At 35.8% G+C, this 115,343-nt stretch carries 101 protein-coding genes and 2 tRNA genes (1 of these 103 cut by a window edge); 66 read left to right on the forward strand and 37 right to left on the reverse strand.

Annotation, left to right across the window (positions count from 1 at the left end):
* The 4 genes from ACFSQ0_RS08465 to ACFSQ0_RS08480 all read left to right on the forward strand — a co-directional run.
* Positions 1-596: the end of an ABC transporter ATP-binding protein gene (locus ACFSQ0_RS08465; RefSeq protein ID WP_379046904.1), read on the forward strand. It extends 1,093 nt beyond the left edge of the window; only the last 596 of its 1,689 coding nucleotides appear in the window; its start codon lies beyond the left edge, outside the window; it ends in the stop codon at positions 594-596.
* A gap of 212 nt (positions 597-808) precedes the next feature.
* Positions 809-1,108, forward strand: a complete 300-nt coding sequence (locus ACFSQ0_RS08470) for a hypothetical protein (RefSeq protein ID WP_379046907.1) — start codon at positions 809-811, stop codon at positions 1,106-1,108.
* Between the two features lie 83 nt (positions 1,109-1,191).
* Positions 1,192-2,031, forward strand: a complete 840-nt coding sequence (locus ACFSQ0_RS08475) for a FixH family protein (RefSeq protein ID WP_379046910.1) — start codon at positions 1,192-1,194, stop codon at positions 2,029-2,031.
* A gap of 57 nt (positions 2,032-2,088) precedes the next feature.
* The gene (locus ACFSQ0_RS08480; RefSeq protein ID WP_379046913.1) at positions 2,089-4,086 is read left to right on the forward strand and encodes a TonB-dependent receptor; all 1,998 of its coding nucleotides are present in this window, start codon (positions 2,089-2,091) and stop codon (positions 4,084-4,086) included.
* 57 nt (positions 4,087-4,143) lie between these two features.
* Here ACFSQ0_RS08480 and ACFSQ0_RS08485 read toward each other — a convergent pair whose 3' ends face one another.
* The 7 genes from ACFSQ0_RS08485 to trhO all read right to left on the reverse strand — a co-directional run bounded on the left by ACFSQ0_RS08485 (position 4,144) and on the right by trhO (position 11,821).
* Positions 4,144-4,641 carry a glutathione peroxidase gene (locus ACFSQ0_RS08485; RefSeq protein WP_379046916.1) on the reverse strand — a complete coding sequence of 166 codons (498 nt, stop codon included), beginning with the start codon at positions 4,639-4,641 and terminating at the stop codon, positions 4,144-4,146.
* A 330-nt stretch (positions 4,642-4,971) separates the two neighbouring features.
* Positions 4,972-5,625 (reverse strand): CoA transferase subunit B, encoded by a 654-nt coding sequence (locus tag ACFSQ0_RS08490; protein ID WP_147861940.1) that lies wholly within the window; start codon positions 5,623-5,625, stop codon positions 4,972-4,974.
* Between the two features lie 48 nt (positions 5,626-5,673).
* A complete protein-coding gene (locus ACFSQ0_RS08495) occupies positions 5,674-6,372 on the reverse strand; it encodes a CoA transferase subunit A (protein ID WP_147861939.1) in 699 nt (232 codons plus the stop codon).
* A 142-nt stretch (positions 6,373-6,514) separates the two neighbouring features.
* Positions 6,515-8,842, reverse strand: a complete 2,328-nt coding sequence (locus ACFSQ0_RS08500) for a penicillin-binding protein 1A (protein WP_379046920.1) — start codon at positions 8,840-8,842, stop codon at positions 6,515-6,517.
* A gap of 14 nt (positions 8,843-8,856) precedes the next feature.
* On the reverse strand, positions 8,857-9,348 hold the full coding sequence (locus ACFSQ0_RS08505) for a gliding motility lipoprotein GldH (RefSeq protein ID WP_379046923.1): 492 nt from the start codon (positions 9,346-9,348) through the stop codon (positions 8,857-8,859).
* A complete protein-coding gene (locus tag ACFSQ0_RS08510) occupies positions 9,341-10,537 on the reverse strand; it encodes a PSP1 domain-containing protein (RefSeq protein WP_379046926.1) in 1,197 nt (398 codons plus the stop codon). The genes ACFSQ0_RS08505 and ACFSQ0_RS08510 overlap by 8 nt, the downstream gene beginning before the upstream one ends.
* A 252-nt stretch (positions 10,538-10,789) precedes the next feature.
* Positions 10,790-11,821, reverse strand: coding sequence for an oxygen-dependent tRNA uridine(34) hydroxylase TrhO (gene trhO, locus ACFSQ0_RS08515; protein ID WP_379046929.1), 1,032 nt, complete (start codon positions 11,819-11,821; stop codon positions 10,790-10,792).
* Between the two features lie 365 nt (positions 11,822-12,186).
* Between trhO and recA the strand changes: the two genes are divergently transcribed.
* The 4 genes from recA (at position 12,187) to ACFSQ0_RS08535 (ending at position 15,788) form a co-directional block, all read left to right on the forward strand.
* Entirely contained in the window at positions 12,187-13,200 is a 1,014-nt protein-coding gene (gene recA, locus ACFSQ0_RS08520; protein WP_147861935.1) for a recombinase RecA, read from the forward strand.
* A 157-nt stretch (positions 13,201-13,357) separates the two neighbouring features.
* A complete protein-coding gene (locus tag ACFSQ0_RS08525; protein ID WP_379046932.1) occupies positions 13,358-13,783 on the forward strand; it encodes a hypothetical protein in 426 nt (141 codons plus the stop codon).
* Positions 13,783-14,325 (forward strand): RNA polymerase sigma factor, encoded by a 543-nt coding sequence (locus ACFSQ0_RS08530; protein ID WP_379046934.1) that lies wholly within the window; start codon positions 13,783-13,785, stop codon positions 14,323-14,325. Before ACFSQ0_RS08525 ends, ACFSQ0_RS08530 begins: the two co-directional genes overlap by 1 nt.
* Entirely contained in the window at positions 14,325-15,788 is a 1,464-nt protein-coding gene (locus ACFSQ0_RS08535; protein ID WP_379046937.1) for a hypothetical protein, read from the forward strand. The genes ACFSQ0_RS08530 and ACFSQ0_RS08535 overlap by 1 nt, the downstream gene beginning before the upstream one ends.
* Here the strand turns inward: ACFSQ0_RS08535 and ACFSQ0_RS08540 are convergent.
* On the reverse strand, positions 15,785-16,525 hold the full coding sequence (locus tag ACFSQ0_RS08540) for a lysophospholipid acyltransferase family protein (protein WP_379046940.1): 741 nt from the start codon (positions 16,523-16,525) through the stop codon (positions 15,785-15,787). The genes ACFSQ0_RS08535 and ACFSQ0_RS08540 overlap by 4 nt on opposite strands.
* Positions 16,526-16,592: 67 nt before the next feature.
* On the opposite strand from ACFSQ0_RS08540, the gene trpS reads away from it, so the two are divergent.
* Entirely contained in the window at positions 16,593-17,564 is a 972-nt protein-coding gene (gene trpS, locus ACFSQ0_RS08545) for a tryptophan--tRNA ligase (protein ID WP_379046943.1), read from the forward strand.
* Between the two features lie 30 nt (positions 17,565-17,594).
* Here the strand turns inward: trpS and dprA are convergent, their stop codons facing one another.
* Entirely contained in the window at positions 17,595-18,689 is a 1,095-nt protein-coding gene (gene dprA, locus ACFSQ0_RS08550) for a DNA-processing protein DprA (RefSeq protein ID WP_379046946.1), read from the reverse strand.
* A 100-nt stretch (positions 18,690-18,789) separates the two neighbouring features.
* Between dprA and ACFSQ0_RS08555 the strand changes: the two genes are divergently transcribed.
* The 6 genes from ACFSQ0_RS08555 (at position 18,790) to ACFSQ0_RS08580 (ending at position 24,712) form a co-directional block, all read left to right on the forward strand.
* On the forward strand, positions 18,790-19,722 hold the full coding sequence (locus tag ACFSQ0_RS08555) for an HU domain-containing protein (protein ID WP_379046949.1): 933 nt from the start codon (positions 18,790-18,792) through the stop codon (positions 19,720-19,722).
* A 44-nt stretch (positions 19,723-19,766) separates the two neighbouring features.
* A complete protein-coding gene (locus ACFSQ0_RS08560) occupies positions 19,767-20,279 on the forward strand; it encodes an acyl-CoA thioesterase (protein WP_147861927.1) in 513 nt (170 codons plus the stop codon).
* 19 nt (positions 20,280-20,298) lie between these two features.
* The gene (locus tag ACFSQ0_RS08565) at positions 20,299-21,627 is read left to right on the forward strand and encodes an MATE family efflux transporter (RefSeq protein WP_379046952.1); all 1,329 of its coding nucleotides are present in this window, start codon (positions 20,299-20,301) and stop codon (positions 21,625-21,627) included.
* A 78-nt stretch (positions 21,628-21,705) separates the two neighbouring features.
* Positions 21,706-22,824 (forward strand): vWA domain-containing protein, encoded by a 1,119-nt coding sequence (locus tag ACFSQ0_RS08570; protein ID WP_379046955.1) that lies wholly within the window; start codon positions 21,706-21,708, stop codon positions 22,822-22,824.
* A gap of 180 nt (positions 22,825-23,004) precedes the next feature.
* Positions 23,005-24,468: a magnesium chelatase gene (locus ACFSQ0_RS08575; RefSeq protein ID WP_379046959.1), complete on the forward strand. Its 1,464-nt coding sequence runs from the start codon at positions 23,005-23,007 to the stop codon at positions 24,466-24,468.
* Positions 24,469-24,541: 73 nt separating this feature from the next.
* A complete protein-coding gene (locus ACFSQ0_RS08580) occupies positions 24,542-24,712 on the forward strand; it encodes a hypothetical protein (RefSeq protein WP_379046962.1) in 171 nt (56 codons plus the stop codon).
* Between the two features lie 568 nt (positions 24,713-25,280).
* Here the strand turns inward: ACFSQ0_RS08580 and ACFSQ0_RS08585 are convergent.
* Positions 25,281-25,925, reverse strand: coding sequence for a 2OG-Fe(II) oxygenase (locus tag ACFSQ0_RS08585; protein ID WP_379048810.1), 645 nt, complete (start codon positions 25,923-25,925; stop codon positions 25,281-25,283).
* A gap of 204 nt (positions 25,926-26,129) precedes the next feature.
* Between ACFSQ0_RS08585 and ACFSQ0_RS08590 the strand changes: the two genes are divergently transcribed.
* Together ACFSQ0_RS08590 and ACFSQ0_RS08595 are read left to right on the forward strand one after the other, a co-directional pair.
* Complete coding sequence (locus ACFSQ0_RS08590; RefSeq protein WP_147861922.1) at positions 26,130-26,582, forward strand: 6-pyruvoyl trahydropterin synthase family protein; 453 nt, start codon at positions 26,130-26,132, stop codon at positions 26,580-26,582.
* Positions 26,583-26,595: 13 nt separating this feature from the next.
* Complete coding sequence (locus ACFSQ0_RS08595; protein ID WP_379046965.1) at positions 26,596-27,045, forward strand: hypothetical protein; 450 nt, start codon at positions 26,596-26,598, stop codon at positions 27,043-27,045.
* Here the strand turns inward: ACFSQ0_RS08595 and ACFSQ0_RS08600 are convergent.
* Positions 27,037-28,011 (reverse strand): ABC transporter ATP-binding protein, encoded by a 975-nt coding sequence (locus ACFSQ0_RS08600; RefSeq protein ID WP_379046968.1) that lies wholly within the window; start codon positions 28,009-28,011, stop codon positions 27,037-27,039. The two genes, ACFSQ0_RS08595 and ACFSQ0_RS08600, sit on opposite strands and share 9 nt — an antisense overlap.
* A gap of 104 nt (positions 28,012-28,115) precedes the next feature.
* Here ACFSQ0_RS08600 and ACFSQ0_RS08605 point away from each other — a divergent pair, with 104 nt between their 5' ends.
* Entirely contained in the window at positions 28,116-28,535 is a 420-nt protein-coding gene (locus tag ACFSQ0_RS08605; protein ID WP_379046971.1) for a CBS domain-containing protein, read from the forward strand.
* Between the two features lie 61 nt (positions 28,536-28,596).
* Here ACFSQ0_RS08605 and ACFSQ0_RS08610 read toward each other — a convergent pair whose 3' ends face one another.
* The 8 genes from ACFSQ0_RS08610 to ACFSQ0_RS08645 all read right to left on the reverse strand — a co-directional run bounded on the left by ACFSQ0_RS08610 (position 28,597) and on the right by ACFSQ0_RS08645 (position 37,696).
* Positions 28,597-30,744 (reverse strand): prolyl oligopeptidase family serine peptidase, encoded by a 2,148-nt coding sequence (locus ACFSQ0_RS08610; protein ID WP_379046974.1) that lies wholly within the window; start codon positions 30,742-30,744, stop codon positions 28,597-28,599.
* A 64-nt stretch (positions 30,745-30,808) separates the two neighbouring features.
* Positions 30,809-31,375: a hypothetical protein gene (locus ACFSQ0_RS08615; RefSeq protein ID WP_379046977.1), complete on the reverse strand. Its 567-nt coding sequence runs from the start codon at positions 31,373-31,375 to the stop codon at positions 30,809-30,811.
* Between the two features lie 17 nt (positions 31,376-31,392).
* Positions 31,393-33,795 (reverse strand): TonB-dependent receptor, encoded by a 2,403-nt coding sequence (locus ACFSQ0_RS08620; protein WP_379046980.1) that lies wholly within the window; start codon positions 33,793-33,795, stop codon positions 31,393-31,395.
* 146 nt (positions 33,796-33,941) lie between these two features.
* The gene (locus ACFSQ0_RS08625; protein ID WP_379046983.1) at positions 33,942-34,193 is read right to left on the reverse strand and encodes a hypothetical protein; all 252 of its coding nucleotides are present in this window, start codon (positions 34,191-34,193) and stop codon (positions 33,942-33,944) included.
* Positions 34,194-34,356: 163 nt separating this feature from the next.
* Entirely contained in the window at positions 34,357-35,346 is a 990-nt protein-coding gene (locus ACFSQ0_RS08630; RefSeq protein WP_379046986.1) for an aspartate-semialdehyde dehydrogenase, read from the reverse strand.
* A 131-nt stretch (positions 35,347-35,477) separates the two neighbouring features.
* Positions 35,478-35,897, reverse strand: a complete 420-nt coding sequence (gene mscL, locus ACFSQ0_RS08635; protein ID WP_147861914.1) for a large conductance mechanosensitive channel protein MscL — start codon at positions 35,895-35,897, stop codon at positions 35,478-35,480.
* A 46-nt stretch (positions 35,898-35,943) separates the two neighbouring features.
* Positions 35,944-37,044 carry an alanine racemase gene (alr, locus tag ACFSQ0_RS08640; protein ID WP_379046989.1) on the reverse strand — a complete coding sequence of 367 codons (1,101 nt, stop codon included), beginning with the start codon at positions 37,042-37,044 and terminating at the stop codon, positions 35,944-35,946.
* Positions 37,045-37,051: 7 nt separating this feature from the next.
* The gene (locus tag ACFSQ0_RS08645) at positions 37,052-37,696 is read right to left on the reverse strand and encodes a thymidine kinase (protein WP_379046992.1); all 645 of its coding nucleotides are present in this window, start codon (positions 37,694-37,696) and stop codon (positions 37,052-37,054) included.
* Positions 37,697-37,799: 103 nt separating this feature from the next.
* Here ACFSQ0_RS08645 and ACFSQ0_RS08650 point away from each other — a divergent pair, with 103 nt between their 5' ends.
* Together ACFSQ0_RS08650 and rsmI are read left to right on the forward strand one after the other, a co-directional pair.
* The gene (locus ACFSQ0_RS08650; RefSeq protein WP_379046995.1) at positions 37,800-38,663 is read left to right on the forward strand and encodes a hypothetical protein; all 864 of its coding nucleotides are present in this window, start codon (positions 37,800-37,802) and stop codon (positions 38,661-38,663) included.
* Entirely contained in the window at positions 38,663-39,337 is a 675-nt protein-coding gene (gene rsmI / locus ACFSQ0_RS08655) for a 16S rRNA (cytidine(1402)-2'-O)-methyltransferase (protein WP_379046998.1), read from the forward strand. The genes ACFSQ0_RS08650 and rsmI overlap by 1 nt, the downstream gene beginning before the upstream one ends.
* On the opposite strand, the gene ACFSQ0_RS08660 is transcribed toward rsmI, so the two are convergent.
* Positions 39,334-39,747, reverse strand: a complete 414-nt coding sequence (locus tag ACFSQ0_RS08660; RefSeq protein WP_379047001.1) for a hypothetical protein — start codon at positions 39,745-39,747, stop codon at positions 39,334-39,336. The genes rsmI and ACFSQ0_RS08660 overlap by 4 nt on opposite strands.
* Positions 39,748-39,790: 43 nt before the next feature.
* Here ACFSQ0_RS08660 and ACFSQ0_RS08665 point away from each other — a divergent pair, with 43 nt between their 5' ends.
* The 14 genes from ACFSQ0_RS08665 (at position 39,791) to ACFSQ0_RS08730 (ending at position 53,719) form a co-directional block, all read left to right on the forward strand.
* Positions 39,791-40,357 carry a uracil-DNA glycosylase family protein gene (locus ACFSQ0_RS08665; protein ID WP_379047004.1) on the forward strand — a complete coding sequence of 189 codons (567 nt, stop codon included), beginning with the start codon at positions 39,791-39,793 and terminating at the stop codon, positions 40,355-40,357.
* Between the two features lie 25 nt (positions 40,358-40,382).
* Entirely contained in the window at positions 40,383-42,083 is a 1,701-nt protein-coding gene (recJ, locus tag ACFSQ0_RS08670; RefSeq protein WP_379047007.1) for a single-stranded-DNA-specific exonuclease RecJ, read from the forward strand.
* Positions 42,084-42,269: 186 nt separating this feature from the next.
* The gene (gene atpB, locus ACFSQ0_RS08675) at positions 42,270-43,352 is read left to right on the forward strand and encodes a F0F1 ATP synthase subunit A (protein ID WP_379048812.1); all 1,083 of its coding nucleotides are present in this window, start codon (positions 42,270-42,272) and stop codon (positions 43,350-43,352) included.
* A gap of 33 nt (positions 43,353-43,385) precedes the next feature.
* Complete coding sequence (gene atpE / locus ACFSQ0_RS08680; protein ID WP_147861906.1) at positions 43,386-43,607, forward strand: ATP synthase F0 subunit C; 222 nt, start codon at positions 43,386-43,388, stop codon at positions 43,605-43,607.
* An 89-nt stretch (positions 43,608-43,696) separates the two neighbouring features.
* Complete coding sequence (locus tag ACFSQ0_RS08685; RefSeq protein WP_379047010.1) at positions 43,697-44,191, forward strand: F0F1 ATP synthase subunit B; 495 nt, start codon at positions 43,697-43,699, stop codon at positions 44,189-44,191.
* Between the two features lie 8 nt (positions 44,192-44,199).
* Positions 44,200-44,745: an ATP synthase F1 subunit delta gene (atpH, locus tag ACFSQ0_RS08690; protein WP_379047013.1), complete on the forward strand. Its 546-nt coding sequence runs from the start codon at positions 44,200-44,202 to the stop codon at positions 44,743-44,745.
* A gap of 47 nt (positions 44,746-44,792) precedes the next feature.
* Positions 44,793-46,373 (forward strand): F0F1 ATP synthase subunit alpha, encoded by a 1,581-nt coding sequence (gene atpA / locus ACFSQ0_RS08695; protein ID WP_379047016.1) that lies wholly within the window; start codon positions 44,793-44,795, stop codon positions 46,371-46,373.
* 62 nt (positions 46,374-46,435) lie between these two features.
* Entirely contained in the window at positions 46,436-47,302 is an 867-nt protein-coding gene (atpG, locus tag ACFSQ0_RS08700) for an ATP synthase F1 subunit gamma (protein WP_379047019.1), read from the forward strand.
* A 155-nt stretch (positions 47,303-47,457) separates the two neighbouring features.
* Positions 47,458-48,882 carry a lipopolysaccharide biosynthesis protein gene (locus ACFSQ0_RS08705; RefSeq protein ID WP_379047022.1) on the forward strand — a complete coding sequence of 475 codons (1,425 nt, stop codon included), beginning with the start codon at positions 47,458-47,460 and terminating at the stop codon, positions 48,880-48,882.
* A gap of 8 nt (positions 48,883-48,890) precedes the next feature.
* Positions 48,891-49,322: a dUTP diphosphatase gene (gene dut, locus ACFSQ0_RS08710; RefSeq protein WP_379047025.1), complete on the forward strand. Its 432-nt coding sequence runs from the start codon at positions 48,891-48,893 to the stop codon at positions 49,320-49,322.
* A 25-nt stretch (positions 49,323-49,347) separates the two neighbouring features.
* Positions 49,348-50,361: a sugar phosphate nucleotidyltransferase gene (locus tag ACFSQ0_RS08715; protein WP_379047028.1), complete on the forward strand. Its 1,014-nt coding sequence runs from the start codon at positions 49,348-49,350 to the stop codon at positions 50,359-50,361.
* A 1-nt stretch (position 50,362) separates the two neighbouring features.
* Positions 50,363-51,718: a tetratricopeptide repeat protein gene (locus ACFSQ0_RS08720; RefSeq protein ID WP_379047031.1), complete on the forward strand. Its 1,356-nt coding sequence runs from the start codon at positions 50,363-50,365 to the stop codon at positions 51,716-51,718.
* A 4-nt stretch (positions 51,719-51,722) separates the two neighbouring features.
* Positions 51,723-52,496 (forward strand): DUF4292 domain-containing protein, encoded by a 774-nt coding sequence (locus tag ACFSQ0_RS08725; protein ID WP_379047034.1) that lies wholly within the window; start codon positions 51,723-51,725, stop codon positions 52,494-52,496.
* Positions 52,493-53,719 (forward strand): murein hydrolase activator EnvC family protein, encoded by a 1,227-nt coding sequence (locus ACFSQ0_RS08730; RefSeq protein WP_379047037.1) that lies wholly within the window; start codon positions 52,493-52,495, stop codon positions 53,717-53,719. Before ACFSQ0_RS08725 ends, ACFSQ0_RS08730 begins: the two co-directional genes overlap by 4 nt.
* A gap of 169 nt (positions 53,720-53,888) precedes the next feature.
* Here ACFSQ0_RS08730 and ACFSQ0_RS08735 read toward each other — a convergent pair.
* The 5 genes from ACFSQ0_RS08735 to ACFSQ0_RS08755 all read right to left on the reverse strand — a co-directional run bounded on the left by ACFSQ0_RS08735 (position 53,889) and on the right by ACFSQ0_RS08755 (position 62,658).
* A tRNA-Ala gene (locus ACFSQ0_RS08735) sits at positions 53,889-53,962 on the reverse strand.
* Between the two features lie 97 nt (positions 53,963-54,059).
* The gene (locus ACFSQ0_RS08740; RefSeq protein WP_379047040.1) at positions 54,060-56,741 is read right to left on the reverse strand and encodes a PD-(D/E)XK nuclease family protein; all 2,682 of its coding nucleotides are present in this window, start codon (positions 56,739-56,741) and stop codon (positions 54,060-54,062) included.
* Positions 56,742-56,803: 62 nt separating this feature from the next.
* Positions 56,804-58,180, reverse strand: coding sequence for an OmpA family protein (locus ACFSQ0_RS08745; RefSeq protein ID WP_379047043.1), 1,377 nt, complete (start codon positions 58,178-58,180; stop codon positions 56,804-56,806).
* Between the two features lie 116 nt (positions 58,181-58,296).
* Positions 58,297-59,493, reverse strand: a complete 1,197-nt coding sequence (kbl, locus tag ACFSQ0_RS08750; RefSeq protein ID WP_379047045.1) for a glycine C-acetyltransferase — start codon at positions 59,491-59,493, stop codon at positions 58,297-58,299.
* 18 nt (positions 59,494-59,511) lie between these two features.
* Positions 59,512-62,658 (reverse strand): UvrD-helicase domain-containing protein, encoded by a 3,147-nt coding sequence (locus ACFSQ0_RS08755; RefSeq protein WP_379047048.1) that lies wholly within the window; start codon positions 62,656-62,658, stop codon positions 59,512-59,514.
* Positions 62,659-62,823: 165 nt separating this feature from the next.
* On the opposite strand from ACFSQ0_RS08755, the gene ACFSQ0_RS08760 reads away from it, so the two are divergent.
* Positions 62,824-63,432, forward strand: coding sequence for a superoxide dismutase (locus ACFSQ0_RS08760; protein ID WP_379047051.1), 609 nt, complete (start codon positions 62,824-62,826; stop codon positions 63,430-63,432).
* Positions 63,433-63,727: 295 nt separating this feature from the next.
* Here the strand turns inward: ACFSQ0_RS08760 and ACFSQ0_RS08765 are convergent, their stop codons facing one another.
* Both ACFSQ0_RS08765 and ACFSQ0_RS08770 read right to left on the reverse strand, forming a co-directional pair.
* Complete coding sequence (locus tag ACFSQ0_RS08765; RefSeq protein WP_379047054.1) at positions 63,728-65,626, reverse strand: amidophosphoribosyltransferase; 1,899 nt, start codon at positions 65,624-65,626, stop codon at positions 63,728-63,730.
* Between the two features lie 55 nt (positions 65,627-65,681).
* Positions 65,682-66,605: a PfkB family carbohydrate kinase gene (locus ACFSQ0_RS08770; RefSeq protein WP_379047057.1), complete on the reverse strand. Its 924-nt coding sequence runs from the start codon at positions 66,603-66,605 to the stop codon at positions 65,682-65,684.
* A 1,026-nt stretch (positions 66,606-67,631) separates the two neighbouring features.
* Between ACFSQ0_RS08770 and ACFSQ0_RS08775 the strand changes: the two genes are divergently transcribed.
* The 3 genes from ACFSQ0_RS08775 (at position 67,632) to ACFSQ0_RS08785 (ending at position 70,348) form a co-directional block, all read left to right on the forward strand.
* The gene (locus ACFSQ0_RS08775; protein WP_379047060.1) at positions 67,632-68,327 is read left to right on the forward strand and encodes a hypothetical protein; all 696 of its coding nucleotides are present in this window, start codon (positions 67,632-67,634) and stop codon (positions 68,325-68,327) included.
* A gap of 147 nt (positions 68,328-68,474) precedes the next feature.
* Positions 68,475-69,308: a CPBP family intramembrane glutamic endopeptidase gene (locus ACFSQ0_RS08780; protein ID WP_379047063.1), complete on the forward strand. Its 834-nt coding sequence runs from the start codon at positions 68,475-68,477 to the stop codon at positions 69,306-69,308.
* A 494-nt stretch (positions 69,309-69,802) separates the two neighbouring features.
* On the forward strand, positions 69,803-70,348 hold the full coding sequence (locus ACFSQ0_RS08785) for a hypothetical protein (RefSeq protein ID WP_379047066.1): 546 nt from the start codon (positions 69,803-69,805) through the stop codon (positions 70,346-70,348).
* A gap of 241 nt (positions 70,349-70,589) precedes the next feature.
* On the opposite strand, the gene ACFSQ0_RS08790 is transcribed toward ACFSQ0_RS08785, so the two are convergent.
* Together ACFSQ0_RS08790 and purN are read right to left on the reverse strand one after the other, a co-directional pair.
* On the reverse strand, positions 70,590-71,228 hold the full coding sequence (locus ACFSQ0_RS08790; protein ID WP_379047069.1) for a ribonuclease H1 domain-containing protein: 639 nt from the start codon (positions 71,226-71,228) through the stop codon (positions 70,590-70,592).
* Positions 71,228-71,815, reverse strand: coding sequence for a phosphoribosylglycinamide formyltransferase (gene purN, locus ACFSQ0_RS08795; RefSeq protein ID WP_379047072.1), 588 nt, complete (start codon positions 71,813-71,815; stop codon positions 71,228-71,230). Before purN ends, ACFSQ0_RS08790 begins: the two co-directional genes overlap by 1 nt.
* Before the next feature lie 151 nt (positions 71,816-71,966).
* On the opposite strand from purN, the gene ACFSQ0_RS08800 reads away from it, so the two are divergent.
* The 6 genes from ACFSQ0_RS08800 (at position 71,967) to ACFSQ0_RS08825 (ending at position 76,865) form a co-directional block, all read left to right on the forward strand.
* Positions 71,967-72,203, forward strand: a complete 237-nt coding sequence (locus ACFSQ0_RS08800) for an acyl carrier protein (RefSeq protein WP_147861885.1) — start codon at positions 71,967-71,969, stop codon at positions 72,201-72,203.
* Between the two features lie 12 nt (positions 72,204-72,215).
* A complete protein-coding gene (gene fabF / locus ACFSQ0_RS08805) occupies positions 72,216-73,469 on the forward strand; it encodes a beta-ketoacyl-ACP synthase II (RefSeq protein ID WP_379047075.1) in 1,254 nt (417 codons plus the stop codon).
* Positions 73,470-73,483: 14 nt separating this feature from the next.
* Entirely contained in the window at positions 73,484-74,215 is a 732-nt protein-coding gene (rnc, locus tag ACFSQ0_RS08810; protein WP_379047078.1) for a ribonuclease III, read from the forward strand.
* Positions 74,216-74,328: 113 nt separating this feature from the next.
* Entirely contained in the window at positions 74,329-74,814 is a 486-nt protein-coding gene (locus ACFSQ0_RS08815; RefSeq protein WP_379047081.1) for an IPExxxVDY family protein, read from the forward strand.
* Positions 74,814-76,244 carry a pyruvate kinase gene (pyk, locus tag ACFSQ0_RS08820; protein WP_379047084.1) on the forward strand — a complete coding sequence of 477 codons (1,431 nt, stop codon included), beginning with the start codon at positions 74,814-74,816 and terminating at the stop codon, positions 76,242-76,244. Before ACFSQ0_RS08815 ends, pyk begins: the two co-directional genes overlap by 1 nt.
* Before the next feature lie 132 nt (positions 76,245-76,376).
* The gene (locus tag ACFSQ0_RS08825; protein WP_379047087.1) at positions 76,377-76,865 is read left to right on the forward strand and encodes a hypothetical protein; all 489 of its coding nucleotides are present in this window, start codon (positions 76,377-76,379) and stop codon (positions 76,863-76,865) included.
* 61 nt (positions 76,866-76,926) lie between these two features.
* Here the strand turns inward: ACFSQ0_RS08825 and ACFSQ0_RS08830 are convergent, their stop codons facing one another.
* From ACFSQ0_RS08830 to ACFSQ0_RS08840, 3 genes are all read right to left on the reverse strand, one after another.
* Positions 76,927-78,813, reverse strand: a complete 1,887-nt coding sequence (locus ACFSQ0_RS08830; RefSeq protein ID WP_379047090.1) for a M1 family metallopeptidase — start codon at positions 78,811-78,813, stop codon at positions 76,927-76,929.
* Positions 78,814-78,903: 90 nt separating this feature from the next.
* A complete protein-coding gene (locus tag ACFSQ0_RS08835) occupies positions 78,904-80,583 on the reverse strand; it encodes a S8 family serine peptidase (protein ID WP_379047093.1) in 1,680 nt (559 codons plus the stop codon).
* 7 nt (positions 80,584-80,590) lie between these two features.
* Entirely contained in the window at positions 80,591-81,454 is an 864-nt protein-coding gene (locus ACFSQ0_RS08840; RefSeq protein WP_147861877.1) for an MBL fold metallo-hydrolase, read from the reverse strand.
* A gap of 143 nt (positions 81,455-81,597) precedes the next feature.
* Between ACFSQ0_RS08840 and ACFSQ0_RS08845 the strand changes: the two genes are divergently transcribed.
* The gene (locus ACFSQ0_RS08845; protein ID WP_379047096.1) at positions 81,598-83,484 is read left to right on the forward strand and encodes a cation:proton antiporter; all 1,887 of its coding nucleotides are present in this window, start codon (positions 81,598-81,600) and stop codon (positions 83,482-83,484) included.
* Position 83,485: 1 nt separating this feature from the next.
* Here ACFSQ0_RS08845 and ACFSQ0_RS08850 read toward each other — a convergent pair whose 3' ends face one another.
* The gene (locus tag ACFSQ0_RS08850; RefSeq protein ID WP_379047099.1) at positions 83,486-84,244 is read right to left on the reverse strand and encodes a YebC/PmpR family DNA-binding transcriptional regulator; all 759 of its coding nucleotides are present in this window, start codon (positions 84,242-84,244) and stop codon (positions 83,486-83,488) included.
* A gap of 288 nt (positions 84,245-84,532) precedes the next feature.
* Here ACFSQ0_RS08850 and ACFSQ0_RS08855 point away from each other — a divergent pair, with 288 nt between their 5' ends.
* The gene (locus ACFSQ0_RS08855; RefSeq protein ID WP_379047102.1) at positions 84,533-84,802 is read left to right on the forward strand and encodes a hypothetical protein; all 270 of its coding nucleotides are present in this window, start codon (positions 84,533-84,535) and stop codon (positions 84,800-84,802) included.
* 49 nt (positions 84,803-84,851) lie between these two features.
* Here ACFSQ0_RS08855 and lepA read toward each other — a convergent pair whose 3' ends face one another.
* Positions 84,852-86,648, reverse strand: coding sequence for a translation elongation factor 4 (gene lepA / locus ACFSQ0_RS08860; protein WP_379047104.1), 1,797 nt, complete (start codon positions 86,646-86,648; stop codon positions 84,852-84,854).
* 143 nt (positions 86,649-86,791) lie between these two features.
* Here lepA and ACFSQ0_RS08865 point away from each other — a divergent pair, with 143 nt between their 5' ends.
* The 8 genes from ACFSQ0_RS08865 (at position 86,792) to dusB (ending at position 98,347) form a co-directional block, all read left to right on the forward strand.
* Positions 86,792-89,200, forward strand: coding sequence for a TonB-dependent receptor domain-containing protein (locus ACFSQ0_RS08865; RefSeq protein WP_379047107.1), 2,409 nt, complete (start codon positions 86,792-86,794; stop codon positions 89,198-89,200).
* Positions 89,201-89,442: 242 nt separating this feature from the next.
* The gene (locus ACFSQ0_RS08870; RefSeq protein ID WP_379047110.1) at positions 89,443-89,697 is read left to right on the forward strand and encodes a hypothetical protein; all 255 of its coding nucleotides are present in this window, start codon (positions 89,443-89,445) and stop codon (positions 89,695-89,697) included.
* Between the two features lie 56 nt (positions 89,698-89,753).
* Complete coding sequence (locus tag ACFSQ0_RS08875; protein ID WP_379047113.1) at positions 89,754-90,521, forward strand: GLPGLI family protein; 768 nt, start codon at positions 89,754-89,756, stop codon at positions 90,519-90,521.
* Positions 90,509-93,163, forward strand: coding sequence for a TonB-dependent receptor (locus ACFSQ0_RS08880; protein WP_379047115.1), 2,655 nt, complete (start codon positions 90,509-90,511; stop codon positions 93,161-93,163). Before ACFSQ0_RS08875 ends, ACFSQ0_RS08880 begins: the two co-directional genes overlap by 13 nt.
* Before the next feature lie 157 nt (positions 93,164-93,320).
* On the forward strand, positions 93,321-93,485 hold the full coding sequence (locus ACFSQ0_RS08885) for a hypothetical protein (protein ID WP_379047118.1): 165 nt from the start codon (positions 93,321-93,323) through the stop codon (positions 93,483-93,485).
* Position 93,486: 1 nt separating this feature from the next.
* The gene (locus tag ACFSQ0_RS08890; RefSeq protein ID WP_379047120.1) at positions 93,487-94,221 is read left to right on the forward strand and encodes a GLPGLI family protein; all 735 of its coding nucleotides are present in this window, start codon (positions 93,487-93,489) and stop codon (positions 94,219-94,221) included.
* Positions 94,222-94,444: 223 nt separating this feature from the next.
* Positions 94,445-97,171: a carboxypeptidase-like regulatory domain-containing protein gene (locus ACFSQ0_RS08895; RefSeq protein WP_379047123.1), complete on the forward strand. Its 2,727-nt coding sequence runs from the start codon at positions 94,445-94,447 to the stop codon at positions 97,169-97,171.
* Positions 97,172-97,351: 180 nt separating this feature from the next.
* Positions 97,352-98,347: a tRNA dihydrouridine synthase DusB gene (gene dusB, locus ACFSQ0_RS08900; protein ID WP_379047126.1), complete on the forward strand. Its 996-nt coding sequence runs from the start codon at positions 97,352-97,354 to the stop codon at positions 98,345-98,347.
* On the opposite strand, the gene ACFSQ0_RS08905 is transcribed toward dusB, so the two are convergent.
* Positions 98,337-99,536: an ABC transporter permease gene (locus ACFSQ0_RS08905; protein WP_379047129.1), complete on the reverse strand. Its 1,200-nt coding sequence runs from the start codon at positions 99,534-99,536 to the stop codon at positions 98,337-98,339. The genes dusB and ACFSQ0_RS08905 overlap by 11 nt on opposite strands.
* Complete coding sequence (rbfA, locus tag ACFSQ0_RS08910; RefSeq protein ID WP_379047132.1) at positions 99,537-99,932, reverse strand: 30S ribosome-binding factor RbfA; 396 nt, start codon at positions 99,930-99,932, stop codon at positions 99,537-99,539.
* Positions 99,933-99,994: 62 nt separating this feature from the next.
* On the opposite strand from rbfA, the gene mce reads away from it, so the two are divergent.
* The 3 genes from mce (at position 99,995) to ACFSQ0_RS08925 (ending at position 100,892) form a co-directional block, all read left to right on the forward strand.
* Complete coding sequence (mce, locus tag ACFSQ0_RS08915) at positions 99,995-100,399, forward strand: methylmalonyl-CoA epimerase (protein ID WP_379048814.1); 405 nt, start codon at positions 99,995-99,997, stop codon at positions 100,397-100,399.
* Between the two features lie 53 nt (positions 100,400-100,452).
* Positions 100,453-100,526: transfer RNA gene (locus ACFSQ0_RS08920), tRNA-Ile, on the forward strand.
* A 120-nt stretch (positions 100,527-100,646) separates the two neighbouring features.
* Positions 100,647-100,892: a hypothetical protein gene (locus ACFSQ0_RS08925; RefSeq protein ID WP_379047135.1), complete on the forward strand. Its 246-nt coding sequence runs from the start codon at positions 100,647-100,649 to the stop codon at positions 100,890-100,892.
* On the opposite strand, the gene ACFSQ0_RS08930 is transcribed toward ACFSQ0_RS08925, so the two are convergent.
* Positions 100,889-101,479: a riboflavin synthase gene (locus ACFSQ0_RS08930; RefSeq protein ID WP_379047138.1), complete on the reverse strand. Its 591-nt coding sequence runs from the start codon at positions 101,477-101,479 to the stop codon at positions 100,889-100,891. The two genes, ACFSQ0_RS08925 and ACFSQ0_RS08930, sit on opposite strands and share 4 nt — an antisense overlap.
* Positions 101,480-101,579: 100 nt before the next feature.
* On the opposite strand from ACFSQ0_RS08930, the gene pdxA reads away from it, so the two are divergent.
* The 9 genes from pdxA to ACFSQ0_RS08975 all read left to right on the forward strand — a co-directional run bounded on the left by pdxA (position 101,580) and on the right by ACFSQ0_RS08975 (position 115,327).
* Entirely contained in the window at positions 101,580-102,623 is a 1,044-nt protein-coding gene (gene pdxA / locus ACFSQ0_RS08935) for a 4-hydroxythreonine-4-phosphate dehydrogenase PdxA (protein ID WP_379047141.1), read from the forward strand.
* A 71-nt stretch (positions 102,624-102,694) separates the two neighbouring features.
* Complete coding sequence (locus ACFSQ0_RS08940) at positions 102,695-103,234, forward strand: YceD family protein (protein ID WP_379047144.1); 540 nt, start codon at positions 102,695-102,697, stop codon at positions 103,232-103,234.
* A gap of 7 nt (positions 103,235-103,241) precedes the next feature.
* Positions 103,242-103,439, forward strand: coding sequence for a 50S ribosomal protein L32 (rpmF, locus tag ACFSQ0_RS08945; protein ID WP_147861861.1), 198 nt, complete (start codon positions 103,242-103,244; stop codon positions 103,437-103,439).
* A gap of 224 nt (positions 103,440-103,663) precedes the next feature.
* Positions 103,664-104,659, forward strand: coding sequence for a beta-ketoacyl-ACP synthase III (locus tag ACFSQ0_RS08950; protein ID WP_379047147.1), 996 nt, complete (start codon positions 103,664-103,666; stop codon positions 104,657-104,659).
* Positions 104,660-104,686: 27 nt separating this feature from the next.
* A complete protein-coding gene (gene accB / locus ACFSQ0_RS08955; protein WP_379047150.1) occupies positions 104,687-105,193 on the forward strand; it encodes an acetyl-CoA carboxylase biotin carboxyl carrier protein in 507 nt (168 codons plus the stop codon).
* A gap of 48 nt (positions 105,194-105,241) precedes the next feature.
* The gene (accC, locus tag ACFSQ0_RS08960) at positions 105,242-106,597 is read left to right on the forward strand and encodes an acetyl-CoA carboxylase biotin carboxylase subunit (protein WP_379047153.1); all 1,356 of its coding nucleotides are present in this window, start codon (positions 105,242-105,244) and stop codon (positions 106,595-106,597) included.
* Positions 106,598-106,863: 266 nt separating this feature from the next.
* Positions 106,864-112,407: an alpha-2-macroglobulin family protein gene (locus ACFSQ0_RS08965; RefSeq protein ID WP_379047155.1), complete on the forward strand. Its 5,544-nt coding sequence runs from the start codon at positions 106,864-106,866 to the stop codon at positions 112,405-112,407.
* Positions 112,352-114,772, forward strand: a complete 2,421-nt coding sequence (gene pbpC, locus ACFSQ0_RS08970; RefSeq protein WP_379047158.1) for a penicillin-binding protein 1C — start codon at positions 112,352-112,354, stop codon at positions 114,770-114,772. The genes ACFSQ0_RS08965 and pbpC overlap by 56 nt, the downstream gene beginning before the upstream one ends.
* A gap of 84 nt (positions 114,773-114,856) precedes the next feature.
* Positions 114,857-115,327 (forward strand): GbsR/MarR family transcriptional regulator, encoded by a 471-nt coding sequence (locus ACFSQ0_RS08975; protein ID WP_379047161.1) that lies wholly within the window; start codon positions 114,857-114,859, stop codon positions 115,325-115,327.
* The last annotated feature ends 16 nt before the right edge of the window (positions 115,328-115,343 follow it).

The following is a 115,343-nucleotide window of genomic DNA, read 5'->3' on the forward strand; positions in this document are numbered from 1 at the left end:
TGACTCCAGCAACCAGCGGACAGGTGTATTATAAAGGAAAAGAGATATTTTCTTTACCTAAAAAAGAGCAAAAGAAACTAAGGCAAAAGATTCAATTGATATTTCAAGACCCTTTTTCTTCTTTGAATCCGCGTCTTACTATAGGTCAGGCTATAATGGAGCCTATGTTGGTACACGGTCTTTATAAGAATAAAGCAGAACGTAAAGACAGAGCACTTTATTTGCTTAATCGGGTGGGATTAGACCAAAAATATTTTAATAGATTCCCTCACGAGTTTAGTGGTGGGCAACGTCAGCGTATTGGTATAGCCAGAACGATTGCCGTAAACCCAGAGTTGATAATTTGTGATGAATCGGTCTCGGCATTAGATATATCGGTGCAAGCTCAAGTGCTCAATTTATTAAATGAATTAAAAGAAGATTTTGGTTTTACCTATTTATTCATTTCGCACGATTTAAGTGTCGTTAAATATATGGCCGATCAACTTCTGGTTATGAATCAAGGTAAGATTGTTGAACGCGGCGATCCTGATTCCATTTACAAAAATCCGCGCAAGCAGTATACTCAAGATTTAATTAATGCGATGCCAATATAGGTAAAAGCTCTTTGTAAACCGACTTTATTTTTGGGTTGATTACTGCACCTCCAGTTCGAGAGACAAATAAAATAACTACATTATTAAAAGTGACTTTTGTCAGTGCCTCACTCCTTCTTCATCCTTATCTTTACCATGTGAAAAAGAAGCATTCCATATTAGTCTTTATTTTTACCCTGTTGGTTACTTTCAATAGTATAAAAAGTGCTTTTATGCTCAGTTTTTATTTTGTTGATACAAACAGTTTTGTTGAGCTATTTTGTATCAATAAAGACAGGCCAAAATTGGCTTGTAATGGTAAATGTGAGTTATCTAAATTGATAGAATCTAATTCGTCTAAAGAAAAGCCTGCTTATCTAGATTTTTTAGATAAAGAACTAGTATTCTTTTGGTCGGATGATTCTACTTCTCCTATATTATTTTTAGAAATCAAAAAACCAGTTTGCAAAAGCTATAATAACCTCTATCGCTTCTTGCAAATTACCGATATTAAGCCGCCTCCCATTGTATAATTAAGCTTTTGAAAATTACCCTTTGAACAAAAGAAACCAATCTTTTGCAAGGAACCCTATAATCAAATCAAAAAATTTATACAGTGAAACTATTAAAATATTTCAGCCTTTTGGCGATGATTCTACTTAGCGCCTGCTCATCTGATGATGATGGTATTGCGACACCCATAAATGAGACCGAAAACTTAACATTGGTACAAACCATTAACGCCAACAATCACGAAATTTTACTTTACACTACAACTGGTGAAATAGAGCAAGGTTATAATGAAGTTTACCTTCAAATTAAATCTGGAGACGAATTAATTACTAACGCCGATATTTCTTGGATGCCTATTATGCATATGACTAGTAAGATGCATAGCTGCCCAAATTCTAATGTTGTAAAATCGCCTGCAAAAGAGACTTTATACCAAGGGTATTTAGTATTTCAAATGGCCAGTAACGATGACGAATATTGGGAGTTAAACTTTGACTATAGTATTGACGGTACACCTTTCACAGCTTCAGATAAAGTATATGTTAAGCCAGCACCAAAACAACGTGTTGCTGTATTTATGGGTAGCGACAACCAAAAATATGTTTTAGCTATGGTTGACCCAATAAATCCTCAAGGAGCGGTAAATGATATGCGAGCAGGATTATTTAAAATGGAAGATATGATGAATTTTACAAGCGTAAACAACTATCATATTAAAATTGACCCGCGTATGCCTAGTATGGAGAATCACGGTTCTCCTAACAACCAAGACTTGTACCAAGAAAACGGACAAGGTTTTTACGAAGGTAAAGTGAATTTTACTATGACAGGCTACTGGAAAATCAATTTGCAAGTAGCCAATGAAAGTGGCGAAATTATAAAAGGCGAAGCCGTTACCGAAAGTAATGAAGCCTCTAGCTTATATTTTGAGGTAGAGTTTTAAATTAATTTTTCGAGGTTAAATTCAATTGGATTTAACCTCGAAACAAATTCAAAAGCTATGTTTAAATTCAGTTTTACGCTTTTCTGTGCTTTGATTGGCTTCAATGCCATAGCGCAAAGCCAGCAGCTTGATAGTTTAGCTTCAACAGAGATATTAGAAGAGGTGATTCTTTTAAGTAGCAACCAGCATAAAAATCACACCGAAAATAAGTCCTTAGCCAGTTTAGAAAGTTACCTACAAGAATCTAATGCTGTTAACTTTATTAAAAGAGGTGCTTATGCCTGGGAACCTATGATACAAGGAATGAGTTCAGAACGTAACCTCATTACCATTGAAGGAATGCGTATTTATGGTGCTTGCACCGATAAAATGGATCCTATAACTTCTTATGTAGAAATATCTAATCTTTCAAAAGCCAATATTAAAAGAGGGCAAGCTGGAGCAGAGAATGGTGTAACCATTGGCGGATCAATCGATTTAAAACGCAAAAAAACCGGTTATGGCGAATCGGGTCTAAAAGCCAATTTGCAATCTGGTTTTGAAAGTGTAAACCAGCAAAAAGTACTTGGTGCAGCCGTACAGTACGGCACTGATAAATTTTTTACAGATATTGATATCATGTATCGGGATGCAGAAAATTACGATGCTGGTGGAGGGAAAGAGATACTATTTTCTCAATTTACTAAGTATAATTTCTCTTTTACTTCTGGGGTTAAATTAGATCAAAATAACAAGCTTGAAGCTTCTCTTATTTTTGATGAAGCTAGAGATGTAGGCTATCCCGCCTTACCGATGGATGTTTCTCTGGCTCGGGCTTATATAGGCTCGCTAGAGTACATTCACACTTCTGAAAACACCTTTTATTCATCCTGGAGAAGTAAGATATATTATAACGATGTTACCCATATAATGGATGATTCAAAACGTCCTGTAGTCCCCATAAGAATGGATATGCCAGGATGGAGTAAAACCTGGGGTATGTACTCAAAATTAGTGGGTACAAAAGAAAAACACAATTGGAATTTATCTTTCAATAGTCATTTTAACAACTCTTTAGCCGAAATGACTATGTACCCCGATAACCCCAACGAGAAAGAAATGTTTATGCTCACTTGGCCTGATGTAAATACTATTTATGCGGGAATCTTTGCCCAAGACAAGTATTATTTTAATGAGCACTTTTCAGCTGACTTTAGTCTAGGGGCGGGTGTACATCAAAATTCAATTCAAGATGAGTTTGGTCTTGCTAGTTTGCGTATTTTTTATCCAGATATGAATTCGAGCAAAACCCGATTTTTAATAAATACAGCGCTAGCTGTAGATTTTAGGCAGAATAACTGGAAACATAGCATAGGGTTTGGTTATGGTGAACGGGCCCCTAGCGTTTCTGAGGCTTATGGGAATTACCTCTTTAATAGTTTTGATGGCTTTGATTACATTGGCAATCCTAATATGAAAAATGAAAAATCTAAAGAGATAAGCTGGGCTTCTCAATACAAAAAGAAACAGTTTAAAGTTAATTTTAACACGGCTCTATATCACATCAACGATTATATTATTGGTAGACCAGACCCAAGTTTATCTCCCATGAATATCGGTATTAATGGTGTAAAAGTTTATGAACAGGTTAATTATGCCTTGTTATGGAGCACAGACTTAAGTGCAAATTATAATATTTCTAAAGCATTTAGTTCGCAGGCAAAACTAATTTATAGATTGGGGCAAGACGATGAGAAAAATAATTTGCCCCTAATTCAACCGCTAACGATTGAAGCTAGTTTAAGGTATAAATATGATACCTTTTATGCCGAATTAGGGTTTCAAGCCGCAACCGAACAGTCTGCTTACAGTCCAGAATTTGGAGAAAACAAGACCCCGGAATATGGTATAGTAAATCTTGCCTTATCTAAAATTGTATATTTCGAGCAACAAAAACTTATTCTTAAAGCTGGAGCTGAGAATTTATTTGACACTAACTACTCCACCTTTTCAGACTGGAATAATATTGCTCGACCAGGAAGGAATATTTATGCCAACGTAATTTATAGTTTTTAAACTGGATATAAAGCGAAAAAAATAAAGGTTGATTGTGAGAAATTGCATAATCAACTTTTATTTTTTCAAAATCGGACTTATTTTACGCTCCAAATAAGCGTCGAGCTTCTCTGGTTTTGAAGTAGGCGCAAAACGCTTAATGGGTTTACCCTGCGGGTTTACAATAAACTTAGTAAAATTCCATTTTATAGCATTTGTTAGGAAACCACCTTGTTCTTTCCTCAAGAATTTAAAAACTGGATGCGCGTTAGAGCCGTTAACTTTCACTTTATCAAACATAGGGAAACTCACACCATAATTAAGCATGCAGCCTTCTTGTATACTTTTAGCGTCGCCGGGTTCTTGGTTTCCAAATTGATTGCAAGGAAAACCTAAAATAACCAATTCTTGATTTTTATATTTTTGATACAATTCTTCAAGCCCTTTTAGCTGTGGTGTCAATCCGCATTGACTTGCGGTGTTTACAATAATTAACCATTTACCTTTATACTTTGATAAAGATATTTCTTTACCCTGTATGGTTTTTGCGGTAAAATCGTATATACTGGTTTCCATATGCTCTTTTGAGTGAAAGTTATAACTTTTTTAGCGTAAAATTGCGTGAAAACTTGTTATAGTTTTTATAAGGTATTATTGCTAATTATCTGTACTAATAAAATGGGGCAAAATTAAGATAAGGAGAGGTGTGAGTCATATTCCTATACTAGAACTCTGGATTGCTTGAGACGTAAATTAAAAATTCTAGCCCTCAATTTTAATAGTGGTAGGTATACTGCGCCAGCGATAGTAGCGGCATACTTTTTCGTCCATTTTTAGCATAAAAAATGGACGAAAAAGATACAGCGAATAGCGCGGTCTCAATGAACATTGAGAGGCGCCCAAAAACTAAATTTTCATTTCGGGAATATCGCCTTCTATGATTAGTTTACCTTCGGTTGCTTTTTGAATTTCTTCTACGCTTACCCCTGGTGCTCTTTCGAGCAATTTAAAGCCGGCGGGAGTAACCTCAATTACAGCCAAATTAGTTACTATTTTGGTCACGCACCCCACTCCTGTTAATGGAAGCGAACATTTTTTTAATAATTTTGATTGGCCTGCTTTATTGGTATGCATCATAGCAACTATAATATTTTGTGCAGAAGCCACGAGATCCATAGCGCCGCCCATACCTTTTACCATTTTACCTGGTATTTTCCAGTTGGCGATATCACCGTTTTCTGCGACTTCCATTGCTCCTAATATAGTAAGGTCTACGTGTTGGCCACGTATCATACCAAAACTTGTAGCAGAGTCAAAAAAGCTCGCTCCGGGTAAAGCGGTAATGGTTTGTTTTCCTGCATTGATTAAATCGGCATCTTCTTCTCCCTCGTAGGGGAAGGGACCCATACCTAGGATACCGTTTTCGCTTTGAAATTCTACGGCTATATCGTCACGAACAAAATTGGCAACCAATGTAGGTATACCAATCCCTAAATTTACATAGTAGCCATCTTTTACTTCCTGTGCTATTCGTTTTGCAATTCCGTTCTTATCTAACATTTGTTTGGTTTTGAAAATTATACAATGGCTTTGCTAGCCTTTTGCCGGTTATTTTTGTCTAACGGTTCTTTGCTCGATACGTTTTTCATAACGTTCTCCTTGAAAAATTCTTTGAACAAATATGCCAGGAATATGTATTTGATTGGGATCTAATTCACCTGCAGGAACAAGTTCTTCTACCTCAACCACGGTTATCTTGGCCGCTCCACACATATTAGGATTAAAATTTCTGGCTGTACCTTTAAAGATTAAGTTTCCTGCTTCATCACCTTTCCAGGCCTTTACAAAAGCAAAGTCTGCCTTATAGGCTTCCTCTAACACATACATTTTCCCATCAAACATACGCGTTTCTTTGTTTAGGGCCACTTCTGTCCCATAACCAGCGGGGGTATAAATGGCCGGAAAACCTTGTTGAGCGGCTTGACATTTGGCGGCCAAAGTACCCTGTGGGGTGAGTTCTACTTCTAATTCACCGCTAAGCATTTGTCGTTCAAATTCGGCATTTTCTCCTACATAAGAAGAAATCATTTTTTTAATTTGATTTTTCTTAAGTAAAAGACCAAGTCCGAAATCATCTACACCAGCATTGTTGGATATACAAGTAATATCTTTTATGTTTTTTGCTACCAATTCTGCAATTGCATTTTCAGGAATACCAGAGAGACCAAAGCCTCCTAACATAAAGGTCATACCGTCTTTTACTCCCGCTAAAGCTTCTTGCACATTAGCTACCGTTTTATTTATCATGGCGTTTCAATTTTAATCGAAAAGTACGAAATTATATGCATTGTTACAAGAAGCCGATAACCTAATAAATGGTTTTACAATTACCCTATAAACAATCAAAAATTAAGGCGATGTTTACAAGCATCGCCTTAATTTTTGATTGTTATAATTCTAATTCGCCTATATCTGGCCCTGTATCGTCGTCTTGGTCTTCTTCGCTATTTTTATAGTTATCGCAATCTACCTCAATACTTAGATTTTCAGGTTTTTCAAAGTCTCCTTTTGAAACATCCAGCTCGGGGTCATTGTATATTTTTTTCATATAAGAACCCCATATTGGTAATGCCATAGTAGCCCCTTGACCGTAGGTGATCGAAGAAAAATGCACCGAACGGTCTTCTCCACCTACCCAAACGCCAGTAGTCAAATTAGGAACTACTCCCATAAACCAACCATCACTTTGATTTTGCGTAGTACCGGTTTTTCCTGCGATTGGATTAGTGAGTTTATAGGGATGCCCGGTAACTACTTTTTTATAATATTCGGGTGTCCAACCACTTGTTCTTAAACGCGTACCAGAACCTCCTCGGGTTACCCCCTCCATTAAATTAATGGTAACATAAGCCGCTTCTTCACTCATTACATCACGTGTTTCTGGAACGTGTTGGTAAAGAATAGTTCCATTTTTATCTTCAATACGCGTGACAATTACAGGTTTAACGTACACTCCTTTATTGGCAAAAGTACTATAAGCCGAAACCATCTCGAATACACTTAAATCAACACTTCCCAGCGCTATAGCCGCAACTGGATCTATATTACTTGTATCTACGCCTAGCTTATCAAGTAGATCAATTACCGGTTCAGGGCCTATTTTATCAATTAAGCGTGCTGTAATGGTATTTAACGAATTAGCTAAAGCCTGCTTAAGATTTACCATACCACCATACTTTCCAGAAGAATTTTTGGGTGTCCAGCTATCGGTAACCCCGTGTGATCCTGCAGGTATGGTGTGTAGCGTATTGGGTAATTCGTAGCAAGGTGATAGTTGCAACTGATCAATCGCTGTAGCATATACAAAAGGTTTAAAAGTAGAGCCCACTTGTCTTCTTGCTTGCTTTACGTGCTCATATTTAAAATGTCTAAAATTAATACCCCCAACCCAAGCTTTTACTTCTCCGGTTTGCGGCTCCATAGACATCATTCCTGTATTTAGAAAAGATTTATAATAATAAATAGAGTCTAATGGGGTCATAATGGTGTCTTTCTCTTGGCGCGGATTATTCCAAGTAAAAACGCTCATTTCTGTCTTCTCATTAAAAGAAGCCATAATTTCTTTTTCGCTAGCACCGTTTTTAAGCATATGTTTATAACGACTGCTGTTTTTTATAGCTCGATTGATTATATTATCGATACTCTCTTGAGAAATACCTCGAAAAGGTTTGGTTTTATTTTTTTGATTTTGCCTATCAAACTCAGTCTGTAAGTTCTTCATATGTTCTTGTACGGCTTCTTCGGCATAAGCTTGCATCTTAGCGTCTATACTCGTGTATACCTTAAGACCATCTCTGTATATATTGTAGGTAGAGCCATCTTCTTTTGGATTTTCTTTTGCCCAATCTTTTAAAAATTCACGCAGAAACATTCTAAAATAGGTTGCCAATCCTGATTGATGACTCTCTGGCTGATAATTAATTTTAAGCGGTAGTTTTTGTAGGCTATCTTTTTCTTCTTCAGAAATATACCCCACTTTTGCCATTTGTTTAAGTACTACATTTCTTCGGTTAGTAACACCTTCTGGGTTTCTTCTTGGGTTATATAAACTTGAATTTTTAAACATCCCAGCCAGTACAGCAGCTTCTTCTACTTTTAACTCATGGGGTTCTTTACCTCCAAAATATATCCTTGAAGCCGACCGCACGCCTACGGCATTATTATTAAAATCATAAATATTGAAGTACATCGCTAAGATTTCCTCTTTAGTATAACTTCGCTCTAAGCGAACAGCGATAATCCATTCTTTTACTTTTTGGGTAACGCGGCCCAGTATGTCTTTAGCTCCCTCACCATGAAAAAGCTGTTTAGCCAGCTGTTGAGAAAGCGTACTGGCTCCTCCTTTTGACCCCATATACAATAATGCCCTCGCTGTACCACGCGCATCAATACCAGAATGATTATAATACCTCTCATCTTCTGTCGCGATTAAGGCTTGAACCAAATTTTCTGACAAATCTTCAAACTTGATAGGGGTTCGATTTTCATTGTAATATTTACCTAGTGTTTTACCATCTGAAGAGAACACCTCGGTAGCTAAATTGGTTTCGGGATTTTCTAGCTGCTCAAAACTGGGCATTTCTCCAAATACGTCCCAGCTGGCCAGTAAAAAAAACATAACCACGGCTAACAATCCGGTTAAAAAAAGTAACCAAAAGCCTATAATATATTTAATAAATCCTGATTGTTTGTGTTCTTTTTTTGTCTTTTTAGCCACTTTCTATAGGTATTTTAAGGTGTAACCTGTTCTATGCGCACCCCAATTTCGGTTATTCCCGGCAAGTATTCCAAGGGTTCTATTTCGCCTTGAGCGCGCATAAGTTGTTTAATTTTTAGTGTATATTGACCCTGTTCGGGGAATCTAACTTCTTCTCTCAGCCAAAGCTTACTTTCTTTTAGACTGCCAGTTCCTTGCCCCAAAAGTCGACCGTCGGGATGGGCCATTTTATATTCTAAAGTATCTACAATTTCTTTGCCATACGGAAAAGAAATACTAGTTTCTAAAAATAAATTATTGTAAGGGTAATTTTGGTCTGCTCTCAAATTGATAAACAAATTGTAGTTGGTTATAGTGTCAACATTCTTCAGGTGAAATGACATAACAGAATCTTTATGCCAACCAACTTGTGGTACGGTTTGGTAGGTATCGTAAACCCTATTTTTATCACAAGAAAAAAGGCTTATACCAATAGCAATAAAGAACAATCGCAAAAGATTAGTCATTTTTAGCTGGTTTTTTCTTTTTAAAATTTCGGTTATTTTTCTTGGCTTGTGGTTTTCTCTTTCTGTTTTTACGCGGCTTCCTCTTCTGCTGTTTTTTAGGCTTATCAAAACGTGTTAAACTATCTTGCCCCACCGCATCTTCAAATTTATCTGATGCAGCCTGAGGCTCTTCGCTAACAAATTCTTCTAAGCTGGCAACAGGTTTATTGTTTTTTGCGGCATGAATAATTTCTCTCACTTGATCTGTTTTTAACTCAAACCAATTCATCCATTCTCCTTCGTAAGCATACCATAAAGACCCCTTAAAAATATCTATTTTTTGACAAACTGCCGTTCCTTTTTGGGTTTGTAGCTTAGTGTCCTGTCTAGGAAATTCCTTAAGCGCATCGAGGTAAGCGTCTAATTCATAATTTAAACAACATTTTAACTTACCACATTGTCCTGCGAGTTTTAGTGGATTTAAAGACAGTTGCTGATACCTGGCCGCAGAGGTGGTAACACTTCTAAAATCTGTTAGCCAAGTTGAACAACAAAGTTCTCTACCACAAGAGCCAATACCACCTAGCCTGGCCGCTTCTTGTCTAAATCCTATTTGACGCATTTCTATGCGGGTTCTAAACTCATGAGCAAATTCTTTAATCAATTGTCTAAAATCAACTCTCTCTTCTGCGGTATAGTAAAAAGTAGCCTTTGAAGCATCTCCTTGAAATTCGACATCGCTAATTTTCATTTTTAAATTTAAGCGTATCGCTATTTCACGAGCACGTACTTTGATGCCCTCTTCTCTTTCTCGAGCTTCTTGCCAAATATCAATGTCTTTTTGCGTTGCTTTTCTGTATATTTTTAAAACCGAATCACCTTCAGGCTTAACCTTTTTCTTTTTCATTTGCACCCGAACCAATTCCCCCGTAAGGGTTACCATACCCACATCATGTCCTGGCGATGCTTCTACAGCAACTATATCGCCCATACTTAAGCTAATACGCTCTTGGTTTTTAAAAAATTCTTTACGCCCGTTTTTAAACCGGACCTCGACATAAGGAAATTTTTCTTGACCGTTGGGTAAATCCATGTTTGCCAACCAATCAAATACACTTAATTTATTGCAACCATCGGTACCGCAAGTACCGTTATTTTTACATCCTTTTGGCTGTCCGTTTTTTCCTGTAGAACAACTTTCACACCCCATAAACGATTTTTATATATTGAAACGCTAATCTCTTGCCTTTATTCTTTACGGATAAAATCTCGCAAACCAAGCAAGCGCGTTGTAGATTAATATTAAATTATTTTAGGGGATAAATATACTAAAATAAGCTGAGGCAATAGCTTATTAGTCAAAACAGAATTGCTCTAATTTGAATGCACTTGGCTTACTTCAGCTCAAAAGCTACACTTAAAAGCAAAAAAAGCCGACAATTTTAGTATGTCGGCCTTAGCATTATGCTTTAAATTTTAAGACTTCAGATCTACCCTTTTTAAAAATCTTGTTGCTATTATGTTTTCCTCTCCTCAAGGCTTTTTGCTCTTCATAGGGCAAGGCATGAATTTCTTTACATTTATCTGAACAGCAATCGTTCATTTTTTCAGCACAGGAAGGGCATTGAATAAACAATAAATGGCAGGCTTCATTAGCACAATTTACATGGGTATCGCAAGCTGCACCGCATTGGTGACATTTGGCAATAACTTCGTCTGTAATTTTTTCGGCTCGTCTATGATCGAACACAAAATTTTTACCAATGAATTTATTTTCTAGGTTTTGCTCTTTTACTTGTCTGGCATATTCAATGATTCCTCCCTCTAATTGATATACGTTTTTAAAGCCGCGGTGCTTGTAATATGCACTAGCTTTCTCACAGCGAATGCCACCGGTACAATACATCACTAAGTTTTTCTCTTCCTTAAAATCCTTTAAATCATCCTCAATTATAGGCAATGATTCTCTAAAGGTATCGACATCTGGGGTTATAGCTCCTTGAAAATGCCCTATTTCTGTTTCATAATGATTTCGCATATCTACCAGCACGGTATCGGGATTGCTTATCAACTCATTAAATTTAATTGCATTAACATGCTCACCTTTTTTGGTAACATCAAAAGTTTTATCATCAAGACCATCTGCTAAGATTTTATCACGTACCTTAACTTTTAGCTTTAAAAAAGACTTCATATCTTGTTCTATCGCGATATTTAATCGAATATCTTTAAGGAAATAGATACCATCTAAAAACGCTTTAAATTCATCAAAGCGCTTAGCAGGAACAGAAAGTTGCGCGTTAATTCCTTCGTGGGCTACATAAATTCTGCCCAAGACTTCTTGTTCATCCCAAGCGACAAACAAGTGGTTTCTAAAAAGTTCTGGATTACCGATTTTGGCGTATTGATAGAAAGAGATGGTCAATCGGTCTTCTCCCGCTTCTTCAAGCATGGCTTCTCTTTCTTTCGCACTTAGTTTATTGTACAGTTGCATGCTATACTAATTTTTAAGTTGAACAAAAGTTAAAGCTGCAAAGGTAAACATTTAAATAAAAAAATACCCGAAACTTCTGTTTGGGGTATTTTTTTGAATGGCTAATTCGTTATTAATAATTTAATTTTAAAAAATTATGTATCATAACGAATCGGTCAACCACCATCTATCTTGGCCCCTCCTACAATTGTAAAGCTATTTTCAGAGCCACATAAAAAAACGGTTTTTTTATTTGTTTTCACAGTAAATGGTCTTTGGATTAAGATGCAAACTTTTAAAAAAGGTTGCGTTTTAGATTGTAATGATACAAAACTTGTAGTATTTTAGCATCAATTCAAAAAAGAAATAATAGAGTAATCAAGATTATGAGTAAAGACAACGAAAAAGAAGCAAAATTAAAAGCCCTTAAACTTACCTTAGACAAACTTGATAAAACCTACGGGAAGGGCACCGTAATGAAGATGAGCGACCAGGCTGTGCAAGATGTAGATGCTATTTCTTCGGGGTCTTTAGGATTAGACTTAGCTTTGGGTGTTGGTGGATACCCTAGAGGTAGAGTAATTGAAATTTACGGTCCAGAATCTTCTGGTAAAACCACACTTACCTTACATGCCATTGCCGAAGCCCAAAAAGTGGGTGGTATTGCCGCTTTTATCGATGCAGAACATGCATTCGATAGGTTTTATGCAGAAAAATTAGGTGTAGATATCGAAAACCTTATCATATCGCAACCAGATCACGGAGAGCAAGCCTTAGAGATTGCCGATAATTTAATTCGTTCAGGCGCAATTGATATTATTGTTGTAGATTCTGTAGCAGCTCTAACGCCAAAGAGTGAGATTGAAGGAGAAATGGGAGATTCTAAAATGGGGCTTCATGCCCGATTGATGTCTCAAGCGCTACGAAAGTTAACCTCAACCATTAGCAAAACCAATTGTACCGTAATTTTTATTAACCAATTACGTGAGAAAATTGGTGTTATGTTCGGAAACCCCGAAACCACAACTGGTGGTAATGCACTTAAGTTTTACGCCTCTGTTCGTTTAGATATAAGAAGATCTACCCAAATTAAAGACAGTAATAGCGAAGTAAAGGGTAACAAAACAAGGGTAAAAGTAGTTAAGAATAAAGTTGCCCCTCCTTTTAAAACAGCCGAATTTGATATTATGTACGGCGAAGGTATTTCTAAAGTAGGTGAAATTATTGACGTGGGTGTAGACTACGAAATTGTTAAAAAGAGTGGTTCTTGGTTCAGTTATGAAGACACCAAATTAGGGCAAGGTAGAGACGCCGTTAAAAACCTATTGAAAGACAATCCTGAATTAATGGAGGAGCTTGAAACAAAAATCACCGATGCCATTAAAATAGCGAAAGGTTAAAACAAATTTTAGTGTTTTTTACTTAGACTGTTTGTGTTAAATTTATTTCTTGTTTTATCCTAAAGCTTGAAAAAAAAATAAACTTAACACAAACAGTCTTTTTTATTTACGCAACCTAAAGACTTTTACTGCATCTAATTAAAAAATACCTATTTCTATGAAAGGCAAATTACGCTATTTAAGCTTTATAATCTTGGCACTACTTGTTTGTACCGCCTGTTTAAATGATGACTTAGACGAAAACGATTTTAATATTGAACTAGCGCCAGCCATTAGTACAAACTTACCCGATACACTGGTATTTGGAAAGTCTTTCAATATTGAGGTAGAATACCAACCTAAAACCACCTGCCACATGTTTGCTGGCTTTAACTATTATGACGGCAACCAGCAGCAACAACTGGCTGTAATTACATCCTACTCTTCCAACGAGCAGGACTGTCAAACAGAAGATTTAAAAATAGCCACTTTTGAATTTACCCCGCGTAGAACAGATTTCTATAATTTTGAAATTTATAGTGGTGAGTCTGAAGAAGGCAAGGCCTTATTTTTAGAGAAAAAAGTTTTTGTAAAATTAGAATAATGAAAATTCAAAACCTGATACGTCAATGCCAGAAGCAAGACCTAGCGTCTCAGGAACAATTATATCATATCTATAACCAAAAATTGTTTAGCGTAGCCTTAAAATACGCCAGAAATTACAAAGAGGCCGAAGACCATTTACAGGATTCATTTATTACCATCTTCAAAAAGATAAACCAATTTAAATTTAAAGGTTCTTTTGAGGGCTGGATGAAAAGAATTGTAATTAACACTTGCCTTCAAGCCTATCGCAAGGAGCCTTTTTTCGAAATTATTAATGAAAATCAAATAAAGGAAACCGAAGAAGAAATAGAAGACCATGATCTTCCGCTTGACTTCTTACTTAAAATTGTTCAAGAACTCCCCAATCGCTACCGGTTAGTCTTTAACTTGTATGCCTTAGACGGCTATTCACATAAGGAAATTGCAGAATTGCTTCACATAAGTGATGGAACTTCAAAATCTAATTTGGCTCGCGCCAGACAAATTTTAAGGCAAAAGGTAGAGGCTTATCAAAACTTAACCAACCAAAAATCTGTATAATGAAAGATAAAAAACATATAGATAGACTGTTTCAAGAGAAATTCAAAGATTTTGAAGCTGCTCCATCAAATCAGGTTTGGAAAAACATAGAAACGGAGTTAAGCCCTAGAAAGAAAAAAAGAGCCGCTTTTTTTTGGTGGCGCTTAGGCGGATTGGCGGCTATACTAATAATAGCATTCCTCGCAGGAAATTGGTTTTATAACACTCAAAATCAACCTTTTAAAACCAGTCCTTCTCAAGTTGAAATAAGCGAACCCAAGCTAAGAGATGAATCAAAAGAAAGTCTATTAACATCAGAGGAAAAAGAGCTAGAATTCAACAATACAAAAACCCATTTCGATAACCAGAAAAACACAAGTGAAGAACAAATAAATAAAAACGAAAAGCGCATTAGCCAGCAAGAGCAAGAAACCGCAGCGTTTAAGCAAGGGAAGAACCCACCCAAAACGATCTACTCGGCTGCTCAACCAAAGAGCAATGAGCAAATCGATAACCAAGGTGAAAATCAAAGACAATTAAAAGTTTCGTCTAAAAATGAAGTAAACAAAAATACATTTGCAAGCACCAATTCAACAGTCAATGATCTTCAAACTAAAAATAATAACACATTTACAAAGCAAAAGCCTAAAGAGATTTTAGACCTAGTAGAAAGTAGCATATTAAATCCGCTTGAAGAAAGTTTAGAAGAAGCCAATGCCTTAACGGAAAAAGCAAAGGAACAGAAGGATACACCTAACAAAGCTGAAGATTTAGCAACTCAAAACCGCTGGTCTGTTACCCCTCAAATGAGTCCGATTTACTTTGGTAATTTAAACGCCAGAGGAAACCCTATTGACGCTCGATTTGCGAGCAATGAGAATGATGGAGCCATCAGTATGAATTATGGTATTCAAGTTGGTTATCAAATTAGTACTAACTTTAAAATCAGAAGCGGTGTAAACCGTGTAGTTGTTGGAAACAAGACCAAGGAAATTGGTTTTACGGCAAGCGCCGAAAATATAACAACTTTACGTAATGTAAACACCACTTCTACTGCAATGAATCTAAAAGTAGTACCCAATCCGGAACAGATGAAGGGAGTGCAAGGTTTTAACAATTATATAGCCGGAAATATTCAGCAACAAATGGGCTTTATTGAAATACCGCTAGAATTAGAGTATACCTTGTTACAACGAAAAATAAACATTCATTTAATTGGTGGGGCAAGTACACTTTTATTAAACAAAAATGAGGTGGCAATTAATAGCGATTTAGGAAATATTAACCTTGGAGAAGCAAACAACTTAAACAATGTAAGCTTTACCACCAACGTAGGAGTTGGCTTGGGATATAATTTTAATGAAAAAATGCGTTTTCAATTAGAGCCTGTCTTTAAATACCAACTTAACACCTATACTGGTAATACCGCGGGTTACTCCCCTTTTCTTTTTGGATTGTATACCGGTATCAACTGGAAATTTTAAGCCTTATCTGCAGTCAACTTGTTTAAAATGGCCTTTCTCACCTGTTGCTTTAAAATCGTCTTTTCTTCAGTTTTTAAACCTTGCGTAGAAAAGAATGGTAATATTTCTGCGCGTAGTCTACCGGGTTTACCCTTGAAAAAACTATAAGGAAATCGTTTTTTGTTATCATAAAAAACCAGAGGAACCACAGCGATCTGGTGTTCTATCGCCAGCCGAAATGCGCCATCTTTAAAGCTATCTAGCACCAAGTTTAAATCATCTGGTACGCCTCCTTCGGGAAAAATACATATACTATTTCCTTGTTTCAATCTGCGTTGCGCCGAATCATACACTTGCTTTCTACTTTTTATATTATTTCGATCAACCAATATGCACGTGCGTTTGTAAAAAAATCCGAAAAGGGGAAATTTAGCCAATTCTTTCTTGCCAACAAAAACAAATGGATTTCTAATCACCGCAAGCATTAACATGATGTCGAGCATAGAAGTGTGGTTAGCCACAAACATATAACTCGTATCTTTTTGAGGCACTTGTAGGCGCTTTATTTCTGGGTAAAACCCCATACCATATAAAATGAATAAAGCCCACCAACGGGCAAGTATAAAAAATTGTTTATAATATTGTTCTGATGCCGTAAACAGGAGTAAAAATGGCAATAAAACTACAATAGGTATTAATACCAATAAGTAAAACCAAATACGCCAAAATAAAACGGCTAACTTGCTGAAAATTCTCATAGCTCAAAAATATAAAAAAGCTCAGACCAAATTCTATAAAAAAAGTACCTTTACAAAAATTTTTATTATGTCTAGAATACTTACCGGGGTTCAAAGTACAGGAACGCCGCATTTAGGAAATTTATTAGGGGCCATTATACCAGCTATTGAAATGGCTAATGATGATAAAAACGAGTCTTTTTTATTTATAGCAAACCTGCATACACTTACGCAAATTAAAGACCCTAGTATTTTAAAAGAAAACACCTATGCTGTGGCAGCCGCTTGGCTAGCCTTTGGCCTAGACACTTCAAAAACAGTTTTTTACAGACAAAGCGACATTCCACAAACTACAGAATTAACCTGGTACTTGAGTTGCTTTTTCCCCTATCAGCGGCTTACTTTGGCTCATTCTTTTAAAGATAAAGCCGACCGATTAGCCGATGTTAACTCGGGTTTATTTACCTACCCTATGCTAATGGCTGCAGATATTTTACTCTACGATGCCGAATTAGTCCCGGTAGGTAAAGATCAATTGCAACATATAGAGATGACGCGAGACGTTGCCTCTCGCTTTCACGCTCAAATGGGAGATACTTTTGTACTTCCTGAGGCAAAAATCCAAGAGCAGACCAAGTATATTCCTGGTACAGATGGCGAAAAAATGAGCAAATCACGTAACAATTATATCAATATATTTGAAACAGATAAAGCTTTAAAAAAGCAAGTGATGGGTATTGCTACCGATAGCACTCCACTGGAGAGCCCTAAAGACCCAGATTCTTGCAATGTTTTTAACTTGTATAAGCTCTTAGCTAATGATGATGAAATTGCCACAATGCGAGAAAATTACTTGGCTGGAGGATATGGATACGGCCACGCTAAAAAAGAACTTTATCAATTACTCCTTGATAAATATGCCGACCAACGCGCCAAATTTGCTTATTATATGAATAATACCGACGAGCTTGACACTATATTAGAGGAAGGAGCCAAAAAGGCCGAGAAAGTTGCCAACGAGGTTTTAAATAGGGTACGCAAAAAATTAGGTTACCTTTAGAAAAAATAATCCGCCCTCGAGCGGATTTTTTTATATCACCTCGAATAATTTACCTGGTAAGGGCCGTAAAACGCCTTTAAGCTCTAGATTTAGTAAAATAGGATTAAGTTTAAAAGTAGGTAATTCACAATTTAAGGCAAGATTGTCAACCTCTGCTTTCCCCATGCTTTTGAGTGTTTCATAAACCCGTTTCTCCTCGCCTTCTAAATCTACAAACAATTGGGTTTGGATAGGTTTTTCTTTGACATCCCAGTTTAATTGATAAATTAAATCTTCTACGCCTGTGAGAAGCCTAGCTTGATGAGTTTTTATAAGTTTATTGCATCCAATACTCATACTATCGGTAGTACGACCAGGCACAGCGAATACCTCTCGGTTATACGAATTAGCAATTTCTGCCGTAATTAATGACCCCCCTTTTTCTGCGCTTTCAATAACAATTGTAGCTTCGCTAAGTCCCGCAATAATACGGTTACGCCGGATAAAATTTTTACGATCAAAATTAGCATTGCTCCAAAAATCAGTAAAAAAACCTCCATGCTTTAGGATATCAGGCATATAACAAGAGTGTGTTTTGGGGTAAATAGTGTCTAAACCATGTGCCAAGCAGGCAATAGTCTGCAAATTATTTTTTACTGCCGCTTTGTGGGCAGCAATATCTACACCATAAGCAAACCCTGATACAATTACGGGGTTAAGCGGCTTTAAGGCTTCTAATAAAGATTCACAAAATGCAATTCCGTGATTGGTCACCTGCCGTGTACCTACAATACTTAACATGCGTTTGTTATTTATATTAAAATCTCCTTGAGTAAACAATAAAATGGGAGAATCTACACAATGTTTAAGCAAACTAGGATAATCATCATCTTCAAAATAAATAGGCTTGATATTATTTTTACGGATAAATTGGAGTTCTTCTTCGGCTCGACTTAAAGTTTCCCCTTCGAGAATGGCTTCTACCCGAAAATCGCCAAAACCATCTAAGCTTTCGAAATCTTTTCGACTAGCCTTAAAAATAGCTTCTGGTTTACCGAAGATTTTTAAAAGTTTTTTAGCTAAGATATCTCCAATCCCATTTACTCTTTGCAAAGCCAGCGTATAAAGTAATTCGTTTTCTGTCATTCTACTGAAAATTAATACCTTAAAAATAAGCAAAAAGAATTGTTAATAAAATTAGCTTCATCTTTTTTTAAAACTAATAAAATCTATTAAATTTGTTAATATGAGTTTAGACCAACAAATAAAAGATTTATTATACCGGCACGATTGCGTGATTATTCCTGGTTTTGGCGGTATATTGGCTCAACGCCAATCGGCTAAAATTCATGAAAGCACCCAAAATATAGCCCCCCCATATAAAAAGATATCGTTTAATGCTCAGCTCAAGCAAGACGATGGTTTGCTGGTTAATTATATAGCTAAAGTTTCAAATCTTTCCTACGAAGAAGCAAAAGCAAAGGTTAATCGTGAAGTCAACGACTTAATAAATAGCTTAGAAAAGTACGATGAAGTTTGCTTTGGTAGTTTAGGGAATTTTAAATTAGATCAAAATAAAGTATTATTTGAAGCTAATCCTACCATCAACCTGCTTACAGAAGCTTTTGGTTTAACTACAACCCAGTTACCCGGAAGTCGAAAACCAGCCGTTATAAACTTACCCGAAGAATCCAAGCAAGAGAAAGAAAAAACGCTCCAACCAAAAGAGTCGAAATTTCCCTTTCTGCGTGTTGCCTCGGCGAGTATCATTTTTTTAGGTATTGCGGGATTTTTAGGCTATCAACAACTCAAGCAAGAAGTTAACAATCATAATTTAGCAGCGCAAGAAGCGGCTAACCAAAAAGTAGAGCAGAAAATTCAAGAAGCTACTTTTGCGTTAAGCAATCCATTACCTGAGATTGTTTATAAGGTGAAGCAAGCTCCTAGAGGTAACTACCATATTGTTGCAGGAGCATTTAGAGAAAAAGAGAATGCAAGTAAAAAAACCCAACAACTTCGCACTTTAGGTTTTCCTGCTAGAGAGATAGGTAAAAACCAATACGGTCTTCACCAGGTTATATATGCCAGTTATCAAAATCGTTCCGAAGCACTTAAGGCTTTAAAAACTATACAAACCACTAAGGAAGAGGGTGCTTGGTTATTGGTAAAAGCACTTTAATCTTCATTTTATAAGAATAGCTTATCTTTGCTGAAAAAATTTGAATGAAGGCGAAGACCCCAAGTGAATCACACACTATTTTATCTGATTTGGTTCTACCAGGAGAGACCAACCCGTTGAACAATCTGTTTGGAGGAGAACTACTGGCTCGTATGGATCGTGCTGCCAGTATAGCCGCTCGTAGACATAGCCGAAGAATTGTGGTAACCGTTTCTGTTAATCACGTAGCGTTTAAAAAAGCGGTACCCTTGGGTAGTGTGGTAACCATAGAAGCTAAAGTATCACGTGCTTTTAAAAGTTCTATGGAAATTGTCATTGATGTATGGATTGAAGATCGCGAAAGCGGAAACCGCACTAAGGCCAATGATGCAATATATACGTTCGTAGCGGTAGATGATATGGGAATTCCCGTAAGTGTACCCCCAATAAAGCCAGAGACAGACGAAGAAAAAATGCATTACGATGCTGCTTTAAGAAGACGTCAATTGAGTTTAGTTTTGGCCAAAAAAATGAAGCCAGAAGAGGCAACCGAACTTAAAGCACTTTTCACCAGTTAACAGCTAAAATAAATAGGTTTTGGGTCATAAAATTTCTTTCAAAGAAATTAACCAAATTGCTATTCCTGCGATAATCGCAGGAATAGCCGAACCCCTTATATCTTTAACCGATATTGCCGTAATTGGGAACGTACAAAATAATTCGGTTGAAGCCTTGGCGGCCGCTGGAATTGTAGGTAGTTTCTTATCGGCTATCATTTGGATTGTGGCACAAACCAAAACCGCTATTTCGGCCATTATTTCACAGCACTTAGGTGCTAATAGGTTACACGCAGTAAAAACTTTGGTACCTCAAGCTATTTTTTTTAATTTTATCTTAAGTCTATTCATTTACGCTATCACTGCCTACTTTGCCAGAGCTATTTTTAGCGCATACAATGCCGAAGGACTTATCTTAAATTATGCGCAGGAGTATTATACTATAAGAGCACTAGGCTATCCGCTTACACTTGTCACCTTTGCTATTTTTGGTGTTTTTCGCGGTTTACAAAACACCTTATGGGCCATGAAATGCAGTTTATTAGGTGCTGCGGTAAATGTAGGTTTAGATTTCGCATTGGTATATGGAGTTGAGGGCCTTATTAAACCTATGCATTTGGCCGGCGCCGCCTATGCAAGTGTGATTGCTCAAGCTTGCATGTTAGCGTTAGCGTTTTATTATTTTTTAAAAAAAACTCCTTTTCATCTTAAATTAAGTTTTAGACTCAACCCGAAATTAAAACCACTTTTAAGCATGGCTGCCAATTTATTTGTGCGCACTGCAGCTCTTAATTTTGCTATTTATTTAGCTAATGCCTACGCCACAGGCTACGGTAAAAACTATATTGCAGCACAAAGTATTTTAATGAATATCTGGCTGTTTTTTTCATTTTTCATAGACGGCTATGCTAATGCAGGAAACGCAATTAGTGGCAGATTGCTTGGCGCAAGAGATTACCAAAAATTATGGCATCTAAGTAAAGATATTAGCAAATATGCCCTAATAATCGCCTTACTATTAATGGGATTTTGTGCAATTTTCTACAATGAAATCGGATTGCTTTTCAATAAAGATCCTAGAGTGCTGGCGTTGTTTGCCAGTGTTTTTTGGATGGTTTTACTAATGCAACCTGTAAACGCTTTGGCTTTTATGTTTGACGGTATTTTTAAAGGCCTGGGCGAAGCAAAGTATTTACGTAATGTTCTGTTGGCAGCTACTTTTTTAGGTTTCACCCCTGCCCTCTTACTAGCAGATTATTTCGGTTTAAAACTCTATGCGGTATGGATTGGCTTTTTTGTCTGGATGCTCATTCGTAGTAGCGCTCTCATCATTCGTTTTAGGCAAAAATACCTTAAACAAAGCCTCTAAAACTTCACAAGGCTTTAACAGCTGTCTTAAGAAAATTCTCGGCATTTTCTCGTATTTTTAAGCAACAGAAGAATACGTATGCAGTTACATAAAAAAGGCTTTATTTTTAAAACTTACGAGCCAAAACATACTACCCCATTTGAGCGTCTTTTTGAAATTTTTAAAGAGTTGATTACCCACACTTCAGGAGATTTTGATGAGGCGATTGATTGGATGCGCGAACTGGATAAAGAATACCAACTCACCACGGCAGATTACACTCTGGATGATTTTATTGCCGATTTACTGAAAAAAGGATATATACAAGAACGCATAGCGCCAGATGGTAAGGGTAAAGAAATTAATATTACTTCAAAAACAGAACAAGCTTTAAGGCAACGCGCTTTAAATCAAATATTCGGTAAAATGCGTAAAAGCGCAAGCGGGAATCACAAAACCAAATTTAAAGGAAATTCAAATGAAAAAACAGGAGAATTCAGGGCTTACCAATATGGCGATACGCTAGATAAAATATCAATAACCGAAAGTTTAAAAAATGCGCAGATAAATCATGGTTTAAGCAATTTTGATTTAACCGAAAATGATTTGGTGGTTGAAGACAGTCAATTCAAATCTCAAATGAGTACTGTATTGATGATAGACATTAGCCATAGCATGATCTTGTATGGTGAAGACCGTATTACGCCTGCAAAAAAAGTAGCCATGGCCTTGGCTGAATTGATTATTACGCGCTACCCCAAAGACAGCCTAGATGTGATTGTATTTGGTAACGATGCTTGGCCTATAAAAATCAAAGATCTTCCCTATTTACAAGTAGGGCCATTTCATACCAACACCGTAGCCGGCTTACAATTGGCTATGGATATTTTGCGCCGAAAGAAAAATGCCAACAAACAAATTTTTATGATTACAGACGGTAAACCAAGTTGTTTGCGGTTACCCGATGGTAACTATTACAAAAATTCGATGGGTCTTGATGAGCACATTACTCAGAAATGCTACAATATGGCCGCTCAAGCCCGTAAATTAAATATACCCATTACCACGTTTATGATTGCTAGCGACCCTTATTTAATAGAATTTATAAAACAATTTACTGCTTCAAACCAAGGCAAAGCATTTTATACCGGCTTAGATAACTTAGGCGAAATGATTTTTGAAGATTATGAAACCAACAGAAAAAAAAGATTACGTTGATATCGCGTTCAAGACGGATTTTGAGGCAGATGTTACAAGTAGTAAATCATAATAACTGCGCCAGGGATTGAGCAACTGTTGGAGCTCTTTTTGATGGTGACAACAAAAAAGCGACTTGCGAAAGCCCGGCCCTTTTGGGGGCGCCCCGAAAAATATTAAAAAAATTGAAATTAAAAACTTATGAATCCAAACGCTATAAAAAACTTAGGAGACTTAAAAGCGAGTGAGTATAAATCTAAATCTATTAAAACAGAACTCCGTGATAATTTAATTACTAAAATGAAGGCAGGAGAGCAGGTTTTCACAGGAATTTTTGGTTATGAACATACGGTGATACCTGAGCTAGAAAGAGCAATTTTATCTAGACACAATATCAATTTACTGGGTTTACGTGGTCAAGCTAAAACACGTTTGGCGCGAATGATGGTTCAACTTTTAGATGAATATATTCCCGTAATTGAAGGTTCAGAAATCAATGACGACCCATTAAATCCTATATCTAGATACGGAAAAGAAAAGATAGCCGAACATGGTGTTCAAACTCCGATTTCTTGGTTGCATAGAGAAAATCGTTTTGCAGAAAAATTAGCCACTCCAGATGTAAGTGTAGCCGATTTGATTGGTGATATAGACCCAATAAAGGCAGCTAATTTAAAATTAAGTTATGCAGATGACCGAGTGATTCATTTTGGTATGATACCCCGCGCGCATCGTTGTATTTTTGTTATCAATGAATTACCCGATTTGCAAGCCCGAATTCAAGTGGCTCTCTTTAACATTTTACAAGAAGGCGATATACAAATTCGCGGGTTTAAATTAAGGTTACCACTAGATTTACAGTTTATTTTTACGGCCAATCCAGAAGATTATACTAATAGGGGAAGTATTGTTACTCCGCTTAAAGATCGCATAGGCTCACAAATTCTAACACATTATCCGCAAAATATTAGCATAGCAAAACAAATTACACAGCAGGAAAGCGGCATTGATAAACATCAAAACGCTGCTATTTATATACCAGAGTTGGCTCGGGATTTGATTGAACAAATTGGTTTTGAGGCTCGCAAAAGTGAATATATTGATGCCAAAAGTGGTGTAAGTGCTCGTATGAGTATTACAGCATTTCAAAATTTAATGAGTACAGCAGAACGACGTATGTTGTTGAATGATGAAAATAAAACCAGTTTGCGTTTTGCAGATTTTATGGGTATCATTCCTGCTCTTACCGGTAAAGTAGAGCTGCTATATGAAGGGGAACAGGAAGGACCAGATTTTGTTGCTAAACACCTTATTGAAAATGCGGTTAAAAGTATTTTTCCTAAATTGTTGCCAGAGATTAAAAAACTTAAAAAGCAAGAGGAAGCCAGCCCCTATGATGAGGTGACTGCTTGGTTTGTCTCGAATGATGGGATTCACCTAGATGAAGACTTTGGGGAGCAAGAATATTTGCAGACCTTAACCCAAATACAACCATTGGTAAATCTTGTGCAAAAGTACTTGCCAGAACTTAAAGAGAAAGATCTAGCTTTTACACTTGAGTTTGCTTTATGGGGTCTTACCGCTTTTAATATGCTGAGCAAGCATCAATATAACAACGGCACTCAGTTTCAAGATTTATATAGCAGTTACCTTAGCGGATTGTAATGCTATAATAAATCAAAAGCAGTCTTGGCTTTTGGCTAGTTGAATAAATTAAAGTATCTTATTTTAAAAAATTATGTTTTTACTGCAACAAACTTTTACCCCAAACCAAGAAAACACAGGTACCCAACAGCAGTTTGGTTGGTACAGCTTAACCGACTTTATAACGGCAAATTGGTTATATATCATTGCTCTTGTATTTATTGTAGGTTTGTTTATTTATGTGAATAAGAAAAATAAAAAGTAATTAAGTAAAGCCACTTTTGTTTTAATTACAACGCATTTATATCTTTTGGCCTTGAGCCTTGTATTAGTATTGGGAAGCTTTGGCTTGTTCTCAAGAAACCCTAGTAGATTCATAAATTCATCAGAACTAAAAAACTTGTAGCGCATTAATTTTAGAGGATCGCTAAATGGTTTTAGCTTTATAGAACCCCACAAAAGACAATATGTTTCTAAAGCAGAATTAGTCGCCATTATTTTAGAAAAATCGAATCAAGTACGCTTTTTTCTTCAGTTCAAAAACAACCAAGACCTTATAAAACCTATTAAGGATATTTTACCCCAATCAAGGGAGTAGGTGTTTAATACTGTAGAGGGCGCACCACCTGTTATATACCCTTATCTTTCTGGCTCTAATTCGGTAAACACGAGTTACAGTAAATCATTTATATAAGATACCCTAGAAGAGATTGCCGATGATTTTGGTAGTAATAATAAAAACATCATTAAACACAATATTTCTGCTAGAGGTATTAAAATTTGCCTCGAATCTTAAATCTGCAATGGTTGTCATTTTTAGACAGCCTATTTTTTTATCTTGTCTTTAGCCAACCGGTAATACTCAATCGTTTATCGTGGGTTACTTTTTTTACTTCATGTTCTAAAACTTGACTTTCAAAAACAACTAGTCTACCTGGTTTCGGTACAACACTCACCTCTCCATTTGGCGTATAAATAATCAATTCACCACCGTTTTCGGATCTCCAAGTGCTATCATTTAAATAGCATACTACAGATAGTTTACGGCGTTGGTCATTCATAAAAGTATCTAAATGCCTTTGGTAATAAGTTCCTTTAGGATAAACTGCAAAATGAAACTCTTTATGCAGTATGCCTAAAAAGCACGTTTTATTTAAGTAGTGCACCAGATTATTAATTTTATTAAAAAATACCTGCTCGGCTTGATGAGAAGCTTGGGCTTCATCTATCCATAAAATAAAATCGCCACGTATTTCTTTTTCAATCAATTCATTGGTTTTATTACCAATGGCAGATTTTTTAAACTGTTCTTGATCGTAAAGTTCCAGTAACCTTTTGCGTAAGGTATTTACTTCACTTTCGTTAAAAAAGCCATCTACAATACTATATTGCTGCCCTACAAGATTGGCAATAATTTTTTCAAATTGCGGATTTTCTTGAAAATCCAGCTGCTCAAATAATTCGGTTGTATTCAATATTTCAATTCTAAAAAAAGCCTAACAAAAATAGATTATTCTTTCTTTAGTTGCATTCTACTAAAACATTTTTTTCGCTTTTAAATTGTAACTTTGTCCGAAAATCAAACAAATGGATATATTACAATTTTTGAGCGGTAATGGCCTTTTTGTCATTTTAGGTTTGGTGCTTATAGGAGTGGTTTTGTATAATAAATTTAAAAAGTAATGAGTAAAATAAGAATTACCAAGCAATTTAATTTTGAAACCGGACACGCGCTTTACGGATATGATGGAAAGTGCAAAAATGTGCACGGCCATAGCTATAAACTAAATGTAACTGTTATTGGCACGCCTATTCACGATAGCAATCACGTAAAAAATGGCATGGTGATTGACTTTGGGGACCTAAAAAAAATAGTAAAAGAAGAGATTGTAGATCAATTTGATCATGCTACTGTACTCAATAAAAACACTCCACACATTGAGCTGGCCGAAGAATTAATGAAACGGGACCACAACGTTATTTTAGTAGATTACCAGCCTACCAGCGAAAAAATGATCACCGATTTTGCCGATAAGATTAAAGCTAGACTTCCTAAAAATATTGAGCTTTTTAGTTTGAGATTGCAAGAAACAGAAACCAGTTTTGCTGAATGGTTTGCTAGTGACCAAGATTAAGGCTATTTATTAAATGTTAAGTAAAATCGAATTTATTGAACTTTGTGAAAATCAGCTAGAGCAGCATATCAATCTCCTCCAAAATGAAATAGAAAGTCTGCAAAGCGATATGGCGGGAGAATCAAAATCTTCTGCAGGCGACAAGTTTGAGACTAGTAGAGAAATGTTTTCGGCTCGGTTAAATCAATTAGAATTCAGTCGTAATCATTTTTTGCAGCAACATACACAGCTAAAGCGCTTAAAAACTCAGAAAACTTCAACGGTAGTCGCTTGGGGTAGTTATATAAAAACAGAAAAAGCTAGCTTTTTAATTGGCATACCTTTATCTATTCCAAAACTCGAAAAGAAAGGCATTTATTCCATCGGATTGCAGTCTCCTCTTGCTCAAGCCTTTTTGGGCAAAAAACGGAATGACAAAATACAATATGCTAAAGAGACTTACTGCATTATAGAATTAGATTAGTCTTGATTCTAGTAAATCGTCTTTAAGTTCTAACCAGCCTTTTTCTCCTGTTTGCAATTGTTTTGGCGTTTCAAAGAATATAATTTCATCTTGATATCTAGCTTGATTTAAAAAATGCGTCCCTTGATAAAAAGACTGTTCTACTTGTACTGCAACTCCATTCTTTTGCTTTTGACGGTGCCACTCTAATTCAAAAGGATACACTAAAAAAGAACCTTTTAAAGCCTCATTAAACCACGAGGCCGGTAATTCATTTACCTCATAAAATAAGGCTGCCACAGCTTTGCTCTTCGGATTTTCGAATAATGTCTTAGGATTTCCCTGGGCTATTGTTTTACCTTTCTCTAATACCAAGACCTCATCAGCGAAAGCTAACATATCATCTCGATCATGGGTAGCAAAAATACAGGCAATTTTTTCTTTTTTGAGGTAATTAAAAATACTCCTTCTTAAAGTATTCTTCTTAAAATTATCTATAAAGTTAAAAGGCTCATCGAGCAATAGTAATTGAGGAGCTTTGGCTAAAACTTGAGCAAGAGCTACTCGCTGACGCTGACCACCACTTAGATTTTTCACTTGAGTATGAGCAAATTCTTCTAAACCTATAACCCTTAGCAATTCAAGGCAACGTCGCTCGTTTTCTTCTGGATGCTGTCTGCTCAAATGCTCTTTTATATTTTCTGAAACGCTCGTATAGGGCATAACATTATCATACTGAGCTAAATACTTCATCTGCGGGTGACCTGGCACCAAATTATAAGCTGGCCCTAAAACACGTTCAGCTTTAAAATGAATGCTCCCTTGATGTAAATCGAATAAGCCATATATACATTTTAATAGTGTGCTCTTCCCACAACCACTAGGCCCTATTATGGCTAAATGCTGATTGGCTTGTAAGCTAAAACTAATATTTTGCACACCTAAATTACCTCGATGTAAGTAGCTGATTTGTTGTATTTGGAGCATAATAACGTAAAGTTAATAGAAGCTATGGTAAGCTGATTTAAATCAGTTTTTATTTATCAAATTTTTATGAAATTTAAGGTAGAATTTAAATCAAACCAAACGTTATGAAAAAAAGAGAACCCATTTCAAAAATTATGAGCCAAGACGTTATTACCCTAAACACCCAACAGGGTCTTGCCGATGCAGAACGTTTATTTAAAAAACATAAAATACGACACATACCAGTAATAAGCGGTGATAAAATTAAAGGTATGCTAAGCTATACTGATTTGCTGCGCATTAGTTTTGCTGATGCAGTAGACGATGAAGATAAAAGTGTAGATACTGTAGTCTACGAGATGTTTACCATTGAACAGGTAATGGCAAAGGCATTAACTTCTGTAACTCCCAATCACAGCATTAAAGAGGTTGCAGAAATTTTAGCTGAAAAAGAATTTCACGCGCTACCGGTTATTGAAAATGAAAAGCTAGTAGGGATAGTAACCACCACAGATTTAATTAAATATTTGATAGACCAGTATTAAAAAAAATAAGGCTGTTTAAAAACCTGTTTTTAAACAGCCTTATCTCTTTTTAAAGTTGCGTTTATAGGTTTTTTATACCCATATTCCACAGCGTGAAGCCGTAAATATCGGCATATTGGTCTATAATTTTACTTACTGGCGTTCCTGCTCCATGACCTGCGTTTACCTCAACCCGAATCAAAACCGGGTTATTACCCGCTTGCTTTTCTTGCAATTCTGCTGCAAATTTAAAACTATGTGCCGGCACCACACGATCATCATGATCTCCTGTAGTAATCATGGTAGCTGGATAGGCAACCCCTTCTTTTACATTGTGAACAGGAGAATACCCTTTTAAGTAAGTAAACATTTCTTCACTGTCTTCGGCTGTTCCATAGTCATAAGCCCAACCAGCCCCAGCGGTAAAAGTATGGTAGCGCAACATATCTAACACGCCTACGGCTGGCAATGCCACTTGTATAAGATCTGGTCTTTGCGTCATTGTAGCTCCCACCAATAAGCCTCCGTTTGAACCTCCTCGAATAGCCAAATAATCACTAGTAGTATAATTTTTATCGATTAAAAATTCCGCGGCAGCGATAAAATCATCAAACACGTTTTGTTTCTTTAATTGAGTACCAGCGTTATGCCATTTTTTTCCGTACTCACCACCTCCACGTAGGTTGGCCACGGCGTAAATCCCGCCTTGCTCCATCCATACCGCATTGGCAATACTAAAAGAAGGCGTTAAACTTATGTTGAAACCGCCATAACCATAAAGAATTGTAGGGTTTTTGCCATCTAAAGCAAGACCTTTTTTATGGGTAATAATCATAGGAACCTTAGTCCCGTCTTTAGAGGTATAAAACACCTGTTTACTTTCATAATCTTCTGGATTAAAATCGATTTTTGGTGTATTAAAAACTTCTGAATTCCCTTTTTCTATATCATATTTGTAAATGCTACCTGGGGTAACATAGTTAGTAAAAGAATAATACAATTCTTTATCTTCCTTTTTAGCTCCAAATCCATTTACGGTTCCCACACCAGGAAGTTCGACTTCACGAATTAATTTACCCTTGTAATCATATTGTTTTACCATTGAAACGGCGTCTTTCATATAATTGGCAAATATATATCCGCCCCCTTTTGTAGGAGTCAAAACAAATTCTGTTTCAGGAATAAGGTCTTTCCAATTTTCTGGTTGTGGGTTTTTAGCATCTACCTGCACCACTTTTTTATTGGGCGCATTTAAGTTGGTTGTTAAAAACAACTGATCTCCTTGATTATCTAACAAATATGTATCTGATTTGGTGTGATCTAAAATAGTTACTAATGCACTATTCGGTTTTTCTAAATTTTTAAGAAAAAGCTTATTTCCCGATGTACTTACACTGGCTGCAATAAGTAAATACTTATTGTCTTGGGTAACCGCAGATCGAACATAACGATGTTTTTCTTCTGGGGTTCCTCCAAAAATCAGACGATCACTTTTCTGGGCAGTACCCAATTGATGATAGTAAAGCTTATGCTGATCTGTTTTTGCCGACAACTCGCTACCTTCTGGTTTATCATAGCTGGAGTAAAAGAATCCTTCATCACCTTTCCAAGAAATTCCACTGAACTTAACATCAACTAACGTATCTTCTACAATTTCCTTAGTTTCTGCATTCATCACAATAATCTTTCGCCAGTCGCTACCTCCTTCAGAAATAGAATATGCTAAAATTTTACCATTCTCAGAGAAACTAAATGCATCTAAAGAAGTTGTTCCGTCTTCGCTGAATTTATTAGGGTCAAGAAAAACTTCTGCTGTAGACGCATCCTCATTTTTCTTATGACGATAGATCACATATTGATTTTGCAAACCATCATTTTTACTAAAATAAGTGTAATCACCCTCTGTATATGGCGCACCTACTTTTTCGTAATTCCATAATTCTGCCAAGCGATTTTTTAAAGAATCTCTGTACGGAATTTGATCTAAGTAATTAAATGTAACTTCATTTTGCTGCTTAACCCATTCTTCGGTTTCAGCACTTCTGTCATCTTCTAGCCATCGGTAAGGATCTTTTACTTCTTGACCGAAGTAAGTGTCAACACTATCTACCTTTTTGGTTTTAGGATATGTCAAAGCAATATCTTTTTGTTGGTTTTGATTGTCTTCTTTTGGCGTTTCTTTGCAAGCCATTACGCTTACGGCCAAAAGTGGTAATATTATTTTTTTCATGCTACTGCTGTTTAATTGCCCCTCAAAAATAACAAATTATATCTGAGAAAGTAAGGTTTAAAATTTAAAGGCCTATTTGAATTTGAAAAGCCACCTCAACATCTGTTTCTCCTCCCGTAAAAGAACCCATTGGGTTAGTTACATCTTTAAGGGTTGGTTCATGAATTAATTTCACAACCAATGTGCCGTTACCTGCGGTTTGGGTTTCCCAAATGGTATTTAGCCCAATAGGGATACCTGCTGCATCTATTCCCGAAGCGCTATCATTTCGTGTTAGATCTACCGCTACTTGACCAAAGGCATAAGTAACAAAATGATCATTGCGTTCCTCACGAACTTCATTGGTAATATCTTCGATATCTTGCGGATTTGATTTGTTAAAAAATTGCAGCCCCACTTGATAAGTGGATCCTGGTTTTAGCATAATTACCGGTTCTTGGTAATTTTCATCTCGGTAGCTAGGATCGGTATAGGTGTAGGTTTGAGTTTCATTAGCTTCATTTACAAATGTTAGCGTCACATCGGTAATTACTTCTTCCTCATTAATGATTTCTGGGGCATCATCATCTGAGCAGCTAGTAATAAGAGTTAAAAATAATAAACTAAATAGGGTAAACGAAATTGTTTTCATGGTATTTAAATTTAAAATTAATAATTATAGGTAAGGTTAAGAATAAAATTGCGTCCCGGTTGATAGGCATAATAACGCAATCTGTTTAAATAATCGTTGTATTGAGTATTCAATATGTTTTGAACTTGGAAATTTCCTTCTAAGCTGCCTGTTTTAAAAGGTGTAAAGCGCGCAGACGATTCAAAACCAAAAAGGATATAGGCTTCTGGCGGCGTACTTATATCGACCAATACCTCCTCATAGTTACCTTCGTTAAGCACTTCATAGTAAAAATTATTATTAGGATAATTATGTTGCCATAGGCTATGTTTAGCCTGGACGCTCATTCGTAAATCTTTCCAATTTTCTCGTTTATAGGTTAGCTGATACAAGAAATTGGGCGCGGGCATCTCGTTTAGGTAATTATCTGCATCTAAATCGCGTCCTACCAAATAAGCAAAACTAACTTGGCTTTCAAAATTTTTGGCTATTCTGTAACTGGCCTGGGCATCTATTCCCCACAACAAGGCATCTACCTGTTCGTATTCCCAGACAGGAAAAGCCCCTCTAACAGTGGTTTCTAGGCCCTTTGGAACTAAAGTGATAAAATCTGTAAACCTATTTAAATAAGGATTAGCCACGAAGCTAAACGCATTTAGGTCTTGCGCTAAGCTAAGGCTTATTTTATGTGAGGTTTCGGGTTTAAATCGCAAATCGCCCAATTCAATAATGGCTGCTGAATGGTGTAATCCATCCGAAAATAATTCGGCTACATTAGGCGCACGCTGCCCTCTTGTATAATTTAGAGTAGCTTCAAAATCATTTTGTTCATATCTCAAACCTCCAATCCACGAAAAATTTTGAAAATCAAATTTAGGATTGGTTAAGTATTGCGTTCCAAAATCTTCTATTATAATATTAGAAAAATCTTGCTGGTAACCTTTTTTATCCCAACTCGTTTTCAGGTAAAATTTTTGAGCATCGAGATGGGTATAATCAAAACGAAGGCCTGCTTCTGCAGTCCAGTATTCATCCCATTTATAATTTCCTGTGATATAACCCCCTACCTTGTACTGCTTGTAATCTGGAATTAAGCGTTTAACACCAGTAAGCGGATTGGCAAAATTATCTTGATAGGTCAGAGCCACTCCCGCGTTGACATCATAATTTTTGTCGTAATCAACCTGCAAATTTGTTTGAAACTCATGGGTTTTCAAATTAAGATCTAGTGAGGCTTTTCCTGCATCATCACCTCGACGGATGTCATACTCTAATCTATTGTTTTCCTGATAGGCATAATGCATTTTTATTTTACCTATATTCTCCAACCTTCTGTAATAAGACAGCTTGGCTAAATGATGGGTTACCGATTGTTTGGGTTCATTTATCTTATAAGAAAAGTCGCTCGATCTTAAAGGTTTCTCCCGATTAATAGCTCTTATTAAATCAGACACATTACCAATATGCGCATCTCTTAAAATACCGTTTTCACTTTGATAGTAGCTATAGTAAACTTCAAAGCCTTGTACAAATTTATTTAAACCACCTCTTAAACTTAGAGCCTTCTCTAAATGGCCGGTATTCGCTAAAAAATTATCTGGCGCCTTTGCATCGCCAAAGCGTTTAAACGACGCATCTGCCTGAGCATACCATCCTTTCTCGAAAGACCTGGTAAGCTGGGTATGTAAACCTCCTCCTCTACCATTACTGGCAGCTACAAGACCAGTATAACCGTAAAGGGTATCTTTTACAGGTATCTTTGCTGGTGAAGTAATTATAGCTCCTCCTAAAGCATCCCCTCCTAGAGCCAAAGCCGACGCTCCTTTAACCACCTCTACTTCCTGGGCGGCTTGCATAGCAATACTAGGTGCGTGTTCTACCCCCCAATCTTGGTTTTCTAAACGTACGTTGTTTTGCATCAATAAAACTCTGCTACTATGTAACCCTTGAATAACGGGTTTTACAATACTATTTCCTGTAGTCAAAGAAGAAACTCCAGCTATTTCTTGCAAAGCATCCCCCAAACTTCCACCTCTGTGTTTGTCTAAAACGGCTCGATCTACCACAACACTAGGATTAGATTTTGTTTGATCTTTATTAATTTTCCCTACCAGGCTTACCTCTTCTAACTCCTCTAAATGATGTTCTAAGTAAATGGTGGTTTTAGTGTTTCGTTCTATCAAGATAGGGTAGATTAGTTCTTGACAATCAGGATGGTTGACGCGTAGATTTTGAGCCCCCTCACATACCTCTTTAAATTTAAATTCGCCCTTAGCGTTAGTGTATATTATTTGATTGGTGTTTAACAATTCTACTTTTGCATTGGCTAAGGCTTGCCCGTCATGGAAATCAATAACCTTTCCTTCTAAAATGAATGAGCAAGATTGACTATAAGCAAAATAGCTTACAGAAAACAGAAGCAGTTGCACAAATAACTTCATATTTAATTAATTTTGTTTGATTTAATTTACGGTATATAATTGGTGGTAATACAAGAGCACCATTCATACAATAAGTTAGCGTAAATTGTACTGCAACACAACCGAATCGAAGTCCGGTGTATTGATAAGAAAGTTCTAAACAGAGATTAAATTAAATAAGGAGGGGGTTTGTTTTTTAATTCACAAACCGGTAGCTTTTGATAAAGCAAATTTGCGTGCTCCACTATTTTTTCTCGCTCAAGGCGGAAGACGGGAGATTCAAGATGATATTCGAAAAATGTATCTTGACTAGCAACTGGTGTTTTTTGTGCGTGAGAAAGCTGACACCAAACACAATCGTGGCTGGTGCTTATATCATCATCGTGAGAAGCGCTATGCAATACTCCCAACTGGAGCATAACAAAGATTCCCAACAAAAATGTAGTTACTATATTTTTGACACGATCACTCATCTTGTTGCAAAAATAAACAATAAAAAATCAATACTTATAAATTTATCTTAAATTCAAAAGTATTGAATACTTTTATCAGGCAGCGATCTTTTTTTTTGCATCTAATACTTTAGACCAAATTTTGGTCGATCAAATACTCGGCTATTTGCACTGCGTTGGTTGCAGCCCCTTTTCTTAAATTATCGGCAACGATCCACATATTAATAGCATGAGAATGAGAATGATCGGCACGTATTCTACCTACAAAAACCTCGTCTTTACCTCGAGCAAAAACCGGCATAGGATACGCGTTTACATCAGGGTTATCTTTAAGCTGAACGCCAGGTGTTTCTTGCAAAACAGCTTTAATATCGCCCACACTAACCGCTTTCTCAAACTCAACATTAACCGATTCACTATGACCGCCTACAACGGGAATTCGCACAGCAGTAGCCGATACTAATACATTTTCATCGTGTAATATTTTTTTGGTTTCTTGCGTGAGTTTCATCTCCTCTTTAGTGTAATCGTTTTCTAGAAACACATCGCAATGCGGTATAGCATTTTGGTGTATAGGATATGGATATGCCATCTCGCCTTTTTTAGATTGCATCTCGTTCTCCAACTGCTGAACCGCTTTTACACCAGTTCCTGTAATGGATTGATAGGTAGAAACGATTACTCGCCTTACTTTAAACCTTTGATGTAACGGATTTAAAACCATTACCAATTGTACCGTAGAACAATTAGGGTTGGCTATAATAAAATCTTCCTTGGTAAGCTGGCTAGCGTTAATTTCGGGAACAATAAGTTTTTTTGTGGCGTCCATTCTCCAAGCCGAAGAGTTATCGATAACTCTAGTTCCTATCTCGGCAAACCTTGGCGCCCAAAGCAACGAAGTATCTCCACCGGCAGAAAAAAGAGCAATGTCTGGTTGCTTCTCTAAAGCGGTCTGCAAGCTTACAATAGGATGTTCTTTTTTCTTGAAAACAATAGATTTTCCAACCGATCTTTCCGAGGCTACGGGAATCAATTCGGTAAGGGGAAAATTGCGTTCTTGTAAAACTTCTAAAATTACTTGGCCTACCATACCAGTGGCACCAACAACAGCTATTCTCATTGTTTTTTATTTGGGGTTATGCGAGCAAATATACTATTTTACAAATTTTCGTGTACTTTTAAAAAACAAAAAACCCTAAAAATCTGGTTTTTAGGGTTTCAAATTATCTACTATTTAATTAAAGATAAACCTTATTTTTTACGCAGCTCGTCTCTTATCTCGATAAGCAACTCTTCTTGGCTAGGGCCTTTAGGTGCTGCTGGTTTTGCCTCTTCTTTCTTCTTTGTTTTCTCATAAGCTCTTAAAAACAAGAAAATAAACAAACCTACAATTATAAAATTAATAATTGCTTGTATTAAATTACCATAGGTAATTACTGCTGCGTTGGCTTCATTAGCAGCCTCTAGACTCGCATATGTTGCGCCGTCTAAGGCAATGAATTTTTGGGTAAAATCTGTACCCCCAGTTATTACACCAATTATTGGCGTTATCACGTCTTTAACCACAGAATCAACAATGGTTTTAAAGGCAGCACCAATAACCACCGCTGTGGCCAGTGCTACAATGTCTCCTTTCATAAGGAACTTCTTAAAATCGCTAAAAAAACTCATATTATTTAGTTAAGGTTATTTCAGCAATTTAATAAAATATTTGAATTTAATTTATAATTTTTCGCTTAATGCGTTGAGATACCGAAGTAATCAGTTCATAAGATATACTTCCTGCCAAATTAGCAAATACTTCAGCACTTAATTCGGGTCCAAAAACAATTACCTCATCGCCCTCTTTGCAATTAATATGGGTAACATCTACCATAATCATATCCATACATACGTTTCCTATGATAGGTGCTTTCTCCCCTTTTATAGAAACATAATTTTTACCCTTTCCGTAAATTCGGTTAATCCCATCGGCGTGACCGAGAGGGAGGGTTGCTGTCTTAGTAAATTTTTCGGCTATAAATTTGCGGTTATATCCTACAGATTCACCTGGTTGCACTTCATGAATCTGTGAAATTATTGTTTTTAAAGTAGCTATAGGCTTAAGTGCGGCATCAACCGCAAAATCATTACTATAACCATGCAAACCAATTCCTGTGCGAACCATATCATGGTGCGCTTCTGGGTAATTTAATATGCCACTAGTGTTGCATAAATGCTTTAAAGGCTTGTATCCCAATTGATGGATTAATTGGCTACTCATAGCCTCATAGTTTTTAATTTGCGAGAGTGAAAATTCTTTTTCTTTTAAATCTTCACTTGCCGCCAAATGAGAATATACACCCTCAACCTGAACAGCCTTAGTGGTTCTTAATTTTTCAATCACCCCATCCAACTCTTGATTGGCAAAACCCAAACGATTAAAGCCGGTATTCAATTTTAGGTGTATAGGGTAATTTTTTTGTTTATGCGCTTCCGCGGAAGCGATAAAGTGATCAAGTACAAATTTACTATAAATGCTAGGAGTAAGACAGTTTTGTATTAGGGTCTCAAAATGCATAGATTGGGGATGAAGCACCAAAATAGGTTGGGTAACTCCCACCTCTCTTAATTTAACCCCTTCATTTGTATAGGCTACCGCAAAAAAATCTATACCCAATTCTTGTAATTTAAGCGCTACTTCACCTGCTTCGCTCCCATAAGCAAAGGCCTTTACAACGCCCATTACTTTGGTACTAGATTTAATTTTGCTTTTTAAGTATTCAAAATTATGTGCTAAAGATTTTAAATTTATTTCTAATACTGTTTCTCCTATCATTTCTACATTATTTTAAGGGCTCTTGATCTGTTCCTATTTCATTATCAATTATAGCCGAATCTTCTCTTTTCTTTTGTTCTCGCATCGCCTTTACATAAGCCGCACGACTTAGGGGTTCGTATTCTAGCGTTTCTCCCAATAACACTAAATCTTTACTAGCAGCTTTGCGGAAACTATATTGCGCCAGGTTTCCCGTACGCGTACAAACCGCATGTACTTTAGTCACATATTCTGCAGTGGCCATTAAATTAGGCATAGGACCAAAAGGATTACCTTTAAAATCCATATCTAGCCCAGCAACTACCACTCTTATACCTTTATTGGCCAAATCATTGCAAACACTTACAATTTCATCATCAAAAAATTGAGCTTCATCAATGCCTACTACTTGACAGCCATCGGCTAGTAGGCGAATATTCGCAGCTGCAGGCACCGGCGTAGACCGTATTTCGTTTTCATCGTGAGATACCACAAAATGATCATCATACCGCGTATCGACGGCAGGTTTAAAAATTTCAACTTTTTGTTTGGCAAATTGAGCGCGCTTTAGTCTTCTTATCAACTCTTCGGTCTTACCAGAAAACATACTACCGCAAATAACCTCAATCCAACCAAATTGCTCTTCGTGATTTACTGTATTTTCAAGAAACATTTTGTATTTTTCAGCCTTTAATTAATGGGATATATTTTTGTCTTTTTTCTTAGAGTAAAATTAATAAAAATACCACCGCGTAAATAAACTTATAAAGAAAGTTATGAAAAAGCAACTAGAAGCCGAGTTAATGAGTCTTGCACACCGTATTTTACAATTACGAAACAGAGCAGAAGTGCACGAGTTAAAAGCAATTAGCGCAGAATTGCATGAAAAATTGAGCGTGCTTTCTTTTACCGAAAAACATTTTGAAGGTAACCAACCTACAATTGGTAAATCCCAGATTGAAGAACGCTTGGCAAGATTTGATGAATCTACCCACACCCAAACTAAAACCACCGCAACCAGCCAAGAAAAGCCCATTGAGAAAACTTCAGAATCTGATCATAAAGATATTACTGAGTCAAAAAAAGACACCCCAAAAGAAGAAAATACATCAGATTTAATAACCTCTGAAACTTCAAAATCAATTAACCAAGAGAAAACTGAAACAGAGGCTAGCGTAAAAAAAGAAGAAAACACCACAGATTTTGGAGTTCATTTTGATGAATTACCTCAATTTGAACCAATAGGCACCACAAAAGAACAAGAAAAACCAAGCCAACCAGCTACTACAAAAAAAGAGCAGTCTTTACCAAAACAAGAGATGCTTTTTGGAAGCGAGTTAGCCGAATTTGAACCTAAAAAAACACACAACGACCAGGTTGCACAGAAAAAATCACTCAATCAACGTTTGAAACAAGGTATACAGATTGGGCTAAATGACCGTTTGGCCTACATCAAACATTTGTTTGATGGCGATGCAAACGATTATAATCGCGTGATTTCTCAGCTTAACACCTTAGAGCATTGGCAAGAAGCGCATAGTTTTCTTCAAGAACAAGTAAAACCCGACTATAACCATTGGGAAAACAAAGAAGAAATTGAAACCCGCTTTATGAATGCAATTGAAAATAAATTTATATAATGAGTAAATTATTTCTAGTTCCTACCCCCATCGGAAATTTAGAAGACATTACTTTAAGAGCTTTACGGATCTTAAAAACGGTCGATTTTATTTTAGCCGAAGACACAAGAACAAGCGGTAAACTTCTAAAACATTACGAAATAAGCACGCCTATGCATAGCCATCATATGCATAATGAACATAAAACTACAGCCAAAATAGTTGATCGTATTTTAAATGGTGAAACCGCCGCACTCATTAGCGACGCGGGTACACCTGCCATTTCTGATCCTGGCTTCTTACTCACCCGAGCTTGTATTGAGGCCCACATAGAAGTAGACTGTCTACCAGGAGCTACGGCTTTTGTTCCCGCACTAGTCAATAGTGGATTACCAAATGACAAGTTTGTATTCGAAGGTTTTTTACCCGTCAAAAAAGGAAGACAAACCCGCTTAAAGTTTTTAAGCGAAGAAACTAGAACCATGGTATTTTATGAATCACCTCATAAGTTGATTAAAACCCTAAACCATCTTGCTGAATACCTAGGAGAAGGGCGATTAGCCAGTATTTCGAGAGAAATTTCAAAAATGCACGAAGAAACCCAAAGAGGCAGTTTAACAGAATTAATTGAACATTATACCGAAAAACCACCCAAAGGCGAAATAGTTCTCATAGTTGCAGGAAAAACCGCTTAATCTGCTTGCTCAATAAGTGCTTCTATTAAATTTAAAAGCGCCAGCCGATCTTGCTTTGAATAAGATGTTAAATGAAAATGTTTCTTCTCCTGATTCAACAGCAAAACTAGCTCATCTCCCTGAAGATATGCTGATTTGATATCGGTTATTTTAATTTTATGTTTTGGGTGATTTTTCAGCTTAAAGCGGATAAAAACAGGGTCATAAAGAACTTGATTTTTCCGCAATCTCATGACGAAGAAACTAGTAATTAATAATAGATTACCTAATATTATAAGGTAAAAGTAAATAGTGCTTTCACTAAGAATATAACCTGACAAACCAATAAGTAAAAGCAAGGCGCCTACTACTATCACTAAACCTATAATCAAAAGGTTATTTTGCTTAAATTTTAAGGTATCCTGCTGCATAATTATTTATGGTTGTTCAAAAGTAATTAAATAGCTTTGCTTTATGAAAGACTTATTAAAAGATATTCGTTCTTGTACCTTCTGCGAAAAGAATTTACCCCTTGGTGCTAAACCCATAGTGCGTTTTAATCAAAATACAAAAATACTATTGATAAGTCAGGCCCCAGGAAGAGCTGTTCACAACACCGGTATTGACTGGAATGATCCTAGCGGAAGAAAATTAAGAGAATGGCTCGGCGTTACAGATGAACAATTTTATAATACCGATAACTTTGGCGTAATGCCCATGGGATTTTGTTATCCTGGCAAAGCCAAAACTGGTGACTTACCTCCTAGAAAAGAATGTGCGCCTTTATGGCACAAAAGCATATTAGACGCGTTTAAAGATCAACCTTTAAAAATACTCATTGGGGCGCACGCTTGTAAGTATTATTTAGACGGTAAAAAAAGTTTAACCCAGCAGGTTGAGAATTTTAAAGAATACCTTCCTCAATACTTACCCTTACCGCATCCTTCCCCCGTAAACCGATTTTGGAGAAGCAAGAATCCTTGGTTTGAAAAAGAAGCAATTCCTAATATAAGACAATATATACAACATAAAGTTTTGTAACTTTATCTGTTCAAATCCATAAAAAATGCGCTGGACATTAAAACCAATACCCGATATTGAAAAAGTCAAACACCTACAAGGGGCACTTCAAGTAGACCAGAATATTGCCACTTTATTGGTTCAGCGCGGAATTGAAAATTTTGAGCAAGCAAGAGCCTTTTTTAGACCAAGCCTAGCCGACCTGCACGACCCCTTTTTAATGCAAGATATGGATATCGCTGTAAACAGAATTGAACAAGCCATACAGCTTAATCAAAGAATTCTTGTATATGGAGATTATGATGTAGATGGCACAACAAGTGTTGCATTGATGAGTTCTTATTTACGCAATTATACAGAAAATGTAATTTGCTACATACCTGATAGATACAAAGAAGGTTATGGTATTTCTTATCAAGGTATTGATTTTGCACACGATAATGAATTCGATTTAATTATTGCGTTAGATTGTGGCATCAAAGCGGTAGATAAGGTAGATTATGCACAAAAGAAGGGATTAGACTTCATTATTTGCGATCACCACAGACCAGGACCCGAAATACCAAAGGCAGTTGCCGTTTTAAATCCTAAGCGACCCGATTGTAACTACCCTTACAAAGAACTTTGCGGATGTGGAGTTGGTTTCAAATTAATACAAGCTTTAGAAAAAAATCAAGGTAGAGGTATTGAGTTTTTAACCCCTTATTTAGATCTAGTAGCCACAGCCATTGGCGCAGATATTGTACCTATAACAGGAGAAAATAGAATTTTAGCTTTTTACGGATTGCAGGTAATCAACAGCTTGCCTCGTGTTGGTTTTCAAGCCATTATAAAAGAAATCAATAAAAAAAAACTAAGCATAACCGATGTAGTTTTTATCATTGCACCCCGAATAAATGCTGCTGGTCGAATGGAACACGCTTTACGCGCGGTGGATCTAATGCTTACCACCGACCCCAAGGAAGCACAAGAAATGGCTCATGCCATTGATAGATTTAACCAAGACCGTCGAGAAACAGATAAAAATATAACTCAAGAGGCATTAAGCCAAATAAAAAGTTTAAAAGAAGAAAAAAGAACCACCACAGTAGTTTATCAAAAAGATTGGCACAAAGGAGTAATAGGAATAGTGGCATCGCGTTTAACCGAGACCTACTACAGACCCACCTTAGTGTTTACAAAAAGTGGAGAAAAGTTAGCTGCTTCGGCAAGATCTGTAAAAGGATTTGATTTATATGCGGCTTTAGAAGCCTGTCAAGAATTAATTGAGCAGTTTGGAGGTCATAAGTATGCTGCTGGCCTAACCTTGACTGAAGAGAATTACAGCCTTTTTAAACAAAAATTTGAACAAGTCGTACAACAACAAATCAACCCCAAACTACTAGAACCCGAAATAAACATCGATTTAAAATTAGACTTCAAATCAATAACTCCAAAATTTTATAGAATCCTGAGCCAATTTGCGCCTTTCGGTCCAGGAAATCCAGCCCCCATCTTTATGAGTGATAATTTGAAAGAAAACGGCTTTTCTAAACAAGTAGGAGCAGATAAAAATCACCTTAAATGCAGTCTTAAACAGAGTGGCAGTAAGCATATTTTTTCTGGGATAGGATTTAACTTGGGTAAGCATCTACAAGATCTACTCCGCGCTAAAAGTTGCTCGGCTGTTTATAGTCTAGAAGAAAACGAATGGAACGGTCAAACCACCCTGCAACTTAAGCTAAGAGATTTCGATTTCAAGAATTAGCCCAACCTGTAGCACCACTTAATTCTTGTTAACTGAAAACGAAGTGCTTAAACCGCAAAAACGCTCCATCTAGCATTGTCTGGCAGCCTATATAAAAAATTTAATTACAAGTCTTTTAAATAAGTTATAAAAGACTATCTTTGCACAAAATTTTTTAAGCGCAATCCATTAAGTTGATCAGCTATGATGACAACATTTAAATCGTTTAAGTTTCTAATTGCACTAGCAATAACCTTAACTGCGATCCCTTTTAACTCATTGGCTAAAGAATCAAATTCTGAAGTTGAAGAGCAGTTTAACCCTACAGACATGATAATGCATCATATTGGTGATGCGCATGGATGGCACTTTTTAGGAAGTGGTGATAATTCATACACCTTGCCATTACCCGTAATTCTTTATACTGAAGACGGAGTGGTTTCTTTTATGTCTAGTGAATTTCATCACGATATTGAAGGTGAAGTTGTGGTAGAGAAAGACGGTAAGCGCTTTGTAAATTATCACGAGACGATTTATCAACTTAATGCGGGTGAAGAAAAACTTAGTTTTGGTGAAGACCATTACCCCAATAATGCTACAGCTCCAACTGATTTATCGATAACTAAAAACGTAGCGGCTATGTTTTTAACGGTAATAGTAATGCTTATTTTCTTTTTTAGCCTAGCGCGTCATCATAAAAAAAGTGACAAAGCGCCAAAGGGTCTTAATAATGCCTTGGAAGCCTTAGTTCTTTTTGTACGTGATGACATTGCCATACCAAATATAGGTAAGAAAAAGTATATGAAGTTTATGCCATTCTTACTAACTGTATTTTTCTTTATTTGGATTACCAATTTATTAGGGCTTTTGCCTGGAGCAGCAAACGTTACTGGAAATATTTCGGTTACGGTTGCTTTAGGATTATTTACCCTAATTTTGATTTTAATAAACGGTAATAAAGATTACTGGGCGCATATTTTCTGGATGCCCGGTGTACCCGTGCCTGTTAAAATATTATTAGCACCAATTGAGTTGATTGGATTATTCATTAAACCAATTGCCTTAATGATACGTCTATTTGCGAATATCACTGCGGGGCATATTATTATTTTAAGTTTATTAGGCTTAATTTTTATTTTAGAAAATGTAGGTGTAGCCGGAATTTCGGTTCCATTCGCCTTATTTATAATGGTATTAGAGCTATTAGTAGCATTTTTACAAGCTTTTATCTTTACCATGCTATCGGCCCTTTTTATTGGAGTGGCCGTTGAAGAACATGAACATCATTAATTTTAATTTTTTAATTTTTTAATTTTTTTTACTATGGAATTATTATATGTAGGATTGGCAGCTTTAGGAGCTGGATTAGCAGTTTTTGGAGCAGCATTTGGTGTTGGTAAGATTGGTGCAGCCGCAATGGAGGCTATCGCTCGTCAACCAGAAGCAGCAAACAAAATCCAAACAGCAATGATTATTGCGGCAGCTCTTGTAGAAGGGGTGGCGTTATTTGGTGTAGTAGCAGCCTTACTAGGGGTGTTAAAATAAGCCTATTGAAAAAACACTTCTTTTTAACGGTTGGTTAAAAAGAAGTGTTTTTAAAAAAATTAAATTAATTTTAGATAGTATAAAAACCTATGGATTTAATTAAACCAGATTTTGGATTATTTGTGTGGCAAACGGTTGTCACCTTAATTTTAATATTTCTTTTAGCTAAATTTGCTTGGAGACCTATCCTTGATTCCATAAAGAAAAGAGAAGACTCTATTAATGATGCCCTAGACGCTGCCGAAAAAGCACGTTTAGAAATGCAAAATTTAAAAGCCAACAACGAGAAGTTATTAAAAGAAGCGCGTGAAGAGCGTGATAAAATGCTTAAAGAGGCGCGTTCGATTAAAGAAAGAATGATCAACGAAGCTAGCACAGAAGCAGAGCTAAAGGCAAGCAAAATGATTAGTGCTGCACAAGAGGCGATTGCACAAGAAAAACAAGCTGCACTGAACGAAATCAAACAGCAAGTAGCCGAATTGTCAATCGAAATCGCAGAAAAAGTAGTAAAAAAAGAATTAAACAGCCAAGAAAATCACATGCAGTTAGTTGATAATATGCTAGCCGATGTGAAGCTAAATTAACAAAAACTATGGCCAATACTAGAGCAGCACAACGCTATGCCAAAGCAATTTTAGAATTAGCTAAAGAAAAGGCGGTATTAAAAGAGGTGAATTCAGATTTTCGTTTACTAGAGAACACTCTAAAAGAAAATAAAAATTTAGCTAATATCCTTAAGAGCCCTGTGGTAAAGGCAAGTGATAAACAAGCGATTTTAAATCAGATTTTTACAAACGTTGATGCCATCACCCAAAACACCTTTGGTGTGCTTATAGAAAATGGTCGCATAGCTCTTATACAAGATGTAGTAAAGCAATTTATTCGTTTGTATGATGAAGATCAAAATATTAAGGTAGCTCACGTAACTACCGCAACCGCATTAACACCGGCTATGCATACTAAATTACTGGATAAGGTTAAACAACTTACCGGTAGTGAGGCCACCCTAACCAATGCTATTGACGAAAGCATTTTAGGTGGTTTTATTTTACGTGTAGGCGATTTACAATATGATGCTAGTGTAGCAGGCAAATTAAATTCGCTTAAAAAGAAGTTTAATCAAAACGCATATATTTAACAGAAATAAAAACGATACGTGCACGTATTCATTTATACTAAATAATTATGGCAGAAGTAAATCCTGCTGAAGTTTCAGCAATTTTAAAAAAACAATTATCCGGATTTGAGGGAAAAGCTTCCTTAAATGAAGTGGGAACCGTACTTACCGTAGGTGATGGTATTGCCAATGTTTACGGCCTTACCAATGCAGAATACGGAGAACTCGTTGAGTTTGAAGGAGGTCTAGAAGGAATGGTACTTAACCTAGAAGAAGATAATGTTGGGGTAGTACTTTTAGGTGCTTCAAAAGCAATTAAAGAAGGTGATACCGTAAAAAGAACTCAGAAAATTGCTTCTATTCAAGTAGGAGAAGGTATCGTTGGTAGAGTAGTAAATACACTTGGAAAACCTATTGATGGCAAAGGAGCTATTTCGGGCGAAACCGTTCAAATGCCGTTAGAGCGAAAAGCTCCTGGGGTAATTTACAGAGAGCCCGTTACAGAACCTTTACAAACCGGAATCAAGTCTATTGATGCTTTGGTACCAGTAGGAAGAGGACAGCGTGAATTAGTAATTGGAGATAGACAAACTGGTAAAACTACTGTTTGTATTGATACTATTCTTAACCAAAAAGAATTTTACGATAGAGGTGAACCTGTTTACTGTATTTATGTAGCTGTAGGTCAAAAGGCTTCTACCGTTGCCGGAATTGCTAAAACTTTAGAAGATAAAGGCGCACTAGCCTACACTACTATCGTAGCTGCAAATGCATCAGACCCAGCTCCTATGCAGGTTTATGCTCCGTTTGCTGGTGCTGCTATTGGTGAGTATTTTAGAGATACTGGTAGACCAGCCTTAATTATTTATGATGATTTATCAAAACAAGCCGTGGCTTACCGTGAGGTATCTTTATTATTAAGAAGACCACCGGGACGTGAAGCTTATCCTGGAGATGTATTTTACCTACACTCAAGATTATTAGAGCGTGCGGCAAAGGTGATCAATGATGATGATATCGCAAAAAACATGAACGACCTACCCGATTCTTTAAAAGATCGTGTAAAAGGTGGTGGTTCTTTAACTGCTTTGCCTGTTATTGAAACTCAAGCAGGTGACGTTTCGGCTTATATTCCAACAAACGTAATTTCGATTACTGACGGTCAGATATTCTTAACTTCAGATTTATTTAACTCAGGTGTACGTCCTGCAATTGATGTAGGAATCTCGGTTTCTCGTGTAGGAGGTTCGGCCCAGATAAAATCGATGAAAAAAGTTGCTGGTACTTTAAAATTAGATCAAGCCCAGTTTAGAGAGCTAGAAGCTTTTGCTAAATTCGGATCTGATCTTGATGCCTCAACTTTAAGCACTATCGAAAAAGGTAAGCGTAACGTTGAGATCTTAAAACAAGCTCAAAACGACCCTTACCCAGTAGAGAATCAAATTGCAATTGTTTACGCGGGTTCTAAAAACTTGCTGAAAGAAGTTCCTGTTGATCGCGTAAAAGAATTTGAAAAAGAATACCTAGAATTCTTAGATGCTAAACATAGAGATGTTTTAGACACATTAAAAGCCGGTAAGTTAACCGATGAGACTTTAGATGTGATGACAAAAGTAGCGAAAGAGTTATCTGGAAAATATAAAAAATAAAAATGAACTTCAGCAGTACTAGCTTAATAAGTCCTGCTGAAGTTTAAATTCATCATTGTATAATGGCAAATTTAAAAGAGTTACGCAGCAGAATTAGTTCGGTATCTTCAACAATGCAGATTACCAGTGCCATGAAAATGGTATCGGCAGCAAAATTGAGCAAAGCGCAAGATGCCATTACCGCTATGCGTCCCTATGCAGATAAGTTGACAGAATTGCTTCAAAACTTAAGCGCGTCTTTAGACGAGGGTGCAAATAGTAAATTTGCTGAACAACGTGAAGTAGAGAATGTATTGGTCGTGGCTATCTCGTCAAATAGAGGTTTGGCTGGTGCTTTTAACTCAAACATCGTAAAAGGAACAAAGAATCTAATTCAAAACGATTTAAAAGATAAAAAAGTTAGCTTATTTACTCTGGGTAAAAAAGCCAATGATATCTTGAAAAAAGATTTTACTATCGCTAAAAACGATACCGCTATCTTTGATCATTTAGAATTTGACCAGGTTGTTCTTCTTGCTGAAGAAATCATGCAAGATTTCATCGATAAGAAATACGATCGCGTTATTTTAGTATACAATTCTTTTAAAAATGCTGCAACCCAAATTGTAAAAACAGAACAGTTTTTACCTATTGAGCCGCTAAATCAAGAGCAAGAGGAAAATACGCTAGCCGACTATAAGTTTGAGCCTAATAAAACCGAAATTATAGAAGAGCTTATTCCTAAATCGTTAAAGATGCAATTGTTTAAAGCACTGCGCGATTCATTTGCTTCTGAACATGGAGCTCGAATGACCGCTATGCACAAAGCTACAGACAACGCTACCGAACTTAGAGACGCTCTAAAATTATCTTATAATAAAGCAAGACAAGCTTCGATTACCAACGAGATTTTAGAAATTGTAGGAGGTGCAGAAGCACTTAACGGTTAGTCTATATAAATAAAATATTGAAGCCTCGGTTCCCGAGGCTTTTTTTATACCCTATTTTTATCCGCTTTAAGCTTAATCCAAACCGCTTGTATATAACTTACCGCATTGCTAGATTGCTAATAAATACCTACTTTTAAAACCTCAACTAAAGAGCCTTGAACACATTAAATAATTTCTTTAAAGACACATTAATTTATGGTATGGCCACCGTCTTACCACGATTAATGAATTTTTTATTGGTTCCTTTACTTACAGTTACACTAGAAAACGAAGATTACTCAGACAACACCGTTTTTTATGTTTATGCTGCTTTTTTTAATGTTTTACTCACCTATGGAATGGAAACTGCTTTTTTTAGGTTTTTTAGTAAACATCAAGAAAAAGAAAAAGTATTTTCTACGGCATTTATCAGTCTTACTTTCACTACTGTAGCTTTTATAGTCTGCGTTTATCTTAACAGTGCGTTTTTAGCACAATGGGTCAATTTAAAACAAGATTACTTTAATCTACTCATTGCGGTAATTGGTTTAGACACCCTTGTGGTAATCCCCTTCGCCTATTTGCGGGCCACAGGGAAACCCATAAAATTTTCTGTAATTAAAATTTTAAATATCGCTTTGTATGTAGGTCTTAACTACTTTTTTTTGTGGTTTATCCCCCAAACCAATTGGTCTCTGGGTTTTCTAGATTATTCTCACGATCTAGTTACCTATGTTTTCATAGCTAACCTAGTGGCCAGTTTGTTCACTCTGCTTTTGTTGTCGCCTTATTTTTTTAAAACAAAATGGCAATTTGACACAAGAATTTTTAAGCAGTTAATACAATACGGTTGGCCTATAATGGTGGCGGGATTAGCCTATGTAATCAATGAAAATTTTGATAAATGGCTTATACCTCAACTGCTAAATAAGGATATCAATGGAGCCTATGCTGCTTGCTATAAAATTGCGGTTTTCATGACTATTTTTATTCAGGGTTTTCGTCTCGGCGCCGAGCCATTTTTCTTTAACCACGCTGCACAAAAAAACGCAAAACAAACATATGCCGTTATTATGAAGTACTTTGTGATATTAGGTAGTTTAATGCTAGTGTTTGTATGCGTTTATTTGCATCTCTTTAAACGATTAATAGTAAGAGATGATTCTTATTGGATAGCCATAAACATTGTACCCGTCGTCTTACTGGCTAATTTATTCTTAGGTATTTACTTTAATCTAGCCTACTGGTATAAACTAACCGATAAAACCCGTTATGGAATGTATTTTTCAGTTTTAGGAGCAGGAATTACCATCCTACTCAATTACAGCCTTATTCCTGTTATCGGTTTTATGGGCGGCGCTTACGCAACTCTTGCTGCTTATGCCATTATGGTGGTGATTTCTTATCTTTACGGAAGAAAATACTACCACATACCCTACGATTTAACCAATATTTTAATTTATTTGGGATTAGGAATTGGTTTTTCATTTGCTTCATTCTACATATTTAACAGCGATTTATATATAGGAAGCCTGTTACTTTTCTTATTTTTGGGAATCATTTACATAAAAGAGAGAAAATTTATCGCTCAATTCTTATAACTAGTCCTATGACCGTTAAAATCATTAATAAATCTAAACATCCATTACCCCATTATGCTACACAAGGAGCAGCCGGAATGGATTTACGCGCCAATCTAGAAGATAAAGTTATTTTAGGTCCGCTAGAGCGCACCCTAATTAAAACAGGCTTATATATTGAACTTCCAATAGGCTACGAAGCTCAAGTAAGACCTCGTAGCGGTTTAGCCTTAAAAAAAGGCATTACTGTACTTAATTCTCCAGGCACAATCGATGCCGACTACCGAGGAGAAATAGGCATTATTTTGGTGAACCTCTCACAAGAATCTTTTGTTATAGAAGACGGTGAGCGTATCGCACAAATGGTTATTGCCCAACACGAACAAGCCAATCTAAAAGAAGTTAGCGTTCTCGAGGAAAGCCAACGTGGCGCCGGAGGATTTGGTAGCACCGGAAAATAAGTTAAAACGACATTAAAAATATCTTATGAAAATTATTGTACCTATGGCGGGCAGAGGCTCGCGTTTAAGACCGCATACCCTCACTGTACCAAAACCACTAATACCCATTGCGGGTAAACCCATTGTGCAACGCCTTGTAGAAGATATTGCACAAGTACTCGATGCGCCAATAGATGAAATAGCCTTTGTAATAGGAAAAGATTTTGGTCTGGAAATAGAAGAAAAGCTTAAGCAGATTGCCCAGAATTTAGGTGCCAAGGCGAGTATTTATATTCAAGATCAGCCATTGGGCACTGGTCATGCCATTATGTGCGCACAAGACTCTTTAAGTGGTCCCGCAGTTATCGCTTACGCGGATACACTATTTAAGGCAGATTTCACGTTAGATAAAGAAGCAGATAGTGTGATTTGGGTAAAACAAGTTGAGAATCCCGAAGCTTATGGAGTGGTAAAATTAAACGATAAAAATGAAATAACAGATTTGGTTGAAAAACCAAAAGATAAAGTATCAGACCTTGCCGTTATCGGTATCTATTACTTTAAAGATGTAAACGTACTTAAAGATCAATTGCAATTGGTTCTTGACGAGAAATTAATGCGCGGCGGAGAATATCAAATCAATGACGGTATAGAAAAAATGAAGCAAAAAGGTTTAGTCTTTAAGCCTGGGAAGGTAGATGAATGGATGGACTGCGGAAATAAAACGGTGACGGTAGCAACCAATAAGCGCATGCTTAACTTTTTGCATCAAGAAGAAAAGGAGCAACTTGTCTCTGATGATATTATTTTAGAACAATCAACCATTATTCCTCCTTGTTATATTGGTAAAGGCGTTAAATTGGTGAACACTACGGTTGGTCCAAATGTTTCTATAGGAGAGGGGTGTAGCATAGAAAACAGCCAGATAAAAAACAGTTTAATACAAACCCATAGCAACATTAGAAATGCACAACTCGATGAGGCTATGATCGGGAATCACGCTACATTTGATGGTAAATTCACAAAAATTAGCATTGGCGATTATTCAATTTTAGATTAAGATGAAGCAGTATGCAATAGGACTTTTTATGTGTTCTCTGTTCACCGTTATTGGAGTACAGCAAAAGTTTTATGCGCAAAAAAGTCCTATTGTTTCCGATTCGATTAATCAAGCTAACTTGGGTCAAGTAAACGACGAATTTCAAGAACTTTTTTTTGATGCCTTGGCGCAAAAAGCTATTTTAAACCATGAGCAGGCTATAAATCTATTATTAAAAGCCAAAAAGTTTAACCGTAGCCTAGCGGTAGATTTAGAACTTGGTAAAAATTATTTCGCGCTAAAAGACTATAAAGAGGCCGAGAATTCACTTCAATTATTACTTCAAAAATATCCGCAAAAGCGCGAAGCTAAAAGCTTACTTTTTCAAGTTTACTTAAAAACAAATCAGTACAAAAAGGCCATACCGCTAGCACAAGATTTTGCCAAAAAAAATAATTTATTTTATGAAGATTTAGCCAATTTATACTTGCTTACCAATAATTATGAAGCTGCACTGGAGAGTATAGACTATTTAAATTTGCAAGAGGGCTATTCTGAATATAGAGAAAATTTTAAAAAAAAGATATTTCAAAAGGCTCCCGCTAGCCTTAAAGAAATTTACCTGCGCAATTACATCGACAGGCATACGGGAGAAGAAGATGCTTACTTGGTTTTAATGCAGTTTTATCAAGAACAGAATGAACTTGATAAAATGATGCAAGTTGCCCAAAAATTACTACGAGTAAATGCCAATGCCCCTGCAGCACATTATGCCCTATATAAGCAATATCTCAAAGACAGAAAGTTTGATCAAGCCATCGCATCTATAAAAAAAGTGATCAAAAATGTTGATAATTTAACTATAAAAAAGCGGGTATTACAAGATTTTGCAAAATTTGTCCAGCAACAACCACAATATAAAGATGAATTTTTGGCTTTGGTTGAAACCGAAATCGAGCGTGAAGCAAATAGCGAACTAGTAGCCAAGTATATGGTCGATGAAAACCAGCTTGCTGCTTTTAAACATTATACCTCTAAACTACAAGAAGATCCTTACCATTTTGAAACCCTTAAAAACGTGCTTATTTTAGCTCAAAAGCTAAATAAATATGAGGTACTCTTAGAGGTTAGCCAACAAGCAATTGATGTATACCCCTCTCAAGCATTCTTTTATTATACCCTCGGTTGGGGGCAGTTAAACACGCTTAAACTTAAGGCTGCAGAGAAAAACCTTTTAATCAGTTTAGATCTGGTAGTAAATAACCCAAATTTACAGGCAGATATTTATAGGGCCTTAATCAATTACTATCAAGATATGAATAACTCAGAAAAAGTTCAATCATACAAAAATCAACTTCAAAATTTAAAAAATCGCTAGAGGCATGCTTAAAAATATAATTTATTTGTTTGCGGTTAGCCTTATTCTCTTGGGCTGTAAAACCAGTAAACCCCTAAGTGGAAAGGTTTCAAAAGATGTCTCGGTTAGGCAACTTACCAAGATTCACGAGAAGTCTTTTCCCGCTATCAAAACTTTACAAGCACGCTTACGCGGAAGCTACACCAGCAAAGAAGAATCACAATCTATTGCTATTAGTGCACGAATAGAAAAAGATAAAGCCATTTGGTTAAGTGCAAAACTGGCAGGGATTATTCCTTTAGCCAAAGTTTATATCACTCCAAATAGGGTACAATACTATGAGAAAATAGACCAAACTTACTTTGATGGTGATTTTGAATTGCTTAGTGAATGGCTCAATTTACCAGTTGATTTTGATCAAGTACAAAATCTTTTGTTGGGACAAGCAATGCTTACTGTTACCAAAGGTAAATACGATTTATTATTTCAAGAAAAAGAATATAAGCTTACCGCTCAACTCAATGCTTTTTTGAGCCAAACTTTATTAATAAATCCGGCTCATTTCCGATTAAATGCTCAACATTATCATAAATTAGGTCAAGCCGAAAGTATTCGCATAAATTATCCCGAATATCAAAAAATTAACGATTTTTGGTTTCCCAAGAAAATTGATATACAAGCAAACAAAGTAAACGAAAACACACAAATTGAAATCGATTACAGAAGTATAGAAGTGAATAAGCCTGTAAGCTTCCCATTTGAAATCCCAAAAGGATATAAAGCCATAGAATTACCATGATTTATAAAACGCACTTTACCTTTTTTATGTTTTTCTTATGCCTGCTGTTGACCACACCGGTGTTAGCACAAAGCACGGCTCGTGAACGGCTTGAAGCAAAACGTATCGCATTAAAAAAAGAAATTGCGCAAATCAATAATTTACTAGAAAACAACCAGAAAAAAAGTAGGTCGCTACTGGTTCAAGTTGAAGATATTGAGCGTAAAATAAGCTCAACTCAACAACTGATAAAAGTGACCAACCAACAAGCGAATTTGCTTACCCGTGAGATAAATGAAAATTTGAGTAAAATCACCAAATTACGTAAAGATCTAGAGCAGCTAAAAGCTGATTATGCAAAAATGATTAGCAAATCTTATCGAAGCAAATCGCAAAAAAGCAGGGTGATGTTTTTACTTTCATCAGAAAGCTTTTTGCAGGCCTATAAGCGGTTGCAGTATATGAAACAATATGCTGACTACAGACACCAGCAAGGGGAGGAAATAAAAGAACAAACCCAAGAATTAAAAGAGCTAAACAATGAATTAATCGAACAGCGTAAAGCCAAGGAGTCTTTGTTAGCCGATAATCGAAAAACCCAACAAAAACTCAAAGAAGATAAACGAAGGCAAGAAATACTCATTGCTGAAGTACGAGAAAAAACAGGCAGCTTTAAAGCCCAACTTGCAGAGAGACAAAAAGAAATTAGCGAAATAGATGCGCAAATTCAGAAGCTAATTCGTGAAGCCATCGCTGCAGAAAACAAGAAAAAAGGTGCTAAAGTTAGTAAAAACAAATTTGCTTTAACACCCGAAGCTAAGGAACTTGCAGCCAACTTTGCCTCCAATAAGGGTAAATTACCTTGGCCTGTAAAATCTGGAGTGGTTACTATGAAATTTGGCGAACACCCATCAAAAACCATTCATACCGTTAAGATAATGAATAATGGTGTTCGTATAGAAACTAATGAGAATGAACCCGTGAATGCCATTTTTAAAGGTGAGGTATTTAAAATCCAGGCTATAAAAGGCGCTAATAAAGCCGTTATGATTAGACACGGTGACTTTATATCGGTTTATAATAACCTTAACGATATTCGGGTTGAGGTAGGCGAAAAAATTTCGCGTGGGCAAATGATAGGTCAGGTAGGAAAAGCAACGGCAACCCAAAGACCTACATTAAATTTTTATATTTTTAAAAATACCACCTATTTAGATCCTTCTTTATGGATTTATAAGATGTAAGTAAATTGTAATATTGTGATCTCACGAGAATCTTCTATTTTAACTAGAATTAGCAATCTTGCCTGAACAGGACACTAAAAATTAAAGAAAGAGCCGTCGTGGCAATTTCTAAGAAATACTTAGATGAATAAAGTTATTTTTTGAGGGGTAGATAAAAGAAGAAAAAAAGTGGAGAATATCGGAGTCGAACCGATGACCTCTACGCTGCCAGCGTAGCGCTCTAGCCAGCTGAGCTAATTCCCCTGACTTTGTTGGGTACAAATATAATTTTTTTATTTAAATGTACATCATTTTTTATTGAATTCTTCGCCTTTTACTAGATCTTAAAAATCAATGCTTTTTACACCTCTTTTTCTACAAAATCTATTTTAGGATTGAGTATTTCTTCAATTAAACTTAGTAAAGTCGCTTCAAAATCGGCTAATAATTTTGCATCAATAAAAGTTTCTTTATCCTGCTTAACCTGCATAAATCCATTTTTTAAATTTTTAAATGAAATTATTCCGCCTTGAGCTTGGTCGAAACCTTGAGTGCGGTGCACCATTAACGCATAACATAAAACCTGTAAAATTTTGCTATATTGATAATCGCTGATAATGGTATCAAAATCTTTAATTTTCAGCTGACTAGGAGTTACTAAGCCGGTTTTATAGTCGATGATACGCAAAACCCCATTTTTACGGTCTATTCTATCAATCTTCCCTCCTATTCCATAATCGTTTTTGGTATTTAATTTGATTTTGAGAGGTACTTCAAGTCCGATCAATTCAATTTTATTGTCTTTCAACTCTTTTCTTTCTAGGGCTAAAAACCGTTTTATATATCGTTTGGCCACAGCATATATCAACAAGTTTTGACCAAATAGGTTTTTGGAATTGGCATAAGTATTGGCAAACTGTTTTTGCAGTTCTTTTTCGTAAATTTTATCGATTTGATCAATGCTATTTGTGTTCAAAAATTGCCCCTTAAATGGATCATATAAATTTTCGAGTGTGTCGTGAATGATGCTTCCAAGGGTATTGTAGGCTACTGTTTCCTCGACTTCCTCTTGATCATTAATTTTTAATAAATATTGTTTATAAAAATCTTGAGGATTCCGCACATAGCTTGAAAGTGCCGATGGGGAAAACTTTTTGGCCATACTGGTCAACTCCCTTAACATTAAAGCGGTTTTTTTACTCGTTTTAGGTGTTTCTTTATTGATTCGTGCCTCTGGCATCCAATGAGTAACCTTGAGCTGCCGTTCATATTCTAATTGAGCGATAAATCTGCTTTTTTCTCCGGCATTCAAGCCTTCAAAATTAGAGTTAAATAACAAGTGTACATCTTCGGCCCTTTGTAGTAATCTGTAAAAGTGATAGGTATATATAGCATCTTTTTCTTTGAAGGTAGGCAAGCCGTACTGGTGTTTTAAATCATAGGGAATAAAAGAATTATTACTTTTTCCTGCTGGTAGGATACCCTCATTTACACTGGCCATAATTACCGTATCAAAATCTAATGCACGTGTTTCTAGCATTCCCATAATTTGTAACCCCTTAAATGGAGCCCCCGTAAAATCAAGTTGATGTTGATTAATACTATCTCTATAAAAGCGATGCAGTGCCGAGATGCTTTTGATTTGATCTACCTCATCGAGTAGGTTTTGCAGTTGATTGAATAATTTTTGAAAGTGATAAATGTACTCCCGCTCCAGAGCTTTTTGGGTGGTAAAAAATTTTTCAAAAATTTTAATGATTTGTAAAAAGTTTTCTAAAATCTCTACTGGCTTTTTCTTTTGCGTAAAGCAAAGATTAAGCAACTCAAATGATTCTGCTTTACATAAATCACGTAATTCTTTTAAAACAAAATATACCCTATTTTTTTCGGCTACATGATGCTGTAATTTAGATACGTCTTTACCTAATAGTTGTTGCATAAAAGGATGCTTAACTATTTCTAGAAATTGCTTGTAATAAATCTTCTTGTCTCCCGAAAGTTGAATTGCAAAAAGCGTTTCAAAAAAGCTTGCCAATGGGGTTTGACTTAATTTTAGACCCATGGTAATGTTTACAGCGTGCACATTATCTGGCAAAGAATTTAAAAGTACTGGCAATAGGCCTTCATCGTTTAATACCAGAGCGGTATTTTGAATTTTCTCTTCTGAGAAACTACGAAGTAGGTTCCCTATGTATTTAGCTTGTCCTACATTCTTAGGTATACCCGTACAATGAATTTCGCCAAAATTATAATAATTCTCGGGCATTTCAGGAAACTTTTTGTCTTGGTAATAAGACCATTCGCTTTTATAGCGCCTTATAAATAACCCTGCGGCATGATAATTTTTATCTAAAAAGTACTGATCGATGTCCCAGAATATTTCGGCTTGTGCTCCCGTTAGTAATTCTTGAAACAAAATTTGCTCTGCATTATTTAAGGCATTAAAACCAATTAAATAATGTTTGGTCTGTTTTTTATTTTCAATATAATCTTTAATTCGGTCGGCTGCAACGCGGTAAATCAATCCTTGATAGGCCTTTTTTTGTTGAAGTAAGTTAGCCACAAAATGTTGATAAAGGCTTGGCAAAGCATTCCAAAATGCCAAATAATTTTGGATTAAGCTGGTTTTTCTTTCTTGCTTTGACCAATGGTTGATATCTTGAATATCGCTCAGGTAATTAAAGAAACTATCGGTATCGATTAAATAACGGTCAATTTCATTGAAATCGTGCAAAAGTGTATGTGCCCATCCGTAAAATGTTTCAAAATCTTCCTTTTTCTCTTTTGGCATTACGGCTACATAGGATTCATAGAATTTAAATAAAGTCTTGTTAGCAGGCAACTGGCTTACCCCACTTACTTCTTGTATAAATTCTTCTATGCTTAATACTTCTGGAGCAAAAATTGTATCCTTTACCTCTTTGCGTAAGATTTCTTTAAGGAATGCCCCTGCTCGCTTACTGGGTAAAATAAATTTACAACGCTCTAGCCTGGGTTCCTGTTTCAAAATTTTAGATACCGTCTCTTCTATAAATGTTTGCATAGCCTAAAAATAAAAAAACGCCTCTTTTCAGAGGCGTTTTCAATATAATTATTTTAGTTTAATTAGTCTCTATTTTTTTCTAAAGAAACCTCAACTCGTCTGTTTTGTTGTCTACCAGCAGCTGTTTTATTGGTAGCTATTGGTCTTTCTTCACCGTAACCTTCAGAAGTAATTCTGCTGCTATCAATATTTGCTTGGTTTACTAAGTAATCTCTCACTGAAGCTGCACGTTCTTTTGAAAGTCTTAGGTTTAGTTTATTACTACCTTGGCTATCTGTATGCCCTTCAATATGGAAAACAGTATTAGGATACTCTTCCATGATGTCAGCGATAGATTCTAAAGCTTCAAAAGATTCTTTACGGATTGAAGATTTACCAAGATCGAATAAAATAGTTTTAGAATATTCATTCAACTCATTGATAATTTCAACAGTAACTTCTGGACAACCATTATTGGCTGTAGTACCAGCTACATCTGGACACTGATCGTCTTTATCTAAAACACCATCATTGTCTCTATCTTGCCATGGGCATCCGTTGTTTTCTGCAGGACCTGCCTCGTTAGGACAGTTGTCATCAGCATCTTTAACTCCGTCGCCATCGGCATCAGGACATCCATTTAATGATGCAACACCTGCCTCATTTGGACAATCATCTTCTGGATCGGCAATGCCATCACCATCTGTATCTGGACAACCCATAAACTCTGCACTTCCTGCTTCGTTAGGACATTTATCATCTTTATCTGGAATTCCGTCTCCGTCAGAATCAGGACATCCGTTAAATTCGGCTAAGCCTGGCTCATTTGGACATTCGTCTTTGTCGTCATAAACACCGTCACCATCTGTATCGGTTCCTCCAAAGGCGATTTTAATTCCCATAGAATGTTGGAAATGGTCTGGTCCTTCCATATCATCAAAAGCTTTTTTATAAGTACTTTGGATGTTGAAAGCAACGTTATCTGTAAACCAAAAATTAAATCCTAAAGAACCGTTTGCGGTTCCAAAACCTTCATCATCTAGCCAGTTGTACCCTGCTCCTACTCCTAAATAAGGATCAAACCAACCGGTTTCGTTAATCATCTCTCTAAAGCTGTATTGTACAGCACCATCAACAGCATAGTAAGTTAAATCATCTACGCTTTGATCACCAAACTTGTCGATACGGTTAAGCGAACCTGCTACTTCTGCAGAAAAGCCCGAACCGATGTATCTACCTATTGTTAATTTAGAAACTGAAGGTAAAATGTTGTAGTGATCTTTTACATTAAAAAACTCGCTGAACATGCCCCCACGTGGTGCATCTTCACCTACAGGATATGCGTCAACAGCGTTGATTCCAATACCAACCGCCCAAGGGTTGTTTTTATCTTGTGCTTGTAGGCTAGTTACTCCTAACAAGCATAAAGATGCCAATAATAATTTGCCAAGATGTTTCATATTCAATTATTTATTTTTAGTGTTATTGAAGCAAAAATAGAGGGTTCTTTAACATTTACAAAAATTAAAATAATAAAGTTTTCTTAATGAAAACCGCCTATTCATCAATAATTAAACTAAATAACTCCTAATTCTTTACCCACTTTTGTGAATGCCTCAACGGCTTTTTCTAAATGAGCTTTTGTATGTGCTGCAGAGAGTTGAACACGTATTCTTGCTTGCTCTTTAGGCACTACAGGATAAAAGAATCCTATTACGTAAATTCCCTCTTCCAGTAACCTATCGGCCATTTTTTGAGAAAGTTTTGCATCGTATAACATAACTGGTACAATTGCCGAATCGCCGTCTATAATATCAAAGCCCGCAGCCTTCATTTCTTTTTTGAAATAAGCAGTATTTTCCATTACTTGATCTCTTAAATGCGTGCTTGAATTAAGCATCTCAAATACTTTGTTTGAGGCGCCTACAATGGCAGGAGCCAAAGAGTTTGAAAACAAATAAGGTCTAGATCGTTGTCTTAACAACTCAATAATTTCTTTTTTACCAGTGGTATATCCGCCCATAGCGCCACCCAAAGCCTTACCTAGAGTACCGGTAATGATATCTATTCTACCCATTACATCTTTCTCCTCTAGTGTACCTATACCGTTGGCTCCAATAAAACCAGTGGCATGGCACTCGTCTATCATAACCAAAGCATCGTATTTGTCGGCTAAATCACAAATTTGATCAAGTGGAGCCACTAGACCATCCATTGAAAATACGCCATCGGTAACTATAATTTTAAAACGTGCCCCGTCTTCATTGGCTTGCTTTAGTTGTTTTTCTAAATCGGCCATATTGTTATTTTGATAACGGTATCTAGCCGCCTTACATAGGCGCACACCATCTATAATTGAAGCGTGATTTAGGGAGTCAGAAATAATGGCGTCCTCTTTAGTTAAAATAGGCTCAAAAACTCCTCCATTGGCATCAAAAGCTGCCGCATAGAGAATGGTATCTTCGGTTTGATAAAAGTCTGCTATATTTTGCTCAAGTTTTTTGTGGATATCTTGTGTTCCGCAGATAAAACGTACACTGCTCATACCAAAACCGCGTTCATCTAAAGTGTCTTTAGCCGCTTGAATCACCTCTGGGTGCGATGACAAACCTAAGTAGTTGTTGGCACAAAAGTTAATAACCTCTTCACCAGTTTCAATCTTAATTACTGCATCTTGTGGTGAAGTAATTACGCGTTCTTTCTTATACAGCCCATTTTCTTTAATTTCGTCTAACTGAGCTTGCAAATGTGCTTTAATTTCTTTGCTATACATAGTGTTTTGTTTTAAATATCAAAGATAAACAATCTTTAAGTTCTGCTTGTTTTCTAAATATATTAATACACCTTTCTTCACAGTATATCCTAACTTCTTAATTGCTTCGGCATATTCATTCAGTTGTATTTTATGATCAGGACTATAAGACCCGGTTTTATAGTCTATAATTACCGCTTCCTTGTTTTTGAGACAGAGACGATCTAAACGTTTATAAGCATGATCTACCAAGAGTTCTTTTTCTGTATAAACGGTATAAGCTTTAGTAAAATAGCTGTTTAATTCTGGATGATTTACCATTTTTATGAAACTTTGCTCGTAGGCTAAAGCTTCTTTTTGATTCAAGTTACCTTGTTCTACAGCATTGGCCAAAGCAGGCTGAATATCTTCTACAGTAATGATTTGACTTAAAATTTCATGTACCATATCTCCATAAGCTATGGCTTCTTCTTGAGACGTAAGCCACATACTCGCATTTTTGGTCATCAAAGCGGCTTGGTGATTTTCTGGCAGCGTTGAAATAAAGCTAAAATCCTGCATACCCCCCTTCTTGTCCTCAATTGCATTGGGCTTAGGCTTATGTCCCCAATGGTAATGCCAAGCATCTGCCTCCCACTTGTTTTGTTTTTCTAAAAATCGTTGAAACAGCACACCAAAAGTATTTTCTTCACGCTGAGCTGTTTTAGAAGTTTCTATTTTACTGATGATATACAACTGCTCTTTTGCTCGCGTTAATGCGACATACAACACATTTATTTCATCAAGTAACTTATGTTGGGCTAACACGTCAAAATCTTCTTTTAATTTTTTACTGTAATGAGGTGTTTCTTTGTTTACACTTAAATAGCCTAAGGGAAGCTCAAAATCATCTATTAACGCCCAGAGACTATCCCGACTAAAATCGTCTAACTTTTGTTGCGCAAACGGATAAATTACTATAGGAAACTCCAGTCCTTTAGACTTGTGAACGCTTAAAATTTGCACCGCTTCTATTCCTTGAGCGGCCACAATACTCAATTTATCTTTTTTCTTGTTCCACACCTCAACCAATTGCATTAAACCCGCATGGCTTTTTTGGGTAAACTCGTAAACAAAATCTAAATAGTACTGCAGATAAGCATCGGCTTTTTTTACAATTTTAAATGACCTTATCACATACTCGGCAGCTTCATATAAAGGCAATTTTTGGAACTGCTGCAAAGAAAAGTGAAATCCGAAAACTTGTAAAGAATCAAAAAATGATTCTATAGAAAGCGATAACCTTGTTTTATAAAATGCGAGTTCTTCTTCTGGAAATGTAATTTGTTTACTTATAAAATACAGCAATTCATATCTGATTTCTTTGTCTTCTGGCTGTAGGCTTAATTCAAATATTTGCTGCACAAAATTTACCGTTTTACTTTTACTAAGCAATAAGGCTTCTGATGAGATTACCGGTATGCCCGTTTCAACCAAATGATTGGCCAACAAGATGCCATGTTTGTTTTTCCGCGTAAGCAAACAAATATCGCTTAAGGGAGTACCTTCTTTTCTTAATTCTTGAATTATTTCAATGGTTTTTGCTGCATAGGCCAAATTTTGTTCTTCGCTGTTTTTACCTTCTATAAAGTCAAGCTGAACATAACCTTGCGCATTTTTCACTTTTTTCTGTTCGGCTTGAGCATATAAGTTTCGATAGGTTTCAAATGCAAAACAATCACTTAAAAAAGTAAAAAATTGATTGTTAAAATCAATAATTTCTTTGTAGCTGCGGTAATTTGCAGGCAAATTGAGTGTTTTCCCCGTGATAGAAAATGGGGAGTTCCCTTCGTATAAATTAATAAACTGCTCGGCTTTACCGCCGCGCCACCTATAAATAGATTGTTTTGCATCACCAACCAAAAATAAATTTCCCGTTTTATTTTCGGTATTAAATCCGCTTAAGCTGTTATTGATTAGGGGCTGCAAATTTTCCCATTGTAAAGCCGATGTATCTTGAAATTCATCTATAAAAAAATTGTGATAACGTTCACCTAGGCGTTCATAAATAAAAGGAGCCGGCTGGTTTTTAACTTCTTCGCTTATTTTTTTGTTAAAGTCTACCATCAGCAACATATCCCGTTCTTCCTTAATCAAATCTATTTCACTTTGAATGGCAAAAAGCAACGATTGTGCATCGACATTTTTGGCCAAGGCCGCATAAAATTTCACTTGATAATAATTGTCTCTAATCGCATTAAAAAGTTCGGCTATTTGGGGCTGTAATGCATCTATTTGCGCTTGCTCTTCGCTGGAGGTTTTACCCTTAGTATAAAGCGGATTATCGGCTATTTTTTCTTGCCAAACCGCACCCGAAACCTTAGGCAAATCGCCGTTTAAATTTTTCCTAAAAAAACCAGGTACAGAACCTCTGTTGAAACATTTTTCTGGAATTTGATTTTGTTCAAGCAACTCAAAAAAGGCCTCTGCATGCTTTTTATTTTGCTTGATTAGCTCGCTTTCGGCGGATTTCAACTGATTATAAAAGACATCAAAATCCTTCAATTCATATTCTGTCAATAAATCTAAATAAGCAAAATTGTCTTCTGCCAGTAACAGCTTAGCCATTTTGGTTAAATCCCTACGGATGTCCCAAGACTTATCATCGTCTGCTTTTTTAAGTACAAAATTGATTAATGCCTGGGTAATTTGAGGCTGGCTACCCGCTTTGTTTATCACACGATCTACCGCTTCTTCAATCACTAAGTCGCTATCTAGCTCTACTTCAAAATTTATGTTGATGTCAAGATCTTTTGCAAAGGTGCGTAGTAATCTATGCGTAAAACCATCTATAGTTGATATTTCAAAAGCCGCATAATTGTGTAAAATATGGTTTACTATGGCCTTACTTTTTTTACGGATTACTTGAGGTTCTAGTTGTACCGATTCAGCTACAGCATCAAAAAGAGCCCGACTATTTTCTGGGGTCACCTCTTGACTAAAATCGATTAAAGCGTGAAGCACTCGAGATTTTAATTCACTAACCGCCTTATTGGTAAAGGTTATAGCTAAAATATGCTTGTAGTAATCTGGTCTTGGCGCTTGTAAAACCAGTTGCAAATACTCTTTGACCATGGTAAAGGTTTTACCCGATCCGGCCGAAGCATTATAAATGATAAAAGAAGGCTGCTTTTGCTGTGTAGACATAGATAAGAATTTAAGCGAAAATACAATTATTAACAGTAAAAATTGAACTGCGTTTAAGCATTCAAAAAAGTGTTAATCATTTAAGTAATTTATAACATATTATTATTGCTTTACTGATTTGTTATAATTATTTTTGATGGAAATAAATTAAAAAAACTTAAATATATGGCTTTTAAACAAAACGACTTAGCATATGCAAAAGATGCATTAGAACCACATATCGACAAAGCAACCATGGAGGTTCATTATGAAAAACACCATGCAGGTTATACGAGCAAATTAAACAATGCAATTGAAGGTACCAATCTAGCCGATAAATCTATAGAAGATATTTTAAAGAATCTAGATATGGACAATAAGGCTGTGCGAAATAACGGAGGTGGCTTTTATAATCACAACTTATTTTGGGATGTTATGTCTCCTAAGGGAGGTGGTAAACCCACAGGTGATTTAGCCAAAGCTATTGATGAAGCATTTGGTTCTTTCGACGATTTTAAAGAGAAGTTTTCTAATGCTGCCGGTGGTCAATTCGGATCAGGATGGGCTTGGTTATGTGTTCATCCAGGAGGTAGATTAGAAATTTGTTCAACCCCGAACCAAGACAACCCGCTTATGCCAGGTGTAGGCTGCGGAGGACACCCTGTTTTAGGTTTAGATGTATGGGAACATGCTTACTACTTAAAATACCAAAATAAAAGACCAGATTACGTGAATGCTTTTTTCAATGTAATTAACTGGGAAGAAGTAGCAAAAAGATACAGTGACGGGAAATAAATACCCCTCATTAAATCTTTGGTTAACTGCCTACGTTTTAAGCTTTTTTTCATCCCGATCATTTCGGCATTTGAAAAAATAATAATGTAGGCAGTTTTTTTTATAATAAAACAAAAGAATTAGCGTTTTAAATATGCCCAATAAAAAAAGGTGGTAAACACCACCTTTTTGCCCCAAATTTTACCATAAACTTAACCTACTTAGATTATGGATATTCAAATATATATTTTTTAAAACAATAAACCTAAATAAAATCAATAAAAAAGCTAAAAAATTAAATTATTAGCACTTTTCCTTAATACGCTCGGCTTTTATTGCCTTCATAAAAGTTAATAAATGCTCTATTGACCACGCGATTACCCCCGTGGGTAGGATAATCTCCTGTAAAATACCAGTCGCCTAAATTTTTAGGACAAGCTTTGTGCAATTGCTCAATCTTTTGATAAATTACCTTTACCTCTGTAGTAATTGCATCATTTTTTAATAATTCTCCTATTTTGTCTGAAATCTCTTCATCGCTAAATGGCGCATAAATCTCTTTTACAAAATTTTTCACCTCATGGTCTTCTAACTCGGTTTGGGCTTTGCATTTTTCATACACCTGTTCTACAATAGCATATTGATTGTTTTCTTTTAAAAGCTCCAAGGCAGCGCGAAAAGCGACAAAATCTTCTAGTCTAGCCATGTCTATACCGTAGCAATCGGGATATCTTATTTGAGGAGCCGACGATACTACTACTATTTTCTTGGGATTTAAACGATCGAGCATGGTTAAAATACTTTTCTTTAAAGTTGTTCCCCGTACAATCGAGTCATCTATAATGACTAGGTTATCGGTAGGCTTTACTACCCCATAAGTAACATCATAAACATGCGCTACCAAATCGTCTCGGCTGCTGTCTTCGGTAATAAAGGTACGCAACTTAGCATCTTTAATGGCTATTTTTTCTGTTCGTAATCTATGCGAGAGAATTTCGGTAAGTCGTTCATCGGTTAGATTTTCTTTTTCCTTTAAGATCGCCTCATTCTTTTGGCGGTTGAGTTCATCTTGCGCAGCTTCGACCATTCCGTAAAATGAAGTTTCGGCTGTATTGGGTATAAAAGAGAAAACAGCATTAATCGTATCGTGATCTATCGCTTTAAGCACATCGGGCATAATGTATTTACCTAAGTTTTTACGCTCTTGATAAATCTCTGCATCGCTACCTCTCGAAAAATAAATCCGTTCAAACGAGCAAGCTTTACGTGTTAAAGGCTCAATAATTTTTTTGATTTGGGTTTTACCATCTTTTTTGGTAATCAAAGCGTGACCTGGCTCTAATTCTTTAACCGACTCAAAAGGAACATTAAAAGCGGTTTGTATTACTGGCCTCTCTGAAGCCGTAACCACCACCTCATCATCAATATAATAGTAAACGGGTCTTATCCCAGCAGGATCTCTAAGTACAAAAGAATCACCATGCCCTATTAAACCGGCCATCGCATAACCGCCATCCCAATCTTTTGAAGAGCGTTTTAAGATTTTAGCGACATTCAATTTTTTTGCAATATAAGGTGAAGCCTCTTTTTTGGAGTAGCCTTCTTTTTTTGCTTTTTTGTATAATTTTTCTACTTCAGAATCTAAAAAATGACCAATTTTTTCCATTACCGTAACGGTATCAGCTTTTTCTTTGGGGTGTTGCCCCAGCTCTACCAAGTTTTCAAACATGGTACTTACATTAGTCATATTAAAGTTTCCTGCCACAATTAGGTTTCTATGCATCCAATTGTTTTGACGCAAAAACGGGTGTACCGCCTCTATACTGTTGTTACCAAAGGTACCATAGCGTACATGCCCCAAGAATAACTCTCCTATATAAGGTATATTCTTTTTTTGTGCTGCAACATCATCCGCGTAAGCTGGGTTCTCTTTTAAACTGGTATTAATACGATCATTAATTTGAGCAAAAATATCTTGAATGGGTTGGGCCTGGTTAGAACGCACCCGACTGATATAGCGCTCGCCAGGTTGAGTGTTTAATTTTATACTCGCCAAACCAGCACCATCTTGACCTCTATTGTGTTGTTTTTCTAGCATCAGGTACATTTTATTTACACCATAAAATGCCGTGCCGTATTTCTCTTTATAAAATTCTAAAGGTTTTCTTAGCCTAAGTAGCGCTATTCCGCATTCATGTTTAATCGCGTCGCTCATAATGTGTGTTGTGTTGTTGTATTAAAAAACCCTGCCAAGCGGGCAGGGTACAAAATTAATTTAAATCTATTTCAAATTGAGTTAAGGATTTAAAAACTTTCAGTCGCTCCTCAATTTCTTGATCCTCAAGATTTAGCATGCGCTCGGTACCAAATTTTTCTACACAGAAAGAAGCAAGGTTAGAGCCGTAAATTATAGCTTTCTTCATATTAGCAAACGAGTAATCTTGTGTCTTAGCTAAGTAGCCGGCAAAACCACCCGCAAAAGTATCTCCTGCCCCAGTTGGATCAAAAACCTCTTCTAAGGGTAAGGCAGGCGCAAAAAACATTTCATTTTTATCAAATAATAAAGCTCCGTGCTCTCCTTTTTTAATCACCACATATTTTGGCCCCATTTCTTCGATTGCCCGTGCAGCTTTTACCAGTGAATATTCGCCAGAAAGTTGTCTTGCTTCTTCATCATTTATAGTAATAACATCTACTTTGGCAATCACCTCTTTAAGCTCTGATAGCGTATGATCCATCCAAAAGTTCATGGTATCTAGAATTATCAGTTTAGGTTGCTTAACCTGATTGATCACCCCCATTTGTACAGCAGGATGTAAATTACCCAACATTACCACCTCTGCATCTTGAAAAGCATCGGGTACTACTGGATCAAAATTTTCTAAAACATTTAATTGCGTGTCTAGGGTGTCGCGAGTATTCATATCATTATGGTATCTACCGCTCCAAAAAAAAGTTTTACCATCTTGAATTACCTCTAGCCCATCTATATTAATAGACTTTTCATGAAAGATATCTATGTATTTTTGAGGAAAATCACCTCCCACTACAGAAACAATAGCGCTATTTACACCAAACTTTTGTGCTGCTAAACCAATGTAGGTTCCCGCACCACCTAAAATCTTATCTGTTTTCCCAAAGGGAGTCTCAATGGCATCAAAAGCTACCGTTCCCACAATTAAAAGTTTACTCATGCTTTTTAAATTTTCGGCAAATATAAGGTGTTTAATACAATTTTTAGCAGTAAGAAACAGATGTCTATTTAAATTTCTAATTATTTAAGCCCAATTAAGCTAATTAAAAAAAATTATATTTTTGAACAAAAGCAGCGATTTACAGCCCCGTAAAAAATGTGAAAGATCTTGATTTTAAAGAACAAATGAAAAGTGCTACCAAGTGATTTATAATGCTTATGATTTTGAATGCTTTATGTTTGTTTATTTGCCTTACAGGGAAATTAAGGCTAACAGATTTATGTTGTATAGATTATGCTGAAACCTTATCTTCGTATTACACTAACAATAGAAGACAAGCTCGCGGTACCGCAATAAGACTAATGGGTTATTTTTTTTACTTATGAACGATATTTACTTAAACGGATTATTACTTCTTTTGGCAATATTGTATTTTTTGAAAGAATATAAGCACCAAAAAGAAGCATTGGCTACAGTTAAACACGGTAAAATTTTATTTTTTTTACAATTTATGGCCTCTATAGTATTCATAGGTCTCATAAGTTTAAAACTAATGAGCGTAAAGATTTTATTGCTGTTTATCCCCTCCTTAATACTTAGTTTCCACTTAAACTACCGGCTGTACAAATTAAAACCTTCTATCACCAAGATTATTTATACTCTAAGTGTTTATACCATGGTATTGATAGCCATTAAGGTTTTATTATTTCCGTCACACTAAGTTTTTTTATTGACTTGTTACAAAGCATGGGAGTTTAAAAATTTTTATTTCTAGAAACAACCAGCTATGCTAAAAAATCAAACTTTGAGCTACTACCAGTATGGTTGAGCCATGGTTTAAAATATAAATACCATTAAAAATTAGCTTAATTTGTAGATTACTCTCTGTAAAAACCCTTAAAAAATCGTAACATGGTTAATATTATTTAACATTTTTATCTGGTAAAATTTGTTTTAATCGTTTTTTTTTGATTTGTGGAGTTGATCAACAAAAACTATTAATTATTTTAACTATTTATTTATAAAATGAAAAATTTATTTAGAATACCATTAGCTATGTTCGTAGCAAGTTTAATTTTGGTGGGGTGTAGTAAAGATGGAGTTCAAGAAGAGACTGTGAATAGTAATAATACCTTTAATAGCACTCTAAGTGTTGATATGACTCCTGAAGAAGAAAGTTTAAAGTTTTTTAGAAAACATATGGCAGTTGTTGATGCAAGAGTAAGGTCTTTAAGTTCTGAGAAATTTGTTAGAGAGATTTACTTAGCGAATTTTTCTGAAGAAAGTTGGAGTAAGAATAAGATTGGTCTTGGAGGTTATCCATTTAGTGATGATGGAGAAGGCAATGATCTAATTGCAAATGACGGCATATACACTAGTTTGGAAGAGTACGCTTATAAAGAAGAAGATAATGTGGAGTATGATGATGAACATCCAATTGTTTCGTATCTCGATTATGTTTTTAAATCACAAGAATTTCAGCATAATGAAGAGTTAATAGATTTATATTATGAATACTTAGCTGATTTGCAAGCAGAATCGGGGAGCAAGCCAAAGAAACCTGAAGTAGAACTAAAAGCTCATGTTAGCGGTCATTGTGAAAGTGTTTATTTTTGTTCAGAAGGCTGTATCGCTGATTGGATTTGGGATGAACTTGGTTGTATCTGTTTTGAAAACTGCGGTGATATTGATTTCTCATTTGATTTCAATTTAAGTTGGTAATTAACTGATTTGAAACGGCCTAGTTTTCTAGGTCGTTTTACCTAAAAGAGTAAATGCTCCCAAAAATTGTCTCGTTAATAAATTTTAAAAGTTTATTAATGCGTTTCGCTAAAATGCTCCTTAGGCTTGCCCCAAAGAAATTTATATATGAAAAATTTGCTAAAAAAATACAGTGAATTAAACATTTTATTTTTTTTAATAGTCATTCTCCTCATAAAGGCTTTGCCTTTAAGGCTACTATTTGTAAACTTTATTGCTTTTGATCTAGAAAATATATTTTTTAATTATTTAGAGCTTTTAGTTTTAAACTTTATATGCTTAGGTTTCGTTTTTTATATACTGAAGCGATATAAGTATAAAATTTCATTTTATAACATAAAAGAGACTAATGTTATTTATTTTTTGCCTTTAGTTTTAGCTCTTCTAATTTTTACAAATATATTCTCGAATATTAAATATTTAGATTCTTATGAGCTGCCTCTTTGTATAATTTTGATTTATAGCTTGAATATTTTTTTTTCAGCATTTCTAGAAGAATTGTTTTTTCGAGGTTTTACATTGAGTTTTTTACTTAATCATAATTATAAAAATGTATCAATTATCATCATTAAAAGTGCCTTACTTTTTGGGTTGCCCCACTTTATAAATTTTTTTAATAAAACTCAAGATATATATTCTATTTTATATCAGGTAATATTTGCTATTTCTTTAGGTTTTCTATACTCTGCTGTATATTTAAAGACAAAATCTTTGATTGTCCTTATTTTTTTTCATTTTATTAACAATGTTGTATCTAATATTGATGACCTTATTGTTAAGTATGAAAAAATAACTATTTCTGTAAATAACAATCTTACGTTTTTGCAATTGATTATAGAGACAAGCTTGGTTTGTTGCATATCTGTATTTTTTATTTTTTTAGGTGTTATCATTTTAAGAAAAGTAGATTTTAAAGATGTGATTTTTTTTAAGTTAAATTAAAATTTTATAATTATAACAAATGCGAATAATAAAACACTTTAAAAAAAATAAGTTTAATACTATTTTTTTACTGGGCCTTCTTTTGGAGGTCCAGCTTTACATTACATTATTCTTTATTTTTGCTTACCAAGGTTTAGATAACAATCTCTTTAAAGAAGTACAAGCAAAACCAGAAGCATTTTCTTTTAGCAGTAATCTGCATACCTGGCTATTCATCCTCTTTTTTATACCCCTTATAGAAGAGGTGGTTCATAGGTGGCATGTTGGTGTAGCACATAAAAAAAAGCGCACTAAAATAGTAATTACTATTTTTAGTCTTCTGGCAATTTTAATTTTTTTTTCAATCTGCAACTAAAATTGAATTTTTATTTTTATCATTATTAGGCATTAGTTATTCTTTAAACTTCTTTAACAAAACCTTTTCGACACTTAAGATTAGCCTCGCTCAGATTATACTTACTTCGGTAAGTTTCAGCTTTTTTCACTACGGGCCTATGCGTCTATTCGATACGCCAGATATTGCGAGCTTTAGTTTGACTTTACACTTCATAGGCGTCAGCTTTATTCTATGTTATTTACGTATAAATTACGGCTTATTTTGGGCATTTCTTTTTCATTTTGTGTTCAACGCAATTTTATTTTCATACCAATTTTCAACATCTGAGATTAATGAAACGCCTATAACGCATACTACCTCATGTTATACCTTAAGCGTAGCAGAATCTGGAGTATTGGATAATTTAGCTGATTTTGAAATTTCTCAAAAACACCTGCAATGGAAAACGCTTCACTTAAACACTGGGTTTCATAAAGCCTTGCAGTTTAATAAAATGGATCTCGATTTTTTTGCTAACCAGAAAAATATACAATTAGATTCCGTTTTAGATTTATATTCCCAGAAAAAGCAGTTTAAGGTGTACTCCTTGAATATTCAGAAAAAAGACTCCTGTTTAATCGAGCTAGAAGAGATTTTACGTTTATTAGAAAAAGAAGGACTTATGGTAAAACAAAAACAACTAGATGCTATGCGCAACAAATAAATCTTTATTTAAATATGAAAAAAATAGTAAAATTGTATAAGTCAAAAAATAAATTTCTATTATTATCATTTATTTTTCTAACATTAGGCGTTTACAATGTTTTGGAAAGACGTCCTGAATATTATCAGTTATTATTTATAATATCTATAACTCAATTCGCTTTATATTTTGCGACTGTTTTTTTTAACAGAAAAACTAAAACGCACTAATACAATTGATAAAACGGCTTTATAAAGCCGTTTTACTTCCTCCCAAAATCTGCTGGGATTTCCCCCCAGTTTTTAGTATCCCATTTTATGATTTTTGTGGTGAAGTAATTCGTTGCCAGCCATTTTTCGGCACGATCTACCAACTCAAAAATCGCGGCATTCTTAGGGTTTCGTTTTAATTTAGTATTACATTTCTTTTTATACACCCAGCCAATCGCAATTTTTGAATCGGAATAAACGGCGTGAGCATATTGGTTTTTTTTAAGTAAAGCCAGTGCGTGTACAAGTGCTAGAAATTCACCAATATTATTGGTTCCTTCTTCAAAAGGACCTTTATGAAAAATTTGCTTGTTGTTTTTTATCCAAACACCCCGGTATTCCACCTTTCCCGGGTTTCCGCTTGAAGCGGCATCAACCGCCAGCGCATTAAAATCTACTTCTTTAACTCTGCGTTCAAGTTGTTCTAAACTGGGCTCATTTTTATTATGCGCCTTTGCCTTTACCTCATCGTAGGCTTTATTAAAAGCTTTTTGTGCTTCAGTAAAACTAGAAAAACTCTTGTATTGCGCTCCTTGGTAACCTGTGATTTGTGCTTTACAATCTTCCCAGGAGGTGAAAATGCCGGTTTTTCTTCCTTGCCAAACAACATAATACTTTTGCCTTTTAGCCATTATTGCAATAAGTTTTCTATTATTTGAACAAAATGCTCATGCTCTAAACCGTGAATTTTCTCTTGTAAGGAATCTAAGGTTTCATCGGGTTTAATGGGTACTTTAAATTGCGCTATATGCTCGCCTTCATCATAATTCTCATTCACATAATGAAAAGTTATACCTGTTTCGGTGTCATTATTTTGTAAAACCGCTCGGTGTACAAAACTACCGTACATACCTTTACCTCCATATTTAGGTAACAAAGCAGGATGAACGTTGATTATTTTATTAGGAAAGGCCTCAATAATCGCTTTAGGCATTAACCATAAAAAACCGGCCAGAACAATAAGGTCGGGCTTTATTTGCTGCAACATTTGCAAAAGTTCATTACTTTCATACAAAGCTGCTTTGTCAAAATGTACGGCTTGTACCCCATGCTCATGGGCCATTTTTAAGACAGGAGCTGTCTTTTTATTAGAGAAAACGTGACTTACTTCTACCTCAGCGTGGCTATCAAAGTGCTGTATAATCTTTTTGGCATTAGAGCCTTTACCTGAGGCAAATACCACTATTTTCTTAGTCTGCGGAAGGGATTTATCTTTCAAAACATAGCTTTTTTGGTGAATTATTAGGTAGTAAAAATAGTTACTTTGTATAAATTTATGTAAATTGGGCACACATTTTTGGCAAGAAAACTTGTTTTAACCTAAAGTTTTTTATTTTTGCCACTTAATCAAATTTTAAAATTAGAAGATTATGTCAGACATTGCATCAAGAGTAAAAGCAATTATCGTTGATAAATTAGGAGTTGACGAGAATGAAGTAGTAAACGACGCTAGTTTCACCAACGATTTAGGTGCTGATTCATTGGACACCGTTGAATTAATTATGGAATTCGAAAAAGAGTTCGATATTCAAATTCCAGATGACCAAGCAGAAAACATTTCAACTGTAGGTCAAGCTATTTCTTATATCGAGGAAGCAAAAAAATAATACATCTCAAGTATGGAGTTAAAGCGAGTAGTAGTTACAGGTTTAGGTGCCCTTACCCCCATTGGTAACAATATACAGGAATACTGGGATGGTTTGGTAAGCGGGAGAAGTGGTGGAGCACCCATCACTTATTTTGATACTGATAAATTTAAGACGAAGTTCGCTTGTGAGATAAAAAACTTCCCTTTTAATGAGTATTTTGATCGCAAAGAATTAAGACGTCTTGATAAATTTGCACAGTATGCATTGGTTGCTTCAGATGAAGCTATAGCCGATTCAAAACTAGATCTTGATACCATTAACAAACACCGTGTTGGTGTAATATGGGGTGCAGGTATTGGCGGTTTAGAAACTTTTCAAGAAGAAGTTAAAAACTTTGCCAATGGCGACGGTACTCCAAGGTTTAACCCATTCTTTATCCCTAAAATGATTGCTGATATAGCTCCAGGGCATATCTCTATTAAACATGGATTTATGGGACCAAATTACACGACAGTTTCAGCTTGTGCTTCTTCGGCCAACGCATTGATCGATGCGCTTAACTATATAAGATTAGGCCATAGCGATGTAATTGTTACCGGAGGTAGCGAAGCCGCTGTTACCCAAGCAGGTATGGGAGGTTTTAATGCGATGCACGCACTATCAACCAACAACGACAATCCAACCAAAGCATCAAAACCCTTTGATGCAACACGAGACGGATTTGTTCTAGGTGAAGGTGCAGGAGCATTAATTCTCGAAGAATACGAACACGCTAAAGCGCGCGGAGCTAAGATTTATGCCGAAGTAGTTGGAGGAGGAATGTCTTCTGATGCTTATCATATGACGGCTCCACACCCTGATGGGATTGGCGTAATGGCCGTGATGGAAAATTGCTTAAAAAACGCTAACTTAAAACCAGAAGATGTAGATGCTATCAATACACATGGTACCTCTACACCGCTTGGTGATGTAGCCGAACTTAAAGCTATTTCTAATGTATTTGGAGAGCACGCAAAGAATATCAATATCAACTCCACCAAATCGATGACCGGGCATTTGCTGGGTGCAGCTGGTGCGGTAGAAGCTATTGCCTCTATCTTAGCTATGCAGCACAGTATAGTGCCACCCACTATTAACCACGAGGTAGCCGATGAAAACATTGACCCTAGTTTAAACCTTACGTTAAATAAGGCGCAAAAACGAGAGGTAAATGTAGCCATGAGTAACACTTTTGGTTTTGGCGGTCACAATGCTTGTATTTTATTTAAGAAATTAACTGAATAAGCCTTTGTAATTATATGAGCATTATTCAAAACATATGGAATTCCCGTTCAAAAAAGAACGGGAATTTTTTTGTGGCTATTCAGAAAATTATTGGGTTCAAACCCAAAAACATTGAAATTTACCAACGTGCGTTTACCCATAGATCTATGAATAAAAAAGATCCGCAGGGTAACGATATAAATTACGAACGCTTGGAGTTTCTGGGTGATGCTATGTTAAGCGCAATAATAGCCGCCCATTTGTTTGAAGAAGCCCCTCAAGGAAATGAAGGCTATCTAACCAAAATGCGATCAAAAATAGTAAGCCGTAAACATCTTAATGAATTAGGTAAAGACCTTAACCTCATCGGTTTAGTTAAAACCAGTTTACCAAAACAAAATTTTGGCGATAACATTCACGGCAATCTTTTTGAATCCCTTGTAGGTGCTATTTATTTAGATAAAGGGTATAAAAGCTGTAAAGCGTTTGTAAAGCGCCGCGTAATTGACCCATATGTCGATATTGAGGAGCTAGAAGGCTTCGTTATTAGTTACAAAAGTTTACTTATAGAATGGTGCCAAAAGCAAAAAATCGCTTTTAATTTTGAGTCTTATGAAGATACTGGAGTAGCCGAACAAAAACATTTCGCAGTCAAATTATGGCTAAATGATAACGTACGTGCTAAAGCACGAGCCACCAGCAAGAAAAAAGCAGAAGAAAAAGCAGCGAAAAGAGCCTATTTTGCCTTACAAAATAAGATTGGTTAGTACTTTTATAAGCTACTATTTACCTACTATTCTTCACAATTAGTTAACGTGTTTTTGTGCTGGGATTTTGTTATCTTTGATTTTGGTTGGCACACCAAAAATCAAAAGGAATTATGGCCTATAAATTGCTTGTCGATGAATTGTTAGAAGATGATTTTTACCTTATAGGCATTCACACTTCTTTAGAGCATATTCGATTAGCTTATTTTGCCAATAAATACCTGCAACTACAATTCAAACGTTGTGCAAGCGATTTAGATTTTAAAACAGATGAACAATTGGCTTATTTTGCCTTATTTCATCACCAAGATATCTATCGCGAGGTAGATTACTATTTAGTCGAGAACAAAATCAGTTATCTACCGCAAAAAAAACCAACCGCAGGATCTTTGTTTCAGGATTTACCAACAAATAGTAGAAACCTCAACTTGATACCCGAACATCCTAAAGTTGACTTCTGGTTGAAAATAGAAAATGAATCTGACGAAAATGAAATTTTAGGTTTCGTGAGCAAGCTTAAAGAAATAAACCAAGTATTGACAGCATATACAATAGATGCGACAAAACTAAAATCAAAACATCATTTAATTTTTAATTAATGAATAACATAAAAAAAACAAAAATAGTAGCCACTCTAGGGCCTGCAACTAGCAATAAAAGCGTTTTAAAAAGCATGCTTGAAAAAGGAGTGAATATTTTTAGAATAAACTTTTCACACGCCAATTATGACGATGTAAAAAAAAGAATTGCGAGTATTCGCGAACTCAATGAAAAATATGGGTTTAACGCGGGCATTCTAGCCGATTTACAAGGTCCTAAATTGCGCGTGGGTATCATGAAAGAAGAAATTGTTGTGAGTAAGGGAGACCAAATCACCTTTGCTACGGGCGAAGAGTTTCAAGGTACAAAAGACCGGGTTTTCATGAATTATAGCGAATTTCCTAAAGATGTGAAGCCAAAAGAACGCATTCTGCTCGACGATGGAAAGTTAATTTTTGAAGTGGTAAGCACTAACCTAAAAAATGAGGTAGTTACCAAGGTTGTTCAAGGTGGGCCGCTACGATCAAAAAAAGGGGTGAATCTTCCCAATACTAATATATCGTTACCGGCTTTAACCGAAAAAGACTTTAAAGATGCGCAATTTGCTATTGAGCAGGAGGTAGATTGGATCGCCCTTTCATTTGTTCGTAATGAAAAAGACCTGCAAGTACTCAACGATCTCATTAAAAAACACAGCGAACACAAAATACCGGTAATTGCAAAAATTGAAAAACCAGAAGGAGTAAAAAATATCGATAAGATTATTAGTGCTTGTGACGGTTTAATGGTTGCACGTGGCGATTTAGGTGTAGAGGTTCCTGCCCACGAAGTACCCCTAATTCAAAAACAATTGGTTTTAAAAGCCAAAAAAGCACGTATTCCTGTAATTATCGCCACACAAATGATGGAAACCATGATCTCTAGCCTCACCCCTACCCGAGCAGAGGTTAATGATGTGGCCAACTCTGTTATGGATGGTGCCGATGCGGTAATGCTTAGCGGAGAAACCTCGGTAGGAAAATATCCGGTACAAGTTATCGAAAAAATGTGCCAGATTGTTAAAAGTGTTGAAAACTCAAAACTCATAAGCGTACCCCATGACCCACCGCATATTCGCACCAACAGGTATATTACCAAAGCTGTTTGTTACCACGCCGCTATTATGGCCAATGAAATTAGCGCCAAAGCCATTTGTACTTTAACCAACTCAGGGTATACCGCCTTTCAAATCTCTGCTTGGCGTCCTAGCGCTCATATTTTAGCTTTTACAAGCAATAAGCGCATACTTACCCAATTGAGTTTATTATGGGGCGTTAATGCCTTTTATTATGATAAATTCGAAAGTACCGATAAAACCGTTGAGGATGTAAATCTTATTGCAAAAAATAAAAAGCTGGTAGCCTCAAACGATTTTGTAATCAACTTGGCCTCCATGCCAATAGAAAATAAAGGTATGGTAAACACTTTAAGGGTTTCAGAAATTAAATAAATTATGCTGGGCGTTTCCCAGTAACCCTTTCAAAGGCTTACTGGGTCGGGCTTTCGCTACTCGCTTTTTGCAAAAAAAATGCAAAAGAGCTCAAACAAACCGCTTAATCCCTAACGCAAACAAAAGTAACCTATGAAAAAGAGTATATTTAAATTCATTGCTATGCAGGCGCTTATCGGCGCGGTTATTTACTTTATAATTCACTACTTTATCTTCAATAAACAAGAAGATTTATCAGGTAGTTTGCTTACTACTGTGTTTTTTGTGATTTTTATCGCGGTAATTACACCGCTTATTTTTGCTCTTATCCGTAAAATTCGTAAAGTTAAACCTTATAATTTGGCTGCAGACGAGCAGGTTTTACATGAAACAACCGCTTTTATTCCCGCCTATATGTCTGTACAAAAAACCAATATCAGGCTTACAGATAGGAACTTTATTTATTGGCAAGGCAATCAAGAATTGGCCATCCCCTATCAACAAATAAGTTTACTTGAACTACAAACACCCTTTGGTGATAGCGCCTATAACATACACCTAAAATTAAATAGAAGAAAAGCCCAGTTGTTTTTTACCGAGGATAAAGAAGCTATTTTAAAGATTTTAAAAAACAAGCTATAATGCAAAAAAAAGCGGCCCTTGAAGGCCGCTTTTTTTTTAGCTGACTTCTATTTCTATACTATTATGGCTTGTAAATATTGTTTTCTCTATTTACATCGGCCATTTTTTGTGAAGGGTCAATCTCTATCTTCTTTATCTGGTTTTTATCGTTAAACAAAACGATTTCATAAGTAGGATGACCCCAAGCCCAGGCAGTTAATTTTTCTGCTTCTAAAGGCTTTTGCCAATACATCATTTCTAACGGGATGTAGAACATCCTGCTGCTTCCATCGGTAAAAGTTACCTCTAGCTCAATGGGCATAGGCATTAAACCATGGCGTTTTAGCGTAATTTTAGTACGCTCTGTAGGTAAAGCATTCACCGCTTCAATTCCGTAATCAATGGTATTAGTAGTTCTTGTCCAGTCATTTAAATACCAGCCTAACTGTGCACCACTAACCTTTTCTGCTACACGAATAAAATCATTAGGAGTAGGGTGTTTAAATTTCCAGTCTTGGTAATAACGCTTTAAAGTTTTATCTAAATTTTCTTCCCCTATTAAATAACCCAACTGCGATAAGAAAACGGCACCTTTCGAATAAGCCGCAAGACCATAAGCTTGGTTTAGAGCATATCTGTCTGCGTGTGTAGTTTGCGGTTGTTCTGCACCCGAATTGGCCAAGTAAATATATCCGCGGTAAGCGTTCTTTAAAGGAAATTCATTGTTTTTATCTAATACATGATCTTCGGCTAGCGTAGAAATATAGGTGGTAAAGCCCTCATCCATCCATTCGTGTTTAGACTCATTGGTAGCTAATACAAATTGAAACCAAGAATGAGCCAATTCGTGCGCCGTTACTCCTAATAAGCTTTCGTAGGTACGGTTTCCAGTAATTAAAGTGCTCATACCATACTCCATTCCGCCATCGCCACCTTGAATTACAGAGTATTGTTTGTAAGGATATGGACCAATGTGCTCATTAAAAAAATCTAATAGCTTTTCTGTATCGGGTTGTAATCTTTTCCAGTTGGCGGTGAAATTGTTTTCTTGCTCATATTCCGGATTATCTTTATATAAAAAGTGCAAGGTTACCCCCTCTTTGGTTACGCGTTTATCGTGTACAAAATCGGGATCTGCTCCCCAGGTAAAATCGTGTACTTGCGGCGCTACAAAATGCCAAGTTAACTTTTTTCCTTTGTGCTTTACGCGAGTACCTTCGGCTTCGTAGCCATGACCTATCTCTTGTGGATTTTGCAAATATCCAGTTCCGCCTAATGTGTATTCTTTGTCGATAGTGATTTTAACATCAAAATCACCCCACACCCCGTGAAACTCTCTTGCGATGTATGGATTAGCGTGCCAACCCTCAAAGTCATACTCGGCTAATTTTGGGTACCATTGCGCCATTGATAAAGCTACACCCTCTTTACTATTACGCCCCGATCTTCTTATTTGTTCTGGTATCTGCGCCTTCCAGGTCATTTGTAAAGTGGTTTGAGCTCCAGGCAATAAAGCTTGATTCAGCTTAACTTGCAAAATACTCCCTATTGTTTTATGCTTCACCGCAACTCCGTCTTGAGATAAGGTGTTTACTTTGATATACCCCATTTCTTTATCATTTAGCAAAGCAATGCGACTTACTGGTTTAGGGTTTTCTTTAGTGCCTTGATTTTCTACCATTCTACCATCTGGATCTGGTATATCTTGTAAACGTGCGTCCATCTCACTTCCCGGTTGAAAAGCATTGAAGAAAAGATGATAAAAGACTTGTTTTAAGGTGTCTGGAGAATTATTGGTATATACCAACTCTTGTTTACCGGTGTAGGTGTAATTTTTTACATCTACATCGATTTCCATTTTATAATCTACATGTTGTTGCCAGTAAGAACCGTTTCCGCCTTGAGCGAAAACAGAAAAGTAACTTAAACAAGCAATACAAAAAGTTAAAAAAGTTTTTTTGGCTATCATTATAATTGGGTTAAAAAAAAGTGTTCTCTAGGAGCGGCAAATAAAATTATCGACTCTTTAGAGAACACCTAATTAAAATTAATATTAATATTATTTGCTCATTTTATCGGCTAAAATAAAGGCATTGTACAAGTTAACCATTTTTCCTGAAACAGAAAGTTCACTAAATGGTCTAACGTCTTCTGGGTTACCACCAACAATTACATCTGCACTTGAAGATAAACCACTTTGCATAATTACTTGTTTAACTTGCGCTGCAGTAAGTTTAGGATAGTAAGAACGTATTAAAGCCGCTACACCTGCTACTGCTGGAGCCGCCATGGATGTACCTTGTAAGTACTCATACTGATCTAAAGGTGTGGTGGCCCAAATTTTTGTACCCGGTGCAAAAACATCTACATTTTGTTTACCGTAGTTAGAAAAACTTGCTACTAGCTTGTCTCCATAGGCATAACTTGAAGCACCCACAGTAAGGAAATTATCGCTTATCTCCATGCTTTCTCCTGGCTTTTGGTCGTTTGGATAAACCATTTTGGTATCTAAATCTGTCGCATCATTTCCTGCAGCGTTTACAATAAGTACGTCATGCTTAGCCGCATATTTGATAGCATCGGTTACCCACTCTGGATTTGGTGAAAAGTATTTACCAAAACTGGTGTTGATTACTTTAGCTCCGTTATCAACTGCATAACGTATAGCTAAGGCGATATCTTTATCATATTCATCACCGTCTGGAACTGCACGTAAAGCCATTATCTTTACGTTTTTAGCAACTCCATTCATTCCTATGTTATTGTTTCTCTCGGCAGCGATGATCCCTGCAACGTGGGTACCGTGCTTAGCGTCTTCTTTCTTCTCATCTGGACCGTCTACATCATTATTACCGTAGTTAACATCGGTAATATCATAAGGGTCATCGCCAACTATAGCTCTACCGTCAAGTTCTAAGTTAAAGTGAGACTCTAGTCGAGTATTAAAATAATCTATACCCTCCTGCAGTTGTTCTTTAGCTTCTTCTAAATCACCAATATTCATCATGATATTATTAAGAAAAGCTTGGGCTTGCTGCAACTCTGGGGTATCAGCTTCCATAGCCATTAATTCTTTACGGCTAAAATCTTCTTTCCCTAACTTTTCACTAATCAATTTTGACGAGTTGTTTACGCTTGCCAACAATTGTTGGTAGTAGTTTTGGTTTTGTGTGGTTTCGTTATATTCTTTTTCAAACTCCTGCTGCGCCGCTTGGTACATTTCAAACTCAGCTAAATCTGATGCTGCCACATCATTTTTGGTTTTACCTTCATATTTTGGCTGCAGTCTTTTAATAATTCGTACATATTCTAAATTTTCAGCAATGGCATCACCTAAGAAATTCCATCCGTGTATATCATCTATGTACCCGTTTTTGTCATCGTCAATTCCGTTTCCTGGAATTTCATCTTCATTTACCCAGATAACATTTTTTAGATCTTCGTGTTCTATATCGATACCACTATCTATTACCCCAACTATTACAGTTTTTCCTTGATAGTCTTTAATGATTTCATCATAAGCTTTTTGCACACTCATACCCGGTATGGTATCTTGTACCAAATCTGCTCCTCCCCAACCTTTAAGCTCAACATCTGTAAGCGCAATATTTTTTAACGGTTGTTGGTCGATGTTTTGTATGGGTGTAGAAGTAATCACGGGGCTGGTTGTCCCACAACTTGCGGCAATAAGGGCAACAGTTGTCGCTGCAAAAGCCGATTTTAAAAATGGTTTTCTCATGGTTTATTTAATTATTAAAAACTTCGTTAAAGGTGTATATTTTATCTACTCTCACTCCTTTTTCTGTATTTTTAAGCGTGATGATTTCATTATGTGCATCGTGCTCTAAGAACAAATAATATTGTTGAGCTGCCGCTTCTTCTAAAAAGGCTTTCTTTTCTTGTAAAGTTAGCAAAGGTCTTGTATCGTACCCCATTACATAAGGTAAAGGCACGTGCCCTGCTGTAGGTAACAAATCGGCCATAAAAACCAATTTTTTACCTTGATAATTGATATGTGGAATCATTTGCTTTTCGGTATGTCCATTCACAAATCTTATTCCAAAATTTAATTCTTGGTTGTGTTGGAAATCTTGACCGTTACGAGGTAAAAAACTTAATTGCCCGCTTTCTTGCATGGGTAATAAATTCTCTTTTAAAAACGATGCTTTTTCTCTATCATTAGGATTGGTTGCCCATTTCCAATGCTCCTCATTAGTCCAAAATTTTGCATTTTTAAAGGCGGGTTCATATCCTGTACGGTCTTTATTCCAAGCAATTGAACCTCCGCAGTGATCAAAGTGTAGATGAGTCATAAAGACATCGGTGATATCATCTGGATGAAAACCTGCTTTTTTTAATGATTTTTCTAAAGAGTCATCGCCCCAGCGATAGTAGTAACTGAAAAATTTATCAGATTGCTTATCGCCTAAACCATTATCAATCAAAATCAATTTATCTCCTTCCTCAATCAAAAGACAGCGCGCTGCGATATCTATCATATTGTTAGAATCGGCAGGATTGGTTCTAGACCATAAACTTTTAGGTACCACACCAAACATGGCTCCACCATCTAACTTAAAGTTTCCTGCTTCAATAGGATAAAGTTTCATAAAAAATATAAAATTTATTTTTGCTGCAAAATAATAAAATCATTAGGTTTTATTGGGTTTAAAAGTATATTTAACACAGCTTTTTTAACATTGTCAAAGGCTTTTTTTAAAAAAGTAGTATTTTCGTTTCAAAAATAAAACCTATGGTAGAATTAGCCGGAATTATAATTTTAGGAATATTAGCCCAATGGGTAGCTTGGAAATTTAAAATACCGGCCATCTTACCACTCATTCTTATTGGTTTATTTGTAGGGCCAATTGCTACTTTATTTACAGAAGATGGGAGTAAACTAATCGAACCTATATGGAATGGAACCTCTGGTCTTTTTCCTGGTGAGAGTTTATTTTATTTTGTTTCACTAGCTATAAGCATTATCCTTTTTGAAGGTGGTTTAACCTTGCGGCGGAATGAAATTTTAAACGTAGGACCGGTTATCGTAAAATTAATTACCGTGGCCGTGGTCGTCACTTTTATTGGTGCCGGAATAGCGGCCCACTTAATCTTTGGGCTCTCATGGCAAATATCATTTCTTTTTGCAGCTTTAATTATTGTTACAGGGCCTACAGTTATCACCCCTATATTACGTAACATTCCGCTTAAGAAAGATGTTTCGGCTATTTTAAAATGGGAAGGTATCTTAATAGATCCGATAGGTGCTCTTGTCGCTGTATTGGTTTTCGAATTTATAAGTGCTGGTGAAGGAAAGGAGTTTACGCAAACCGCATTGATTGAATTTGGTAAAATAGTTCTTTTCGGATTTACTTTCGGGTTCACTTTTGCCCATACCCTTGCTTTTGCAATTAAAAGAAACATAATACCGCACTATTTACTAAACGTATTTACCTTAGCTACCGTTTTGGGAGTTTTCGTATTATCTGATGCTTTCGCGCACGAAAGCGGACTTTTGGCGGTTGTAATTATGGGATTGGTAATGGGTAATATTAATTTGCCTAATATTAAAGAAATACTCTATTTTAAAGAGTCGCTAAGCGTGTTGCTTATATCTATCCTCTTTATTTTGTTGGCAGCCAATATAAATATGGAAGATTTACTCTTGGTTTATAACTGGAATGCCTTAATCTTATTTGCTATCGTAGTTTTTGCGGTAAGGCCTTTAGGAGTGTTTTTAAGCAGTATTAAATCGAGTTTAAAAACCAATGAAAAAATCTTTATCAGTTGGGTGGGGCCACGTGGTATTGTTGCAGCGGGTATTGCTTCTTTATTTGGCTTAAAGCTAGCCAGTCAAGGGGTAGCTGGTGCAGAATACATCACCCCATTAGTGTTTATGATTGTGTTGGGTACCGTTTTACTCAATGCAACTACGGCAAGAAGTTTTGCCAAATTGGTGGGTGTATTTCTTACCCATAGTAGCGGAATTTTAATAGTTGGTGCCTCTTCGGTGTCCCGACTTATTGGTAGCTATTTAAAACAGAACAACCGCCACGTTGTATTGGTAGACAACAACCGAAACAACATCCGTAAAGCTAAAAATCTAGGATTAGAAGCGATGGAAGTTAGTGTATATTCAGATGAATTGACCAATAATATAGAACTTAACGATGTGGGTTATCTAATGGCACTCACCGGAAATACTGAAATTAACCAGACTGCTATTGAAAAGTTTCAAAACCATTTTGGTGAGCATGGTTCATTTAGATTGGTATCATCAGATGAGATGACAGACCCCGAAAACAATCCAAAAGAAGGCTTGTTTTCTCCTACCGATGATTTTATAAAACTCACAGAAACGGCGAGGAAATACCCTCAAATAAAAGAAATAAAGCTTAATTCTCAAGAGCATTATAGCGGCTTGATAGAGATCACAAAAACAGATCCGGATATCATTCCGCTATTTGTAAAAGATAAGCAAGGCGAATTGAACATTATTCCATCGCACAGTCAAGAGGTAGAAATTGAGCAAGATTATATCTTGGTGTATCTAGGAAAAACCCTTGAAACCGAAGCCAAGCAAGAAAAAACCGACTTAAAAGAGACTGTAGAACCCAAAGAAAAGGCAAAAACCGAGTAGGCTAATCGGTTGTTATGCTGGCTAAAAGTTCTTCGGTAATTTCGAGGGTATGATACACGTTTTGTACATCATCATCTTCCTCAAATTTTTCGATTAAATCAAGAATTTCTTGTGCTTGCGCAACTGGCAGACTTGTCGTGTTTAAGGGTATGCGTTGTAATTCTGAGTTTTTAACTTCTACATTTAATCTCTCAAGGGCTTCATTCATCTTCCCAAAATCGGTAAAATTGGTATAGATGTAAATAAAATTATCGGTATGCTCAAATTCTTCGGCCCCAGCCTCAATAAGCGCCAACTCAATATCTTCAAAATTTACACTTAACTTATCTTTTTCTATCGCAAAAACCCCTTTGCGATCAAATAAAAATTCTAATGAGCCATTGGTGCCTAGATTACCTCCATTTTTTGAAAATATAGATCGAATAGAGGCAACGGTACGGTTGGTATTATCTGTAGTGCACTCTACAAAAATTGCAATGCCGTGTGGTCCATAACCTTCAAAACTCACCAGCTCATAATTATCGGCATCTGCTCCGCTTGCTTTTTTAATGGCCCGATTAATCGTGTCTTTGGGCATATTAACACCTTTGGCATTGGCAATTGCATTGCGCAGCGCTGGGTTGACATCTGGATCTGGCCCTCCCCCTTCCTTAACAGCGACACTTATTTCTTTTATTGCTCGAGTAAATTGCTTGGCTCTTTTTTTATCCTGCGCTCCTTTTCTATGCTTTATATTGGCCCATTTACTATGACCTGCCATAATTCTGAATTTTAAAATTAAAACACAGAATAATAGCCATTTTTGTATTAAAAAGCAACCCAAAAAAACTAATTATAACTAAAAGGAAATATTAGGCTCTAAACTTGGTTACTATTCTATCTATTAACTTTTCTAAATAGTATACTTCTAGAGCTACTTATTACTGTAATTAACGGAATTGAGGCAGCTTACATTAAATTTTAGTATTTTTTTTAATAAAAATGACACAATCATTTGGATTTAAAACAAAAAAATTAATTTCACACTTTTTTAACAAAACATATTAAAATGAAAAAAATTATTTTTATGGCCTTAACGGCTGGAGTTTTTGCATTTACCTCTTGTTCAAGCGATGACGATGGAGGCTCATCAAGCGATTGTCAGACTTGCTCTTTAGATTTTGGTGATATGTCTATTAGTAGTGAGTTTTGTGACAATGGAGATGGCACAATTACCCAAATAGATGAAGATGGTGGTGAGACTATTGTAGATTTGGAGGGAATGAGCTTTCAAGAATATATCACCGCTATGGAGCAAACAGGAATGAACTGTAAGTAATATAGTTTCAAAATAAAACCCCTTGTGAAAGGGGTTTTATACATAAAAGTTAGTCATTTAATTTAAGTACTGCCATAAATGCTTCTTGTGGTATCTCCACATTACCCACTTGTCGCATTCGTTTTTTACCTTTTTTCTGTTTTTCTAAAAGTTTACGCTTACGAGAAATATCTCCTCCATAACATTTTGCCGTTACATCTTTACGCAGCGCTTTAACCGTTTCTCTTGCAATAATTTTTGCTCCTATAGCCGCTTGTATAGGAATATCAAATTGCTGTCGCGGAATTAATTCTTTCAATTTTTCACACATTTTTTTCCCAATATCGTAGGCGTTATCTACGTGAAGTAAAGCCGATAGCGCATCTACAGTATTCCCATTAAGCAAGACATCTACCTTTACCAATTTTGAAGGTTTAAGGCCAATTGGGGCATAATCAAACGAGGCATAACCTTTAGATACCGTTTTAAGACGATCATAAAAGTCAAATACAATCTCAGCCAAAGGCATATTAAAAGTAAGCTCCACACGCTCTGGAGTTAAATAAGTTTGGTTTACGATTTCGCCTCGTTTTTCTATACATAAAGACATCACTGGGCCAACAAAATCGGCTTTGGTGATAATAGTTGCCTTGATGTATGGCTCTTCTACCCTATTTAGCTTTGAGGGCTCGGGTAAATCTGACGGATTATTAACCAAAATAACTTCATCGGGTTCCTTGTTGGTAAACGCGTGATAAGACACGTTAGGCACCGTGGTGATTACGGTCATATCAAACTCGCGCTCTAGTCGTTCTTGAATAATTTCAAGGTGTAACATTCCTAAGAAACCGCATCGGAAACCAAAACCTAGGGCGGCAGAACTTTCGGGGGTAAAAACCAGCGATGCGTCATTCAGCTGCAGTTTTTCCATAGAGTTGCGTAGCTCTTCGTAATCTTCGGTATCTACTGGATAAATACCCGCAAATACCATTGGTTTTACATCTTCAAATCCGGCAACGGCCTCGGTGGTAGGATTTTTAGCATCGGTAATCGTGTCTCCTACCTTAACATCACGCGCGTCTTTAATTCCCGTAATTAAATAACCTACATCTCCCGTTTTTATTTCTTTTTGCGGACTCTGTTTTAGAAGCAAAGTACCTACCTCATCGGCGTAATAATCTTTACCGGTCGCTACAAATTTTATGTGTTGGCCTTTTTTAATGCTTCCATTAATTACCCTAAAATAGGTTTCTACACCACGAAAAGGATTATAAACCGAATCAAAAATAAGCGCCCTAAGAGGAGCATCAACTTTTCCTGTAGGTGCAGGAATACGCTCAATAATAGCAGTTAAAATTTCTTCTATACCTATACCGGTTTTTGCACTTGCAGGAATTACTTCCGATGTATCGCAACCCAATAAATCAACAATATCGTCGGTTACCTCCTCGGGGTTGGCACTGGGTAAATCTACCTTATTTAAAACAGGAATAATTTCCAGGTCATTTTCAAGCGCTAAATATAAGTTTGATATGGTTTGCGCTTGTATGCTTTGCGCCGCATCTACCACCAACAGTGCTCCTTCGCAGGCAGCAATAGATCGCGAAACCTCATAAGAGAAATCTACGTGACCAGGTGTATCGATTAAATTAAGCACATATTCTTCTCCCTGATAAGGAAACCGCATTTGTATGGCATGACTTTTAATGGTTATGCCGCGTTCTCGCTCTAAATCCATACTGTCTAGAAGTTGTGCTTGCTTCTCTCTTTCGGTAACCGAACCAGTGAAATCTAAAAGCCTATCGGCCAAAGTACTTTTACCGTGGTCTATATGAGCGATGATACAAAAGTTTCTTATGTGCTTCATAAATAATATTCTAAAAAATGGGTGACTCGTAAGTCACTTTTTACTTGTATTTGCAAATATACTATTTTGATTTTCAAAAATAAGTTGCAAAAGTTAAATAGAATTAAGTAATTTCGTATCCACACGATGTAATTGGTTATTAATTGGTTAGATTTTTTATTTATACTTGTTTTTTATTAGCGTTTAGCAGCAATCTTAACGCTCAATTACATATAAGGGGCAAGGTTCTTAATAACCAGCAAAACCCTATAGCTTTTAGCAATATTATTTTGTATCAAGCCAAAGATTCTAGTTTTGTTAAAGGCACCAGTAGCGACAATCTTGGTGCTTTTCATTTTGATAATTTAAGCAGCGGTAAATATAAAATAGAGGTTAGTTACATAGGTTACAAACCTTTAACCAAAACAATTAGTTTAGATAAAAATGTAAACCTAGGAACATTTATATTAAAAGCAGAAGAATCGCTTTTAGAGCAGGTGGCTATTACCTTAAGAAAACCCAAATTAATACAGCTAGCAGACCGGCTTATTTTTGAGGTAGCCAACACCAGCCTCTCAACCAGTAGTGCTTGGGATATTGCTAAGCATACTCCTGGAGTAGTAAACTTAGGCGATAAACTAATGGTTAAAGGTGCTCAAGCAAGCGTATACATAAACAATAGAAAGGTTTATTTAAGCCCAGAAGAAGTGCAAAACATGCTCGAAAATTACAGCGGTGAGGCCGTAGATAAAATTGAATTAATTACAAACCCCTCTACGGCTTATGACGCCAACGAACGTGTTATTTTAAATATTGTAACCAATTCTTTATGGTTGCCTGGTTACAAAGGCAGTGTTGCCGCACAATATAAACAAGGAGTATATGCCAAATATCAATTAAATAGCAACCATTTTTATAAAACCAAAAAGCTTAATCTTTTTGCCAACCTATCGTTTTCGCCAGAAAAAAAGCTCAAGCAAGATGAAAGTTATATCAATTTTTTAAATAATCAAGACCTAATTTATGAGAATTGGCAAACCGACTTTGAAAAAACAACTCGTGCACGTAGTTACCAATTAAATACAGCTATTGATTATATTTTGAGTAACAAAGAAAAGCTTTTGTTGAGCTTAAATACCAATTTCACCCCTTTTCAAGAAGACAATATACGAGGAAAAACTCAAATATTTAATAGCCAGAAAACCAGAGACTCTTTATTTAACACCCGTAGTCTTTTAGATACAGAGCGCTTAAATTTAGGTCTAAATCTGGCGTATCATTACCAAATAAATGAGCAAGCCTTACTCAAAGCTCATTACCACCAAACATTTTTTGACCGAAACATAAATCAAGACATTCAAACTATATATAAAGCAGATGATTTAAGTGTGCTCAATGAAAATAGCTTTACCACAGATGCCAATCAAAAAATTGATATTTATGCTACGGGGTTAGACTTTGAAAACTCTTTTAAAAATATAGACTTTGTTGCCGGCATAAAACTATCGCATATCAATTCTGAAAATAGTTTAGCTTATACCAATATTAAAAGTGATGCTCAGGCAGTACAGAATGTACCCAATTTCAACGCCTTTGACTATAGAGAAAATATCTGGGCAGCTTATACCAGCGTAAAAACAAATGTTAAAAAATGGACCGCTCAAGGCGGACTTCGCGTAGAATACACTTATAGAAAAGGAGAAAATATTGCCAACACTCAAAATTTTAAACGCGAGTACACCAGTCTTTTTCCTAAAATAAACCTTAGCTACGCCATTGATGAAAAACAACAGCTGGTATTTGATTATTCCCGAAATATAGTCCGACCTAATTACGAATTATTAAATCCGTTTTCTTATTTTATCAATGAAAATAGTTTACGCACCGGTAATGAAAAGCTGTTGGCAGCAATAAGCAGAAATTTTTCTTTTAAATATCTTTATGGAAATAATTATAGCCTAGATTTATATTATCGTGATAACGGCAGAAACACCACTCAGTTGACTTTTCAAGACAACAGCTTGCGGCTGTTACAAAACATACCCTTAAATGCAATTGACAGTAAATCATGGGGATTAGATGTTTTTCATGGTCGTTATCTCTTCGATTGGTGGTATGCACAAGCCATACTATCTGTTTTTCACGAAGAAGAACGTTTTCCTGCACTTTTGAGCCCAGAAAACGCATACACTAATGAGGTGAACGGTTTTTACAGCTCTTTGTATAGTAGTTTTACCCTATCAAAAGATCAAACCTGGAGCGCAGATGCGTCGTTTTTATATATTTCTAATTACCTAAGTGGTTCTTTTGTGGTTGATAATTTAAACAATCTCACTATAGGGGTAAAAAAGTCTTTATGGAACAATAAAGGTGAATTATCGCTCCAAATTGCCGATATCTTTAATCAATATGCTTCTCGATTAAAATCGGTTTATCTCAACCAAAATAACGGTTATTATGCCTTACCAGAAAATAGATATGTACAACTTGGCTTTACTTATAATTTTGGAAATACTTTACTTAAAGACAACCAAAGAACCATAGACCAAAGCGAACGCGAACGACTGGATTAATTTCGCTTAAAGCGGATAGAATTACTCCTAATAAAACAACAGTGGCTGTTAAATTAAAATTACCTTTTAGCTATATCATAAGCCTACTGGCTCGTGAATAATACCTCTTTTTTTGAGGCAGCCTTATAACCGCAATTCGGCTTTTAACAACCTACTTTAAAAAATAACCGATTAAAATGCTAAAAATTTGGCTAAATCGTTTTTTTTTTAGATTTGATTAATATTGATTTAATTTTTTTATTATGAAAAAATTATTATTCTTTTTTTGCTTGATTTTTGCAGCAAATTTTGCCTTTGCAGATAGTGCTAATAATTCAAAAAACCATAATTTGCAAGAAAGCTATGGCACTTGCACTTATTATATTACGCAAATAACTATTCATGAAGATGGTAGAATTACAGAAACCACAACAAAGTACACTACTTTTGCTTTTAGTGAGTCGCATTGCAGAGAAATAGCCAAAGCACATGCCGCTTTTTTAAATGAAGCGCCCTAAAATAAGTTTTATTAAATGCTACGCATTTTTAAATGCGTAGCTTGCATTTAAGAATTATGAAGCAAATCTTACAAATTATTAGCATTTTTTTATTCGTTAATGCTTATGCCCAAGATGCTAATCAACTACTGGTTGAATATCATTTTAAAAACGACTATTATAGTAATGAAGAAACTTTAGTTGTAAAAAATAACACGACTCTTTATACAAATGATGAATTGAATTTAACAAACGATGATAATGTTGCTCAAAATGAAGACGGCAATTATTTAATAGGTCAAAAAAAAATCAGTTTAAAGAAAAAATCCATTTACGGAAATTTAAAGAACAATACCTATAGCATTATCATGCCTTCTAAGAAAAAAACCTATTTTGTAAAAGATTCTTTAGGTGATTTAGATTGGAAGATTCACCCTAAAGACACCCTAAAAATTGGTGACTATCTTTGCACCAAGGCAACACTCAATTTTAGAGGAAGAGACTATATAGCTTATTTTACAGAAGAAATACCCATACCAGCGGGACCTTGGAAATTTAAAGCTTTACCTGGCCTTATATTGTTTATTCAAAGTACTTCTGGAACACTCACTTATTCTTGGCAGGTAAAAAAAATAGTATTGCCGTTTAACGCAAAAATAGATTTGCAATCGCCTAATAATTTTAATGATAAAGCTATCTCTTTAAAAGAATACGTAGGAATTATTGATGAAAAACATTTAAGCGACGCTAAGATTCTAGACGCTAGAGCCCCAAAAGACACGGCTGTTGAATCTACAAAAATTAGACGACTAGGAATTGAATTGGTTTATGAATGGGAAAAATAGCGTTTACTTTACTCCTTTTAATTTCTACAATATCATCTGCCCAGATAAAATTAGTTGGTACAATATCGAGTAAATCAACTTTAGAAACTCCTGTAACCGTAAAAGTAAAAGACAGTTTAAATGAGTCTATTATTGCTTATACCTTTACAGATCATAATAATAAGTACAAGCTTACAATAGACAAAATTGGTAATTTCAATTTAGTTTTTACCGCACTAGGTTTTGAGAAAAAAACCATACCAATTAAAATTACAAAGGAGCAAACAGAAGTGAATACTAACGTAGTACTTGTAGAAAAGTCTATGCGATTAGATGAAGTCGTTATTCAAGCCGAAAAAGCTATAAAAGTAAATAATGATACTATAGTGTTTAAATCAAAGTTTTTTAAAGTAGGAACAGAAGAAACGGTCGAAGATTTACTTAAGAATATTCCAGGCCTACAAATTGATAATGAAGGAACAATAAAGGTAGGTAATCAAGAAATTGAAAAGTTAATGATTGATGGGGATGATTTTTTTAAGAAAGGCTATAAAGTATTGTCTAAAAATATGCCCGCTTACACCATCGAGGAGATTGAAATCTTAAAAAATTTTTCGAATAATAGCCTCTTAAAGGGTATTGAAGAGAGTAAAAAAGTTGCTTTAAATTTAAAGGTAGCCGATAAATTTAAACGCGTTTGGTTTGGCAACCTTGAAGCCGGTTTAGGAAATGATAATTTTTATGAATTTAGAGGGAACCTGATGAACTTTGGTAAAAAGAATAAATTTTATTTTTTAACCAATTTGAATAATATCGGTTACGATAGCACAGGAGATTTACAACAGTTAATTAGCCCAATAGGGGGTGGTGAGGTTACCAGTATCGGTAATAACCAAGGCGCTAAGCAGCTCTTAAATTTGTTGCCAAGTACTACAAATTTCAATCAAAATCGAACCAATATCAATAATGCAGAATTAGCTTCTTTAAATGCAATCTTTAATCCTACTAAAAAGCTAAAAGTTAAAACCTTAGGCTTTTTTAATTGGGACGAATTAGACTTTTTTAAAAATAATGTAAATGTTATTGAAACTGAAGGAACAAGCTTTACCAATATAGAGAATTATAAATTAAAGAATCAAAAATCAATAGCCTTTGGTAAGTTAGAACTAATTTATAATAGCTCAAAAACCACTTCATTAGAAGCTACTACCAAATATAATAATGCCCGTTTTAACGATGGCTCTAATCTACAATTCAACACCACTTCAACTATTCAAGATTTAAAGCACTCTAAAACGCTTTTTGATCAAAAAATAAGCTACACCCAACAACTTAAGAATAAAAAAGCAATAGTACTTACAGGCCGTTTTATAGACGAAAAAGCACCTCAAAATTATAGTATAAACCGTTTCTTTTATCAAGATCTATTTCCAGAAAATAGAGATGCCAGTAGTGTTGCGCAAAGCAGCGAAAATCAAATGCAATTTGCAGGAATAAATCTTAATTTTTTAAATCGCAAAAAAAATAATGACTTGTTAGCTATTCAATTAGGAAACGAATACAGACAAGATGTGTTAAGAAGTACCTTCTCTCTTTTAAAAGATAATGATGTAGTAGCGCAACCTAAAGCTTATCAAAATGATTTAACCTATTTGGTTAATGATTTATATTTCAAAGGTAAATATCGTCTAGAGTATAATGATATTGGTGTAACCGGAAAATTTGCAACACATCAACTCTTTAATAAATTAGAAAACAAACAGTTTTCCTCAACACAAAACCCCTTCTTTATAAACCCGAGCATTGGGTTAGATTGGAAAATAAACGATAAAAATAAAGTTGCTACTGCCTATAGTTATAATACTACCAATGCAAAAATTCTAGACGTATACAGCAATTTCGTTTTAACAGGATTTCGTTCGTTTGAAAGTGGCAGCAGTACTTTTAATCAACTTGATGCATCTCGATTTAATATAAATTATCAATTAGGCAATTGGACCGACAAGTTTTTTGCTCATTCTCATTTGGTGTACATCAAAAATCATAATTTTTTATCCTCAAACACTTTAATCAATCAGAATTTTACTCAAACTGAAAAAATATTGATAAAAGATCGTGAATATTTTAGTGTAAACTCATCTTTAGATTATTATTTAAATTTAATCTCTTCTAATATTAAATTAGATGTGAGCTATTCTAAAAGCGATTTTAAAAATGTAGTAAACAATTCAAATCTTCGAGAAGTAGTCTCAAAAAATTACAACTATGGCATCGCGTTACGCTCTGGATATGACGGAATTTTCAACTATCATGTAGGAACTAAATGGACTACTGCAACTATAAGAACATCTATAGCTAATTCTTTCACAGACAATATGAGTTTTTTAAACTTATCTTTTGTTTACAATACCAAGTTCAATATTCAACTTCAATCAGAACGTTATTATTTTGGCAATCTATCAACCGATAACACTTATTATTTTTTAGATTTTAATGCACGCTATAAATTAATTAAGAATAAGCTAAGCCTAGGAATATCAGGAAATAACTTATTTAATACAAAAACGTTTAGAAGTTACTCGGTAAGCGATATTGGCTCTTCTACTACAGAATATAGACTCTTACCTAGGTTTTTACTTTTAAAAGTGAATTATAGGTTTTAAAAAACAGCACATAAGTCTTTCAATTATAATTACTTTAAAAAATAACCGATTAAAATGATAAAAATTTGGTTAAATCATTTTTTTTTGTAGGTTTGATTAAGATTAATTTAAATTTTTTTTGAAAAGATTATTATTACTTAGTTTACCTTTATTTTTAATGTCTTTCACACCCACTTGCGATAGGTGGTCTTCAGAAGTTTATTATGCAGCCCTCGAGGATGGTTATGATAGCACTACTACAGCAAACTTTGCCTTAGATATGTATGGGGACTGTATGGACTTAATTGGTGATGGTTCATTAGAAGTTAATATTGGCGACTAATATGAAACGAACATTAATTACTTGCGCCTTTCTATTTTCATTTTTAACAAGTTTTACGCAGACCTTAAAAGTTGAATATAAAGCTAGCATTAAGGATCATGAAAGCAACAAAAATAATGATAATATAAGGGCGCAAAATTATTTTAGAAAAACAACAAAAGAAATTAAGGATATGCTCAAGCAAGTACCTTATATCTTAATAACAGATAATAAAAATTATTTTTTTTATTATGAGGAGCCTTTGGCATTGGGAAGTATTAGTCAAACAAGAATTAACCTAATGAATTCGCTAGTAATGAATTCAAATAGCATATATGTAGATTTTAATAAAAAAAACGCTTATTACCTACCTACAAACTTTAGTTTGATTAGACAGGTAGACATAAGTAATATAAAATGGACAATAACAAAAAGTAAAAAGAAAATACTAGGATTTACTTGTTATAAGGCATTAGGAAAAATAATTAATCAGAACGAAGATTATAAAAGAGTTTATTCTATTGAAGCTTGGTTTACGCCAGAAATACCATATAAAGGAGGGGCAACTGCATATGGAAATCTTCCTGGTTTGATTTTACATTATAAAGATAAACAGGCAAGCTTTTCTGCCACGAGCATTGATGAGGGTGATTTTGAAATTAAAAAACCTGAAATGAAAAAAAATAGAATTATTAAACATTCTGCCTATAAAGAAAAAATGGATAGAATGACAGGCGAAATGTTTAAAAAAAGATAGTCCATATTAATTTAAGTTCATTCTTTATTTTTTAAAAAAAAATTTTCTTTTTATCACAAGCTTAGTCCCCTACTCCCAAAGAATAAATGGGCAAAACAGAGTGTTGTTTTTAGCTAAGAACGCTGCCAATAATCACTGTGCAAATAGATGCGGCTGTAATTCAGAAGATTTTTTTATCCATTATGCCTATAATATTTGTATTAATGGTATAGAATTATAATCGATGTTTAAATTTTTTAAGTCTTTACTGTTTTTCCTTTGCGCATTAAAAGCCAAACTATTTTTATTTATTCTACTCTTTTCAGCTGGTTTTAACTCTCTAACGGCCCAAGAGATAAAGTTAGAAGGTAAAGTGCTTGATAGTACCTTAAACCCTATACCTTACACCAATCTTATTGCTACGCCTCTAACAGAAAACCAAAGTATTACCTTTGCAATTACAGATAATCAAGGACGCTACAAGCTAAATCTAGCACAAGCCGTTAGTTATCAATTAGAAATCACCCATATGGGCTTTTCTAAAGTAACCGATACGGTAAAATTTTCTCAAAATAATGAAAAAGATTTCTACCTAAAAGAAAGTAATGAGAGTTTAGAAGAAGTACTCATTCAACAAGAAATGGCGGTAATTGTAAAAGAAGATACCATCACCTACCGCACAGACCAGTTTAAAACAGGGAAAGAAAGAAAGTTACGAGAGGTATTAAAAAAACTACCTGGTGTAGAAGTAGATAGAGAGGGCAATGTTACCGTTAACGGGAAAAAAGTAACCAAGCTTTTGGTCGAAGGAAAAACTTTTTTTACTGGTAACACAAAATTGGGCGTTAATAATATTCCTGCAGATGCTGTAGATGAGGTAGTCGCACTCGATAACTATAACGAAGTAGGTTTTTTAAAAGGGCTGAGCGATAGCGACCAAATGGCACTTAATATTAAATTAAAAAAAGGCAAAAAGAAATTTTTATTCGGCGATCTCGAAGCCGGTGGAGGTATTAAAGAACGGTACCTCATTCACCCCACCCTATTTTATTATAGCCCCGAAACAACTATTAATGTAATTGCCGATTTTAATAATATTGGTAAAAAGAGTTTTACCATGCAAGACTATATTAATTTTGAAGGCGGTTATGCCGCCATACTAGATCGTTCTCACAGTTTTGGCTCCATTTACGGTAGCGATTTTGCACGATTTCTAAACCAAAAGGATTTTCTATACCAAAAAAACGATTTTGGGGCAGGTAGTATTGCTCAGCAAGTTAATCCCAATCTCAGACTAGAAGCATTCTCTATTGTAAACCAAGGGAAAACCCAAACTAAAACCACCAATAAAATAGCTTATTTAACAGAAACTAATGTAGATGAGTTTAGAGAAAGTAGTCAAGAAAACACGATGCTATTCAGTTTAAACAAAATTAAATTACGCTTTCAACCCAATTCTAATAGTGACCTAGCTTATGAGGCTTTTTTTAAATCCTCTAACGGCGATGCACATCAAACCCTAAATTCATTTACAATATTAGATACAGCATTAACAAAAATTAATCAGCAACCTAAACACTTATCTGTAAATCAAGAAATCCGATATAACAAACAGTTTTCATACAAACATACTTCTACCTTAATAGCTAACTACAAATACAGTGATCAAGAAACCGATAACAACTGGTTTTTTAGCCAGCCTGTATTTATAGATTTAATTCCGTTTCAACCAGATGGTGATTTTTATAATTTAATACAACAAACGGCCACCAAAAAACACCAAGCCAATATAGATTTAAAACACTATTGGGTGCTTAATAACTTCAATCATATTTATCCGCGAGCAGGATTCACGTTTTTTAATGAATCATTTTCAACACTAGATCTACAACTTTTACAAGATGGTACAAGCAATAGCTTTAAGAAAAACGGCTTTAATAACGATTTAAATTTTCGCTTAACCGATAATTATATCGGGTTTCAATACAAAGCCAAAGCTGGCGATCTTATTTTAAAACCCGGAGTAATGTATCATTCTTACTTTTGGAAAATAGACCAATATTCAAATCAAATCGCAAACAAACAAAAAAACCTACTCTTACCCGAATTGAATATTGAATACGAAATTTCATCCGCAGAAAGCTTAGAACTAGATTATAACTTAAAATCTAACTTTACAAACGCCTCGCAATATGCCAATAGATTGCGTTTGGTGAGTTTCAACCAATTGTATCGTGGTAATGAGCACTTAGAAAACCAAGTTTACCATTCAGCTTCTTTACGTTACAAACAGTTTAATTTGTATAAAGGTATATTCTTAAATGCTAATTTTAATTACACCAAACGAATAAAATCCATAAGAAACAGCACACAATTAGAAAGTATAGATCAAGTAAGCACTACTATTTACACCAGTTTACCAGAAAATACCTATACGCTTAACGGGGCAATAAACAAAAAATTACCTAAATACAGCTTTAGACTACGTGCCAACATTAGCCTATCAAACTATTCAAGAATTATAAACGATAATACAAACGATTACCAGTCTCAAAATTACCAATACACTTTTGAAGCTTCTACACGTTATAAAAAATGGCCCAATTTAACTTTAGGGTGGGAACAGCGTTTTAGTAATTTTGCATCCAATACTTTTAAAAATAGCTTTACCCAAATCAATCCGTTTGCCTATTTAGAATGGGATTTTTTAAACGATTTTATTTTTAAAGCTAATTATACCTATAGTTATTACGAGAATAAAAATTCCCGTCAAATCAATCGGTTTAACCTAGGAAATCTATCCCTTTACTACAACAAAGAAGACAGCCCGTGGGGTTTTGAGCTAGCGGTAGAAAATATCTTTGATGTCCAGTATAAAAGAGAAAACGCTTTTAATCAGTTTCTGGTAACCGACAGAAATATTTATGTGCAGCCCAGAACAGCATTATTTAAACTAACTTATAAACTTTAATATTTTGGGCAAAGCCTACGGCCCGGGCTATACATTACAATCTTTTTTTGCCATTTATCAAAGCAAAAAAAGTATTTTCATTGCTATCCCTTTTGCATTAAAAAATTCTACACCAGCACAGCATACTACAATTGCTACTTATTTCTTAATTTTGCAGCACAAACGTATTAAAATTCAATTTTGGCAAAAATAGGCGATATAGATGTAGGAGAATTTCCGTTGTTGTTAGCACCAATGGAAGATGTGAGCGACCCCCCTTTTAGAGCCCTGTGTAAAGAGCAGGGAGCAGATGTAGTATACACCGAGTTTATCTCGTCTGAAGGTTTGATACGTGACGCCGCCAAAAGCGTCATGAAATTAGATATTTATGAAAAAGAGCGCCCCGTAGGCATTCAAATTTTTGGAGCCAATTTAGAATCGATGCTAGAATCTGTAGAGATTGTAGAAAAATCTGGGCCAGATATTATCGATATTAATTTTGGTTGCCCGGTAAAGAAAGTAGTCTCAAAAGGAGCTGGCGCCGGCATTTTAAAAGATATCGACCTTATGGTTTCCTTAACCGAGGCAATGGTAAAGCATACCAATTTACCCATCACAGTAAAAACCCGATTGGGCTGGGACCATGACTCAATTAAAATTGTAGAAGTAGCCGAGCGTTTACAAGACGTGGGTTGCAAAGCCATCTCTATTCATGGCAGAACACGCGCTCAAATGTATAAAGGAGAAGCCGACTGGCGCCCCATTGCCGAAGTAAAAAACAATCCGCGTATGCACATTCCTGTATTTGGAAACGGCGATGTAGACACCCCAGAGAAAGCGGTGAAAATGCGAGATGAATTTGGCTTAGACGGAGCTATGATTGGTAGAGCTAGCATTGGTTATCCTTGGTTTTTTAGAGAGGTAAAGCATTTTATAAAAACAGGAGAGCATCTAGCTCCACCCACTATGCAAGAGCGTCTTAATGCCGCTCGCAGACATTTGCAGATGGCTATAGATTGGAAAGGTGATCGCTTAGGTGTTTTTGAAACCCGTAGGCATTACACCAATTATTTTAAAGGCATTCCTCATTTTAAAGAACACCGTACGCGTATGGTCACCAGTGATGAGGCGGTAGATGTTTTTAAAGCATTTGATTTAGCCGAAGCCGAATTTGGAGATTTTCAATTTAGCCGTTGATAATTTTACCTATTCGGGTGGCGCCAATATAAGAAGCGGTAACTCCTAAAACCATAATGGTTACCAAAACCAAGACCAAGTTTTGCCACTCAATCGCTACGGGATAAGCTAAGGTAGGAGTTATCATAATCAGCTCAAACTGCTGCTGTAAAACAATAATGAGGTAGCCTAAAAATAAACCCAATATTCCTCCAAAAAAGGTAAGTAAACTACCTTGTAACAAAAAAATGCGCTTAATTTTATTAGATGAGGCGCCCAAAGCATAGAGCGTATTGATGTTTTGGCGTTTATCTAGAATAGACATGACAATGGCACCACCAACGTTAAATAGAGCGATGATGAGCACCAAAGTAAAAATCATATAAACCGCCAAATTTTCTGTGTTCAGCATTTTATACAACTTATCATTAAGCTCAATTCGGTTTTTAATTTTTACGGGGTAATCGAATAATTCATAAAGCTGTTCTTTTACCCCTTCTTCATCGGTGCCGGGTTGCAAATTTAATTCGATACCGCTAATTTCATTCGGCTCATAGCCCAATAATTCTTGAGCCAAAGCTTTTGGCGCAAAAACATATTTATGGTTTAAATCTTCATTTATACTATATATCCCAATTACCAAGGTACTAACACTTTCAAAAGCTTCTTGCGCACTACTAAGTTGCCCCACTCCAGGCTTGGGAACCATCAGCTTTAATACATCGCCATAACCCGCAAAACCCAAGGCTAATTTTCGGGAAATACCACTACCAATTACTACTTGATTTTCTTTAGGGTGCAACCAAGTTCCCCCTATCAAACTGCTGTCTACGGCATTTACGTTTAAGTAATTCTTATCTACCCCTTTAATAAAAGCCGGTAAATGTTTGTTGTTAAACTGCAGCAACACCTTCTCTTCTATAACCTGAGTATATTGACTAATGCCCTGTATACTTCGCAGTTTATTAATTTGAGATGAATGAAGCCTTATTGTTTTTCCCTCATACGGAATCACCTTGAGATCCGGGTCAAATTCATTGGTAAAAGACAAGCTAAACGCTTTAAGTCCCGCAAAACCAGATAATACAATAAACAAAGCTGCTGCACCAGCAAAAACGCCCAATGCTGCAATACCGGTTATGATATTTATAGCATTGGTCTTACTTTTTGTTCCTAAATAGCGCTTTGCGATGTATAAGGAAAACCCCATTTATGATTTTTTACGACGATCTAATAAATCTCGATTTTCAATAGGATTTTCTTTTTCGGTCACAGCTTTATCTATATTTTCAATATAATCAAGCGAGTCATCTAAATAAAAAGCCAAATCTGGCATCTTGCGCAACTGATTTTTAGTGAGCTGAGCCATTTGATGTTTGATCTTTGGCTTAATCTGATTCAGTTCGGCTAACAAACCGGCAGCATCTTTAGTTGGGAATATACTCAAATAAGCCTTAGCTAAAGATAAGTCTGTAGTTACCCGCACTTTAGATACCGATATAATAATATGTGTAATTCCAGCATTTTTTAATTCTTGCTGTAAAATACGAGCCAAGTCTTCTTGCAATACGCCCGCAATTTTCTTCTGTCTATTTGTTTCTTCCATACTGCAAAAGTAGTTTATTTAAAAGGAATTGTATTTTTGTGTACAAAAATAATAAAGATATGATGCAAAAAATAGAACATTTGGGTATTGCCGTCAAAGATTTAAAAGAAGCCAATAAAATCTATCAAGCTTTGTTGGGAGTAGCCCCCTACAAAGAAGAAAGAGTAGCCAGTGAAGGCGTAGTTACCTCATTTTTTAAAACTGGCGAAAGCAAAATAGAATTGTTGGCAGCAACTAATGAAAACAGCCCAATAGCCAAGTTCATCGCCAAAAAAGGCGAAGGTATTCATCATATTGCCTTCGCTGTAGCGGATATAAATGCGGAAGTGGCAAGATTAAAAAAGAAAGGATTTGTAGTGCTCAATGATGAACCCAAACGTGGCGCCGATAATAAAATGGTGGTTTTCTTGCATCCTAAATCAGCCAACGGGGTACTGGTAGAATTATGCCAAGAAATAAAAAAATAGATTTTTTGTTGCACAATAAATAAGTATTATTTAGTTTTGCCTACCGAAAATCAGGACCCATAGCTCAGCTGGTTAGAGCACCTGACTCATAATCAGGGGGTCGATGGTTCGAGCCCATCTGGGTCCACTTTTCTCTATAAGCTCGAAAATATTTCCCTCTCATCGATTTTTTTGATTTATTTTAACATTCTTTGCTGAATTTTGTTCAAATAATGTTTAATTTTACCGCCTATAGATCTAGTGTAGAATGAAAAGAATATTTAAACTTATCGCCATTGTAGCCATTTTACTATGGGCAATAGATAGTTCTGCTTTTCAATACTCTGCAGCAACAAAATCACCGCCACCACCAAATGATGCTGCCACAAGAGCTAATCCTCAAGGAATACCTCCACCACCTGGTCTAAACATAGACAACCAGACTTGGTTGTTACTTTTAACAGCCGGAGGAATAGGAATTATTTACTTCCGTAAAAGAAATCAAAAGGCTTAATTTTTTAAATCTAATAGACGTTTGACGTATTTTCCTATCACGTCAAACTCCAAATTAACGGTATCGTTAACCTTAAGTTGATTTAAATTGGTATGCGCTAGTGTATAAGGTATTATAGCCACGCTAAAACTGTTATACTGACTGTTTACAACCGTTAGGCTAATTCCATTAACAGTAATAGAGCCTTTTTCTATAGTCACATTATTCAGTTTAGAGTCATAGGTAAATGTAAACAATGTACTCCCCTCCTGCGGCTCAATATTCGTACACACTGCTGTTTGGTCAACGTGCCCCTGCACAATATGACCATCTAAGCGTTGAGACATCAACATGCCACGCTCTAAATTAACAGCGTCTCCTACTGCCCAAGAACCTAAACTAGTTTTGGCTATGGTTTCCTGAATGGCAGTAACTTGATAGTTATCATCAAATATCCCCACTACCGTAAGACAAACACCATTGTGCGCAACACTCTGATCTATTTTTAGCTCGGGGGTCATCGCTGCCTCAATAAAGAAATGCAAATTACCTTCTTCCTTTTCAATTCGTTTTACAACGCCTATTTCTTCGATGATTCCTGTAAACATAGTTATAAATACTTACCTTTGTAGTGCAAAAATAGGTATAATTTTAAGTTACTCACTAAAATTAACCTGTCTTTCTTTATGAATTAAAACTGCGACACAAGTGAAAAAACAGAATATAAAAATAGGCATAAGCATTGGCGATTTAAACGGAATTGGAAGCGAAATTATCCTAAAAACATTTGCCGACAATCGAATGCTTGAGTTTTGCACCCCAATTGTATTTGCCAACACCAAGCTGATGTCTTTTTACAAAAAGCATTTTGATGTAAACACAAATATTCAAGGCATTAATGACGCCAGTGAAGCTATTGAAGGAAAATTTAATGTGGTAAATGTCTGGAAAAATCACTTAAAAATAAATTTTGGTAAAGAAGATACCTTCTTAGGTGATTTTGCTTTCCAATCGCTTGAAGCCGCTACAGCAGCTTTAAAAGCAAATACAATAGATGCTTTGGTTACTGCACCAATTCATAAAAAAGTGATTCAATCTGAAAAGTTTAAATTTCCTGGCCATACCGACTATTTAGCTCAAGCTTTAGAAGGTGAAAGTCTTATGTTTATGATTTCAGAAAATTTAAAAGTAGGCCTTTTAACCGATCATGTTCCTGTAAAAAACGTACCACAAGTTATAACCGAAAAACTCATCACTAAAAAACTTCAACTCATTACCCATTCGCTTAAAGCGGATTTTAAAGTACAGCGACCAAAAATTGCCTTTCTAGGTATCAATCCTCACAGCGGAGACAATGGAGTAATTGGAGATGAAGATGATAAAATACTCAAGCCAACCTTAGAAAAATTACGTGAGCAAGGACATTTGGTCTTTGGTCCCTACGCTGCCGACAGCTTTTTTGGTACCAAAAATTATGAAAATTTCGACGCCGTTATTGCGGCTTATCACGACCAAGGTTTAATCCCGTTTAAAACATTGTCTTTTGGTTCAGGCGTAAATTATACCGCGGGCTTATCGCGTGTAAGAACTTCGCCAGATCACGGCACTGCTTTTGAAATTGCGGGTAAAAATGAAGCTAACCATCAATCTTTTCAAGAAGCGGTGCACGCTGCAATCACTATTTTTAAAAACCGAAAAGAATATCAAAAGCTCACCAAAAATCCGCTAAAAAAGCAAGGTAAAAAATTATAAACATTTCTTGTTAATAAATACTTGTATCGAATTTATTTTTTTATATTTGCACGCTTGAAATCAATGATGTAATGAAAAAGCTAAAAGAATATATCATTCCTTTTGTAGGATTGAAGGTTGGCAAACATCATTTTGATTATCAAATAGATAATCAATTCTTTGAGTTCTTTGAATATGATGATTTTAATTCCGTAAAGGTTTCGGTAGATTTACTTTTAGAAAAAAAATCCAATATGCTAGAGCTACACTTTAGTATTGAAGGTACTGTAAATCTTAATTGCGATGTTAGCAATGAAGCCTACGATCAACCTGTTGAACATCAATTGCATTTGGTGGTAAAATTTGGTGAAGAGTACAATGATGAAAACGAAGAATTATTAATTCTTCCGCATGGTGCCTATGAAATTGAGGTGCACCAATACATCTATGAAGCTATAGTTTTGGCTTTACCCTACAAAAGATTGCACCCGGGCATTGAAGACGGTACATTAAATTCAGAAATATTAGATAAGTTAGAAGAATTGCAACCTGTACAAAAGGAAGTAAATGAAAATAATGAGGTAGACCCTCGCTGGAATAAATTAAAAAACCTGTTAAACGACAATAAATAACTTAGTTATGGCACATCCTAAGAGAAAAATATCTAAGACTAGAAGAGATAAAAGGAGAACGCATTATAAAGCAAAAGCTCCACAAATTGCTACAGACCCTACTACGGGAGAAGCTCATCTTTATCACAGAGCACATTGGCACGAAGGAAAACTCTATTACAGAGGGCAAGTACTTATTGACAATACAGAAGAAGTTGAAGCTTAATAAGCACTAAAATTTTTTTTATAAGACTCTCCGCAGTGAAGCTGTGCGAGAGTTTTTTTGTTTTATCTTATTTCTAGAATGCTATGAGCGCATAATAGTTTTTCTATATAAGTTGATAAATTGACAAAAACACCTTAATTTGCATCTGCTAAATTTTATTAATTTACTCAATATCAAGTTTTAATATAATTTAGCGGTAATTTTGCTGAAATAATTTCAATTGTATGAATACAATCAAAGCAGCTATAACCGCTGTAGGATCTTTTGTTCCTGAGCATGTGTTGTCTAACAAAATGTTAGAAGAAATGGTAGATACCAATGATGAATGGATTACCACAAGAACAGGAATAAAGGAGCGCAGAATATTAAAAGATGCCCACAAAGGCACCTCTTATTTAGGTATAAAAGCAGCCCAAAATTTATTAAAAAAAGCCAATCTTGACCCAAAAGAAATTGATTTGGTTCTCTTTGCAACGGCTACACCCGATATGCCTGTGGCTTCAACAGCGGCTTTTACCGCGAGTGAAATTGGCGCCACAAACGCATTTTCTTTTGATTTACAGGCGGCCTGTTCTAGCTTTCTCTACGGTATGTCTACCGCTGCAAGTTATATAGAGTCTGGCAGATACAAAAAAGTATTGCTTATTGGTGCAGACAAAATGTCTTCTATCATCAACTATGAAGATCGAGCGACTTGTATTATTTTTGGTGACGGTGGAGGCGCTGTTCTCTTTGAGCCCAATGAAGAAGGCTTAGGACTGCAAGATGAATATTTGCGTAGTGACGGCATAGGTAGAAATTTTCTAAAGATTGAAGCAGGAGGATCTATATTACCTGCCTCTGAAGAAACGGTAAAAAATAAATTACATTACGTTCATCAAGACGGTAAAACCGTGTTTAAGTTTGCAGTTTCCAATATGGCCGATGTTAGCGAGAAAATAATGAAACGCAATCACCTTGAAGAGAAAGATGTTGACTGGTTAGTAGCGCATCAAGCCAATAAGCGAATTATCGATGCCACTGCAAAACGCATGGGGCTAAGTGAAGATAAAGTACTTATGAATATACAGCGCTACGGTAATACAACTTCGGCTACCTTACCGTTGCTGCTAAGTGACTATGAAAAACAACTTAAAAAAGGAGATAACCTAGTTTTCGCCTCTTTTGGCGGAGGCTTTACTTGGGGTTCCATTTATTTAAAATGGGCCTATAATTCTTAAAATCATAACGATTAATACCACAATATTATGGAATTAAAAGAAATTCAAAACTTAATAAAATTTGTAGCAAAATCTGGTGCTAGCGAGGTAAAATTAGAAACCGATGATGTTAAAATTACAATCAAAACAACATCTGGCGATGATAAAGAGACTACCATCGTGCAGCAAGTGCCAATGCAAGGAATGCCACAAATGCAAATGCCGCAAATGCACGCTCAAGCACCGGCTACACCAACCGAAACTACAGCTACACCGGCAAAACAAGAAACTGCTGCAAATGAAGATGACTCAAAATACATTACGGTAAAATCTCCAATTATAGGAACTTTCTACCGAAAGCCTTCACCAGACAAACCTACCTTTGTAGAAGTAGGAGATAGTATAAAAGAAGGAGATGTACTTTGTATTATTGAAGCAATGAAGCTATTTAATGAGATTGAAAGCGAAGTATCTGGTAAAATTGTAAAAGTATTGGTAGATGATTCATCTCCAGTTGAATTTGACCAGCCTTTATTCTTAGTAGACCCGTCTTAATCTATTTAGAATATAAAAGTCTTTCGTGTCCAAAAAAATATAAACAGTATGTTTAAAAAAATATTAATTGCCAATAGAGGCGAAATTGCACTACGTGTAATTAGAACCTGCCGTGAAATGGGAATCAAAACTGTGGCGGTATATTCTAAAGCCGACGCAGAAAGTTTACATGTGCGCTTTGCAGATGAAGCCGTATGTATTGGTCCGGCTCCTAGTAACGAGTCTTATTTAAAAATACCCAATATTATTTCGGCGGCAGAAATTACCAATGCAGATGCAATTCATCCAGGATATGGTTTTTTAGCAGAAAATGCAAAATTTTCCAAAATCTGTGATGAGCACGGTATTAAATTTATTGGTGCATCGCCAGAAATGATTGAGCGAATGGGCGATAAAGCCTCGGCTAGAGCTACTATGATGGCCGCAGGAGTGCCTTGTATCCCAGGTTCTGATGGTCTATTAAAAGATTATAAAGATTGCCTGAAAACAGCAAAAAAAATGGGGTTCCCTGTTATGCTTAAGGCAACTGCTGGAGGAGGCGGAAAAGGAATGCGCGCCGTTTGGAAAGAAGAGGACCTTGAAGCTGCTTGGGATTCTGCCAGACAAGAAGCTGGTGCGGCTTTTGGTAACAACGGAATGTATATGGAAAAGCTTATCGAAGAGCCTAGACATATCGAAATACAAGTAGTTGGTGATAGCAAAGGTAAAGCTTGCCATCTCTCTGAAAGAGATTGTTCTGTGCAAAGAAGACATCAAAAACTTACCGAAGAAACTCCCTCTCCTTTTATGACCGATGAATTGCGCGAAAAAATGGGAGAAGCAGCAGTAAAAGCTGCCGAATATATTAAATATGAAGGGGCTGGTACAGTAGAATTTTTAGTTGATAAGCATAGAAATTTCTACTTTATGGAAATGAATACGCGTATCCAAGTAGAACATCCAATTACAGAGCAAGTTATTGATTACGACTTGATACGAGAGCAAATTTTGGTTGCCGCTGGTGTAGAAATATCAGGAAAAAATTATTTCCCTAAATTACATTCAATAGAATGCCGTATCAATGCCGAAGATCCTTACAATGGCTTTAGACCTTCACCAGGTAAAATAACCAATTTACACGCTCCTGGAGGACACGGTGTGCGCATAGACACACATGTTTATAGTGGATATTCTATACCTCCAAACTATGACTCCATGATCGCAAAGTTAATTACTACGGCTCAAACAAGAGAAGAAGCCATCCATAAGATGAAACGCGCTTTGGATGAATTTGTTATTGAAGGTGTAAAAACAACGATTCCTTTTCATAGACAATTAATGGATCATCCTGATTACCTTGATGGAAATTACACCACCAAATTTATGGAAGATTTTGTAATGGATGAGAAATACCAAGATCAATAAGTAAATTATAATAGTACTTGAAATAAAAGCCTTTACCTGCGTGTAAAGGCTTTTATTTTTAAACCCATTTTAATTACAGTACACTTCATTCAATTACATCCCATTTTATGTTTTGAAATTAAATACTTTTGCCCGATATATTCGAAAATTAAAAAAATTAAATTGTTTTCAATTAAGCTTTGTTTATCTTTAACCTAATTCATCTTTTCTTAATTTTAAAAAGGGCCAATTTTTTAAATCTGGCTAAAACATAAACCTATTCTATTATGAGATTTAGTAAGCGCTTCGGTTTTAATTTTTTTTTCTTTTTTACCCTAATATTAGTAAGCTGTAACAGCAAAAAAGAAGATCAGGAAGTAGATAGCTTATTTAATTATAAGGCTTACATCAGTACGCATACTTACGGAAAAACCTCTATAAACGAACCCATTCTAATTAGCTTTAATAAGCCTTGGCCCGAAGTTGAGCTTAACCAGGAGGTGGCAGACAAATATCTAGAAATTTCTCCTGCCGTAAAAGGAAAACTATATCTTGAAAATGGAAAAAAACTAATTTTTAAACCTCAAGAAAAATTAAAAGCGAATACTACCTATTTTGTAACTATACCCTTAGATCTTATTTATAAGGATATTTCGAATGAGCTTAAAAGCTATACTTTTAGTTTTAAAACTCTGGAGCAGAATTACAAACTTAACTTAGGTAACCTACAATCTTATAACGATTCTCAGCAATATTTAACGGGTCAAATAGAAACTGCTGATGTTGCTGAGCTTGACCAAGTCAAGCAAATTCTCAAAGTAAAACAAAAAAATCAAGAGCTCCCCATAATTTGGGAAGAGAATTTAGAAAGCAGTCAGTATTTCCGTTTTAAAATTGATAATATCACCCGATATATAAAAGACTCTCAACTAAAAATTACTTATGATGGTTCTCCGATACAAGCAGACTATAGCGGAAAAGATGAATACTTAATTCCTGGAAAAGATAATTTTAAAATTGTAGATATACAAACCCATTCTGGAGCCGAAGCTGCATTAAGTCTAAATTTTTCTGACCAACTTGATCCTAACCAAAATTTTCAAGGATTGGTAAAATTGGCAGAAAGCAATAACCTAAAATTTGAAGTAGAAGGTAATGTTTTGTACGTCTATCCAAATATACGACCTGCTGGCGAGGTTTTATTAGAAGTGTTTGCCGGTATAAAAAATTCAGCCGGTTTCAAACTAAAAAACACCTATACCAAAAATATATCTTTTGAAGAGCTCAAACCAGCGGTACGTCTAATCTCTAAAGGGAACATATTGCCCGCTTCAGACAAAACACCTATTTATTTTGAAACGGTAAATTTACGTGCCGTTGATGTTCGTGTGATCAAAATTTATAAAGACAACGTTCTCGATCATTTACAAGATGCTTCTCTAGGTGCTCATTATAATTTAAAACGTGTAGGGCGAAAAATAGCCCAAAAAACAATCGTTTTTGAGAACAATACTCCATTTGCCTTAAAAAACTGGAAAGCCCATGCGCTAAATTTATCTGATTTTTTTAAATCAGATCCGGGTGCACTTTATAGCGTAGAGATAAGTTTTAGACAAGAATACAGCAATTATGATTGTGGTGAACAAGAAAACCAACAGCCCATCTTGCAAGCAGAAGTTAGTTATCCCGAAGAAAATTACAGAGAAGAACAATATTGGAACAATGAACTTTACAATTGGCGAAAAACACCCTATAACTGGAGAGAAAGAAATAACCCTTGCAGCCTTTCTTATTATGAAGATGATCGTTTTGCTACAATTAATATTTTAGGTTCAGACTTGGGTTTAATAGTTAAAGAAGGTACAGATAATACCTACCACATATCGGCAAATAATTTGCTTAATACGCAACCCGAAAGTAAAACCAAGGTGAGTTTATATAACTATCAAAAACAATTACTTAGCCAAGCCTACACCAATAAAAACGGGCAAGTTAAGCTTAAATCCAAACAACAAGCTGCTTTTGTAGTGGCACAAAAAGGAAAACAATATGCTTACGCCAAGCTAAGCGGTGGCAATGCACTTTCTCTTAGTAAATTTGATATAAGTGGTCAAGAAGTTCAAGGCGGATTAAAAGGCTTCATCTATACAGAGCGAGGCGTACATCGCCCTGGAGATACTATACATTTAAACTTCGTTTTAAACGATATTGAAAATCCATTACCTAAAAAACATCCTGTTCAATTATCGGTTTTTGATGCAAGAGGCCAATTGGTTTTGCAAGAAAATAAGAGTGAGTTTTCGCATCCCACACAAGCCATTAATAATTTTTATTATTTTCCTATACCCACCAAAGAACAAGATGTAACAGGCAATTGGCAAGCCCAGATAAAAGTAGGTGGGGCAAGTTTTTCAAAAACTTTAAAAGTGGCTACCGTAAAACCGAATCGATTAAAGATAAATTTAGATTTTGGCGAAAAGGTTTTAAGTACCTATAAGCCATTAGTGGGTTCATTACAATCTAATTGGCTACACGGCGCTGTAGCCAAAAATTTAGAAGCAGATATAGAAGTAGAGCTCAGTCCAGCGGCGGTGGCGTTTCCTCAATATAAATCTTATATTTTTCAAGATCCAGTTCGCAAATTTGAAAGCATCACTAAACCTTGGATAAAAGATAAAATAGACCATAATGGACGTCTTGATTTTAAAGAACAAATTAACTTAAATAAAAATGCGCCTGGAATGCTGGAGGCAAATTTTTTAACTAAAGTTTATGAGGGTGGTGGAGACTTCTCTATAGATGTGAAAACTAAAAAATTGGCCCCGTATACACACTTCATCGGAATAAAATCTCCTGAATCAAAGGCTTTTGGTGCGCACAAAACCGATGCCCAAATTCCTTTTGATATAATTAGTTTAAATGCCAAAGGACAAGTTGCCCCATCACGTAAACTTAAGGTATACGTATATAAAATAGAGTGGCGTTGGTGGTGGATTAGAGGTAGATCAAACCTTTCTCGTTACGAAAATACCCAGGTACATTCTCCATTTTTAGAAAAAAACATAACTACAGATTCTGCTGGAAAAGGCAGCCTTTTTATAAAAGTACCCGAAAACCAAGCTGGTCGTTATTTAATTAGAGTAGTTGATTCTATCTCTGGTCATGCTACAGGAGTGACAAGCTACTTTTTTAAAGATTATTACTCTTTAGGATCAAATGCCGCAGCAGATGCCGCGAAAATGCTTCTATTAAAATCAGATCAAGATAGCTATGAAGTGGGAGAAAAAGCACGTATTAGTTTCCCGTCAAGCAAGGTAGGTAGAGCATTGGTAAGTCTTGAGAATGGTAGCCGAGTGCTTTCGCAACACTGGGTGACTACAAACAAAGGCAAAACACAGCTAGAAGTACCAATTACTTCTGCAATGGCACCCAATATTTATGCGCACATCACTTTGCTACAACCCCATGCACAAAGCAAAAATGACCTCCCGATTCGATTGTATGGGGTAATACCTTTAAAAATAACAGATTCTAAGACGCAATTAAATGCTGTAATTGAAATGCCGAAAGAATTAAAGCCAGAGCAACAATATGATATCCGCATAAGCGAAAAAAACAAAAGAGAAATGACCTATACATTGGCAGTAATAGACGAAGGTTTGCTCGATTTAACAGGTTTTAAAACACCAAATATTCATCAGGCATTTTACGCTCGTGAAGCTCTTGGAGTAAAAACCTACGATGTATATGACCAAGTAATTGGAGCTTATGGTGGAAGCGTTAATAACGTATATAAAATTGGTGGTGGCGAATTGGCTGCGGGTGCCAAAAACCGAAAAGCAGATCGTTTTAAACCAGTTGTTTCTTATTTGGGTCCATTTAAATTAAAAGCTGGTCAAAAAGCAAAGCATCGGCTATATATGCCTAATTATGTAGGGGCAGTTCGGGTTATGGTGGTAGCTGGTAATCCCAAAACCGAAGCCTACGGTAAAAGCGAAAAATCGGTTCGAGTGGCTCAACCCTTAATGGTACTCAGTTCACTTCCGCGAAAGCTAAGCCCTGGTGAAGAAATAAATTTACCGGTAACTGTTTTTGCAATGGAAAACAAAATAAAACAAGTTGAAGTAAGTCTAAAGCTTGACGAAGCATTGCAAGCTATAGGACCCACCCGTAAAAAAGTAACTTTCGAAAAACCAGGTGAGCAAATAGTATATTTTACTTTTAAAAGTAATTCCACCTCAAAACCTCAAGCAATAAAGGTTTTTGCTCAAGGACATGGCGAAAAGGCCTATAGCCAAACCGAAATAGATATTTTTAACCCTAATCCTGTAAGTTATAAATCAACTAGTAGTACCTTACAACCTAAGGGAGAATTAAGTTTAAACTATAAGTCATTTGGCGAATCAGGAAGCAACTCGAGTCAGTTGGTGTTTTCGAGCCTACCTACCATCAATTTAGAAAACAGGTTAGATTATTTAATTGACTATCCTCATGGATGCTTAGAACAAATTACTTCGGGTGCATTTCCGCAATTATTTTTAAGTGATTTGGTGGACTTACCTGCCCATCGTAATGGAGAATTAAAAAGAAATGTTCAAGGGGTTTTAAACCGTTTAAAAGACTACCAGTTAAGTAACGGCGGTTTCTCCTATTGGCCAGGACAAAGTGAGGCTCACGATTGGGCAACTACCTATGTAGGGCATTTTATGATTGAAGCCAAAAGACAAGGTTATGCTATACCAGTAGGTTTGCTAGATAACTGGATGAATTACCAAAGACGGGAAGCCAGAAGATGGCAAAACCGTTTAACCTCTTATAACACAAGTTTAAATCAAGCTTACCGACTTTATGCTTTGGCTTTATCTGGTAATGCAGAGCTGGCGGCGATGAATAGACTTAGAGAATCTGAAGAAATGAGCAATACTGCAATTTGGCGATTGGCGGCGGCATATGCCGTGCTTGGGAAAAAATCGGTAGCCGAAGATTTATTAAAACCAGTTCAAGACAATTTTACTAGTAAAAACCAAATCAGCTCCAGCTTTCAATCAAAATTTAGAGATAAAGCAATGGCATTAGAAACTTTGGTGTTACTAGAAAAAACAGCGCTTCAAATGGAATTTGCACAGTCTATAGCCAAAGACTTATCGTCAGACCGATGGTTTAGTACACAAGAAACTGCCTATGCATTATTATCTCTTGCAAAAATGGCCGCTACAAATGCAACAGAGCCTTTTTCTATAGTTTATGAAATACAAGGCGAGTCTAAAGAGGTGAGCACAAATAAAACTATGGTGGCTGTTCCTTTACCCGAAGCTAAAGACCGCACGAAAATTAATATAACCAATAGGGCAAAAAATCTTGTATTTGTAAATTTAAATCAACAAGGCATTTTGCCTATAGGCGAAGAGCTAGAGGAAAAGCGAAATCTACAATTAAATTTGCAGTTTTTAAATACCAATGATGAAAGTATAGCGGTAACTAAAATAAAACAAGGTACCAGCTTTAAAGCTAAAATAAGCATACAAAACCAAGGAATAGATAGGGTTGAACATATTGCCCTTAGTCAATTTTTACCCAGCGGATGGGAAATTATAAATACCAGTTTTACCAACTTTGGCACTGATCGTTCTGCTGCTAATTACCGTGATATTCGAGACGACAGGGTGTATATTTATTTTGATTTAAAACCAGGGGAAACCCAGACTTTTGAAATTGAATTAAACGCTTCTTATTTGGGTAAGTATTATTTGCCGGGAACTCAAGTTTCTGCTATGTATGACAGAAATTATTTTGCCAGAAACAAAGGAAAATGGGTTGAAGTTATACGTTAAAAATTTCGGTTTGCTCAAAAATAAACGTTTATACTCGCTAAAGAATAAAGTTTTTCTTTTGCTTCTGTTTTTGGTCGTAGGAGCAATCTGGTGGTTTTGCTTACCGCAGAAATTATTTGATAAACCTGTTTCTACAGTTGTTTATAGCAAAAACGGATATTTGCTCGGTGCTCGTATTGCTAAAGATGGCCAATGGAGGTTTCCTTCAAGCAAAAAAATTCCTTTCAAATTTGAAAAAGCAATTTTACAGTTTGAAGATGCTTATTTTTATAAGCATCCTGGGTTTAATCCAGTTGCTATAGCGAAGGCCGCCTATCATAATTTAGCATATGGTAAAAGGCGAGGAGCCAGTACCATAACCCAGCAGGTGATAAGGCTTTCTAGAGGCTCGACTAAACGAACCTATACCGAAAAACTCATTGAATTTGCAAAGGCATTGCGCTTAGAATTGAGATACTCAAAAAAGGAAATTTTAAATTTTTATGCTAGTTATGCCCCTTTCGGGGGAAATGTAGTAGGGCTAGAAACCGCATCTTGGCGTTATTTTGGTGTATCGGCTACAGATTTAAGTTGGGGACAAGCAGCTGGTTTGGCTGTTTTACCTAATGCGCCCTCACTTGTTTTTCCTGGTAAAAATGAAAAGCTTTTAAGGCAGAAAAGAAATCGCTTACTCAAAAAATTACTACAAAACGAAATTATAGACCAAGCAACTTACCAACTAGCTTTAGCCGAAGATTTACCGCAAGAACCTTTAGCGCTTCCAGATCTGGCTCCTCATTTTGTAGAAAGAATAAAACAGCATCAACCCAAGAATCCAGTAACCAGCGATATCGATTATTTTTTACAGCAACAAATTAACCAAATCGCTAAGCAACACGCTCAACAATTATCACACAACCAAATTAAAAATTTAGCCATTTTAGTTTTAGATGTGCCCACGCGAAAAGTTATCGCTTATATGGGTAACAATCCTAATTCATCTCAAGATCCTTATGTTGATGTTATACAACAACCCAGAAGTGCGGGGAGTATTTTTAAGCCCTTTTTGTTTACCGCGGCATTAGATGAAGGCAATATTTTACCGAATACCTTGTTGGCCGATATACCTACCAATATTAATGGGTATTCCCCTTTAAACTTTGATAAATTATACCGTGGTGCCGTACCAGCAAACGAAGCCTTGGCGATGTCTTTAAATGTTCCTGCCGTTCGACTTTTGCAAGATTATGGAGTAGAAAAATTCTATAAGAAACTAAAACGGCTGAATCAGCACAAGGTCAATCGGCCTGCTGCGAGCTATGGTCTTTCTTTAACTTTAGGTGGTGCCGAGTGCAGTTTATGGGAGGTAACCCATGCCTATGCCAATATGGCCAGTACGTTAAACTTCTATTCAAAAAATTCTAGTACTTATAGAACTAATGAGTTTAAAATAAATACAATTCTGCCTGAAAAGGATGAACATTTTGGAGCACTAACACAGGAATCACCTGTTTTCGGAGCTGGTGCAATTTATCATACCTTTAAGGCGCTTAAAAAAGTAAATCGCCCCCAATCTGAATTGAATTGGCAATTTTATTCCAGTGCACAACCCATTGCCTGGAAAACGGGAACCAGCCATGGTTTTAAAGATGCTTGGGCTGTAGGAGTTACCCCAAAGTATGCAGTAGGCATTTGGGTAGGCAATACAGACGGTGAAGGAAGACCCGGTTTAACAGGAGTTAAAGCCGCTGCCCCCATTATGTTTGAGGTTTTTTCAAAATTACCTGTTTCAAAAGATTTTGATATTCCTTTTGATGATCTAATAAAAAAGAATATTTGTAAGCATAGCGGTATGTTAGCTGGTTTGCAATGCCCTGAAACAGAAGAATCATATATTCCTAAAAAAGGAGAAAAAACGAGCACATGTAAATTTCATCAAATCATCAATTTAGATTCGAATTTAAAATACCAAGTAAATTTAAATTGCTATGACAACCAGAAAATTAGACAACAATCCTGGTTGGTTTTACCCACACTTTGGGCATATTACTACAAACAATTTAATCCGCATTATAAGGACATACCAGCTTTTTCACCTGAATGTTCTCAAAGCTTGCCAGATATAATGCATTTTATCTTTCCGGTAAATCAAGAAAGTATCTTACTTCCCAAAGGATTTAACGAAAAATCTAATCCTCTTGTTCTAAAACTGGCTCATCGCTTTCCAGAAAAAGAGGTGTATTGGTATTTAAATAGAAAATATATTGGAAAAACCCAACATTTTCACGAAATGCAAATCTCTGCGCAAGTAGGAAAATACCAGCTGCTGGTTTTAGACGAATTGGGAAATCAATTATCTCGAGATATCGTCATTCAAAAGAATTAGAAATCATTTAAATAAAATTTAACATTAAATTAGTTCAGTAACAACTGAACTAATTATACTTTTGCATTCCAAATTTTATTTATTATGGTAAGTTGTAGTGAAGAAAAGAAAAAACTAGTAGAGCGTTTAGGTATTCATTTTGAGCGTGAATCAAATATTACTCCACTGGCTGCCCGCATATTGGCCTTGCTAATATTAACACCGTCAGAAGGTCTTACATTTGATGAAATCACGCAAATAACAGGAGCCAGTAAAAGTTCTATTTCGACCAATGTGAATTTACTGCTTCAGTTAAAGAATATAGATTATTTCACAAAACCAGGAGATCGTAAGCGTTATTTTAAAGTATCAAAGAATCATTTAGAGATTAACTTAAATGAGAATCTCTTAAAGGTAAATCGTGGATTAGAGATAATCGATAGTATAGATCAATTCAATAGAAAATATGAAGATGACCAGTCAGAAAAGCGAAAAATACGGCAGTTATACCAGGAATATCTCAGATCTCAACAAGAAAATTTGAAAGAAGCTATAAAGAAAATATCTAAAATCTAAGTCAAGAAAAATAATA

It is taken from the genome of Mesonia sediminis (genome assembly GCF_042684705.1).
Lineage (GTDB): Bacteria > Bacteroidota > Bacteroidia > Flavobacteriales > Flavobacteriaceae > Mesonia > Mesonia sediminis.

What these genes read in the sequence shown, in the direction of transcription:
- ACFSQ0_RS08470 (WP_379046907.1), top strand. Translation starts at nt 809, where the DNA reads ATGCTCAGTTTTTATTTTGTTGATACAAACAGTTTTGTTGAGCTATTT.
- ACFSQ0_RS08480 (WP_379046913.1), top strand. Translation starts at nt 2,089, where the DNA reads ATGTTTAAATTCAGTTTTACGCTTTTCTGTGCTTTGATTGGCTTCAAT.
- ACFSQ0_RS08485 (WP_379046916.1), bottom strand. Translation starts at nt 4,641, where the DNA reads ATGGAAACCAGTATATACGATTTTACCGCAAAAACCATACAGGGTAAA.
- ACFSQ0_RS08490 (WP_147861940.1), bottom strand. Translation starts at nt 5,625, where the DNA reads ATGTTAGATAAGAACGGAATTGCAAAACGAATAGCACAGGAAGTAAAA.
- ACFSQ0_RS08495 (WP_147861939.1), bottom strand. Translation starts at nt 6,372, where the DNA reads ATGATAAATAAAACGGTAGCTAATGTGCAAGAAGCTTTAGCGGGAGTA.
- ACFSQ0_RS08505 (WP_379046923.1), bottom strand. Translation starts at nt 9,348, where the DNA reads ATGACTAATCTTTTGCGATTGTTCTTTATTGCTATTGGTATAAGCCTT.
- ACFSQ0_RS08510 (WP_379046926.1), bottom strand. Translation starts at nt 10,537, where the DNA reads ATGGGGTGTGAAAGTTGTTCTACAGGAAAAAACGGACAGCCAAAAGGA.
- trhO (WP_379046929.1), bottom strand. Translation starts at nt 11,821, where the DNA reads ATGCAACTGTACAATAAACTAAGTGCGAAAGAAAGAGAAGCCATGCTT.
- recA (WP_147861935.1), top strand. Translation starts at nt 12,187, where the DNA reads ATGAGTAAAGACAACGAAAAAGAAGCAAAATTAAAAGCCCTTAAACTT.
- ACFSQ0_RS08525 (WP_379046932.1), top strand. Translation starts at nt 13,358, where the DNA reads ATGAAAGGCAAATTACGCTATTTAAGCTTTATAATCTTGGCACTACTT.
- ACFSQ0_RS08530 (WP_379046934.1), top strand. Translation starts at nt 13,783, where the DNA reads ATGAAAATTCAAAACCTGATACGTCAATGCCAGAAGCAAGACCTAGCG.
- ACFSQ0_RS08535 (WP_379046937.1), top strand. Translation starts at nt 14,325, where the DNA reads ATGAAAGATAAAAAACATATAGATAGACTGTTTCAAGAGAAATTCAAA.
- ACFSQ0_RS08540 (WP_379046940.1), bottom strand. Translation starts at nt 16,525, where the DNA reads ATGAGAATTTTCAGCAAGTTAGCCGTTTTATTTTGGCGTATTTGGTTT.
- trpS (WP_379046943.1), top strand. Translation starts at nt 16,593, where the DNA reads ATGTCTAGAATACTTACCGGGGTTCAAAGTACAGGAACGCCGCATTTA.
- dprA (WP_379046946.1), bottom strand. Translation starts at nt 18,689, where the DNA reads ATGACAGAAAACGAATTACTTTATACGCTGGCTTTGCAAAGAGTAAAT.
- ACFSQ0_RS08555 (WP_379046949.1), top strand. Translation starts at nt 18,790, where the DNA reads ATGAGTTTAGACCAACAAATAAAAGATTTATTATACCGGCACGATTGC.
- ACFSQ0_RS08560 (WP_147861927.1), top strand. Translation starts at nt 19,767, where the DNA reads ATGAAGGCGAAGACCCCAAGTGAATCACACACTATTTTATCTGATTTG.
- ACFSQ0_RS08570 (WP_379046955.1), top strand. Translation starts at nt 21,706, where the DNA reads ATGCAGTTACATAAAAAAGGCTTTATTTTTAAAACTTACGAGCCAAAA.
- ACFSQ0_RS08575 (WP_379046959.1), top strand. Translation starts at nt 23,005, where the DNA reads ATGAATCCAAACGCTATAAAAAACTTAGGAGACTTAAAAGCGAGTGAG.
- ACFSQ0_RS08580 (WP_379046962.1), top strand. Translation starts at nt 24,542, where the DNA reads ATGTTTTTACTGCAACAAACTTTTACCCCAAACCAAGAAAACACAGGT.
- ACFSQ0_RS08590 (WP_147861922.1), top strand. Translation starts at nt 26,130, where the DNA reads ATGAGTAAAATAAGAATTACCAAGCAATTTAATTTTGAAACCGGACAC.
- ACFSQ0_RS08595 (WP_379046965.1), top strand. Translation starts at nt 26,596, where the DNA reads ATGTTAAGTAAAATCGAATTTATTGAACTTTGTGAAAATCAGCTAGAG.
- ACFSQ0_RS08600 (WP_379046968.1), bottom strand. Translation starts at nt 28,011, where the DNA reads ATGCTCCAAATACAACAAATCAGCTACTTACATCGAGGTAATTTAGGT.
- ACFSQ0_RS08605 (WP_379046971.1), top strand. Translation starts at nt 28,116, where the DNA reads ATGAAAAAAAGAGAACCCATTTCAAAAATTATGAGCCAAGACGTTATT.
- ACFSQ0_RS08610 (WP_379046974.1), bottom strand. Translation starts at nt 30,744, where the DNA reads ATGAAAAAAATAATATTACCACTTTTGGCCGTAAGCGTAATGGCTTGC.
- ACFSQ0_RS08615 (WP_379046977.1), bottom strand. Translation starts at nt 31,375, where the DNA reads ATGAAAACAATTTCGTTTACCCTATTTAGTTTATTATTTTTAACTCTT.
- ACFSQ0_RS08620 (WP_379046980.1), bottom strand. Translation starts at nt 33,795, where the DNA reads ATGAAGTTATTTGTGCAACTGCTTCTGTTTTCTGTAAGCTATTTTGCT.
- ACFSQ0_RS08625 (WP_379046983.1), bottom strand. Translation starts at nt 34,193, where the DNA reads ATGCTCCAGTTGGGAGTATTGCATAGCGCTTCTCACGATGATGATATA.
- ACFSQ0_RS08630 (WP_379046986.1), bottom strand. Translation starts at nt 35,346, where the DNA reads ATGAGAATAGCTGTTGTTGGTGCCACTGGTATGGTAGGCCAAGTAATT.
- mscL (WP_147861914.1), bottom strand. Translation starts at nt 35,897, where the DNA reads ATGAGTTTTTTTAGCGATTTTAAGAAGTTCCTTATGAAAGGAGACATT.
- alr (WP_379046989.1), bottom strand. Translation starts at nt 37,044, where the DNA reads ATGATAGGAGAAACAGTATTAGAAATAAATTTAAAATCTTTAGCACAT.
- ACFSQ0_RS08645 (WP_379046992.1), bottom strand. Translation starts at nt 37,696, where the DNA reads ATGTTTCTTGAAAATACAGTAAATCACGAAGAGCAATTTGGTTGGATT.
- ACFSQ0_RS08650 (WP_379046995.1), top strand. Translation starts at nt 37,800, where the DNA reads ATGAAAAAGCAACTAGAAGCCGAGTTAATGAGTCTTGCACACCGTATT.
- rsmI (WP_379046998.1), top strand. Translation starts at nt 38,663, where the DNA reads ATGAGTAAATTATTTCTAGTTCCTACCCCCATCGGAAATTTAGAAGAC.
- ACFSQ0_RS08660 (WP_379047001.1), bottom strand. Translation starts at nt 39,747, where the DNA reads ATGCAGCAGGATACCTTAAAATTTAAGCAAAATAACCTTTTGATTATA.
- ACFSQ0_RS08665 (WP_379047004.1), top strand. Translation starts at nt 39,791, where the DNA reads ATGAAAGACTTATTAAAAGATATTCGTTCTTGTACCTTCTGCGAAAAG.
- recJ (WP_379047007.1), top strand. Translation starts at nt 40,383, where the DNA reads ATGCGCTGGACATTAAAACCAATACCCGATATTGAAAAAGTCAAACAC.
- atpB (WP_379048812.1), top strand. Translation starts at nt 42,270, where the DNA reads ATGACAACATTTAAATCGTTTAAGTTTCTAATTGCACTAGCAATAACC.
- atpE (WP_147861906.1), top strand. Translation starts at nt 43,386, where the DNA reads ATGGAATTATTATATGTAGGATTGGCAGCTTTAGGAGCTGGATTAGCA.
- ACFSQ0_RS08685 (WP_379047010.1), top strand. Translation starts at nt 43,697, where the DNA reads ATGGATTTAATTAAACCAGATTTTGGATTATTTGTGTGGCAAACGGTT.
- atpH (WP_379047013.1), top strand. Translation starts at nt 44,200, where the DNA reads ATGGCCAATACTAGAGCAGCACAACGCTATGCCAAAGCAATTTTAGAA.
- atpA (WP_379047016.1), top strand. Translation starts at nt 44,793, where the DNA reads ATGGCAGAAGTAAATCCTGCTGAAGTTTCAGCAATTTTAAAAAAACAA.
- atpG (WP_379047019.1), top strand. Translation starts at nt 46,436, where the DNA reads ATGGCAAATTTAAAAGAGTTACGCAGCAGAATTAGTTCGGTATCTTCA.
- dut (WP_379047025.1), top strand. Translation starts at nt 48,891, where the DNA reads ATGACCGTTAAAATCATTAATAAATCTAAACATCCATTACCCCATTAT.
- ACFSQ0_RS08715 (WP_379047028.1), top strand. Translation starts at nt 49,348, where the DNA reads ATGAAAATTATTGTACCTATGGCGGGCAGAGGCTCGCGTTTAAGACCG.
- ACFSQ0_RS08720 (WP_379047031.1), top strand. Translation starts at nt 50,363, where the DNA reads ATGAAGCAGTATGCAATAGGACTTTTTATGTGTTCTCTGTTCACCGTT.
- ACFSQ0_RS08725 (WP_379047034.1), top strand. Translation starts at nt 51,723, where the DNA reads ATGCTTAAAAATATAATTTATTTGTTTGCGGTTAGCCTTATTCTCTTG.
- ACFSQ0_RS08730 (WP_379047037.1), top strand. Translation starts at nt 52,493, where the DNA reads ATGATTTATAAAACGCACTTTACCTTTTTTATGTTTTTCTTATGCCTG.
- ACFSQ0_RS08740 (WP_379047040.1), bottom strand. Translation starts at nt 56,741, where the DNA reads ATGCAAACATTTATAGAAGAGACGGTATCTAAAATTTTGAAACAGGAA.
- ACFSQ0_RS08745 (WP_379047043.1), bottom strand. Translation starts at nt 58,180, where the DNA reads ATGAAACATCTTGGCAAATTATTATTGGCATCTTTATGCTTGTTAGGA.
- kbl (WP_379047045.1), bottom strand. Translation starts at nt 59,493, where the DNA reads ATGTATAGCAAAGAAATTAAAGCACATTTGCAAGCTCAGTTAGACGAA.
- ACFSQ0_RS08755 (WP_379047048.1), bottom strand. Translation starts at nt 62,658, where the DNA reads ATGTCTACACAGCAAAAGCAGCCTTCTTTTATCATTTATAATGCTTCG.
- ACFSQ0_RS08760 (WP_379047051.1), top strand. Translation starts at nt 62,824, where the DNA reads ATGGCTTTTAAACAAAACGACTTAGCATATGCAAAAGATGCATTAGAA.
- ACFSQ0_RS08765 (WP_379047054.1), bottom strand. Translation starts at nt 65,626, where the DNA reads ATGAGCGACGCGATTAAACATGAATGCGGAATAGCGCTACTTAGGCTA.
- ACFSQ0_RS08770 (WP_379047057.1), bottom strand. Translation starts at nt 66,605, where the DNA reads ATGAGTAAACTTTTAATTGTGGGAACGGTAGCTTTTGATGCCATTGAG.
- ACFSQ0_RS08775 (WP_379047060.1), top strand. Translation starts at nt 67,632, where the DNA reads ATGAAAAATTTATTTAGAATACCATTAGCTATGTTCGTAGCAAGTTTA.
- ACFSQ0_RS08780 (WP_379047063.1), top strand. Translation starts at nt 68,475, where the DNA reads ATGAAAAATTTGCTAAAAAAATACAGTGAATTAAACATTTTATTTTTT.
- ACFSQ0_RS08785 (WP_379047066.1), top strand. Translation starts at nt 69,803, where the DNA reads ATGCGTCTATTCGATACGCCAGATATTGCGAGCTTTAGTTTGACTTTA.
- ACFSQ0_RS08790 (WP_379047069.1), bottom strand. Translation starts at nt 71,228, where the DNA reads ATGGCTAAAAGGCAAAAGTATTATGTTGTTTGGCAAGGAAGAAAAACC.
- ACFSQ0_RS08800 (WP_147861885.1), top strand. Translation starts at nt 71,967, where the DNA reads ATGTCAGACATTGCATCAAGAGTAAAAGCAATTATCGTTGATAAATTA.
- fabF (WP_379047075.1), top strand. Translation starts at nt 72,216, where the DNA reads ATGGAGTTAAAGCGAGTAGTAGTTACAGGTTTAGGTGCCCTTACCCCC.
- rnc (WP_379047078.1), top strand. Translation starts at nt 73,484, where the DNA reads ATGAGCATTATTCAAAACATATGGAATTCCCGTTCAAAAAAGAACGGG.
- ACFSQ0_RS08815 (WP_379047081.1), top strand. Translation starts at nt 74,329, where the DNA reads ATGGCCTATAAATTGCTTGTCGATGAATTGTTAGAAGATGATTTTTAC.
- pyk (WP_379047084.1), top strand. Translation starts at nt 74,814, where the DNA reads ATGAATAACATAAAAAAAACAAAAATAGTAGCCACTCTAGGGCCTGCA.
- ACFSQ0_RS08825 (WP_379047087.1), top strand. Translation starts at nt 76,377, where the DNA reads ATGAAAAAGAGTATATTTAAATTCATTGCTATGCAGGCGCTTATCGGC.
- ACFSQ0_RS08830 (WP_379047090.1), bottom strand. Translation starts at nt 78,813, where the DNA reads ATGATAGCCAAAAAAACTTTTTTAACTTTTTGTATTGCTTGTTTAAGT.
- ACFSQ0_RS08835 (WP_379047093.1), bottom strand. Translation starts at nt 80,583, where the DNA reads ATGAGAAAACCATTTTTAAAATCGGCTTTTGCAGCGACAACTGTTGCC.
- ACFSQ0_RS08840 (WP_147861877.1), bottom strand. Translation starts at nt 81,454, where the DNA reads ATGAAACTTTATCCTATTGAAGCAGGAAACTTTAAGTTAGATGGTGGA.
- ACFSQ0_RS08845 (WP_379047096.1), top strand. Translation starts at nt 81,598, where the DNA reads ATGGTAGAATTAGCCGGAATTATAATTTTAGGAATATTAGCCCAATGG.
- ACFSQ0_RS08850 (WP_379047099.1), bottom strand. Translation starts at nt 84,244, where the DNA reads ATGGCAGGTCATAGTAAATGGGCCAATATAAAGCATAGAAAAGGAGCG.
- ACFSQ0_RS08855 (WP_379047102.1), top strand. Translation starts at nt 84,533, where the DNA reads ATGAAAAAAATTATTTTTATGGCCTTAACGGCTGGAGTTTTTGCATTT.
- lepA (WP_379047104.1), bottom strand. Translation starts at nt 86,648, where the DNA reads ATGAAGCACATAAGAAACTTTTGTATCATCGCTCATATAGACCACGGT.
- ACFSQ0_RS08870 (WP_379047110.1), top strand. Translation starts at nt 89,443, where the DNA reads ATGAAAAAATTATTATTCTTTTTTTGCTTGATTTTTGCAGCAAATTTT.
- ACFSQ0_RS08875 (WP_379047113.1), top strand. Translation starts at nt 89,754, where the DNA reads ATGAAGCAAATCTTACAAATTATTAGCATTTTTTTATTCGTTAATGCT.
- ACFSQ0_RS08880 (WP_379047115.1), top strand. Translation starts at nt 90,509, where the DNA reads ATGGGAAAAATAGCGTTTACTTTACTCCTTTTAATTTCTACAATATCA.
- ACFSQ0_RS08885 (WP_379047118.1), top strand. Translation starts at nt 93,321, where the DNA reads ATGTCTTTCACACCCACTTGCGATAGGTGGTCTTCAGAAGTTTATTAT.
- ACFSQ0_RS08890 (WP_379047120.1), top strand. Translation starts at nt 93,487, where the DNA reads ATGAAACGAACATTAATTACTTGCGCCTTTCTATTTTCATTTTTAACA.
- ACFSQ0_RS08895 (WP_379047123.1), top strand. Translation starts at nt 94,445, where the DNA reads ATGTTTAAATTTTTTAAGTCTTTACTGTTTTTCCTTTGCGCATTAAAA.
- ACFSQ0_RS08905 (WP_379047129.1), bottom strand. Translation starts at nt 99,536, where the DNA reads ATGGGGTTTTCCTTATACATCGCAAAGCGCTATTTAGGAACAAAAAGT.
- rbfA (WP_379047132.1), bottom strand. Translation starts at nt 99,932, where the DNA reads ATGGAAGAAACAAATAGACAGAAGAAAATTGCGGGCGTATTGCAAGAA.
- mce (WP_379048814.1), top strand. Translation starts at nt 99,995, where the DNA reads ATGCAAAAAATAGAACATTTGGGTATTGCCGTCAAAGATTTAAAAGAA.
- ACFSQ0_RS08925 (WP_379047135.1), top strand. Translation starts at nt 100,647, where the DNA reads ATGAAAAGAATATTTAAACTTATCGCCATTGTAGCCATTTTACTATGG.
- ACFSQ0_RS08930 (WP_379047138.1), bottom strand. Translation starts at nt 101,479, where the DNA reads ATGTTTACAGGAATCATCGAAGAAATAGGCGTTGTAAAACGAATTGAA.
- ACFSQ0_RS08940 (WP_379047144.1), top strand. Translation starts at nt 102,695, where the DNA reads ATGAAAAAGCTAAAAGAATATATCATTCCTTTTGTAGGATTGAAGGTT.
- rpmF (WP_147861861.1), top strand. Translation starts at nt 103,242, where the DNA reads ATGGCACATCCTAAGAGAAAAATATCTAAGACTAGAAGAGATAAAAGG.
- ACFSQ0_RS08950 (WP_379047147.1), top strand. Translation starts at nt 103,664, where the DNA reads ATGAATACAATCAAAGCAGCTATAACCGCTGTAGGATCTTTTGTTCCT.
- accB (WP_379047150.1), top strand. Translation starts at nt 104,687, where the DNA reads ATGGAATTAAAAGAAATTCAAAACTTAATAAAATTTGTAGCAAAATCT.
- accC (WP_379047153.1), top strand. Translation starts at nt 105,242, where the DNA reads ATGTTTAAAAAAATATTAATTGCCAATAGAGGCGAAATTGCACTACGT.
- ACFSQ0_RS08965 (WP_379047155.1), top strand. Translation starts at nt 106,864, where the DNA reads ATGAGATTTAGTAAGCGCTTCGGTTTTAATTTTTTTTTCTTTTTTACC.
- pbpC (WP_379047158.1), top strand. Translation starts at nt 112,352, where the DNA reads ATGACAGAAATTATTTTGCCAGAAACAAAGGAAAATGGGTTGAAGTTA.
- ACFSQ0_RS08975 (WP_379047161.1), top strand. Translation starts at nt 114,857, where the DNA reads ATGGTAAGTTGTAGTGAAGAAAAGAAAAAACTAGTAGAGCGTTTAGGT.